General features: G+C 49.4%; 92 protein-coding genes, 4 tRNA genes and 1 pseudogene (2 of these 97 cut by a window edge). 55 read left to right on the forward strand and 42 right to left on the reverse strand.

All coding sequences use genetic code 11. From position 1 onward, the window contains the following. The 3 genes from msrB to ACO0K2_RS06110 form a co-directional block, all read left to right on the forward strand. Positions 1 to 167, forward strand: partial view of a peptide-methionine (R)-S-oxide reductase MsrB gene (gene msrB / locus ACO0K2_RS06100; RefSeq protein ID WP_423016819.1) — the end only. Its footprint begins 280 nt before the window's first position; 167 of the gene's 447 nt are visible here — the last part of the coding sequence; its start codon lies beyond the left edge, outside the window; its stop codon occupies positions 165 to 167. A 1-nt stretch (position 168) separates the two neighbouring features. After that, a complete protein-coding gene (msrA, locus tag ACO0K2_RS06105) occupies positions 169 to 672 on the forward strand; it encodes a peptide-methionine (S)-S-oxide reductase MsrA (protein ID WP_423016821.1) in 504 nt (167 codons plus the stop codon). A gap of 67 nt (positions 673 to 739) precedes the next feature. After that, on the forward strand, positions 740 to 1,321 hold the full coding sequence (locus tag ACO0K2_RS06110; protein ID WP_423016823.1) for a DUF7482 domain-containing protein: 582 nt from the start codon (positions 740 to 742) through the stop codon (positions 1,319 to 1,321). Positions 1,322 to 1,335: 14 nt separating this feature from the next. Here the strand turns inward: ACO0K2_RS06110 and ACO0K2_RS06115 are convergent, their stop codons facing one another. Both ACO0K2_RS06115 and ACO0K2_RS06120 read right to left on the reverse strand, forming a co-directional pair. After that, complete coding sequence (locus ACO0K2_RS06115) at positions 1,336 to 3,726, reverse strand: DNA polymerase II (protein WP_423016825.1); 2,391 nt, start codon at positions 3,724 to 3,726, stop codon at positions 1,336 to 1,338. After that, positions 3,719 to 4,621 (reverse strand): LysR family transcriptional regulator ArgP, encoded by a 903-nt coding sequence (locus ACO0K2_RS06120; protein ID WP_423016827.1) that lies wholly within the window; start codon positions 4,619 to 4,621, stop codon positions 3,719 to 3,721. The genes ACO0K2_RS06115 and ACO0K2_RS06120 overlap by 8 nt, the downstream gene beginning before the upstream one ends. A gap of 73 nt (positions 4,622 to 4,694) precedes the next feature. Here ACO0K2_RS06120 and ACO0K2_RS06125 point away from each other — a divergent pair, with 73 nt between their 5' ends. Further along, the gene (locus tag ACO0K2_RS06125; RefSeq protein WP_423016829.1) at positions 4,695 to 5,357 is read left to right on the forward strand and encodes a LysE/ArgO family amino acid transporter; all 663 of its coding nucleotides are present in this window, start codon (positions 4,695 to 4,697) and stop codon (positions 5,355 to 5,357) included. A gap of 53 nt (positions 5,358 to 5,410) precedes the next feature. Here the strand turns inward: ACO0K2_RS06125 and ACO0K2_RS06130 are convergent, their stop codons facing one another. From ACO0K2_RS06130 to ACO0K2_RS06160, 7 genes and pseudogenes are all read right to left on the reverse strand, one after another. Further along, positions 5,411 to 6,619, reverse strand: a complete 1,209-nt coding sequence (locus tag ACO0K2_RS06130; RefSeq protein WP_423016831.1) for a CaiB/BaiF CoA transferase family protein — start codon at positions 6,617 to 6,619, stop codon at positions 5,411 to 5,413. 46 nt (positions 6,620 to 6,665) lie between these two features. Next, the gene (locus ACO0K2_RS06135) at positions 6,666 to 7,478 is read right to left on the reverse strand and encodes an oxepin-CoA hydrolase, alternative type (protein ID WP_423016833.1); all 813 of its coding nucleotides are present in this window, start codon (positions 7,476 to 7,478) and stop codon (positions 6,666 to 6,668) included. Next, entirely contained in the window at positions 7,468 to 8,625 is a 1,158-nt protein-coding gene (locus ACO0K2_RS06140) for an acyl-CoA dehydrogenase family protein (protein WP_423016835.1), read from the reverse strand. Before ACO0K2_RS06140 ends, ACO0K2_RS06135 begins: the two co-directional genes overlap by 11 nt. 8 nt (positions 8,626 to 8,633) lie before the next feature. Then, positions 8,634 to 9,842, reverse strand: a complete 1,209-nt coding sequence (locus ACO0K2_RS06145) for an acyl-CoA dehydrogenase family protein (RefSeq protein ID WP_423016837.1) — start codon at positions 9,840 to 9,842, stop codon at positions 8,634 to 8,636. 11 nt (positions 9,843 to 9,853) lie between these two features. Beyond that, positions 9,854 to 11,035: an acetyl-CoA C-acyltransferase gene (locus tag ACO0K2_RS06150; RefSeq protein WP_423016839.1), complete on the reverse strand. Its 1,182-nt coding sequence runs from the start codon at positions 11,033 to 11,035 to the stop codon at positions 9,854 to 9,856. Between the two features lie 47 nt (positions 11,036 to 11,082). Beyond that, a pseudogene (locus tag ACO0K2_RS06155) lies at positions 11,083 to 12,381 on the reverse strand (FAD-dependent oxidoreductase); the annotation flags it as partial. 223 nt (positions 12,382 to 12,604) lie between these two features. Then, positions 12,605 to 13,516: a LysR family transcriptional regulator gene (locus ACO0K2_RS06160; RefSeq protein ID WP_423016841.1), complete on the reverse strand. Its 912-nt coding sequence runs from the start codon at positions 13,514 to 13,516 to the stop codon at positions 12,605 to 12,607. A 307-nt stretch (positions 13,517 to 13,823) separates the two neighbouring features. On the opposite strand from ACO0K2_RS06160, the gene ACO0K2_RS06165 reads away from it, so the two are divergent. After that, positions 13,824 to 14,621 carry a thioesterase family protein gene (locus ACO0K2_RS06165; RefSeq protein ID WP_423016843.1) on the forward strand — a complete coding sequence of 266 codons (798 nt, stop codon included), beginning with the start codon at positions 13,824 to 13,826 and terminating at the stop codon, positions 14,619 to 14,621. 65 nt (positions 14,622 to 14,686) lie between these two features. Here the strand turns inward: ACO0K2_RS06165 and ACO0K2_RS06170 are convergent, their stop codons facing one another. Genes ACO0K2_RS06170 through ACO0K2_RS06180 form a run of 3 tightly spaced genes read right to left on the reverse strand, consistent with a single transcriptional unit; the run spans position 14,687 to position 23,002 of the window. Next, the gene (locus ACO0K2_RS06170) at positions 14,687 to 20,161 is read right to left on the reverse strand and encodes a tetratricopeptide repeat protein (RefSeq protein ID WP_423016845.1); all 5,475 of its coding nucleotides are present in this window, start codon (positions 20,159 to 20,161) and stop codon (positions 14,687 to 14,689) included. A 14-nt stretch (positions 20,162 to 20,175) separates the two neighbouring features. Beyond that, complete coding sequence (locus tag ACO0K2_RS06175; protein ID WP_423016847.1) at positions 20,176 to 21,261, reverse strand: hypothetical protein; 1,086 nt, start codon at positions 21,259 to 21,261, stop codon at positions 20,176 to 20,178. 16 nt (positions 21,262 to 21,277) lie between these two features. Next, positions 21,278 to 23,002 carry a molecular chaperone HscC gene (locus tag ACO0K2_RS06180; RefSeq protein ID WP_423016849.1) on the reverse strand — a complete coding sequence of 575 codons (1,725 nt, stop codon included), beginning with the start codon at positions 23,000 to 23,002 and terminating at the stop codon, positions 21,278 to 21,280. 494 nt (positions 23,003 to 23,496) lie between these two features. Between ACO0K2_RS06180 and ACO0K2_RS06185 the strand changes: the two genes are divergently transcribed. The 4 genes from ACO0K2_RS06185 to katG all read left to right on the forward strand — a co-directional run bounded on the left by ACO0K2_RS06185 (position 23,497) and on the right by katG (position 31,396). Beyond that, entirely contained in the window at positions 23,497 to 25,152 is a 1,656-nt protein-coding gene (locus ACO0K2_RS06185; RefSeq protein ID WP_423016851.1) for a methyl-accepting chemotaxis protein, read from the forward strand. Between the two features lie 42 nt (positions 25,153 to 25,194). Next, the gene (locus ACO0K2_RS06190) at positions 25,195 to 27,288 is read left to right on the forward strand and encodes a methyl-accepting chemotaxis protein (protein ID WP_423016853.1); all 2,094 of its coding nucleotides are present in this window, start codon (positions 25,195 to 25,197) and stop codon (positions 27,286 to 27,288) included. Continuing rightward, a complete protein-coding gene (locus ACO0K2_RS06195; protein ID WP_423016856.1) occupies positions 27,285 to 28,802 on the forward strand; it encodes a chemotaxis protein CheW in 1,518 nt (505 codons plus the stop codon). The genes ACO0K2_RS06190 and ACO0K2_RS06195 overlap by 4 nt, the downstream gene beginning before the upstream one ends. Before the next feature lie 404 nt (positions 28,803 to 29,206). Then, entirely contained in the window at positions 29,207 to 31,396 is a 2,190-nt protein-coding gene (gene katG, locus ACO0K2_RS06200) for a catalase/peroxidase HPI (RefSeq protein ID WP_423016858.1), read from the forward strand. Positions 31,397 to 31,501: 105 nt separating this feature from the next. On the opposite strand, the gene dmeF is transcribed toward katG, so the two are convergent. Both dmeF and ACO0K2_RS06210 read right to left on the reverse strand, forming a co-directional pair. Further along, positions 31,502 to 32,563, reverse strand: a complete 1,062-nt coding sequence (dmeF, locus tag ACO0K2_RS06205) for a CDF family Co(II)/Ni(II) efflux transporter DmeF (RefSeq protein WP_423016860.1) — start codon at positions 32,561 to 32,563, stop codon at positions 31,502 to 31,504. A gap of 21 nt (positions 32,564 to 32,584) precedes the next feature. Next, the gene (locus tag ACO0K2_RS06210) at positions 32,585 to 32,863 is read right to left on the reverse strand and encodes a metal/formaldehyde-sensitive transcriptional repressor (protein ID WP_423016862.1); all 279 of its coding nucleotides are present in this window, start codon (positions 32,861 to 32,863) and stop codon (positions 32,585 to 32,587) included. Positions 32,864 to 33,100: 237 nt separating this feature from the next. Between ACO0K2_RS06210 and ACO0K2_RS06215 the strand changes: the two genes are divergently transcribed. Beyond that, positions 33,101 to 33,907 carry a substrate-binding periplasmic protein gene (locus tag ACO0K2_RS06215; protein WP_423016864.1) on the forward strand — a complete coding sequence of 269 codons (807 nt, stop codon included), beginning with the start codon at positions 33,101 to 33,103 and terminating at the stop codon, positions 33,905 to 33,907. Between the two features lie 82 nt (positions 33,908 to 33,989). Here the strand turns inward: ACO0K2_RS06215 and ACO0K2_RS06220 are convergent, their stop codons facing one another. From ACO0K2_RS06220 to ACO0K2_RS06230, 3 genes are read right to left on the reverse strand one after another with little or no spacing between them, the layout of a single operon-like run. Further along, positions 33,990 to 34,700, reverse strand: a complete 711-nt coding sequence (locus tag ACO0K2_RS06220) for a methylamine utilization protein (RefSeq protein ID WP_423016866.1) — start codon at positions 34,698 to 34,700, stop codon at positions 33,990 to 33,992. A gap of 10 nt (positions 34,701 to 34,710) precedes the next feature. After that, positions 34,711 to 35,184 (reverse strand): group I truncated hemoglobin, encoded by a 474-nt coding sequence (locus ACO0K2_RS06225; RefSeq protein ID WP_423016868.1) that lies wholly within the window; start codon positions 35,182 to 35,184, stop codon positions 34,711 to 34,713. A gap of 54 nt (positions 35,185 to 35,238) precedes the next feature. Next, entirely contained in the window at positions 35,239 to 36,063 is an 825-nt protein-coding gene (locus tag ACO0K2_RS06230) for a DUF3034 family protein (RefSeq protein ID WP_423017466.1), read from the reverse strand. Positions 36,064 to 36,377: 314 nt separating this feature from the next. Between ACO0K2_RS06230 and ACO0K2_RS06235 the strand changes: the two genes are divergently transcribed. Both ACO0K2_RS06235 and ACO0K2_RS06240 read left to right on the forward strand, forming a co-directional pair. Beyond that, the gene (locus ACO0K2_RS06235) at positions 36,378 to 36,968 is read left to right on the forward strand and encodes a sigma-70 family RNA polymerase sigma factor (protein ID WP_423016870.1); all 591 of its coding nucleotides are present in this window, start codon (positions 36,378 to 36,380) and stop codon (positions 36,966 to 36,968) included. Then, the gene (locus ACO0K2_RS06240; protein ID WP_423016872.1) at positions 36,965 to 37,708 is read left to right on the forward strand and encodes an anti-sigma factor; all 744 of its coding nucleotides are present in this window, start codon (positions 36,965 to 36,967) and stop codon (positions 37,706 to 37,708) included. The genes ACO0K2_RS06235 and ACO0K2_RS06240 overlap by 4 nt, the downstream gene beginning before the upstream one ends. A 117-nt stretch (positions 37,709 to 37,825) precedes the next feature. Here the strand turns inward: ACO0K2_RS06240 and ACO0K2_RS06245 are convergent, their stop codons facing one another. The 3 genes from ACO0K2_RS06245 to ACO0K2_RS06255 form a co-directional block, all read right to left on the reverse strand. Then, positions 37,826 to 38,377, reverse strand: a complete 552-nt coding sequence (locus tag ACO0K2_RS06245) for a YbhB/YbcL family Raf kinase inhibitor-like protein (RefSeq protein WP_423016874.1) — start codon at positions 38,375 to 38,377, stop codon at positions 37,826 to 37,828. Between the two features lie 128 nt (positions 38,378 to 38,505). Then, positions 38,506 to 39,723, reverse strand: a complete 1,218-nt coding sequence (gene chrA / locus ACO0K2_RS06250; RefSeq protein WP_423016876.1) for a chromate efflux transporter — start codon at positions 39,721 to 39,723, stop codon at positions 38,506 to 38,508. Then, positions 39,713 to 40,651 carry a cation diffusion facilitator family transporter gene (locus ACO0K2_RS06255; protein ID WP_423016878.1) on the reverse strand — a complete coding sequence of 313 codons (939 nt, stop codon included), beginning with the start codon at positions 40,649 to 40,651 and terminating at the stop codon, positions 39,713 to 39,715. Before ACO0K2_RS06255 ends, chrA begins: the two co-directional genes overlap by 11 nt. Before the next feature lie 335 nt (positions 40,652 to 40,986). On the opposite strand from ACO0K2_RS06255, the gene ACO0K2_RS06260 reads away from it, so the two are divergent. Then, positions 40,987 to 41,862: a c-type cytochrome gene (locus tag ACO0K2_RS06260; RefSeq protein ID WP_423016880.1), complete on the forward strand. Its 876-nt coding sequence runs from the start codon at positions 40,987 to 40,989 to the stop codon at positions 41,860 to 41,862. Between the two features lie 6 nt (positions 41,863 to 41,868). Here the strand turns inward: ACO0K2_RS06260 and ACO0K2_RS06265 are convergent, their stop codons facing one another. The 7 genes from ACO0K2_RS06265 to ACO0K2_RS06295 form a co-directional block, all read right to left on the reverse strand. Next, the gene (locus ACO0K2_RS06265) at positions 41,869 to 42,147 is read right to left on the reverse strand and encodes a hypothetical protein (protein ID WP_423016882.1); all 279 of its coding nucleotides are present in this window, start codon (positions 42,145 to 42,147) and stop codon (positions 41,869 to 41,871) included. A 188-nt stretch (positions 42,148 to 42,335) separates the two neighbouring features. After that, entirely contained in the window at positions 42,336 to 43,916 is a 1,581-nt protein-coding gene (locus tag ACO0K2_RS06270; protein ID WP_423016884.1) for an HD domain-containing phosphohydrolase, read from the reverse strand. Positions 43,917 to 44,178: 262 nt separating this feature from the next. Further along, positions 44,179 to 45,042, reverse strand: coding sequence for an ABC transporter permease (locus tag ACO0K2_RS06275; RefSeq protein WP_423016886.1), 864 nt, complete (start codon positions 45,040 to 45,042; stop codon positions 44,179 to 44,181). Beyond that, entirely contained in the window at positions 45,039 to 45,905 is an 867-nt protein-coding gene (locus ACO0K2_RS06280; RefSeq protein ID WP_423016888.1) for an ABC transporter permease, read from the reverse strand. The genes ACO0K2_RS06275 and ACO0K2_RS06280 overlap by 4 nt, the downstream gene beginning before the upstream one ends. Before the next feature lie 8 nt (positions 45,906 to 45,913). Further along, entirely contained in the window at positions 45,914 to 47,032 is a 1,119-nt protein-coding gene (locus ACO0K2_RS06285) for an ABC transporter ATP-binding protein (RefSeq protein WP_423016891.1), read from the reverse strand. 236 nt (positions 47,033 to 47,268) lie between these two features. Then, positions 47,269 to 48,342 carry an extracellular solute-binding protein gene (locus ACO0K2_RS06290; protein WP_423016893.1) on the reverse strand — a complete coding sequence of 358 codons (1,074 nt, stop codon included), beginning with the start codon at positions 48,340 to 48,342 and terminating at the stop codon, positions 47,269 to 47,271. A 186-nt stretch (positions 48,343 to 48,528) separates the two neighbouring features. Then, positions 48,529 to 50,769 (reverse strand): TonB-dependent receptor, encoded by a 2,241-nt coding sequence (locus ACO0K2_RS06295; protein ID WP_423016895.1) that lies wholly within the window; start codon positions 50,767 to 50,769, stop codon positions 48,529 to 48,531. A gap of 797 nt (positions 50,770 to 51,566) precedes the next feature. On the opposite strand from ACO0K2_RS06295, the gene ACO0K2_RS06300 reads away from it, so the two are divergent. From ACO0K2_RS06300 to ACO0K2_RS06315, 4 genes are all read left to right on the forward strand, one after another. Beyond that, positions 51,567 to 52,271, forward strand: a complete 705-nt coding sequence (locus ACO0K2_RS06300) for an MgtC/SapB family protein (RefSeq protein ID WP_423017468.1) — start codon at positions 51,567 to 51,569, stop codon at positions 52,269 to 52,271. A gap of 229 nt (positions 52,272 to 52,500) precedes the next feature. After that, positions 52,501 to 53,388 carry a cysteine hydrolase gene (locus ACO0K2_RS06305; RefSeq protein WP_423016897.1) on the forward strand — a complete coding sequence of 296 codons (888 nt, stop codon included), beginning with the start codon at positions 52,501 to 52,503 and terminating at the stop codon, positions 53,386 to 53,388. Between the two features lie 124 nt (positions 53,389 to 53,512). Continuing rightward, positions 53,513 to 54,703 (forward strand): nicotinate phosphoribosyltransferase, encoded by a 1,191-nt coding sequence (gene pncB, locus ACO0K2_RS06310; RefSeq protein WP_423016899.1) that lies wholly within the window; start codon positions 53,513 to 53,515, stop codon positions 54,701 to 54,703. Between the two features lie 48 nt (positions 54,704 to 54,751). Continuing rightward, complete coding sequence (locus ACO0K2_RS06315; RefSeq protein WP_423016901.1) at positions 54,752 to 56,011, forward strand: ectonucleotide pyrophosphatase/phosphodiesterase; 1,260 nt, start codon at positions 54,752 to 54,754, stop codon at positions 56,009 to 56,011. On the opposite strand, the gene ACO0K2_RS06320 is transcribed toward ACO0K2_RS06315, so the two are convergent. Beyond that, a complete protein-coding gene (locus tag ACO0K2_RS06320; RefSeq protein ID WP_423016903.1) occupies positions 56,003 to 57,403 on the reverse strand; it encodes an exonuclease domain-containing protein in 1,401 nt (466 codons plus the stop codon). The two genes, ACO0K2_RS06315 and ACO0K2_RS06320, sit on opposite strands and share 9 nt — an antisense overlap. A 138-nt stretch (positions 57,404 to 57,541) precedes the next feature. Between ACO0K2_RS06320 and ACO0K2_RS06325 the strand changes: the two genes are divergently transcribed. Beyond that, positions 57,542 to 58,549, forward strand: a complete 1,008-nt coding sequence (locus ACO0K2_RS06325; RefSeq protein WP_423016905.1) for a DUF2804 domain-containing protein — start codon at positions 57,542 to 57,544, stop codon at positions 58,547 to 58,549. Between the two features lie 98 nt (positions 58,550 to 58,647). After that, a complete protein-coding gene (locus ACO0K2_RS06330; protein WP_423016908.1) occupies positions 58,648 to 59,796 on the forward strand; it encodes a JmjC domain-containing protein in 1,149 nt (382 codons plus the stop codon). 80 nt (positions 59,797 to 59,876) lie between these two features. Here the strand turns inward: ACO0K2_RS06330 and ACO0K2_RS06335 are convergent, their stop codons facing one another. Further along, positions 59,877 to 61,121 (reverse strand): nitronate monooxygenase, encoded by a 1,245-nt coding sequence (locus ACO0K2_RS06335; RefSeq protein WP_423016910.1) that lies wholly within the window; start codon positions 61,119 to 61,121, stop codon positions 59,877 to 59,879. Between the two features lie 499 nt (positions 61,122 to 61,620). Further along, positions 61,621 to 62,571, reverse strand: a complete 951-nt coding sequence (rlmF, locus tag ACO0K2_RS06340) for a 23S rRNA (adenine(1618)-N(6))-methyltransferase RlmF (RefSeq protein WP_423016912.1) — start codon at positions 62,569 to 62,571, stop codon at positions 61,621 to 61,623. 423 nt (positions 62,572 to 62,994) lie between these two features. Between rlmF and ACO0K2_RS06345 the strand changes: the two genes are divergently transcribed. Beyond that, complete coding sequence (locus ACO0K2_RS06345; RefSeq protein WP_423016914.1) at positions 62,995 to 65,433, forward strand: alkaline phosphatase family protein; 2,439 nt, start codon at positions 62,995 to 62,997, stop codon at positions 65,431 to 65,433. Positions 65,434 to 65,592: 159 nt separating this feature from the next. Then, the gene (locus tag ACO0K2_RS06350; RefSeq protein ID WP_423016916.1) at positions 65,593 to 66,882 is read left to right on the forward strand and encodes a cytochrome-c peroxidase; all 1,290 of its coding nucleotides are present in this window, start codon (positions 65,593 to 65,595) and stop codon (positions 66,880 to 66,882) included. A gap of 12 nt (positions 66,883 to 66,894) precedes the next feature. Here ACO0K2_RS06350 and ACO0K2_RS06355 read toward each other — a convergent pair whose 3' ends face one another. The 3 genes from ACO0K2_RS06355 to ACO0K2_RS06365 all read right to left on the reverse strand — a co-directional run bounded on the left by ACO0K2_RS06355 (position 66,895) and on the right by ACO0K2_RS06365 (position 69,836). Further along, positions 66,895 to 67,587, reverse strand: coding sequence for a response regulator (locus ACO0K2_RS06355; protein WP_423016918.1), 693 nt, complete (start codon positions 67,585 to 67,587; stop codon positions 66,895 to 66,897). A gap of 10 nt (positions 67,588 to 67,597) precedes the next feature. Then, positions 67,598 to 69,049, reverse strand: coding sequence for an ATP-binding protein (locus ACO0K2_RS06360; RefSeq protein ID WP_423016920.1), 1,452 nt, complete (start codon positions 69,047 to 69,049; stop codon positions 67,598 to 67,600). Between the two features lie 235 nt (positions 69,050 to 69,284). Next, positions 69,285 to 69,836 carry a thymidine kinase gene (locus tag ACO0K2_RS06365; RefSeq protein WP_423016922.1) on the reverse strand — a complete coding sequence of 184 codons (552 nt, stop codon included), beginning with the start codon at positions 69,834 to 69,836 and terminating at the stop codon, positions 69,285 to 69,287. Positions 69,837 to 70,119: 283 nt separating this feature from the next. On the opposite strand from ACO0K2_RS06365, the gene ACO0K2_RS06370 reads away from it, so the two are divergent. From ACO0K2_RS06370 to ACO0K2_RS06410, 9 genes are all read left to right on the forward strand, one after another. Further along, entirely contained in the window at positions 70,120 to 70,572 is a 453-nt protein-coding gene (locus ACO0K2_RS06370) for an Hsp20 family protein (protein WP_423016924.1), read from the forward strand. A gap of 546 nt (positions 70,573 to 71,118) precedes the next feature. Further along, positions 71,119 to 71,487: a response regulator gene (locus tag ACO0K2_RS06375; protein ID WP_423016926.1), complete on the forward strand. Its 369-nt coding sequence runs from the start codon at positions 71,119 to 71,121 to the stop codon at positions 71,485 to 71,487. A 12-nt stretch (positions 71,488 to 71,499) separates the two neighbouring features. Continuing rightward, a complete protein-coding gene (locus ACO0K2_RS06380) occupies positions 71,500 to 71,781 on the forward strand; it encodes an STAS domain-containing protein (RefSeq protein WP_423016928.1) in 282 nt (93 codons plus the stop codon). Positions 71,782 to 71,902: 121 nt separating this feature from the next. Continuing rightward, positions 71,903 to 74,149: a chemotaxis protein CheW gene (locus ACO0K2_RS06385; protein WP_423016930.1), complete on the forward strand. Its 2,247-nt coding sequence runs from the start codon at positions 71,903 to 71,905 to the stop codon at positions 74,147 to 74,149. Positions 74,150 to 74,197: 48 nt separating this feature from the next. Then, complete coding sequence (locus ACO0K2_RS06390; RefSeq protein WP_423016932.1) at positions 74,198 to 77,260, forward strand: methyl-accepting chemotaxis protein; 3,063 nt, start codon at positions 74,198 to 74,200, stop codon at positions 77,258 to 77,260. A gap of 9 nt (positions 77,261 to 77,269) precedes the next feature. Then, positions 77,270 to 77,884, forward strand: coding sequence for a chemotaxis protein CheW (locus ACO0K2_RS06395; protein WP_423016934.1), 615 nt, complete (start codon positions 77,270 to 77,272; stop codon positions 77,882 to 77,884). Further along, positions 77,874 to 78,707: a CheR family methyltransferase gene (locus ACO0K2_RS06400; RefSeq protein ID WP_423016936.1), complete on the forward strand. Its 834-nt coding sequence runs from the start codon at positions 77,874 to 77,876 to the stop codon at positions 78,705 to 78,707. The genes ACO0K2_RS06395 and ACO0K2_RS06400 overlap by 11 nt, the downstream gene beginning before the upstream one ends. 234 nt (positions 78,708 to 78,941) lie before the next feature. Further along, complete coding sequence (locus ACO0K2_RS06405; RefSeq protein WP_423016938.1) at positions 78,942 to 79,436, forward strand: chemotaxis protein CheD; 495 nt, start codon at positions 78,942 to 78,944, stop codon at positions 79,434 to 79,436. 23 nt (positions 79,437 to 79,459) lie between these two features. Continuing rightward, positions 79,460 to 80,533 carry a protein-glutamate methylesterase/protein-glutamine glutaminase gene (locus ACO0K2_RS06410; protein ID WP_423017470.1) on the forward strand — a complete coding sequence of 358 codons (1,074 nt, stop codon included), beginning with the start codon at positions 79,460 to 79,462 and terminating at the stop codon, positions 80,531 to 80,533. Positions 80,534 to 80,593: 60 nt separating this feature from the next. Here ACO0K2_RS06410 and ACO0K2_RS06415 read toward each other — a convergent pair whose 3' ends face one another. Both ACO0K2_RS06415 and ACO0K2_RS06420 read right to left on the reverse strand, forming a co-directional pair. Then, the gene (locus tag ACO0K2_RS06415) at positions 80,594 to 81,727 is read right to left on the reverse strand and encodes an alpha-hydroxy acid oxidase (protein WP_423016940.1); all 1,134 of its coding nucleotides are present in this window, start codon (positions 81,725 to 81,727) and stop codon (positions 80,594 to 80,596) included. 128 nt (positions 81,728 to 81,855) lie between these two features. Beyond that, positions 81,856 to 82,764 carry a LysR family transcriptional regulator gene (locus ACO0K2_RS06420; RefSeq protein WP_423016942.1) on the reverse strand — a complete coding sequence of 303 codons (909 nt, stop codon included), beginning with the start codon at positions 82,762 to 82,764 and terminating at the stop codon, positions 81,856 to 81,858. 156 nt (positions 82,765 to 82,920) lie between these two features. On the opposite strand from ACO0K2_RS06420, the gene hmgA reads away from it, so the two are divergent. After that, positions 82,921 to 84,222 carry a homogentisate 1,2-dioxygenase gene (gene hmgA / locus ACO0K2_RS06425; protein ID WP_423016944.1) on the forward strand — a complete coding sequence of 434 codons (1,302 nt, stop codon included), beginning with the start codon at positions 82,921 to 82,923 and terminating at the stop codon, positions 84,220 to 84,222. Beyond that, positions 84,223 to 85,554, forward strand: a complete 1,332-nt coding sequence (fahA, locus tag ACO0K2_RS06430) for a fumarylacetoacetase (protein ID WP_423016946.1) — start codon at positions 84,223 to 84,225, stop codon at positions 85,552 to 85,554. It abuts the gene before it with no gap. A gap of 1,041 nt (positions 85,555 to 86,595) precedes the next feature. Here the strand turns inward: fahA and ACO0K2_RS06435 are convergent. Next, positions 86,596 to 87,516 carry a LysR family transcriptional regulator gene (locus tag ACO0K2_RS06435; protein WP_423016948.1) on the reverse strand — a complete coding sequence of 307 codons (921 nt, stop codon included), beginning with the start codon at positions 87,514 to 87,516 and terminating at the stop codon, positions 86,596 to 86,598. A gap of 136 nt (positions 87,517 to 87,652) precedes the next feature. Here ACO0K2_RS06435 and ACO0K2_RS06440 point away from each other — a divergent pair, with 136 nt between their 5' ends. Further along, positions 87,653 to 88,255 carry an FMN-dependent NADH-azoreductase gene (locus tag ACO0K2_RS06440; RefSeq protein ID WP_423016950.1) on the forward strand — a complete coding sequence of 201 codons (603 nt, stop codon included), beginning with the start codon at positions 87,653 to 87,655 and terminating at the stop codon, positions 88,253 to 88,255. Positions 88,256 to 88,277: 22 nt separating this feature from the next. Beyond that, positions 88,278 to 88,691, forward strand: coding sequence for a DoxX family protein (locus tag ACO0K2_RS06445; protein WP_423016952.1), 414 nt, complete (start codon positions 88,278 to 88,280; stop codon positions 88,689 to 88,691). A gap of 148 nt (positions 88,692 to 88,839) precedes the next feature. On the opposite strand, the gene ttcA is transcribed toward ACO0K2_RS06445, so the two are convergent. From ttcA to ACO0K2_RS06460, 3 genes are read right to left on the reverse strand one after another with little or no spacing between them, the layout of a single operon-like run. After that, positions 88,840 to 89,793, reverse strand: coding sequence for a tRNA 2-thiocytidine(32) synthetase TtcA (ttcA, locus tag ACO0K2_RS06450; RefSeq protein WP_423016954.1), 954 nt, complete (start codon positions 89,791 to 89,793; stop codon positions 88,840 to 88,842). A gap of 5 nt (positions 89,794 to 89,798) precedes the next feature. Then, the gene (locus ACO0K2_RS06455) at positions 89,799 to 90,197 is read right to left on the reverse strand and encodes a dihydroneopterin aldolase (protein ID WP_423016956.1); all 399 of its coding nucleotides are present in this window, start codon (positions 90,195 to 90,197) and stop codon (positions 89,799 to 89,801) included. Between the two features lie 15 nt (positions 90,198 to 90,212). Next, positions 90,213 to 91,031, reverse strand: a complete 819-nt coding sequence (locus ACO0K2_RS06460; RefSeq protein WP_423016958.1) for an SDR family oxidoreductase — start codon at positions 91,029 to 91,031, stop codon at positions 90,213 to 90,215. A gap of 45 nt (positions 91,032 to 91,076) precedes the next feature. Here ACO0K2_RS06460 and ACO0K2_RS06465 point away from each other — a divergent pair, with 45 nt between their 5' ends. The 4 genes from ACO0K2_RS06465 (at position 91,077) to ACO0K2_RS06480 (ending at position 96,075) form a co-directional block, all read left to right on the forward strand. Next, on the forward strand, positions 91,077 to 92,279 hold the full coding sequence (locus ACO0K2_RS06465; RefSeq protein WP_423016960.1) for a class I SAM-dependent methyltransferase: 1,203 nt from the start codon (positions 91,077 to 91,079) through the stop codon (positions 92,277 to 92,279). 93 nt (positions 92,280 to 92,372) lie between these two features. After that, complete coding sequence (locus ACO0K2_RS06470) at positions 92,373 to 92,570, forward strand: DUF2905 domain-containing protein (RefSeq protein WP_423016962.1); 198 nt, start codon at positions 92,373 to 92,375, stop codon at positions 92,568 to 92,570. A gap of 197 nt (positions 92,571 to 92,767) precedes the next feature. Continuing rightward, positions 92,768 to 94,399 carry a tetratricopeptide repeat protein gene (locus ACO0K2_RS06475; protein ID WP_423016964.1) on the forward strand — a complete coding sequence of 544 codons (1,632 nt, stop codon included), beginning with the start codon at positions 92,768 to 92,770 and terminating at the stop codon, positions 94,397 to 94,399. Positions 94,400 to 94,521: 122 nt separating this feature from the next. After that, positions 94,522 to 96,075 (forward strand): HDOD domain-containing protein, encoded by a 1,554-nt coding sequence (locus ACO0K2_RS06480; protein ID WP_423016966.1) that lies wholly within the window; start codon positions 94,522 to 94,524, stop codon positions 96,073 to 96,075. A gap of 83 nt (positions 96,076 to 96,158) precedes the next feature. Here the strand turns inward: ACO0K2_RS06480 and ACO0K2_RS06485 are convergent, their stop codons facing one another. The 3 genes from ACO0K2_RS06485 to ACO0K2_RS06495 all read right to left on the reverse strand — a co-directional run bounded on the left by ACO0K2_RS06485 (position 96,159) and on the right by ACO0K2_RS06495 (position 97,821). Then, positions 96,159 to 96,482 (reverse strand): hypothetical protein, encoded by a 324-nt coding sequence (locus ACO0K2_RS06485; RefSeq protein WP_423016968.1) that lies wholly within the window; start codon positions 96,480 to 96,482, stop codon positions 96,159 to 96,161. A gap of 158 nt (positions 96,483 to 96,640) precedes the next feature. After that, positions 96,641 to 97,456 carry a hypothetical protein gene (locus ACO0K2_RS06490; protein ID WP_423016970.1) on the reverse strand — a complete coding sequence of 272 codons (816 nt, stop codon included), beginning with the start codon at positions 97,454 to 97,456 and terminating at the stop codon, positions 96,641 to 96,643. Positions 97,457 to 97,458: 2 nt separating this feature from the next. Beyond that, positions 97,459 to 97,821, reverse strand: coding sequence for an arsenate reductase family protein (locus ACO0K2_RS06495; protein ID WP_423016971.1), 363 nt, complete (start codon positions 97,819 to 97,821; stop codon positions 97,459 to 97,461). A 520-nt stretch (positions 97,822 to 98,341) separates the two neighbouring features. Here ACO0K2_RS06495 and ACO0K2_RS06500 point away from each other — a divergent pair. The 17 genes from ACO0K2_RS06500 to ACO0K2_RS06580 all read left to right on the forward strand — a co-directional run. Beyond that, entirely contained in the window at positions 98,342 to 99,088 is a 747-nt protein-coding gene (locus ACO0K2_RS06500; protein ID WP_423016972.1) for an MgtC/SapB family protein, read from the forward strand. A gap of 72 nt (positions 99,089 to 99,160) precedes the next feature. Continuing rightward, positions 99,161 to 99,245: transfer RNA gene (locus ACO0K2_RS06505), tRNA-Tyr, on the forward strand. Positions 99,246 to 99,294: 49 nt separating this feature from the next. Beyond that, positions 99,295 to 99,368: transfer RNA gene (locus ACO0K2_RS06510), tRNA-Gly, on the forward strand. Positions 99,369 to 99,402: 34 nt separating this feature from the next. Continuing rightward, positions 99,403 to 99,477: transfer RNA gene (locus ACO0K2_RS06515), tRNA-Thr, on the forward strand. A gap of 77 nt (positions 99,478 to 99,554) precedes the next feature. Next, positions 99,555 to 100,745: an elongation factor Tu gene (gene tuf / locus ACO0K2_RS06520; RefSeq protein WP_423016974.1), complete on the forward strand. Its 1,191-nt coding sequence runs from the start codon at positions 99,555 to 99,557 to the stop codon at positions 100,743 to 100,745. Positions 100,746 to 100,814: 69 nt separating this feature from the next. Beyond that, positions 100,815 to 100,890 (forward strand) — tRNA-Trp (locus ACO0K2_RS06525). 36 nt (positions 100,891 to 100,926) lie between these two features. Further along, positions 100,927 to 101,310: a preprotein translocase subunit SecE gene (gene secE, locus ACO0K2_RS06530; protein ID WP_423016976.1), complete on the forward strand. Its 384-nt coding sequence runs from the start codon at positions 100,927 to 100,929 to the stop codon at positions 101,308 to 101,310. Further along, on the forward strand, positions 101,310 to 101,903 hold the full coding sequence (nusG, locus tag ACO0K2_RS06535) for a transcription termination/antitermination protein NusG (RefSeq protein ID WP_423016978.1): 594 nt from the start codon (positions 101,310 to 101,312) through the stop codon (positions 101,901 to 101,903). The genes secE and nusG overlap by 1 nt, the downstream gene beginning before the upstream one ends. Positions 101,904 to 102,054: 151 nt before the next feature. Then, complete coding sequence (gene rplK, locus ACO0K2_RS06540) at positions 102,055 to 102,486, forward strand: 50S ribosomal protein L11 (RefSeq protein ID WP_186913846.1); 432 nt, start codon at positions 102,055 to 102,057, stop codon at positions 102,484 to 102,486. Next, the gene (rplA, locus tag ACO0K2_RS06545) at positions 102,486 to 103,178 is read left to right on the forward strand and encodes a 50S ribosomal protein L1 (protein ID WP_423016980.1); all 693 of its coding nucleotides are present in this window, start codon (positions 102,486 to 102,488) and stop codon (positions 103,176 to 103,178) included. The genes rplK and rplA overlap by 1 nt, the downstream gene beginning before the upstream one ends. Positions 103,179 to 103,465: 287 nt before the next feature. Then, positions 103,466 to 104,002 carry a 50S ribosomal protein L10 gene (rplJ, locus tag ACO0K2_RS06550; RefSeq protein WP_186913848.1) on the forward strand — a complete coding sequence of 179 codons (537 nt, stop codon included), beginning with the start codon at positions 103,466 to 103,468 and terminating at the stop codon, positions 104,000 to 104,002. 51 nt (positions 104,003 to 104,053) lie between these two features. Then, complete coding sequence (rplL, locus tag ACO0K2_RS06555; RefSeq protein WP_423016982.1) at positions 104,054 to 104,428, forward strand: 50S ribosomal protein L7/L12; 375 nt, start codon at positions 104,054 to 104,056, stop codon at positions 104,426 to 104,428. 214 nt (positions 104,429 to 104,642) lie between these two features. Beyond that, entirely contained in the window at positions 104,643 to 108,749 is a 4,107-nt protein-coding gene (gene rpoB / locus ACO0K2_RS06560; protein ID WP_423016984.1) for a DNA-directed RNA polymerase subunit beta, read from the forward strand. Positions 108,750 to 109,024: 275 nt separating this feature from the next. After that, the gene (gene rpoC, locus ACO0K2_RS06565; RefSeq protein ID WP_423016986.1) at positions 109,025 to 113,254 is read left to right on the forward strand and encodes a DNA-directed RNA polymerase subunit beta'; all 4,230 of its coding nucleotides are present in this window, start codon (positions 109,025 to 109,027) and stop codon (positions 113,252 to 113,254) included. Positions 113,255 to 113,466: 212 nt separating this feature from the next. Further along, positions 113,467 to 114,294: a biotin--[acetyl-CoA-carboxylase] ligase gene (locus ACO0K2_RS06570; RefSeq protein WP_423016988.1), complete on the forward strand. Its 828-nt coding sequence runs from the start codon at positions 113,467 to 113,469 to the stop codon at positions 114,292 to 114,294. A gap of 17 nt (positions 114,295 to 114,311) precedes the next feature. Further along, complete coding sequence (locus ACO0K2_RS06575; protein ID WP_423016990.1) at positions 114,312 to 115,082, forward strand: type III pantothenate kinase; 771 nt, start codon at positions 114,312 to 114,314, stop codon at positions 115,080 to 115,082. Between the two features lie 18 nt (positions 115,083 to 115,100). Further along, positions 115,101 to 115,343 carry the 5' portion of an SPOR domain-containing protein gene (locus ACO0K2_RS06580; protein WP_423016992.1) on the forward strand. The gene runs 438 nt beyond the window's last position, so only the first 243 of its 681 coding nucleotides appear in the window; the start codon lies at positions 115,101 to 115,103; its stop codon lies off the right edge, out of view.

Here is a 115,343-nt window from a genome sequence, read left to right on the forward strand (position 1 = left end):
GTTCTACGCATGGTGATAGTCACCTTGGGCACGTATTTCCGGATGGTCCTCGTGATCGGGGTGGTCTACGCTACTGTATTAACTCGGCGTCGTTACGCTTCGTGCCATTAGAAAACATGGTCGCTGAAGGTTATGGCGATTACCTTGATCAAATCGAAGGAGCATAAGATGACAACAGAACGTGCCGTACTGGCAGGGGGATGTTTTTGGGGTATGCAGGATTTGATCCGTAAGTTGCCGGGCGTTCAAAGCACTCGCGTTGGCTATACCGGCGGAGACGTCAAGAATGCGACTTATCGCAATCATGGCACACATGCTGAAGGGATTGAAATTCACTTCGACCCCAGCGTGATCAGCTATCGTCGTTTGCTTGAATTCTTTTTCCAGATCCATGATCCGACGACGCCCATGCGTCAGGGTAATGACCGCGGCATGTCTTACCGTTCGGCGATTTACTTTGCCAATGAGGCGCAACGTCTTGAAGCAATCAATACGATTGCGGACGTCAACGCGTCTGGCCTGTGGCCTGGCAAAGTCGTCACCGAAGTCGCGCCAGTCGGCGATTTTTGGGAAGCGGAGCCTGAGCATCAGGATTACCTAGAGCGGCATCCGAACGGCTATACTTGTCATTTTCCGAGAGCCAACTGGGTTTTGCCACGCCGAGCGACGTAAACGGATGTCCTCGTGTCGCGACGACGGTTGTCTTGTGATGACGAAGTCTCTTTCAAAAAGAAGTGCTATGAAACAAAGCTTTGCTCAACGTTGTGTGCGCTCTGCCGCGATGGCGCTCTCATTAGCGGGTGTTGTGCTGATGAGTGCGTGCACCAGCGTTGCTGACGGATCAGCGGTTGCGACAAACAATCCTTCCATGATTGGTCTTCCCTTGGTGCCGGGCTGGTTTGAAGGACATCGTGTCTGGTATGTCACGACGGATATTTCTGACAAAGCGATGGCAGATGCCGGTCAAGCCAATTATGTTCCGCGTCTTGCCAACGCCTTACCGCCCGAGCCGCCGGTACCCGGTAAGCCCTCGGCGGTTGAACGCATTTATAAATTTATGAATGTGGATCAGCCAAGTGTGTTGCCGTCGATTCCACAACCGATGGGCGGTGGCAATACCAACGTGAACTACAGCCCCTTCTGGCAACTCTATGCGGTATTTTGGTTGCCAGGTAAAACACCCCATGAACTTCGCTCAGAACAAGAGCTACTCGATGCCCAAGATCAGGGGCTCGTCGATATCAAACCATTGCGGATTATCGTGAATTGCCCGGTCGTTCAAGTTGAACAGACGGTACTGCAAGGTGCAAAGCGCCTTTGATCGTACGGTATGGATTAAAACAAGGCCTGTTGTCGACTGGTCAGCGCGTCAAAGTCATCATGTAATAACGGCAGAATCGCATCCGCGATCGGTTTGAGCTGATTCGACAGGTAATGCTCGTAATCGATCGCTGCTTGTCGATTTTCTAGTGGTTCAGGGCCGTTGCGCGTGATGACATAACTAATCCAGCCGCCGTGTTGATATTGCAAAGGACGTCCACGTTGCAGATTGAATTCATCCGCAATGCGGGCAGCGCGGACGTGCGGTGGCACATTGCGCTGATAGTCCGCTAGAGAACGACGCAGCCGTTTCCGGTAGACCAAGGCGTGATCGAACTCACCATTGAGGGTGCGTCTGACATAGTCTCGCACAAAGGCTTGATAAGGTTGGCCTCGGAAGATTTGACCATAGAGTGTTTGTTGAAATTCTTGGGCCAATGGTGTCCAGTCTGAACGAACGGTTTCCAATCCCTTATAGACGACATCATCGCTCCCATCTGGGCGCGTGTACAGACCCGCGTATCGTTTCTTGCTCCCTTCTTCTGTGCCACGAATGGTGGGCATAAAGAAGCGGCTGTAGTGTCGTTCAAACTGAATCTCTAAGGCACTTTCTAATCTCAGAGTGGATTGTAAGTGTGTCTTCCACCAGTCGTTAATGGACGTTACCAAGGCGTTGCCGATGTGTCGTGCATCCTCATCACTATGGGCTTTTTTGAGCCAAACAAAGGTCGAGTCGGTATCACCATAAATCACCACGTAGCCTTGTTGCTCAATGAGCTTGCGGGTTTGGTGCATGATTTGATGTCCACGCATCGTGATCGACGATGCCAGACGTGGATCAAAGAAGCGACAACCCGTCGAACCCAAAACGCCATAAAAGGAGTTCATGATGATTTTCAGGGCTTGTGATAGGGGGGCATTTTTTTCTCGTTTTGCGACATCACGTGCTTCTGAGATCTGCCGTACGATATCCGGCAGGCAATGCTTGTGTCTGGAAAAATGTGCGCCGATAAACCCAGGTACCGAGGCATCGTCCTCTGGGTGGTTAACACCTTCAATCAGACCGACGGGATCGATCAAAAAGCTGCGGATGATGGAGGGGTACAGGCTCTTGTAGTCCAATACCAGCACTGAATCGTATAAACCTGGCTGAGAATTCATCACAAACCCACCCGGACTGGGTTCGCCATGGATGTCACCAAGGTTCGGTGCAACATAACCAAGCCGATGCATCGAGGGCAGGTAGCGGTGGGTGAAGGCGGCGACCGAGCCACCACTGCGGTCTGCAGCTAAGCCCGTAACAGTGGCGCGCTCCAACAAAAATGACATCAGTTCCGTTTTGGCAAAAATTCGCGTAACGAGCTCACAGTCTTTGAGGTTATAGGTGGCCAACGCGGGTTTGTCTTCATCAAATCGGCGCTGGATCTCGTCCATCCGTTGATACGGATTATCAGTCGCTTTGCCTTCACCCAATAAGGTCTGCGAGACAAATTCCAGACTGAACGACGCAAAATGCCACGTTGCTGATTTTAATGCTTCAATACCATCAATCACTAATCGTCCGGCGATACCAGCAAAGTAGTGGTCTTGCCGCTGATGCTTACGCCACTCCATGACACTGCCATCACGGCCAAGCGTCAGCGGGATACGAAGGTGTTCTGCGTGTTGCTGCAAGATGCGCAAATCAAATTGCACCAGATTCCAGCCAATGATGGCATCGGGATCATGGGTTGTGATCCACGCGATGAGTTTTTCAAGGAGCGCCGCGCGGCTGTCACAATATTCCATCGCAAAATCAAGCCCACTGGCATCGCCATTCGCCGGCCCCAACATGTAGACTTGGCGCTGACCGCAACCTTCTAATGCAATCGAATACAACTCACCATTCATACTGGTTTCAATATCGAGCGACACCAAGCGTAATGATGGACGGTAGTCCGTTGCGGGCTTTATATCCGTCGCAACGACCTTACTTTGTGCTTCTGTTGTGGTGCGTAAAAGCACAGGTGCGGTGATAAAGCGCTCCATCAAATAGCGATCCGGCGGCTGCACATCGGCCTCATAGACATCAACACCCGCCTGACGTAATCGCCGTTCAAGCTGACTGAGCTGGCGATAGTGGGTGCAATAGAGTCCTAGGACAGGACGCTGCTGGAAATCCTTTAATGCCAATGGTCGCAGTTCAGCGCCTTGTTGCTTGCTAGACGGTTGTTGTTGCAATACCCGCTCTGAGAGCGCTCGATGTTCGGCAGGAATAAAAGCAATGCAAGACTGGCGTGGCAAACGCACAAGCCGAGGGCCGTTGTTCGTGGCGATCCAAAAGCTGATCTCGATACCGTCAGGCATATCGCGCCAATGACGGGTGAGGATAAAACCGAGTTCGGGGCTTGTTTGTAGATCAGTCATGTGGCGGCAATAAATGAGTCTGTGCAACCTTGATCACACTACGGGTCAGTCCTTCTAACAAGGAAGAGGCAGAGCGCGCCTGTTGCCAATACAGCGGAATGTCTAACGGTGTCTGTGACACGAGCTCAACCAATGCACCACGATCAAGATGGGCTTGGATCAATGTTTGAGGGTGCAAGCCCCAGCCCATGCCAGCGATGGCTGCCGCAACAAACGCATGTGCCGAGGGTAAAGTATGGCGAGGGAGTTCGACATGCTGTTGGCAGTAGCGGTGCACCCACCGCGTCTGCAATTCATCTTTGCTGTTGAATACCAAGCTCGGTGCGAGGGCGAGGCTCGTGTTACTGACACCCTCTGCAAAATAGCGGGCCATAAAATGGGGACTTGCCGCGGCAATGTAGCGCATCGATCCCAATGCGCGGCTGTTGCATCCAGACGGCGCTTGTGGGCTGCTGGTGACTGCGGCTAAGACTTTACCAGAGCGCAGCCAGTCGGCAGTATGGTCTTGATCATCCACCGCGACTTCCATGAGCACGGGCGCGGTCGCCGCAAAGCTGGTCAGTGCTGGCGCAAACCACGTGGCTAAACTATCGGCATTGACCGCCACCGGTAAGGGAACACGTGTGGGCGCTTCTTGTCCCAACGACGGAACCGATGACTGTAATTCGTGTTCTAGCAAGCGCACTTGATCCACATGCTGACATAAGCGACGCCCTGTATCAGTCGCCACGCAGGGTTGGCCGCGCACGATTAACGCGGCGCCGACGCTTTCTTCGAGCAACCGAATCCGCTGTGAAACGGCCGAAGGCGTGACATGCAGCGATCGCGCGGCCCGTTCGAAGCTGCCTTCTCGGATCACCGCGGCTAAGACAGATAACGAGGCATAGTCCAGCATCAGATTAGTTTTACTTCATTTACTTAAGAAATTGTAGTTTGACTTCATTTGATGAACGTTGCAAGCTGGCGGTATGACAAATCTCACTTTCTCTCTCGCTGGCACCGTACTTGCCGTTCCTGCCGTCCCTGCTTTCACGCAAGGCCTCGCCCTGAGCCTCGGACTGATTGTCGCCATTGGTGCGCAAAACGCCTTTGTCTTACGGCAAGGGCTGCGGCGCGAATACGTGGGGAGTATTGTGCTGTTTTGTGCGGTGTGCGATGCAGTGCTGATTGCGGCGGGGGTGTTTGGCATGTCTGCAGCCTTGGGTGAGCGCCCACTACTTACAAAAATCTTGTCACTTGCGGGTGCGGTGTTTTTAGCTACCTATGGTTATCAAGCATTGCGACGTGTCACGCAATCCAATCAATTGCGACCAGCGGAAGCGGCCAGTGGCATGCGACGCATCAGCGTGTTATTGCAGGCGGCGGCTTTTACGCTGCTCAACCCCCATGTTTATCTGGATACGGTCTTACTTCTTGGCAGCATTGGCGCGCAACAACCCCCCGATTTACGTGTGTGGTTTGTCGCAGGTGCCTGCTGCGCCAGCGTGGTGTGGTTTGCCGGACTGGGCTTCGGTGCCCGTTGGCTAGCGCCTTTTTTTGCTCGACCACGTGCGTGGCAGATAGTCGACGCCTTGATTGGAGTAACGATGTGGGTGCTGGCGCTGTCGTTGATAGGGCGAGTGATCCGTTAATGTGCTTTTTTTGATTAGCACAGGCGTGGATCACGTCGCTATTGATTGATCCCCTAAATCACCCCAGACGCCTTCAGGCGGTCAATCTCTTCTGCAGAAATTCCCAATAAGGAGTGCAAGACATTGTCTGTCGCTTCGCCCAGCACGGGCGGTGCGTGGCGTACAGGAAGGCGTTCGCCATCGAATAAATAGGGTGGTGCCAGTACCTTCACACTACCAGCCACGGGATGCGCTTGCGTCGTGACCAGACCCGCATCGCTGACGCGTTGTGAGGTGAGGCTTTCGTATAAACCAGCGACCATACCGCAAGGGATGCCTGCGGCGGTTAATTTATCCAGCAGCAATTGACGCGGGCGACTCGCGAGTTCTTGGCGTATCAACGGAAACAGCACATCACGGTTGGCAGCGCGTTGTAGGTTGGTCGCAAACCGCGCATCGCTCGGAATATCGGGACGATCGATGACCTCCTGACAAAAACGAGTGAACTGCGCATTGTTGCCAACTGCAATCACGACCGGCCCATCGGCTGCTTCAAAGACGCCATACGGCACAATCGATGGGTGGGCGTTACCGAATCGTGGCGGATCTTTTTCCTGTAGCAAGGCTTCCAGACCATAATAAGCGGTGATCATTAAACCGCAATCGAATAAGGCCATGCCAATATCACGCCCTTTGCCTGTCGTTTTGCGCTCATAGAGGGCGGCGAGAATGGCCTGTGCTGCGTACATGCCGGTCATCATGTCCACCACCGCTGTTCCGAACTTGAGTGGCGGTTGGCTGGCTTCGCCGTTGAGAGCCATTAATCCGGCTTCGCCTTGAATCACCAAATCATAACCAGGGCGGCTTGCCTCGGGGCCGGTTCGGTCATATCCCGTAATCGAACAATAAATCAAACCAGGATGATCGACACGCAGTTGCTCGTATCCGAGCCCCATTTTTTCAATACCGCCAAATTTAAAATTTTGAATCACGACATCCGACTTCAATGCCAGATCGCGGGCAATTTGTTGTCCTTCTGTTGTTTGCAAATCCAAGCATACGGAGCGTTTGTTGCGATTGACGCTATTGAAGTAGGGTGTTTCTGTGTCCCCGATACGCAAGCCCCAGTCGCGGGTATCATCGCCGCGTTGAGGGTGTTCCACTTTAATCACTTCGGCACCTAAATCGCCGAGCACCATGCCACACCATGGTCCCGCCAATACCCGAGAAAGATCGAGAATGCGGATACCTGCGAGTGGCAAGGCAGTATTTTTTTCAGACATAACAACTCCATTGATTGAGCATCGCGGATAGCCTCGATGGCACGGACTATGTTCCCCGCAGCGCAGCGAAACGGGCAGGACGTTTTTCTAAAAAGGCATTAATCCCTTCCGCGGATTCGGTATCACCTTGTGATTCCACCATGTAGCGCGCTTCGAGCAGCATGTGTGTCTCTGCATCATTGTCATACGCTGCCTGACATAATGTTTTGATGCGTGCAGTAGCGCGTTCAGGGCCTTGCGCTAAGCGCTCTGCCAACGCAATCGCTTCTTGGAGTGCGGCATCAGGCTCAGTCAGGCGATTGATCGCTCCCAAAGCATACATCCGCTCACTGCCGATACGGTCGCCCGTCATGCTGAATTCTACCAAGAGGTGACGTGATAACACTTCGGATAAAAATTGTGTGATACCGCCGTCAGGTGTTAAACCGACTTTGCAATACGCAATAGAAAAAAACGCATCTCGTGCGGCAACGATCATATCGCAGGCAAACGCCAGTGACATCCCCGCACCGGCAGCACCCCCTTCAATCGCAGCGATCACGGGTTTCGTGCAATGACGTATTGAATGAATCAGCGTATGCAAGCCTTCGAGTGTTTCAGCACGCTGTGCAGCGGGGAGGGTACGACGAAGCTTCAGTTGGTTGAGATCGCCGCCAGAACAAAAGAAGTCGCCCGCACCGGTCAAGACAATCACAGCCACACTAGGATCGGTTTGCGCGTTCGCGAGCGCAGTCGGTAGCGCTTGGTAGAAACCGAGACTGAGTGCATTGCGTGCGCCGGGATTGTTATTGGTCAATATAAGCACCGCACCACGTTGCTCGCTGAGCAGCGCGGGGGATGGAGAAAGATTAGTCGACATCGGCGGTATCCTTGATCTGTTTCTTGAGCGCGATATAGCGTTGTAAGTGGGTATCTTCATCACCCAACTGATGATCGATCATGATCAAGCGTTTTGCGTAATGCGAAAGTGGTAGCTCCCACGTCATACCAATACCGCCATGCAACTGAATACTTTCTTCAGAAACCAAGGTGCCAATACGCCCAATCGTGAATTTGGCAGCGGAGACTGCACACTCTCGCGTCAGTCTGTCCATCTCCATAGCCGCCGCCGCATTGATGACGGCAGAGCGTGCCTGTTCGATCTCTAATAACACGTCTGCCATGCGATGCTGCAATGCCTGAAACTGACCAATTGGCACACCAAATTGCTTTCGCGTTTGCAGATAATCCAATGTCGCTGCTTTACAGACTTCCATCGCACCCAACGCCTCGGCGCATAATGCCAAGATGCCGCGAGCGGTCACGTGTTCAATGATCGGATACGCTTGATCGACGCTACCCAAAAGCGGTTCCTTACCGACCCAAACATCATCGAGCCGGAGCTCTGCAGCTCGGCCACCATCCACTAATCCAATCGCATGCACTGACACCCCAGGCGTGTTAGCCGGAAGCACAAATAAAGAGATACCATGCTCATCGCTTGTCGAACCTTGCGTACGCGCCGACACAATGAACACATCAGCGATGCCGCCATACATCACCATCGCTTTTGCGCCTTGCAACCGCCATCCCTCTTGCTCGGGTTTCGCGGTGGTTTCTACCCTCGTTAAGTCATGATGGGCATGGGGTTCTTCGTGGGCAAATGCAGCAATACTGCTGCCGTCGATGATTTTTTCTAGCCATTGTCGTTGCGCGTCATTGCCCACTAAGGCGATGGCGCTACCTGCTAATACGGCGCTACCTAATACAGGTTCAAGCACCAGACCGCGTCCGAGCGCTTCAAAAATGACAGCGATATCAAAACCACTTCCACCCAAACCGCCTTCTTCTTCACGAAACAAAGCAGCCATCGTGCCTAGATCAGCCAGTTGTTGCCACAATGCGCTACTGATCCCATGTTCTGATGCATTAATGCGATGACGTTCATCGATGGTGTATTGTTCGCTGATAAACCGGTTGAGGCTGTCAGCCAGCATGCGACGTTCTTCGCTATGGTCAAAATTCATGTTCTACCTCACAGTCCCAAAATCATCTTGCTGATGATATTTTTTTGAATTTCATTCGAACCGCCAAAGATGGATAACTTACGGCTGTTGAAGTAGTGTCCGGCCACGCCGCTGGCGCTGGTCAGTTCTGCAGGGAGCGTGGACGTGGCATCCGCTTCGGCGCTTGTCGGCAGTGCCCGCGCATAAGTACCCATTGCGCGACGGGTAAGCGAAAAAATTTCTTGGCGAATTTCTGTACCCCGAATTTTTAACATTGAACTTTCAGCGCCCGGTGCACCTCCTCCCGCCACACTTGCAAGCACACGCATATTGGTGGTTTTCATGTTATCGAGATCAATCTCCACCCGTGCAAGACGTGCGGCAAACACGGGGTCATCAGCGAGAGGTTTGCCGTGATGAGTGCGTGTTGCGGCAATCTGTTTGAGACGCTTGAGCGCTGCGACAGAAAATCCAATTCCTGCGATATTGGTTCGTTCATAGGTCAGCAGATATTTAGCGCAAGTCCACCCCTTATCTTGCTCGCCGACCAGATTGTCTGCTGGCACTCTTACATTGGTAAAGAAGACCTCATTGACTTCATGTGCGCCATCGAGCGTGATGATAGGACGCACTTCGATGCCCGGTGTCGTCATGTCGATGAGCAGAAAGCTGATGCCTTCTTGTTTGCGTGCATCGGGGTTGGTGCGCACCAAACAAAAAATCATATTGGCATGGTGACCCAAGGTCGTCCATGTCTTTTGTCCATTGACGATGAAGTGATCGCCCTCCGCATCAACGTCGCGCACAGCGCTGGTCTTGACGGCGGCAAGATCCGATCCTGCACCCGGTTCAGAATAGCCCTGACACCACCAATCCGCGCCATTCAAAATGCGTGGCAGCCAGTAGTTTTTTTGTGCTTGATTACCATACTTAATCAGCACTGGCCCCAGCATATTGACGCCAAACGGAACGACCCGCGGCGCATGAGCAAGGCAACATTCATGCTCAAAAATATATTTCTCAAAAACAGTCCAGTCCGGCCCGCCGTATTCTTTGGGCCAGTGATTGGCCAACCAACCACGCGCATGCAAAATCGCATGCCATTGTTCCATGTCGGCTTTGGATAGATGCTGTCCTTGTTTGACTTTATCTGACAAACGGGCGGGCAATTGTGTGCGTAAGAAATCTCTGACTTCTTGTCTGAACTGTTCTTCTTCTGCTGTGAACTGTAAATCCATCTCACTCACCCTCAATAAATTTCAAACAAACCCGCTGCACCCATCCCACCTGCGATACACATCGTCACGACGGCGTACTTGACGCCACGGCGGCGTCCTTCCAGTAGCACATGACCCACCAGACGTGCCCCTGTCATACCAAAGGGATGACCGATGGAAATCGCGCCGCCATTTACGTTCAGGCGTTCATCGGGAATGCCCAAGCGTTGCTGGCAATAAATCGCCTGTGATGCAAAAGCTTCATTGAGTTCCCACAACCCAATATCCTCGATCTTCAAGCCGTGGCGTGCGAGTAGTTTAGGGACGGCAAATACAGGCCCAATGCCCATTTCATCCGGTTCGCATCCTGCCAATGCTAGACCCCGAAATGCGCCCAGTGGCGTGACATTGGCGCGGCTCGCTTCTTTGGCTTCCATCAACACGCAAGCGGATGCGCCATCGGATAACTGTGATGAATTACCTGCCGTAATAAAATGCTCTGCACCGCGTACAGGTGGTAGCTTTGCCAGTCCTGCCAGCGTGGTGTCGACGCGGTTACAAGTATCGACATCGATGGTGACATCGCGCTGAGTAACGGTACCGGTCGCTTTGTCTGTGACAGCCATGGTGGTGCGGCACGCGACAATTTCATCCCGGTAGCGACCAGCGGCTTGTGCCTCAGCGGTTTTACGTTGGCTTTGTTCAGAGAATACATCCTGAGCTTCGCGACTAATTCCATAACGGGCAGCTACAATATCCGCGGTTTCGATCATCGGCAGATACAAGTCAGGTTTGTGTTCAAGAATCCATGGATCCAGACTGCTCGCTCCATCTTCTCGGGTGCGAATCTGTGAAATACTTTCCACACCGCCCGCAATCATCGCAGGCGCTCCATCAACGACGATGCGGCCTGCGGCCATGGCAATCGCTTGCAGTCCTGATGCACAGAAGCGATTGACCGTCGTGCCGGCAATGCTGATGGGCAAGCCAGCGCGGATGATCGTTTGACGCGCAATATTGCGCCCCGTAGTGCCTTCGGGATAGCCGCACCCAAGAATGGCGTCTTCAATGCATGAGGGGTCGATGCCCGCGCGCTGCACAGCGGCACTGACCGCAAATGCGGCGAGAGTTGGACCAGGAGTGATATTAAACTCGCCGCGATGGGCTTTGGTGAGCGGGGTGCGTGCTGTTGAGACAATGACGGCTTCGCGCATGGTGTGATCTCCTTCGTTATATTTTTGTGGAATGGTGCTGACAGTGCTCAGAGGTGATTGAGACTATCGAAATTTTTCCCCTGTGCGACTAATTCGACGAGCAGCGGGGAGGGTGTCCAGAACAAGGGATCGGCTTGTGCAAAGGTGCGGATGTCCGCCAAGATCTGCGGCAAACCCACTGTATCGGCATATTTCATGGGGCCACCACGGTGACGTGGGAATCCGTAGCCGTTGATAAATGTGACATCGATATCGAGGGGACGTAAAGCGATCCCCTGATGCACGACGTTCGCGCCTTCGTTGATCATCGCTGCCATATAGCGGCGCAGAATTTCTTCGTCGGAAAAGGTGCGTGGGGAGATACCGACCCGTGCTTGTTCGGCGTCGATGATCGCGAGGATGTCGGGATCTGGCAGACCATGGCGAGTGCCATTGGGATACAAATAATAGCCACGCCCGGTTTTTTGTCCAAACCAACCACGCTCACAAATACGATCCGCAATCTGCACATAGCGCGCTTTGGGATCGCGCGTTGCTGCGCGGCGTTTGCGTGTCGCCCAACCAATGTCGCCCCCGGCCAGATCAGAGACTTGAAATGGTCCCATTGCAAAGCCAAAATCGACCATCACCTTATCGATCTGGTAAGGAGAGGCGCCATCTTCCATCATGTGATCCGCTGCTTGACGGTACACAGCTAAAATTCGATTGCCGATAAAGCCATCACAGACGCCCGCACGGACTGGAATTTTTTTCAAGGTCTTCGCGAGCGCAAACGCCGTTGCGACGACATCGGCAGCCGTTTTCTCCGCGACGACGATTTCCAGTAACTTCATCACATTGGCAGGCGAAAAGAAATGTAAGCCAATCACATCGGCTGGTCGGGAGATGCTGGCAGCGATGTCGTTGACATCGAGGTAGGAGGTGTTCGTTGCTAAAACGGCGCCCGCATGACAGACGCGGTCTAGCTCTGCAAAAACCGCTTTCTTGACGGCCATGTCCTCAAAAACAGCTTCGATCACGAGATCCGTTTCGGCAAGTGATTCATAGGTCAAGCTACCTTGATAGCGTTGCATAATCTGCGTTTTTTGATCAGCAGTCAGACGCCCTTTGGTGATGGCGTTATCGAAGACTTTATGGATGTATTGACTCGCTCGGCTGAGTCCCGCTTCATCGCGCTCAACCAATGTGACGGGCAAGCCGTGTTCTAACAACGCAACAGCAATCCCAGCACCCATGGTGCCACCACCGATCACGCCAGCACTGGTGATTGTACGAGCCGTCGCGGATTGGGTTTCTGGTGCTAAAAAAACCGCTTGCTCGGCGTAGAGAACGTGGGCGAGCGCCGCATCCTTGATTTCTTGCGCAACATCATTTTGCATAGTGAATGACTTTCAATGAGACGGCGTTCCGCAACAACGCAAGCGGCCAAACGCCTAGGTTGAATCCTCATTGATTGTCATCGCAAAGTGGCTTGTTGACAATCTCCTTACTTCTTGACACTGCGTCAAATTAAATTTGACAATAAGCTTCCAAAAACGGCGATGTGGCAGCACGCATGCGGCCTGATGTTCAACGCCATATCTGACTCAGCGCGACGATCTTTTCACTTAAGAAATGAATCACGGCACGGGTGGAGGGGGATGGGTATCTGTTGGGTAACGTCAAAAGATAGAGGTTACCCCCCAGATCCGCTACGCGGTAGTCTGGGAGCAAGGGCTCTATTCCCGCGTAGGCAGGCATATACTGGACATAGGCAGGCAATAAGCCAACGCCTAAGCCCTGAGAAACGGCATCGGCCAGCAGTGGGAAATCGTCGGATTGCAAGCCCGTCGTCATATCAACCGTATGTAAATCGTTGTCGTAAAGCGTATGCGCGAGCTTCAGATTGACCCGGAGACCAGGATAGGGTGACGCCACCAAAGGATGATGGGCAAGGTCACTCGGCTGAAGAATCGGTCCATGCCGTTTTAAATAGGCAGGCGAAGCAAACAATTGCCAATGGATCGGACATAGGTGTTTGGCCACACAGTCCATCGGCGGCGTGGTCGTGATCTTGAGCGCCACGTCCACCTCGGCGGCAATCAGATTGTGGATGCGGTTGTTAAACGTCACATTGAGTGTAATGCCCGGATGTAATTTGGCAAATTCCAGCAACATCGCCCCTGCGTACATCCGCCCAAATCCTGTGGGTACACTGATTCGTACATGACCACGCAAGGATTGTCCCAAACTATCAATCGATGCCCTTGCCGTGCTTAACTCGGCCATCATCCGTTGGCCATACTCATACAAAATTTGCCCAGCTTGCGTAAGCTCCAGACTCCGCGTTGAACGCCGCAAGAGCTGCGCCCCCGCCTCGCGTTCGAGTAACTTCAGCTGATGACTGATATTAGACCGTGTCATATTGAGCCGTCGTGCCGCCGCACTCAGACTACGCGCATCAACCATCTCCAGAAACATACTGATCAAATTCAGATTCATCGCTTTGTTGAATACAATTAAACAGAGTGTTTGATAGTAATCACTTTTATGCGAGGCGACAATGGGGAAGATTGACGTGGAAAATAGCCGTCATTGAGATAAAACTAACCCATCCGATATATAGTTTAATGAAGAGGCCGTCAGTATCAGACAGGCGGGGTCTATTTTTTCCTTCAACGAAGGAATCGCGTGGACTGAGAGGCGTGTCTAAAGGAAAAATATACTGCATTGTATTTTTTTAGTCATAATGCCCTCATAACACAACACAGAACAACGCAACACAGCACAACATACTGAAAGGTAACGGATGTCTATTGATCAGCTCATCAAACAATTAGAAACACAATCCACGATCACCATCCCTGCAGGGTGGGGACAAGGGCGCGCGACCTTTGGTGGCTTATTGGCAAGTCTGATGTTGAGTCGTTTGCATGCGACGCTGGGTGATCTCACCCAAGACCGGGTGCTGCGATCTGCCACGATTTCCTTCATCGGCGCGGTGGCACCGGGTGAGGTGGAGATCAAAGCGGAAGTGATCCGTAGCGGAAAATCAGTGACGCAGGCGTCGGCAACGTTGCTGCAAGACGGTGCGGTGTTAGCGATGTTGCTCGCCAATTTTGGTAGCAGCCGTCCTTCTTCGATTGATATTCCTGCGAGTATTCGTCCACCCGAAGTGAAGTCGCCAGACGATGCGATGAAGTTTGGTTACATCCCAGGTTTGATGCCAGAATTTATCCAGCAAGTGGATCTACGTTGGGCCGCAGGCGCGTTGCCTTTCAGCGGTGCGCCGCAAGCGGATTTTGGTGGTTGGATGCGCTGGAAAGATACCTTCCCAACAATGACCCGTACCCATTTGCTCGGTTTGATTGACGCTTGGCCCCCATCTGTGTTGCCGCTACTCAAGGGGCACGCGAACGCGAGCACACTCAGTTGGAATATCGAATTTCTGACACATGACTTGAGTAAGACCAGTGAGCATTGGTGGCAGTATCAAGTCACGACCGATTATGCCCAATCAGGTTATGCACATGCCGTGGCACATATTTGGGACGATGAGAAAAATCTGGTGGCGATTAGCCGTCAGGTGACGACGGTATTTGCCTGATGAAACCACTACCTCGCCGTGAAGACTTACCTTTTATCGGCGAGATAGTGGTGTGTGTCGGACAGTTAATGTCCTTGCGCTTGCTGTTCAAGATCGGCCGCTGCTGCTTCACGGCCTGTTTTTCGCCAGTTATACGCCAACGCGTTCCGAGTGATTTTCGTCAGCGGGTGTGTGCCGCCCATGACTTTATTTTGAATCAAGAGGGCGCGCTGCAGAAGTGGCTCAGCCTCGGCATAGCGACCCTGTTCGTTGTACATTGAACCAAGGGTTTGCAAAGACTCAGCAACGTCGCTGTTATCCTTTCCCTTGCTCGCTTCGCGTAACTTCCACGCATGCTTGAACTGTTGTTCAGCGTCAGTATAACGATGTTGTTTGGCATAGAGTTCACCAAGATATTGATACGAAGAATCGAGATTGAAGTTTTCGGCGCCAAGCGCGTCTGATTTAAGTTGTAGAGCACGTTTGAGAGAACGTTCAGCAGCGTCGAGCTGATTGAGATGAATTTCTACCCGAGCCAAATTATCAAGGATGAAACTCAGCCACAAATCATCTTCACCCCCTAACTCTGTTCTTAACGCTACAGCGCGCTGGAGGAGTTCTTGTGCTTGTTGATACCGCTCGGTTAAATCATAGACAGTACCAAGAAGCACCATCGAATTAATCATCTTATATTGCTCTTTTTTTCCGGCTTTTTCTCTGATCGCGTTGACTTCCATCAGCGATTTTTCTGCCTCGGCATAGCGACCCATAAAAACCATGTTCTCAGCAAGTGCCGCCATGGAAATGGCTGTAATACTATTTTTCTCACCAAATAGTGCGCGCCGAAGAGCATAAGCTTTGTTGTGGTAATCGATTGCTTTATCGATTTGTTCCACTCTTGTATAAAAGTTACCCAATTCGGATAGCCCCTCGGCCACATCTTTCGATTGCGCACCGGATCTTTGTTCGCGAATAGCAAGTGCCTTCAAAAAGAAAGAAGCGGCCTTATCGTTTTCAAATAGATCACGATAGATATTGCCGTTGATTTCGAGCGCATCAATGCGTTGATCCGTATTTTTTTCGTCACCTGCCTGAACAAGCGAAAGGAGTCTCTCGGCATAAGGAAGACCTTTCTTACTTTCGCTCATAAAGAAGTAGTAGAGAGAAGTGGATTTCAGTTGTTCGATCAATTCTTCATGATCATTGCTAGGCTGATCTTCCGCCAGTTTAAGCGCACGCAGTTGAATGGCTTCTAAACGTTGATAATCATTAACACGTGTATAAGCGTCGATTAAGGTCTGTGTCTGCACAAGGTCGCGAGGTTCATCGGCAATGGCGAACCATTTCTGAGCTTCGTTTGGATTGCCATGTCTTTGGTACCACTTGGCTAATTGCACTTGGCTTGTGATTGATCCTAATTTTGCGGAATCAAGAAAAAAATGTTCAGCCATCGACGCATTTTTTTCAACGCCTACTCCTCGCTCGTAACATAGCCCTAATAAATACATCGCGTTAGCGTTGTTTCCTTTTGCTGCATCGCCGAGAATTTTTACCCCTTTTTTGATGTCCAATGCAACGCCATTGCCATTTAAATACATTTGGCCTAAGTAAAGTTGGGCGTCAACGTTTCCTTGGCTCACCGCTTTTTCATACCACTTGGTTGCTAAATCAAGATTTTGGGCAACATCTCTTCCTTGCTGGTAGATCAGACCAACCGTAAATTGGGCGTCACTATCCCCATGTTCTGCAGCACGAAGATACCAATACAGAGACAAATCCTTGTTAACAGGAAAACCACGCCCGAATTCGTAATTTCTTCCGAGACGGAACTCGGCAGTGGCGTTGTTAAAGGTCGCCGCTTTTTCATAGAGACGGTTTGCTTCTGTATAATTTTTTCCGCCGTCAATATACGTTGAATACAGGTAGCCTAACTCAACCATCGCCGACGGGTTACCTTGGTCGGCTGCTTTTTTAAACCATGCGGTGGCTTTCTCTAGATTTTTCTCAACGGCTGTTCCATTTTCGTACATGACACCAACAGCATAGGTGCCGTTTGCGTTGCCATTTTCTGCGGCTTTGAGATACAACGCAAGCGCCATTTTTTCGTCTTTTTCAACACCTACGCCTGCTTCATACATGCACCCAAGGTTGTACTGTGCGGGAGTAAATCCTGCTTCCGCTGCTTCGCGATAAAGTGCAAAGGCTTGATGAACATTTTTGTCGACCGATTGACCATTTTCGTAGGCATATCCAAGATTGAAAATGGCTCTGATATGGTGCTGGCGTATCGCACGACGAAACCAAAATTCGGCATAACTAAAATCTTCTTCATCGCCTTCACCATCCCGGTACATTTCACCTAATGTATTCATCGCATCTGCGTTTCCTTGGTCCGCTGCCGCATGAAAAAATTGAAGTGCCTTGGTCATGTCTTCGCCGACACCGTTTCCCCGATGATAGCGGTCGCCTAATTCGTTTCGTGCTACTGCAGAGCCCAGTTCTGCAGCTTCTGTGAAGTAGCGAAGTGCTTGTGCCTTATCTGCTTCAACATCGATACCTTTGTCATATGCATTCGCTAAGGTCAGTAAGGCATCCACTTGTTTTTTCTCTGCGGCAGATTTGAGCCACACAAGCCCTTGCTGGGTGCCGTTGGGGACCACTTTCCCTGTCAAATAAAGTGCCCCAAGTGCCGCCTGAGTATCTGGATCGCCAGCCTCTGCATCGGGTAACCAAGCCGCTATTGCCTGCGCAGGTTGATTGGCGCGTAGCGCAGCGCGACCGGCTTCAAGGCGAGGATTATTGACCTGCAGCCGCTGTAGTTCGATTTTTGCTTGGAAAGTGAGATCTGAGCCAATGAGGCCGTCGGCCAGATACCAATGAAACGCCTGCCGAGCGCCTGCGAGATCATTGTTGGCGAGGCGTGATTGACCGATGTAAAACCATGCGGTATTGAGCGCAATGTGTTTGGCATCAGCGGGTAAGGTATTGGCTTTTTCAATGAGTTGTTCTGGCGTGATCAATCCTACTTGCATGGCAAGCACGGGGCGTGGCCATGGACCATCAGGAAATTCGCCGGCGATCTTCAACAAGTCAGGTGTTACTGGTTGTTTTGTTCTTTGCAACAGGGCGATGTCATCGATGATATCTGCCGTTACATTTGTCAATTTCTCCCGCTTCCCGCGCGCCAACTGATAACGTTCCATCGTCGCCAACGCTGCTTTTGTATCGCCAGTATAAAAATATGACCATGCTAAATTGCGTGTGTACGGATTGCTGTCTTCCGGGCGATCGTTGCCTGTCCACAATGTGTTACTGAGTTCAAAATTGCCAGCTAAGAAGGCGAGTTCACCTCGACATTGATCGACGCCTTTTACTTTTGTTTTCGTCTCAAGGCGACGGGTCAGCTCATTCGCAAAATTTCTAATGTCTCGTTCAACCATCAAATCTGGGCTCAACGTGTCACGGATAAAGCTACAAGCAGATTCGGGTGATGGTTCTTTATTTTCAGCTTGCATTGCCTGCATCGATCTTACTGCTTCGTTGGCGTAGCGTAAGTTGTCGAGGCTACGGAAGCCATAGCTCGACATTAAACTTGACGTAATGGCTGACTCATTCACACGCATTGAGTTAGAAACAAAAGGGTTCAGTTTCTTTACTTCCAGCTGGAGTGCGGGTACCTCCGCGGCAGGAATGACGGCTTGCTTTAACCGATAGTCCATCAAATAATCCAGGACATTTCCATGGAAACTGTAAATATCTTGGATCTTGAAATACGGGTTATTCAATGTTTCACCGTTTTCTGGGTCGCTTACACGTAACGTTTCGGGCCAGTGAATGCGTAATCGGTATCGTCCATGAAAATTGCCGCCTGCTAATTCGAAAGGAAAATTGCGTACCACCTTATCTGGGATGCCAATAGAGCCAGCAAGAATCTGACTATCGAAATCGATCGAATAGAAACCATCTTTATGATTAACCGCTTTGGGCAAGACATAGCGACCGATCATTTCTAACGTATTCTCGCTGCTATTGTCATTGATTTGCGGTGCGCCGTTCATCTTGATACCGGCATATGTTTTTTCGTAAAATGAGAGTAGATATTTCTTTTGCTCATTGGCCGACATGGCATTGATGCGTGCACGCATACCATCCGCATAATTTCCTCGGAAAATATCATGGGCTTCTAAGTTCGCTCTTCCGTTGAAATCCCTCAAGACAATATCTTCGACATGCTCAAAGCTTGGGCCGACATCGGCACGCTCAGGTAATGTGATCAACGCATTACTTTTTTTGTCGACGACTAACGCTGACGCACCAGGAAATGCCGAGGGCATCGTTGCTAAAGGTTCTGGTTGATTGGTACGTGTCGGGTCAACGTAATAGAGTTGACCATTGATGGTGACTTGGACAATGACATGATTAAACCATGTCGGAGAGTTCAATAATTTCGCAGGTAATTTCGGTGCATCAGCTGATAGCAAAACAGGCTTTGCATCAATACCAAGCTCTCTTAACAGACTCACCAACAGATAGCTTTTGTCTTTACAGTCGCCATAGCGTTTTTTGAGCACGACATCAGGTGCTTGCGGTCGATGCGAGTTTTCACCAATCGATACACTAAAGTAGCGAATTTCATTTTGCACCCAATGTAATGCTGCTTCCGTTTGCGCGGTTGGATTTGGTTGTTTGCGGAATTCAGCAACGAGATCCTTGAGGGCAGGTGTGGCAGGTAAAGGAGGAAAGAGATCGCTCGCCCATGCTGCGACCTCTTGCCAGTTCTGATATTCAGTCAATTGGAAGACGCGGCCAGCCAAGAAATCCGCTGGCGTTGACTTCTCGATTTCTATGGCATCGAGACCTTCGCTTTCAAAGCGAATGCGTTCCATATCGTTGACGGTATCGATCTGTGAGGGAATGGCGTCTTTCTGAAAGTCACCAAGTTGTCGCCACAAAAGAGGTCGGTTGCGCGGATGAAGCACACTGAGGCGCTTTCGTTCTACCGGTGCAGTACTGTCCCAGCCAAAATTCGATGACCAATGTTTTCCAAAAACAGGGTTGCTGCCTTCAATGGTGTAGACGATGGAGAGCGTGTCGCCAATTCGGACGTCGTCGAGCAATAGCTGTAAGGTCGTCGCACCACCAAGCATGCCGTTGTCAATATTGGTTTCACGCTGGAGAGGACGGATGCTGACACTGTTAGTACGGTCGAGTCGTTGGTTGCCGCGCAGAATCGTTACTTTATGGAGTAATAATTTTTCATATTGAGAGAAATAATCAATACTATATTGTCCAATGACACCAAGTGAACTGGAGTCATTGACTTGCAGAGCGCGTTGGTAAGTAACCGCAGGCACTGCACCGACAAACGCTTGGGTATCAGCAAGACGGATCACGACCGGATCCGTCCGCTCAGTCTGGGGGATGTCAGTTGCCAGATGTACCCATGTTGGTACAGGTGCGCCACGAACAAAGCCTGGTGTGTCGCTTGCTGATTTACTTGTTGGTGCGGCAAGAACGGTAGCGGGCAGCAGCACCGCTGCTGTTACGTAGGCGATATGCATAAAATGAAGTCAGGTTAATGTGAGAAGAAAATAAATTTCGCCGCAACAATGGCGATCCAGGCGATGCGCCAAGGCGTCAAAAATTTGTCGTCCGAATTGCTTGGGAGTTTGTCGTTGAGTTTTCTTGCACTCGATTTCAAGCTAAATCGACGCCAAGAGGGAACCTCTTGATACCATTTTTTCCACTCATCGAGATGTTGGGTGCTGATGATGATGGGCATGAGGTAAGGATACCGCTCTTGCATTTTTTCCAGTAAGGGGAGGAATTCCAGCAGATCTCCGTTACTCGGACGCTCGAGTTTTCTGCAACAGGTAATCGCCGAGCGACAATCGTCACGCGAAAAATCAGTCAACTGAAAAAAGCTTTCTCGCTCCGTGTACGCTTGGTCGAGAACGTAACCGATTTGTCCTAAACGATGCAGTCGAGAGCGGTCTGTGAGCCATTTGAACGAGGTCCCTGCAACAACGAAAAGGACTTCGTGTCCTCGTCGCCATCCGCTTAGTAGTAGTTCGACGATCCGCGCTTCGACGATCTCGCGGACAAAAAAATCATCCATCAGCGGATCATAAATACATTGATCCAGAATGGCTTTCATCTTCGCTTCATTCAGCGGAGCATCATGTTCAACGGCGTAAGAAAACTGTTCGTAGAATTGTTGAAATAAATGATTCGCGATACGAACGAACTCAGGAGGTTGGGTGAGCGGGGCTTGCTGCGTTGAGATCGGTGGTGCATCGCCGTCATGCGATATGTCGCTTGGAGGTAACGGGTCCGAAGAGGGCGCCAAAGACGGTTCCAAAGACGGTTCTAAAGATAGATCTAAGGATGCTGACGGTAACGTATCCGAGGAGGCTACGGGAGCAGCGTCGCTCATCACTTCTACAGAACCACCTTCGGTATCCTCTTGCGCGGCATGATTGGCCCAGTAGCGCCGCCACTGTAACGCTTGCTCGTAGATTTCGCGTAACTCTTGAAACCGTTGGGGTTCGGTGCTTTGGTCGATTAACTTTAATTCGCGGGCATAGGTACGCCGAATGGTACGCTCGTCGGCATCGCTTTGGAGTCCAAATCGTTGCAGGAAAAGGGGTGTATTCGTCATCGATGAATCCTGCGATCTACCAACTTGGGTCAGGTGTGGGTTGTAGACGGTTTTGACTTTCTATCTCTGTCAACACGGACTCAATGACTGTTTTTGCAGGTGCAATCACTTTATCGTCTTGTGTCTCTAGTGCCTGTTCAAACATGAAAATTTGTTGACCCAACCACACACGTTCGTCGCCTAATAACTGTTGATAGATTCTTTCCGCTTTCGCCAAAATCGTACGCGATTCGATCCGATCACGCGGGTGGATTTTGAGTGAGGCAATCGCGGCTAGTCGTTCAGTAATTTCTTGTTCAGACAAAATGCCTGGGTTACCTTCAATGATTAAGGTGTAAGGGTTTGCCCACTCTGCTGTTCTTGCCTCCACTTGCAACAGACCATTCACATCGTAGGTAAAACGGACGTCGACAGGATTTTCTTCGCACGGACCACTGCCTAACTTAACCCTGAGGCTCCCTAATTTAATATTGTCTTTGACCATGCGTGACTCGCCCTGATAGATGTTGAGTTCGAGGTATGCCTGGTTATCGGTGATAGGGAAATATTTTTTTACGCGGCTAATCGGTATAACGCTATTGCGTTCGATGATGGGATCAAAATGATCCGAAGAAAGACTGTTATCTGACAAGCGTTTAGAGACATCGATACCGAGAGAGTAGGGCGCGACGTCCGTCATCACGACTTCGCTCAATGCGCTATTTTTCATTTTAAGACCCGCCTGCACCGCGGCACCGAGCGCAATCACCTCGTCTGGATTGATGTCAACCGACGGGAAGCGGCCAAACATTCTTGACACCATACGTCTAACAATCGGCATACGGGTTGCGCCACCAGCGAGAACAATGCTGTCGAGTTCAGATGGGTGGATATTGGCATCGCGTAGTGCGCGTTCGACGGGATCACGCAAGCGTACCAAGAGCGGTGCACAGGCTTTTTCAAACTCAGCCTCTGTGAGGGTGAGGGAAAATTCTTTGTCGCGATATGAGAACTGAATGGTGGCAGATGCTTCTTTGCTTAGCTGACGTTTTGCTTGTTCTGCCGCCGCAAACAAACGTTGCATAAAGAGGGCTTCTTTCTTGAACCTGAGCGCTGTTTGGTTTGCTGCAAAAAAGAGATCATTGATGACACCGACAAAATCTTCCCCACCGAGAAAGTTATCGCCCGTGGTCGCCCGTACTTCCATGACGCCTTCAAATAAATCCAACACGGAGACATCGAAGGTGCCACCACCGAGGTCGAATACCAAGAATTTACTTTCCGCCTCACGTTGATGAATGCCATAGGCGAGTGCGGCTGCGGTCGGCTCATTGAGCAATCGCTCCACGTTTAATCCAGCGAGGCGCCCAGCTGTCTTGGTCGCCTTACGTTGCGCCTCAGAAAAATAGGCTGGCACAGTAATAATTGCCTCGGTGACGGGATGGCCAAGATAGGCTTCGGCATCCTCTTTGAGTGCACGCAAGATCAGCGACGATAACTCCTCTGGGCGAAAATCCCGCTTACCAATACGTACAATTCTTTCACTACCCATATAGCGTTTGAAGAGGGCGGTGGAACGCTCGGGGTGCGTTTGCAGGCGGTCTCGCGCAGCGTTTCCGATCAGTACGCTACCATCTTCATCAATACTGACGCAGGAGGGTGTCAGCATTTCACCTAATTTATTCGGAATAAGTTGTGGCCCTTTTTCTCCCCACACTGAGACCAAGCTATTTGTTGTCCCCAGGTCAATACCAATGATCATGCGTCGTTCTCACTATTTATTTATACTCTTATTAAGATAGTATCAAAAATAGGTGTGAGGGACTGCCAACATGTTGTTAATAAGGAATGAATTCAGCGTTTTTAGGCTTATCCACAACATTCCCACTCAACATTCGCACGCCACACTCGATCCAAGATTCCTACTCAACATTGTCCATTTGATCTTTTTTTGCTGATGAGCTAAAAGCGTCTGCGTCTGCATCGGCTGTCATGTGTTGCGTTCTAAGGATTTTTTCCTAAAATGCAACAAATTATGTGTATTCCAATTAGTAAAACCCTCTTATCTTTACTAGAATAAAAACGGCTGTTTTTTTTAAATGCAACAAATCGTTTCATCGCATTGAATTAACAATAAGCAACTTTTTGTCTGTCTCTTTTGATGGCATGATGCTTTTGGGCAATAATTTCTATTGCGCTTGAAGTCTCTTGACTGAACCAACGTCATATCCTCATTTCATGGTGGCAAAAATGAACATGTCAACGCTTACGGTGAAGTTCAAAATGGTGGCCGGTTATGCTGTCATTCTTGTTTTTTTGGTCATTGTGGCGATGTCTGGTTTATACGGCATGTCGCAATCTAACGATAAACTCAAGCAGGTGACTGAGGTGAACACAGTCAAAATGGCATTGTTGGAAGATATGTCGAATTCAGTGCATATCGTCTCTCGTGTCATTCGTTCACTGGCGTTGATCAGCGACCAAGCAGTTTATGAGCGGGAACAAAAGAAAATTGTCGCTGCACGAGATGAATACGACAAAGCGTTTGATGCCCTGAAAAAAATGTCACTCGATCGTGAGGGACAAGATTTTGTTGTGCAAATAGAGAAATACAGAGACCTTGCGCGACCCAAGAATAATCAGTTTCTTGAGATGGTCAAAACCGACAAAGAACAAAGCGTGGTCTTTTTACTCGAAATTGCCAATCCAGCCACTGCGCTTTGGCAAGACAGTCTTCATCAGTTCATCACATTACAGCGCGAAAAAAGTAAGCAGGATGAAATCACTGCCGCCAAAGAGTACAGTGATTTGCGGCTCATTATTATTCTGTTCTCCCTGCTAGCCGTGGTCTCTTCGATTGTGATTGGCACACTGATTACGCGTTCACTCTTGCGTCAGCTTGGTGCTGAGCCCAACTATGTTCGGGATGTGGCACGACAGATTGCGACAGGTGACCTGACGGTCGAGATTGATGTCGGTAATGCCAATCCCGATAGTTTGATTTTTGCCATCAATGCGATGCGAGATAATCTTGAGTTGATCGTCGCAAAGGTCGCGCAAGGTGCGGAGACGATCTCTAATGCAGCGCAGGAGATTTCTGTCGGCAATGCCGATCTTGCCGTGCGCTCCGAAAAACAGGCGGGAGCGATCGAAGAAACGGCCTCCTCGATGGAAGAACTGACGTCGACAGTCCGTCACAACGAAGACAACTCGCGCCAAGCAAACCAGCTCGCAGCGTCTGCGTCAGACGTCGCGTCCCAGGGCGGAAAAATGGTAACTGAAGTCATCGTCACCATGAATTCAATCAGTGAATCGTCAAAGAAAATTATCGACATTATCAGCGTCATCGACGGCATCGCATTCCAGACCAATATTCTTGCTTTAAATGCAGCGGTAGAGGCTGCGCGTGCCGGCGAACAAGGGCGCGGCTTTGCTGTGGTGGCGAGCGAGGTGCGTAACCTTGCTCAGCGCAGTGCGGTCGCCGCAAAAGAAATCAAAACATTGATCAACGATACCGTCGAAAAAGTCGGTACCGGCGCGAAAAAGGTCGATGAGGCAGGACACATTATTGAAGACGTGGTCACTAGCGTCCGTAAGGTGTCTGACGTGATTAGCGAAATCTCTGCTGCAAATACGGAACAGACAGCGGGATTAAATCAAATTAATCAGGCCATTACGCAGCTAGATGAATCGACCCAGCAAAATTCCTCGTTGGTCGAAGAGGCTGCAGCGGCTTCGCAAGCCTTAAATGAGCAGGCATTGACGCTACGCTCGTTGGTGGAGTCATTTAAATTAAAGCAAAAAATAGAAACGATCTCGGGTGTGAGCCGGTTCACGAAAGTGGCCCAGATGACACCTAAGAAACTCATCAAGCGTTCAGAACGCCTGAATCTTGTTCCTGCTTTACCTTAATGTTGGGTAGCAAATGTAGTTCGTCAATTATGGAGACGCGAAATGGGTAGTTCACAACAGACCATCCTGAAAGAAGCAACAAATTCACGAGACATCAATGACGCCAACAGCGTCCTAGAAGCGATCTCTCGTAGTCAAGCGATGATTGAGTTTGACATCAACGGCCATGTACTGCATGCCAATGAGAATTTTTTGAATTTGATGGACTATGAGTTGGGAGAAATCGTTGGAAAACATCATCGGATGTTTGTTGATATGCATATCATCAACACCCCAGGATATAAAGAATTTTGGCAACAGTTAAGCCAAGGCGAATCGTTCAATGGAGAATATTTGCGCTTTGGAAAAAACACGAAACGTGTGTGGTTACAAGCCACCTATAGCCCCGTGGTAGATGAGCATGGTCACGTAAAGAAAATCGTCAAATTGTGCTCTGATATTTCAGAACAAAAAGCAAAAGAGGAAGAAGTGGCAGCCAAAATGCTGTCCGTGTCGAATAGCAGTTGCATCATTGAAGTCGGCAACAATCGGCGCATTATCAATGTTAATGAAAATACAGAGAAAGCGTTTGGTTGTGCCGCGTCTACCATGATTGGTCAACCCATTGATGATTTCATGTTTGCTGACAACGTGCAGACGAAAGATCGTCAAAGTAACTGGGATCGATTACGAGAGGGTGAAGTCATTAGCGGAGAGTTTCGGTATAAAGCACAGGGCGATAGAGAAATCTGGCTCTCTGGCATGATTAGTCCGGTCAAGGATATTGCGGGAATTTTCGAGAAAGCGATTCTCGTTGCACGTAACATTACCGTCGAAAAAATATCGCGCGTGGACACCGAAGGGAAAATCGGCGCTCTTGATCGTTCTTTGGCGGTGATTGAATTCGATTTGCGAGGTAATGTTATTGATGCGAATAAGAATTTTCTTGATTTGATGGGCTACGAACTGAACGAGATTCAGGGGCGTCATCATCGACAATTTATTGATCCCGTCTTCGCAGCCACGAGCAATTACGAATCATTTTGGGATAAATTAAAGCGGGGCGAATTTGAGACCGGTGAATATAAACGCATTGGCAAAGGCGGTAAGGAAGTATGGATTCAAGCCACCTATAATCCCATCTTGGATTTTCATGGGAAGCCTATCAAAATCGTGAAGTTCGCGACGGACATTACAGCAACAAAATTACATAACATCGAGTTTGAAGCCAAAGTGGCCGCCATCGACCGGGCGCAGGCTGTTGTTGAATTTGATCTGGATGGTAAAGTGCAATGGGCTAATCGGAATTTCTTGCAAGCGATGGGCTATACCTTGCGTGAAATTGAGGGGCAACATCATAGCTTGTTTTGCTCAACGGCTTATGTACAAAGTGATGAGTATCGCGACTTCTGGTTGCGTCTCAATGAAGGCGAATTTATTGCCGGACGGTTCCAGCGTGTTGGTAAATATGATCGTGAAGTATGGATCCAGGCCACCTATAACCCGGTGCTTGATCTCAATGGCAAGGTCATGAAGGTTGTGAAATACGCGTATGACCTGACAAAAGAAGTCCAACTTGAGCAGCATATCACCGCCAAATCGAACGAGATGAGTGGCAGTATCCTTAAGCTCATTGACAGTATCAAAGCGATCGCCGATAACTCGACAACAGCCGCCAGCATGGCCAATGAAACCTCAACGGTCGCGCAAGATGGTCAACTCGCCTTACAAAAATCGATTGATTCGATTAATGCGATTCAGGCGAGTTCAAAGCAAGTTGCCGAAATTGTGGGCGTGATTAGCGATATCGCCAACCAGACGAACTTGCTCGCATTTAATGCGGCGATTGAAGCGGCGCGCGCCGGAGAGCACGGCGTCGGCTTCTCGGTTGTGGCAGCAGAAGTACGGAAGCTCGCTGAGCGCAGTTCACAGGCAGCGCAGAAAATTACGCGTTTGATTGATGAATCAACCTCGCAGGTCGGTCATGGTGCCGCAGTGAGCCAACAGGCGGCGCAAAGCTTTGAGGGCATCATCCGTAGCGTTAGCAGAACAGGCGAACGTGTCAATGCGATTGCTTGCGCAACCGATGACCAGCGTAGGATGGCGGCAGAAGTATCGACATTGATTGAAGATCTTACCCGGTCGGTGAATGGATGAATGCTCCTGACTTAGCGATGCGGTTTGGCGGTTTCACCATTCATGGAATGAAGCTCGCCTTTCCGATTGCGTCATTGCGTGAAGTGTTACCGTATCAGCAGATGCTGGATATACCTAGTCCTGCGCAGTGTGTCGTGGGCGGTATCAACTACCGCGATGCGATTTTGCCGGTGATTGATTTATGTCGACTCCTTGAAAAATCGACGGTCTCCGACAATGCCAAATGCATTTTGGTGGTCGTGGTGGGATCGCATCTCTTTGGTCTTCTCGCTGATGAAGTCACGGGTATTTTCACTGCGCAACCAGATTCTTGGAAAGATGTCCTGACGACGGATCTCTTGGGAAGCGTCTTTCATGCCACCGTGGTGCGCGACGATGAACTGACGACCGTGAGTGTGCTGTCGTTAGAAAAAATTGCCAAGGCTGAATGTTTCCCCATGATCAGCGATGAAGCTGCCCATACCGATAGCCATGCCGATGTCTCGGGGCGCGTTATTGAACCCATGATGATTCTGAAATGTGGGCAATTAGATCTAGCGATCCGAGCGGTGCACGTTGATACGACTATTGCTGGATTTACGATCGAGAAATCAGCATTAGCGATGGGACATTGTCTGGGAGTGATTCATCATATGGGGATGGCGATCCCGTTGATTGATTTTCAGGATTTTTGTGGTGGCGGAAAATTGTCGTCGCAAGGGACAAAAACGGCTTTTATTATTGCGCTTGAAAAAGGCAAGGTTGCTTTTTTAATCGATCAGATTGTGGATATTGTGCGTATTGATACAGCGCACTTCAATCCTGTACCCGAGTTTGTCTTGGCACTACCAGCCTTGTTTTCTGGAATTATCCCCAACGAATCCTTACCAACGGAAATTCTGGAAAAACTCAACCCCCAGTCGCAATGTCTTATCATTGATAACGACCGTTTTTTTGCGATGCCAGAAGTCGTGAGTTTGGCATCGACGAATACCTTTGCGTCGAAACAGTTTGCAGAGACCCCTCTTGGCGGGGTGAGTCACCGTCTATCTGATCAATCAAACCGATCCATGCTCTTGTACGACGTAGGGATATTGATGGCCACGCCGGTCGATCAACTCTCGATGATTTTGCCCTATACCCCTGATGTGCAGCAGCAAAGTGACACAGGCTATCTCGGTATCATCGAAAGTCGCGGTAAGTCGATTCCGGTTTTTAATTTGTGCCAGATTCAGGGCGTGAAAGAGGTGCATGCCACGTCGTCATCGTGTATTTTGGTGGTGGAAACAGAAGAGCAAAGCGTCGGCTTTTTTGTGATGGCCTTATTGACGATCGCCAATACCAGCTGGGAACCCGAGATTTCAGAACTTTCGGGTGCACAAGTTGAAAAGGGCACGAGTCCCCGAAAAACCCAGTTAGCCTTATTCACCATTGCTGAACAGCAAAAGATGCTGCACGTGAAAGATCTCGTCGGATTGGCGAGTACGTTGAAAGTCACCGCAGCGCATCCCATCGATGACATGGCAGAGGCCTAATGTTATCGCTATCGGTTTTTCGCTCCTGCCCATTGACCGCTTTGCCTTGAATCCCCCTTGATTCACACCTAGACTGGGTAACGCAACGACTTCGTTACCCAACATGTCCCGCCTTCTGTGCTGCCTAAGGAATCGGTTCGATAGCCAATGCCTATGAGGAGACAGAAGACAGTGAGTTTTTATGTGAAAGTGGCTGGTGTTGGTTGCACTATTCATCCCCACTTATAGCGAGTGACATCCTTCAGTACTCCAGACAGACTACCTTTCAATCATCGCCGAGAAAGACTGATCGATTGATAATAGTAAAAATTTATTGAATGCATATTTTTAATTAAATAGATTAATTAATCGCCGCGCTCTAGAATCGTCCCTGCATCATCTTTCAACACGCCACAGGAGATACCATGTCCAACGAAGCAAAATGCCCTTTTCCGCACAACACCAATAAAACGGCTGTTGCCAAACACCAAAGCAATGCAGATTGGTGGCCGAATCAATTGAACGTCAATATCTTGCATCAACACTCAGCCAAAGCGAACCCAATGCAAGAGGATTTTAATTACGCTGAGGCATTTAAAGCATTGGACCTGCATGCGGTGGTTGAGGACTTGAAGACACTGATGACGGATTCACAGGATTGGTGGCCAGCTGACTACGGACACTATGGTCCTCTCTTTATTCGTATGGCGTGGCACAGCGCAGGTACTTACCGCGTTACCGATGGTCGCGGTGGTGCCGGCGCCGGCGCACAACGTTTTGCGCCCCTCAATAGCTGGCCAGACAATGGTAATCTGGACAAAGCACGCCGTTTATTATGGCCGATTAAGCAAAAATATGGCAATCACTTGTCGTGGGCCGATCTGATGATTTTGGCAGGTAACGTCGCGCTTGAAACAATGGGCTTTGAGACGTTCGGTTTTGCGGGTGGACGTCCTGATATTTGGGAACCAGAGCAAGATATCTATTGGGGTTCAGAAGGTAAATGGCTGGGCGACCAACGCTACAGCGGTGACCGTGAATTAGAAAAACCGTTAGCAGCCGTACAGATGGGCCTGATTTATGTGAACCCAGAAGGACCTAACGGCAAACCTGACCCACTGGCATCGGCACGCGATATTCGCGAAACCTTTGCTCGCATGGCGATGAACGATGAAGAAACCGTTGCTTTGGTTGCGGGCGGTCATACCTTTGGTAAAGCGCACGGTGCAGGCGATCCGTCATTGGTTGGCAGTGAGCCAGAAGGCGCTGATATCGAAGAACAAGGCTTGGGTTGGAAAAACAGCTTTGGTACAGGTAAAGGCGTACACACCACAACAAGCGGTATCGAAGGCGCGTGGACACCCAACCCGATTCAATGGGATAACGGCTATTTTGAGACCTTGTTTGGCTATGAGTGGGAATTAACAAAGAGCCCAGCTGGCGCGCATCAATGGACGCCGACGGATCCTGCTGCAAAAACCACCGTTCCTGACGCGCATGATCCTGCTTTGCGTCATGCACCGATGATGACTACCGCGGATATGGCTTTGCGTGTCGATCCTGCATACGAGAAAATTTCTCGTCGCTTCTTGGAAAATCCGCAAGAACTGGCTGATGCTTTTGCACGTGCATGGTTCAAGCTGACTCACCGCGACATGGGTCCTGTTGCGCGCTACTTGGGACCGTTGGTACCGAAAGAAGTCTTGATCTGGCAAGATCCTATCCCTGCTGTTGATCACGTTTTGGTGGATGACAAGGATATTGCGAGCTTAAAGGCCACCCTGCTTGCGTCCGGTTTATCGATCTCTCAACTGGTCAACACTGCATGGGCTTCGGCGTCTACATTCCGTGGCAGCGATAAACGTGGTGGCGCTAATGGTGCACGCATCCAGCTTGCGCCTCAGAAAGACTGGGCTGTGAATCAGCCTGCGCAGTTGCAACAAGTGTTGGCGACTTTGAAGGGCATTCAGCAAGCCTTTAATAGCGCACAAACCGGCGGCAAGAAAATTTCTCTCGCTGATTTGATCGTGTTGGGTGGCGCGGCCGCCATCGAACAAGCAGCGAAAGAAGCAGGCCAGGTCGTGACGGTTCCTTTCACACCGGGTCGTATGGATGCTTCCCAAGCGCAGACGGACGTGGATTCCTTCGCGGTACTGGAGCCTGTGGCAGATGGTTTCCGTAACTATGCCCGTCCAGGTACCAACGCCGTGGCAGAACTCTTGATTGATAAAGCCCAACTGTTGAATTTGGCTGCGCCGGAAATGACAGCCCTGATCGGTGGTTTGCGCGTCTTGAATGCCAATGCAGGCGGTGTTCAACATGGTGTCTTTACGAAGCGCCCAGGACAGTTGACGACCGATTTCTTTGTCAATCTGCTTGACATGAATACGCAGTGGAAAAAGTCAGGTGTCGAGGGAGTATTGGAAGGACGCGACCGTCAATCAGGTGAAGTGAAATGGACTGGTACAACGGTTGATCTGGTGTTTGGATCGAACTCGCAATTACGTGCAGTCGCCGAAGTCTACGCAAGCAATGGTGGGCAAGCTCAGTTCGTGAAGGACTTTATTGCAGCATGGAATAAAGTGATGGATGCAGACCGTTTCGACCTTTCATAATCACTGAGTTGGCGACATCACTGTCGTCGTGTTTGACGTCACGATCGCTCTGATTTTCTTCCTGAACGACATGGGAAGTGGTCAGAGCGATTTTTTTTGAATCGTTTACGATGTGAGTTCTGTGTGATGGAGGTCGTGATGAAGGTCGTGATGAAGGTCGTGATGAACTTCGATCGTCACATGGGAGAGACCAGTGATCTGTTTCAGCATCCCATGATAAACAGCAGGTACAACTTGTTGATCCTTGCTGCGTAACGCGATAATGGCACCAAAGTGGCCAGGGCCCAGACGCCAGACATGCAAGTCAATGACCTTATCGCCATTTTTTTCAACGACGGCACGGACTTTGTTGATCAATGGCTGATCGAGGTTCATATCTAACAAAATTGCACCGGTATCTTTTACCAGCCCGTAAGACCAATTGGCGATCACCAGCGCACCAACAATCCCTGCCAGTGCGTCCATCCACACCCAGCCAAACATCTTAGCGAGTACGAGACCGATAATGGCTAACACCGAAACAGCGGCATCCGCGATGACGTGGATATAGGCCGCGCGCATATTGTGATCCGTTGCATCGACATGGTGGTGATCATCATGATGATGATCGTGATGATCGTGGTGGTTATGATGGTCATGGTGATCATGATGAGCATGATGATCTTTAGCGTGATGATGATGCCCATGGCTATGTCCGTGGTGGTGATCACCACTGAGCAACCACGCACTCGCGATATTCACCAAAAGACCAAGAATGGCGATGGGGATCGCTTCTTCAAAGTGAATGGCGACCGGTGAAAGGAGGCGAACGACCGCCTCATAGCCAATGAGTAATGCAATCATCGCCAGAATAATCGCGCTAGTAAATCCTGCAAGATCACCTAATTTTCCTGTGCCAAAAACAAATTTTGGATCATTGGCATGCCGACGTGCATGGGTGTAAGCCATGGCAGCAATCAGCATCGCCCCTGCGTGGGTCGACATGTGCAAGCCATCTGCAACCAATGCCAACGAGCCAACATAACTACCACCGACGATTTCGATGACCATCATCACGCTACACAGCGCGATCACACTCCACGTTTTACGTTCACTTTTCTCATGACCTTCGCCCAAGAATACATGCGTATGTTCACTTTGAAAGGGGGTATCGTAGAAGTTATTCATTGGGGTCTCAACAAAGTAGGGTTATTTAAAATAGCTACGAACAACGCTAATCAGTTGTTCACGTGCATCGCCGTGCTTGCCAAGGTGTTCATCTTCTGCCTCCACCAGATGCGTGCGGATGTGATCCTCTAAGACATTTGTCAATAAACCATTCATGGCTCCTCGGCAACTCGTGATGAGTTGAAGTACCTCGTTGCAATCCGATTCCTGAATTAATGCCCTCTCTACGGCATCAATTTGTCCACGAATACGACGAACACGGTTTAACAGTCTTTGCTTTTCACGGATGGTATGACTCATTGAATCCTCGACAAAAATATAGGGGGGGATACTATATTTTTTGCGGTCTTTTGTCCAATATGAGACGAAAAACTTTGTTGTATTTTCTAATGGTGGTAATAATGGAGTCTGTGGTTTCGCTGTGATCATTGTTGTTGCACGGAGAAGGCAACAATTGATTGGCAACAAATCGTCACGCTGTGCTGTCTGGTCGCGCCTTTGCGATCGGTCGGAAGTTTTCAGATATTGAGAGTCAACATGTTGTTGAGAATGTATGCTTGTTTTGAGCTGTTGGATCGAAGCTACCGACACTATCGCCGTCTGTTGTTGAGCGTGTGCCTGAGTTTATGTTGCACTTTGACAAACGCAGCGCCGCAAGCGTTAACGATGATCATTAGTAGCGACAGCGCGCCAAAGATGTTCGTTAACGCAGAAGGTAATCCGGATGGCTATTTACCAGAGATTGCGATGGAAGCAGGGCGCCGTGCAGGGTTTGATATTCATATTGTTGCCGTACCATGGGCCCGAGCCGTGAATATGGCTGAGCACGGAGAAGGAATCATCTGTGGTTTGTCTCTTCTTCCAGAGAGAGAAAAAATTTATCGTTATTCAGTGCCGGTGGTCGTCGATAGAGTGCTGATTGTGACGATGAAAAACAAGCACATGGTTGCGAATAGCCTTGCTGATCTGAAGGGAAAGGTCGTCGGTGTCAATCGTGGCTCAAAATATGGCGAGAAATTTGCCAATGAACTCTCCCTCGTGACCGTCGATGAAGACAGCAGTTCTAAATTGCGGCTGAAAAAACTGGCGATGGGAAGAATCGACGGCGCTATTATGCCGGGTGGAGTCGCCGCAGTAAGAATGAATGCTCGTCTGGCCGATATTCCCTTTGAAGATTTAACGATCCAAAAAACCGCTGTGGCATTAGATCCCAATTACTTTGCCATCGCGCACAGTGTCCCCGATGCCAACGGCATCATTGATCGTTTGGACGCGGCGCTCAATACCATGATAGCCGATGGTAGTCTCAATAAAATTCTCGCTGCTTGGAACGAACAGAAATAGGATCGATGGGTTGACGGCGATCCCATTGACCACATTCCCTTGTGCTGCGTTCCAAGCATCGAGCTAGTCGTCTTTTTTCGTCTTACTTCATCTTTCGTGCAATCGGTACAAAATCAAACTGAAAATGCACCGTGGGATTCTCTGCCGCCACATTCACGTGTTGATTGAGCGGTGGTTTGATACTGCCCATGTTCGGGTGCCATGCCTCAAGTTTGTATTCACCGGCAGGTAAGTGCTCAATGCGAGTTACACCATTACTATCCGACTTTGCAAAATAGGGCGTGTCGAGCACCAAGACATAGGCACGCATCCAATTGTGCAGCAAACAGTACACGACAACGATACCCGGCTTGTCGAATAAGACAGGTGGTGGTGTCACGCCTTTGTCGTAGGTTTTAATTTCAAACTCTTTCGCCGCTGAGAACGATTTGACGTGATGTTCCATCTTGTCATAGTTCGGAAAGACAACTTGTGTACCTGTGCGTACGGCTGTGACGTAGGGAGAAAACTGCATGCCACTCTGACTGATCACGGCATCTGCCGTTTTGGTCAGTGGGGGCAGTGATCCATGTAATGGCGTCGCGTAGACAATCACATCCGGCATCGGATTACCATTTTTATCCACGGCGGTGGCAACAAGATCGGCTGCATAAGTTTGTCCTACGACGATACTGCCGGTCAGCATCAACCCAATGAGAATTAAACGTCGCTGATGTCGGCGAATCTCGATGACACCCCGAGCGATGAAATGCTGCGGCACGTTCCATAAACGAGTGAGAAAAGTAGCATGCATGATCATTCGCTTATTTCGTCACAACAGCACGCTGCATGGGTGCAAGCTTTGCGATCAGTTTATTTTGCACAGAGGAGGCAACGCCATGTTTATCCATAGCGATTTGCAAATCTTCTGCCAACGCATTGAATTGCGCATTGGTGATATGCATTTGTTGATGCGCTGTACTCATATCTTTGCCGCTGTATTTGCAAGGACCACCACTGAGTTCACAAAATTGTTCCGTCAGCATAAAGCCCAAGCGTTCTTTATCTGTTTCGGCAAATGCTGCGCTGATCCGATGATCGGTCGTAATGATTTCAACGAAGTCTTGAACAAAGCGAGCGATGCCCTCTTTTTGTCCTAATCCTTGGTAGACCGCATCGTTAGTTGTTTCTGCGAAAGCCATGGTCTGCAGTGATAAGCCCAAGGCGATGACACCAGCGAGCATGGTCAAGCGGGTCTTCATTGCAGGTATTGATAGGGAGAACGTAGTGTGTGTCATTTGTATTGTCTTTCAAAAAATTGGATCGCTCATCAGCAAAAAAGGAAGCGGTGATCAGAACCCAGTCTGTACCGATAAATACCAGCCGCGCTGATCTTTAGGATTAAACACAGTGATATCGCCAAGCCGTGCGTAAGCTGCCGTGACGGAGACATTTTTTGTGGGGAACCAGGCGACAAAGGCGTCGTAATACGCTTTCTCATTATCGACCGTCAGATTACGGGGCTTCATGCGGTATTCGACGCCAGCCGCGAGTTTGCGGTTAATCAGATAGGCGGCCGATCCCTCAAACATCGCTTCGTAGTGATCTTTTTTATCGCCGCCAAAACCCAGAATACCCATCTGATTGGCTTTGGTCATACGCACAGTGCCATTCAACAGAACGCTTTGGTCTAACAAAATTTTGGTCGCGGAGACGTAGTAATCGACACCATGGTCGTCTTTTGCGCCCAGTTGTTTGACATTGGTGACGCCCAGTGCTTCCAGTCCGGTAATGCCGGTGTTGCGCTTCATCATCGCACCGACAGCGATCTGAGGCATCCAGCTATCTTGATCATAGACAGCGTCACCCGCCACTTTGACCTTGATACCCACGATGTCTTGGGTGATTCTGAGGGCATTGAGGGGGGCTAAGCTGCCTGTAAATTCTTGATTCGCAATCGAGAGTTCGACGCGGTCTGCGATACCAACGGCGACACCGTATGAGGTGAGACCATAGTCTTGCGTAGAAATGCGTGTGACGTGCGCATTGGCACCAAAGCTATCTCGGCTGCCGTAACCTGTGATCAAGGCCCATGGGGTGATACCGCCACCGCCAGCACCTTCAACGCTGCTGACACCGCCCGTTGCGGTCAATTTTCCCATATCAGGATATGTCATTTCCTGCGCGTGACTGATCTGCGTAGCGATTGCCAACCCTGACGCCAGGCCAGCATAACGTAAGCATTTTGTTAATTGCATGATGGTTCCTTTGAAATGCACCAGAAAACATCGCCGCCTAGCAATGATGCCCTGAGCGCGATGACCTGTAGACTGATACGCAAGCAGAAACGTATCGGATTCAACTATTTTCAAAAAAAAGAAATAAATCGCACTTCTGTGGTTTCAGCGTGACCACCCCGTAGCGAGTTTAAAAAAATCGTTACAATCACAGCTAATCCAATTATTTTTGATCTCATCTGAGGGAGACTCCGTTGACACAGGCGACTGCCACGACTGATGCCAGCCAGCTACACCATTGGCTGAGCGCGATTGCAAAACAGGATGGGCGTGCATTTCAGGCGCTTTACGATGCCACTTCGGCGAAACTGTTTGGCTATGCGCTGCGTATATTGCATAAGCGAGAGCTGGCAGAAGAGGTATTGCAAGAGAGTTACGTCAATATCTGGCACAACGCGGGTAGTTACCAATCCAGCCTCGCCGCCCCTATGACCTGGTTGATCACTATTGTTCGTCACCGGGCAATTGATCAATTGCGTCGTTTGGATCATGACGTGGAAATCGACGGAGAGGATTTTGATATGGATGTCTTACAAGCACTGGAAAGCACAGAGCCCACCCCCGCACGGCAATTGGAGCTGAGTCAGGATGCACGTGCATTAACGGCGTGTATGTCGCGACTGGAAAGTGCACATCGTCAGGCGATGGCGCTGGCCTTCTTTCATGATCTTTCCCATTCTGAAGTCGCACAGCAGTTAAGTCTGCCCATCGGCACGGTCAAAACGTGGATACGCAGAGGGCTCGATAAGTTACGTATCTGCCTCAATCGCAAGGAGGCCGTATGAACGTACAGACAGTGATGGCGAATCACCGCTTGCAACATCAGTTAGCTGCGCAATATGTGTTGGGTACTTTACGTGGTGGTGCACGGCGTCGCTTCGAGAGCTGGTTGCAAACCGAGGCGGGCTTGCGACATCTGGTTCGTCAATGGGAGTCGCATCTGTTACCGATGGCAGAAATTGCCCCCGCCGTCGCACCTTCGCCGCAAGTCTGGGAGCATATCCGCCAGCGTATCGGTCTCGAACAGGTCAAACAGGAGGTGACGCCTGATCGCTGGCGCTTCTGGCGCGACTTAAGACAAGACTTGGCCTTCTGGCGCGGTTTGGGCTTGGTATCGACGGCGGCTGTGATGATTTTATTATCGGTGTTGTTGAGCACGTTGGAACGTGAACCCACAGGACCTGTCAGCGGCCACTATGTGGCGACTCTGACCGATGACAAAGCCCAAGCCATCGCGCTGATTACCGGCGACAAACAGCGTGGCGAACTCGTTGTGCGGATGGTGAGCGCGCAGACGATTCGTCCGGATCAGAGTCTGGAGCTATGGTCGATTTCAAAAGAAGGCAAGGTACACTCGTTAGGTTTGATCGCCAGCGCCGGTCAGGCGACTTTGCGTATGCCTGATCATATGCGCACCCAAGAACAAGCCGTACTTGCTATTTCCTTGGAGCCGAAAGGCGGTTCAAGCAATCCCGAAAAACCATCAGGACCGATTTTATTTAAAGGTCAGTGGCTGTTAATTTAACGGCGAAGGCGCATGTCAAAGACCTCTTTGACGTTGATATCAAAGAGGTCTGTTTTGATGACCTCTTTGTTGATCGATCTTGCGAGCGGGATGTGTTGAGCGTGCAAGAATCTGACGCTATCGACCATATATCGCAGTGATCGACGCTTTAGCGATCGCGTTCGCTTCGAGCACCTTGTTGACGCTGGCACCATCGTTGTGTTCATGGATGTCAATCGTGGTTTTCTGTAACGCCCAGACAGTGAACTGATAGCGATGCGGCTTATCACCCACTGGCGGACAAGCGCCGCCAAACCCGGTTTGTTCGAAATCGGTTTTCCCTTCAACCGCACCGGATGGCAATGTGCCACGTTGCTTGCTGACGCCTTTGGCAAGGTGATTGACTGTTGAGGGAATATTGACGAGGGTCCAATGCCACCACCCATGACCTCCCGGCGCATCGGGATCAAACACGGTCACTGCAAAACTTTTTGTTCCTTCCGGCGCGCCTTGCCATGATAACGCAGGGGAGAGATTGCCTCCGTGACAACCAAATCCTTGATACACCTGTTCATTGTGAAGTCGCTGACCTTCGTGGATATCATCACTCAAGAGTTTGAAACTATCAGCATGCGCGACGCGAGACAGGGCAAGTAACAGGACCAGGGAAAGGCGGGTGATTGATCTCATGCATTAAATCCTTCATTGTTCATGGGGGAAGGCGCGATCGCCGTCCATCTGATCGTAGTCGCTTATCTTGTTAGATAACTTACATTCGTTTTGGTTTCCTACGTTCGACGCTGGAGGATTCTTTTTTTTCAGGACAAGAAAAGGCCAGAAAGAGTAACCGTCATGATGACCGTTAGCCACGCTGAAAGTCGTGCGACCGTCAGGAGGAGCAAGGCAGTAATGGCAACAAAGAAGTCTCTTGGCGTGAGGATCGCACTTGTCCAGAGAGGGTGATAAAAGGCGGCTAACAACATGCCAACGACTCCCGCGTTGATGCCTGACAAGGCGTTTCTCGCAACTTGGTGGTGGCGTATTTGTTCCCAAAACGGCATCGCTCCAATCACAAGCAAAAATGCCGGCAAGAAAATTGCCACGATGGCAATCATTGCACCGATCCAACCAGAGGGTGTTTGCGATGAAATAGCCCCTAAAAATGCGGCAAAGGTGAACAAGGGACCGGGCATCGCTTGTGTTGCCCCATATCCGACAAGAAATGCATCTTGCGTGACCCAGCCATGCTGGACCACTTGCGTCTCCAGTAATGGCAGGACGACATGGCCACCGCCAAATACCAACGCACCTGTCCTAAAAAAACAGTCGATCAATTGGAGGGGATACACTGGCAACGCATGCGCAAGGAGAGGTAAGCCTGCTAATAAAGCAAAAAACAAACTGAGCGAAAAAATGGCGGTGGCTGTCGAGGCTTGTCGTTTGCGTGCTTGTGATGGCGGCGGTACCTCGACATGCAGCCACGTCAACCCAAGGAAACCGGCAAGGGTGATGACAATGATTTGGCCTATCGTTGGCGGCAGAACAATGATCCCTATGGCAGAAAATGCGGTAATCGCGCTTCGTATCCAACCTTGAGAAAAACTCTTCGCCATGGTCCACAACGCCTGAGCAACAACGGCGACCGAGACCAGTTGAAAGCCATGGAGAAAACCACCGCTACCAGCCTTCCATAATTGCTCATAGACCAATGCAAATCCGCCCATCACCACCGCAGAAGGCAGGGTGAACCCTAAAAAGGCAGCGATCGAGCCCGGGATGCCAGCGCGCAGAAGTCCAAGACCGATACCAACCTGACTACTCGCAGGACCCGGCAAAAACTGACAAAGCGCGACCAAGTCGGCGTACTCGCTTGCCGTCATCCATGCCCTCTTCTGGACGAATTCTTTCTGAAAATAGCCAAGATGTGCAATCGGTCCACCGAAAGAGGTCAGTCCGAGTCGCAAAAAAATAATAAAAACGGACCACCACGATGCGGGATTGAGATGGACCTCAACATGATCTCTCTCAGTGTTCATGATCACGATCTGGCCGACGCCAAGGATCAATATGGGTCATCAGATTGAGCACACGATGGTGTTGCATGACACGTTTTCTGGCGTCAACGGCGATATCGTGTCCTTCTTCGACGGTGATGTCGCCATCCACTTCAATATGGGCATCGACCACGATCATATCGCCCATTTTGCGGGTGTTCACGTCATGGACGCCGATCACGCCGGGTGTTTCTTGCAGCGTGCGGCGAATAGCCTGGACTTCATCATCGTCGGCAGCGCGATCCATGAGGTCGTTCAATGCTTCCCAGCCAAATTCCCATCCCATTTTGGCGATCATAAACCCAACGATGGACGCGGCGATTGGATCAAGAATGGGATAGCCAGCGAGGTTACCAATAATACCCAATGCAACGACCAAGGAGGAGGCAGCATCCGACCTCGCATGCCACGCGTTAGCAACGAGCATGCTTGATTTCACTCGGCGGGCGACAGCCAGCATATAACGGAAGAGAAGCTCTTTCGACACCAAGGCGACACAAGCAACCCACAAGGCAATTTGCTGCACCCGAGGGATCGTTTCAGGTGCTTGTAATTTAAGGAAAGCCGACCACAACATCCCCAGACCCACTAAAAGGAGAATGAGACCCAGTGCGAGGGATGCACCATTTTCAAAGCGATGATGTCCATAGGGGTGATCTTCATCGGCATCTTTTTTACTATGATGACTCGCAAAAAGCACCACGAAATCAGCAACCAAGTCAGACAGCGAGTGAATACCGTCAGCGACAAGACCTTGAGACTTACTGATGATCCCTATCGTAATCTGAAAAAAACTCAGGCATACATTAACGGCGACACTGACCCAGGTACTACGCGAAGTCGCCTTCGCTCTCTCGGCGGCGCTGTATTGCGGGCTGTCGTGTTCATCGTGGAAATCAGTGTTGTTCATGGAATATCTGTTTGAATGAAATAAGGGCGATGCAATGAAAATGAGGGGCGTGTTTCAGCCATCAACGGAGCGAGATAGTCATTTTCGGTTTTCAGGTGTCATTGTATGGTGACTGCCCGTCTGATGCAGCACATTTTATGGGCAAATCGACAAAGCGTGCCGATAAAACTAGAGTAAAGCGGACAAAATAAAGCGATCAAAAAAAGTGATTCTCATTAAGAAAAAGAAGAGATTCTTATTCATGGTAAATTGTCTGAAAATCTTTCCTTTTTTCCTTCTCGCGTGAAAGCACGAGATAATACGTGTTCTCTCTTACCCTTGCATGTGGACCCATCATGAACAAACGTGCTACCCGATTTTTACAGCAGATTGCACTATCGAGTTGCTTTTTACTTGCCGCTTGCGCTTTACCGACGCCTGACACTGCCACCTCATCGACGACCGGTGCGGTTCTTCAGTTGCAAGTCGATGGGAAAGCAACGACCCTCACACGCGCCATGTTGTTGCAGTCGCCTGCACTCGCCACGATTGTGATTCCTGATGATGTCTCGTATCACCACCAGCAAACCTATCAGGCTGTTCCATTGAAGTCCCTTGTTGCCGGGTTGCCAGACGACGGCAGTTTGCAATTTACGGCACTGGATGGCTTTGTTGCGACAATTCCGAATCATTTATTCCAGACAAATGGGGACGCGGCACAAAAAGCAGAAGCGTGGTTGGCGATTGAAAATCCGGCGCACCCCTGGGAGGCCTTGAAGCCTGGTCAGCCCAGCGCAGGTCCGTTTTATCTCGTTTGGTTATCACCCGAAAAGTCACACATTTCAGGTGAACAGTGGCCCTATCAGATCGCGAAAATCACGACGGCGACCCCATTGGAAGCGCGCTATCCTCAGCTCGTACCCCATGCCGATCAAGCCAATCAAGCGGCTGCACTGCGGGGTTTGCAGGTCTTTACGAAGAATTGCGCGACGTGTCACCGTTTAAACCAAGGTGGTGATGCGGCCATTGGTCCGGACTTAAACTTACCGATGAATCCAACAGAGTATTTTCAGGAAGCCGCCTTGCGCAAGCTGATTCGTCAACCTGCATCGGTCCGGACCTGGCAACAATCGATGATGCCAGGATTTCAAGAAGAGATTATTTCAGATGCCGAACTGAATGATTTGTTAATTTATTTGAAACAAATGGCGTCGGAACGTCCCAAGGGATGAGCGTCGTTATGCCTTGACGCTCACAAATTTCCCGACGGTCTCGCCTGAGGTATTGACCGTTGGGCTCAGTGCCGCGGCTGCAGAAGACGTCGAGGAAGAAGTCGCGGAGGACGACGACGTTGCCGAAAACGAAGGCACCGATACGGCAGGTGTCGATGTCACGCTTTGCGTTGCTTGTTTAGCATCATGATTTTTCTCTGACGCTTTTTTCACCTGTGCTGGGTCGAGCTTATTGCTGATTGCTTCGCTAGCATAGCTGTTACTGCCAATTGAACTGATACTCATCATGTGCTCCGTCACTTCGATAGATATTGCCTACTCAACGTTGTTCATTATTCTCTGTTGACTGTGTCAATCAACGCGAATACCTCTAGTGTAGGACAAGTTGTTAGGCTTTGCATTAACCCAAGGAAACTAATTCAATCAAAAGTTATCCTTGCTCAGCAGTGAGTTGATGATCAGTTTTAACATAATCACTCTGCTTCTGGCATGGCGGGACGTAGATGTCCTGGGACGGGCACTTCAAAATGGTCTTCTTTAAAGAGCTTGACGCAAGCATCGACGATCACAGGGTCGAGTTGTGTCCCAGCTTGGCTTTGAATTTCTCGCAATGCGAAATCTATCCCGAGTGCTGGTCGGTAAGGTCGGTACGAAGCCATCGCTTCAACGATATCGGCGACCGCCAGTACGCGTGCCTCAGGCAGGATGGCATCGCCACGTAAACCTTGCGGGTAGCCAGAACCATCCATTTTTTCGTGATGCTGATACACGATTTCTGCCACAGGCCACGGGAAAGGAACGTCCTTGAGAATGTTATAACCGTTTAGAGGATGTTCTTTGATGAGGGTAAATTCGGCATCACTCAAGCTCTTTGGCTTGGTCAGAATTTCAATGGGCACGGCAATTTTGCCAATATCATGTACCAGCGCGGCCATTTCCAAGGCTTTTAACTGCTCACTGGACCACCCAAGACGTTCTCCGATCTTACAGGCAATAATGGATACGCGATCCTGATGTCCAGCAGTGTAGGGATCGCGACTCTCCATGGTTTTTGCCATGGCTTTGATTGTTTCTAACAATGCAATGGAGAGTTTGAGTTCAGCGGCTTGGGTCTTCTTTCTTTCATCGTCAATCATGTCGAGATGAGAAAAGAAATCAAGACCATGGGCGATTTCATTGGCAAGTCGCTCAAATAATTCAATCAAGGCGGGACCGAATGTGCTGGTTTCTGAGGAATACACCATCAAGGCACCACGCCGGTGTTGTTCAAACACAAAAGGGATGGTGGCACTTGAACTGATCTTGGCGTGCTTCGCTCTATCGCTCCATGGCTTGAAATTAGAGTGAGTACTAACATCACTGACAACCTGAATTTCGCCATTGCGAATTGCCATTCCCGTCGGACCGAGTCCATCGGGGGAGTCGGCGGACCAACTAATTTTCAGATCGTCAATGTAAGCAATGCTCCGTCCGGATGCCGCGGCGATACGGACATTTTTTTCTGGATTGTCTTCTGCTATCCCGACCATGGCCAAGACGTAACGATGTTCATGGGTGAGGGCATCACAGACTGCTTGCATCAGCTCTTCGCGTGATGTGGCTTTCGATAGGGCGGTCACCGCCGTGGCATACGCTGACAGCTCCCACTTTTTCACCTGAAGCTCCACCTCAGAGGTCGACGCGGAACTCACATCTCGGAAACTGATAATAATGGTGGGCGTTTGGTTAACGTCGACGTTGCATGCAAACGAAATTTCTAGCGGGATTTGCAGTCCATTTTTATTTCTGATGTGAACATTGCGTAAGACTGTTGGCGTCGTACCCGATTCGATCGTCTGGCGAACGAGTTTTTCTTCTTCGAGGAAGTGCAAGGAGAGATAGGGCTGCCCGACAAGTTCACTTTGATCAAACCCCGTGAGCGCCTCTGTTGCTTGATTGACTGCGGTAATCAGGCCCGTCTCGCGATTGATCGCTAATAAAGGAAACAACGAATGCTGCCATGCGCTGATATAGATCGCCGTGTCGCTATCGTCTTGCTGATCCCTTGCATTCATTTGATCACCTCTATCCCTTGACATGAAAAGTCATCGGTATCGCCAGAGAGACGACATCACACGCCTTATTCTATTTTATATTTCCGAACGGAAACAATGTAGAACGGTCTCAGTATCTGTTCAACCTGCTCTCCTCCCGAAACAACGTTCCGGGAGGAGAATGTACGATATCTGACAGTTAGCGTAAATGCAATACTACTTCGAGATGGTTCGATAAACAATAGGTGCTGACCGCAGCGAGGTGACTGGCGGCCTTGGTTAGCTAGGGATTGTTGCTTTTTGGTTTTTTGAGATTCATCGCCAATACCACACCCGCAGACAACAGCATCAACAGCAAACTGATGGCGTTAACAACTGGCGTCGCACCATCTTTCATACGACCATAAATCATCACAGTCAAAGGGGCATCGCTCCCTGCAAGCATGTACGTGGTGTTGAAATTTTCAAATGACAACAAAAACGCGATCATTGCCGCACCGACCAGGGCTGGCTTGAGGTAGGGCAAGAGGATCGTGTAAAAAATCTGCCACCGCGTCGCCCCGAGATTGAGCGCAGCCTCTTCTAGACTGACGTCAAAACGTTTTAAACGTGCGCTGATGGTCAGCGTCGTGATGGAGGCAATATAAGAAATTTGTCCAATCGTCACCAATACCAAGCCAGGGCGCAAGAAATCGAGTTCCCATCCAGCGACATCTTCCGCAAATTGCGCAATATGACTCATCAGCGCGAGGATTGAAATCCCTAAAATGACCCCTGGAATGACTAAGGGTAATAACATCATGACCGATAACACTTGTTGACCGCGAAATTGGAAACGTTCTAGCAAAAATGCATTACAGGTTCCGAGCAAGACGCTCATGCTACTGACGGCCACCGCCACCTTGAAGCTGTACCAGAGACTCGTTTGAATATCTTGATCAAAAAAGACACCAGTGCGCTCTTGGCTCCCATCCGCAAAAAACCAATCGAGTGTAAAACCATGCCACGGTGGCATCGGATACGCGGCATCGTTAAATGCAAATGCCACGACGACAATCAGCGGAATAAATAAAAATAAAAAGAAAGTTGCAACATAAGTGAGTCGCAATGTCCGTACGGTTGCGGACTGAGGAATTGTTGGAATCATGTACGCCTCATGACAGCAGTAAAGGATTGACGGCTTAATTTCAAGCCACACCAGACCAAAGAGGTCGATAAGCCCAAGAGCAGGAACGCAAATGCAGCGCCTTGTTCCCAATTAAATCGGGTAATAAATTGGGTATAAATTTGCTCGGTGAACCACATTGAATTTTTTCCACCTAACAACACTGGCGTCAGATAATTTCCAAGTGTCAGCATAAACACCATGATGGTCCCCGCAGCGATACCAGGCGCCGCATGGGGAATCACGATTTGTCGCACGATGTTCAAAGGACGTGCGCCAAGGTCATAAGCGGCTTCGATCAGACTTACATCCAGTGTTTCTAAGGCATTAATCAAAGGGATTAACATGAACAGCAACGAGGAATACACCAGACCTAACAGGATGGCGGCATCGTTGTACAGCAGTTCAATCGGTTCCGAAGTGAGGCCCAGATGAAAAAGCAATTGCGGTAACACCCCATTGCCTCGCAATAAAATCATCCATCCCAATGTACGAACCATTTCGCTCACCCAAAACGGCAGCAGTACCATCGCCAATAAGAGAGGCTTCGAGGTATTGCCGGCGATCTTAGCGATGTACCACGCGACTGGAAATGCGAGAACCAAAGAAATAGCGGTCGCGGACAGGGATAAGACGGCAGTTCGTAAAAACGTATGCCAATACAACGGTTCATCGAAGAACGTCGCATATTGACGTAAGCTAAATGCGTATTCTTGGGGAGCGGTGCGGGTACGCAGCGACAAGACGAGCATTTCAAGGTGCGGCAGGATAATGAGCAGACTGAGCCAAATCACTGCTGGCGCGAGTAGCAGCCACAAGAGTAATGTTTTTTGCTTAGTAATCATGGCGTCACTCAGGCGGCAAAGGCTTGAACATTATCAGCACTGATGGCAAGGTGGACGTCATCGCCATGCTGTAAATCCTTGAGCTGTCCATTTTGAGGTAACGACACTTGTAGCGATATCTCACTATCGTTCAGACGGACTAAGACCGACGAATTCGCGCCGTCAAATAAAATGCTACTTACTTTACCGCGCAGGTGGTTGGGATAGTGATCAGAAGAAAATGGCTGTCGGCTAATAGCAATACCTTCAGGACGGATAAATAACTGAACGTCTTGTGATGGATGAAAGGATTCTGTTGATGTGCAGAATAAAGCCAAGTTGTCAGTGATGGTCGCAGAAATCAGATTCGTCATGCCCGTTTGCGCCCGGCCGGAGAGTTTGTTGGCATTGCCGACGAAACCCGCGACAAAACTGGTCTTTGGACGGTAATACAGATCTTGCGGCGTCCCGATTTGCTCACATTTCCCGTGGTTCATCACTGCCACCATATCTGACATGACCAGCGCTTCTGATTGATCATGGGTGATATACAAAAAGGTGGTACCGATTTGCGCCTGCAATTGTTTGAGCTCGACTTTCATGTGCTCACGCAACTTGAGGTCCAATGCACCGAGCGGCTCGTCGAGTAACAACAGCGTTGGTTCAAGGACCAAAGATCGCGCGATGGCGACGCGCTGTTTTTGACCGCCAGATAGTTGTTCGATACGTTTGTCTTCGATACCGGGCAAGCCAACCCGGCTTAGCATATCTTTGACCTTGTGTTGGATGTCTGCTTTCTTGACCTGACGCCGCGCCAAACCATAGCCGACGTTTTCACCGACAGACATCATCGGAAATAGGGCCAAGTGTTGGAACACCATATTGACCGGACGTTGATTCGGTGCGACGCCGCGCATACTTTTTCCACCGACAACAATATCGCCATCGTCAGGTTCAATAAAGCCTGCGACCATGCGCAGCAGCGTCGTTTTCCCACATCCTGATGGTCCTAGGATGGAGCAGAACTGGCCTTTGGGTATTTGTAATGACAGATTGTCGACCGCAGTAAACGTGGTGCCATTGAGTTGATAACGCTTGGATACGCCTTGAATATCAAGGTCGATCACATCGGATGAAGAGGGCTGCATAGTGAAAGAAATGAATGAGTAACAACGGGAGTAAAACAGACAGCGTGATGTGTTCGGTGATTGTGCCGTTCATGAAACGATAGCGGAAACGACTTCCTTATTTCCGCTATCGCTTTCTGCATTGCTGTATGACTGTGTTTTGCGATAAGCCGCTATAAATTGTTAGGGGTTGCTATGAGTTGCTATGGGTTGCTATGGGCTGCTATGGGTAAAATATCTGACGAGGGACAATGCTGTTATGACGCTTTGATTTTGTCCAAAATTTTGCCGTCCAGTTCTTCCAAACCTGCTGGAATCGCCGGATACCATTTAATGTTTTTCAACGCATCCGCAGAGAACGATTCATTAAACTGCGCTTTCATTTTGGCATCCATGAATTGATCGGCATCCTTGACAGCAGTGAAGGTGCGTGCGGCTTTCGCCATGCGACCAGCAATTTCAGGGCGTGTTACAAAATTGATCCAGGCGTAAGCCGCTGCATCATTCTTGCCACGTGCTGGAATCGCGAAACCATCGACCCAACCGAGTGCACCCGATTTTGGTGCGATAAATTTGAGATGAGGATTTTCGGAATTGAGTTTCCAACCACCGCTATCCCACATTTGGGCTGCGAGCAATTCGCCGGTACGCAAATCGTTGAGCAATTGGTCTTTGCTTTCCCAGAAATACTTCAGATTCTTTTTACAGGAGATGAGCTTGTCCCCTGCTTGTTGCATGAGTTGTTCGTATTGCTTTGGATTGTTATAGGCTTTAAATGGATCGAGTCCCATGGAGAATGCCATGCCGATTAAGGTTGGGCGTTTGAGACGGACTGCGACTTTTCCATGTAACTCTGGTTTGCACAGATCACTGTAATCAGCGACTTTTACTTTGTTACTGGCCATGACTAAACCATCTGTACCCCAGAAAAAAGGCAGGCCATAGGTTTTACCATTGACTGTCGTGACTTTCTTGGTCGCTTCGAGCATCTCTGGCATGAATTGCGCCGTTTTTACTTTGGACAGATCGATGGGTTTATAAATACCGAACTCCGTTGCTGGACCAGCAATCCTGTCTTGACTTGGTTGGACCAGATCAAAACCAGCTCCCCCTGTTGCGCGCAACTTAGAGATCATTTCTTCATTGTTGGATAAGGTCAGCTCAACAGCAATACCTGTTTCTTTAGTGAACTGTTCAGCGACATCCTTAGGGACATAATCAGCCCACGTCAGGATTCGTAACTTATCAGCAGCGAGACTTGATTGAGAAAGTAAGCCAAATGACGCGCAGAGAATGGCGGCGGAGAGTGTGGTGCGGCGTAGGATATTCATTTATATTCTTTACGTAATTTCAGACAAAAAAGATGGTTTCATATTGTCATGACAATTTAATGACAGAGACAAGTTTTTCGGTCTGGCGTTATGCGTCTCTTGTGGTCAAAATACATCGTCATCAAAGAGAGAAAAAGCCGACGCGGATTACGTCGGCTTTTTCGTCTTTACGACATCGGTTCAGAATTACATTTTGCCGCTGAACGAGATGAAGAACTGACGTGGTGCACCAGTCAACAATGTCTGTGCTGTACCTGTTGGATCGCTTGCTTGGAAGCCATTCGAACCGATGGTGCTGAAGTACTGTTTGTTCATGACATTTTGTACGTTCAACTGGATCGATACATCCTTCAGACCTGCCATGGATTTTTGTTTGTAACCTGCGGACAGGTCAACGATCCAGTAAGAAGGAACACTTGCATCATTGGTGTAAGTATAGAAACGCTTGTCTGTGTATTTAGCACCAGAGCGTGCGAACCATACTGGTGTGTCGTAGGACAGTTCTGTTTTGAACATCACTTTTGGTGCATCAACGACTTGTTTGCCAGCGATGTTGACGGTCGTTGTGCCATCGACATAGTTAGACTTGTACTGAGAATCGTTGTAAGTGAAAGAATTGAACCAAGTCACGTCTTTAGATACGGCATACGACAATGCTGTTTCGATACCTTTGTTCTCAACAGAGCCTACGTTCACGAATGTGCTTGGGCAACCAACGATACCGGCGCATGTAGCAACAGACAGCAAACGATCATTGAACTTCGTGTAGTACACAGCAACGGAACCAACGAAGTCATTTCGCTTAAAGCGATAACCTGTGTCGAGCGTTGTGGATGTTTCTGGTTTCAGATTTGGCTGACCGAGGTTGAACGCTGCTTGCGTTTGAGAGAATGGACCATCCACACCTGGTTGGAACGCACGCATATTTTGGGTCACGCTGGCAAACAGTTCGTCTGTTTTTGTCAGCGCGTAGTTCACACCCACTTGTGGTAAGAAGGTTTTCGATGCCTTGATCTCACCAGCAGCGCGTGAGCCAACAACACTCACTGCGTCAATCTTAACGGAAGGAGATTTGAAGCCATAGTTCAGCTTCAGTTTGTTATCCATCAGACTCACGGTATCTTGTGCGTAGAACTGTGTTGTGTCTGTAGTGAAGTTCTGCTTAAAGACAACGCTTGTTGGGTTGCTCAGGAAATAGTTTGTATCCTGTGGACCTGTTGCATCGTAGTAGTTACGGGACAAGGTGTGCAGACTTCTTTCAGCCCAGAAACCAGCATTGATCGTGTGTTGACCCAGATCCCATGTCAGATCAGACAGCAAACCGTTACGGCTGATCGAATATTCTGTTGTACGAATAGAGATTGGCAAGCCGTTTGTCGATGCTTGATACGGTGTGTACCAGTGACCTTGACCTTCGTTACTATGGTGGTAAGCGGTTGTCTTGAGCGTGACGGTGTCCGACAAGTTGCTGTCCAATGTCGCGCCGATCAGGCTATCTTTACGTAAGCCACTGCCTTGATAGTAGGCATCGTCGAGGCTATTGACGCCGCCAGTGTAGATTTTTTTGGCTGCATTCAGTGCGCGCTGCCAGTCTGGTGCGTAGTTGTCCCAGTTGTAACCCAGACGGTTCACCATATCGATGGATACGTCTTGGTAATCCACTTCTTTACGGTCAGAGTAGTTATAGAAAGCGGACAATTTGTTATTGTCGCCTAACTTCTGTACCAGTTTGGAGTTGAATTGGTTTTGATCTTGTGAACCACTCCCTTTTGATTTATCAGCACGTTGACGTGTCACGCTCAGATAAGCCTTGGTACCTGTCGATAACAAACCAGTGTCAACACGGGCGAAGGTACGGGATGTGCTGTCGCTACCAAATGTTTGTGCGCCTGTGAGAGCAAATTCATCGGTTGGTGCTGACGAGTAGAACTGAACAGTACCACCCAGATTGCTTGTTGACGCTGTGCCGACATCACCTGCACCCTGAGACAGGATCACGTGGCCAATGTTTTCAGAGGAGATCGCACGGCTAATGTGCAAACCGTTGTTGTTGCCGTAGCTCATGTCGCCCAGTGGGACGTTGTCTAATGTGAAGCCCAAATGGTTTTGATTAAAACCACGTGCGCTAAAACGTGTCGACCACTCGTAAGCACCAAATGGATCGGCAGATTCAAATGCGACGCCAGGTAATTTATCCAATGTTTTCAGTGGGCTTGTACCAGGAACGACTTTCATCAAATCTTCTTTGGTGATGTCTTGAACCTGACGTGTTTTTCCTTCGCCAACAATCGTTACGGTTGTTGTGTCAGCTGCTGGCGCTGCTACTGGCGTTGGATCTGGCGTTGCTACTGCTTCTGCAAAAGCGGGTGCTGCGAACGCCTGCATCAAAACGAGGTAGATCGGCGTGCGTCGGAAATGGTTTGCCACAAGAAGTTCCCTTCAAAATAACTGGATTAAAAAATGGAGTGTTGTCTTTGCGGTGCATCGTTTTTTTCATTACGTCTATCGATGCGAGGTGATGCGCGTTTTAAAATACGTCTATACAACTTTGTGCTCAGAGATCAACGCGGCGAAGCTTAACAACCGATTGTGACGAATTCGTTAAAAAAAGAGGGATTCGGAGCGAATACAACACATTATTGAATTGAATGAAAATTCTCTTTTATGTCATGTTGATGACATAAAAGATTGCTAGCAAATTCTTTCATTTTCATTAAAACGAACATAAACGAACATCAAAATAGCGAAGAACGAACTTAAAATGTTGATAAAGTGACTTAAAATTCTCATAAAATGAGTTAAAGCGAACATTTTGTGATTTTGGGTGAATTTCTCGTTTTGGGGTGGTTCGAACCTATTTCGAACCTATTTCGGACCTATTGAGCGGTGTTTTTTGCTCAAAATAGGCGCCGTTTTGACGGTCAACGACGTTGACACCAGAAATTCATCGCACTTACAATCCGCCCATTATTTTTATATAGGAATGCCACCGTGGACGGTAGCAGTTGTCAGTGTCGATATAGTGGATGGGCTTGCTCGTTAGCCATGTCTCAATCAATATTTCATCCCATCTAGTCTTTTAACGATGGCTGATCTTGGTTGATGCCATCGCCTTCACGCCATTCTCATCTTCTGTACTTTTGTTCGTTTTTTCCATGACACCACGCAGGTGAGCTTGTCATTGGGAGAAAAGAACATCATTTGCAAAGTGGAGATCAATGATGATGGAATGGGATGTATTTACGGTTCGCGTCTTACTGGCGTTGACCTTGGGGTCGTTAATCGGTGCAGAACGTCAGATGCGGCAACGTATGGCGGGATTGCGTACGAATGCGCTGGTGGCGGCGGGCGCATGTCTTTTTGTGACGGTCGGTGTGATCGCAGGGAACGCCGATGGTCAGGCACGGATTGCCGCGCAAGTCGTTTCTGGTATTGGTTTTCTGGGGGCGGGTGTCATTATGCGCGAAGGGCTCAATGTCCGCGGACTCAATACGGCGGCGACCCTATGGTGCTCTGCGGCGATCGGCGTATTAGCCGGACTGGGGCATTTGCTAGAAGCCACCATTGGGGCTTGTGTTATTTTGGGCGCTAACTTGGTATTGCGCAGTGTCGGACAAATGATCAACAAGCAAAGCATGGAAAGCGCCACAGAAGTTGAGCAGATGTACCGCCTCTCGATTGTTTGTCAGGCAGATGACGAGGTGCACGTGCGGACCTTGATGTTGCACATGCTTAACGGTATGCCACAATTGGTCATACAGTCTTTGCACAGCGAGGATATTCCGATTGGTGGGCAGCTTGAGGTCAGAGCAGATTTAATTGCTTCACCCAACAATCTGGTGCAATTAGAGCAAATCGTGAGTCGCATTAGTCTTGAAAAAGGCGTCAGCGCGGCGCGGTGGGCGGTTTTACACAGAGTGGAGGAGTAGGAGAGTTCTCCGCACTATTGTCACTATAGCGATTTCTTGGAATAAACGATATAAATCATACAAAAACGCCGCCTTGTCGTCTCAGCGGCGTTTTGTCTTTTTGGTGGATTATCTGGTGTCCTTTTCTTGCAGGCGTACAATAGCGTTTTGCCTGTCATACGATGACAATTGAGCCCAATTTTTGCGTTAAGCCAAAGTCACTGGCGTCGACGCATGCAGGATCACTTTCATGAAAAACACCTACCACCTTTTGCTCATTGATCCGCAAAACGATTTTTGCGATGTCCCCGCGTCTTACCTGATCACTGACCCGCTCAGCGGCAGACCCGTTCTTCCGACTTTACCTGTCCCAGGTGCTCACGCTGACATGCAACGCGTGGCGCAATTGATTGAACAAGGTAGCGAAGGTCTCGATGCCATCAGCATTACCTTGGATGCGCATCACCGCTACGATATTGCCCATCCCAGTTTTTGGATGACGCATGAACAGCGTGAGGTTGCACCATTCACCACGATTTCTGCGGCGGCAGTCCGGGCGCAGCAGTTTGTGCCACGCGATCACCGTGCACTACCACGGGTGTTACGCTATCTCGATTCCCTTGAAATCAATGGTCGTTATCAGTTGATGGTCTGGCCTGTTCATTGCGAGATCGGCACGTGGGGCCATGGCGTTCACGCCGATGTTCGCGCTGCTTATAACCAATGGGAAGACCGCCATTGCAAGCCAGTGCAAAAAATTCTCAAAGGATCGAATCCTTGGACGGAGCATTATTCTGCGGTGATGGCCGAAGTGCCAGATGATCACGACCCAGAGACCCAATTAAATCAATCACTACTCGAGAATTTAGGGGCAGCTGACCGGATTTACATTGCAGGTGAGGCAAGTAGCCATTGTGTAAAAGCCAGTACCGAACATATCGTCGCGCACTGTTCGCCTGCAGACCGAGAAAAACTTGTTTTAATCACCGATTGTATGAGCCCGGTTGCTGGCTTTGAAGAAGTGCATACTGCTTTTCTGCGTGAGATGCAGGCACTCGGCATACGACTCGCGACCGCTGAGGAAGTCCGTGCTGAGTTGATCGCCAACGCCAATGCCAACGCTATTGCAAACGGCTGATCGACTGTAGAGACACTGCAGAGACACTTCACTTGTCGCGTTGGTCATGAACGCTCGTCGGTGAAAATACACCACCACAGACGTTCTGCTGACAGCGCGATCGTTGCGCCTACCAAGGAAACCAATGAAACCAGTAGTACGCAGTCTGTTAGAGACTGACCTTTATAAGTTCACGATGTGGCAGGCCTTACTGCATAAGCATCCTGATGCACAAACCGAGTATGTCTTTCTCTGCCGCAATACACCTGCTTATCCTTTAGCTGAGCTGTATGCCGACGTAGAACGTGAAATTGATTATTTATGTACGTTGCGATTTACGGAAGAGGAACTCGATTATTTGCGTTCTCTCCGGTTCATTAAAAGTGACTTCACGGACTTTTTGACCGTTTTCCATTTCCAGAGAAAATTTATTCATGTCAGTACGCAAGGTGATCAGTTGGAGATCATCGCCAAAGGGCCACAAGTTCATGTAATGGGATTTGAGATCTTTGTACTGCACATCGTCAACGAGCTTTATTTCCGTCGCTTACAAACGCCCGATACTCTTCCAGAGGCACGTCGGCGACTTGCTGCGAAAATTGAACGGCTTCGTGCGTTTGAAAAAGAGCCTGCGCTGGCTCACCCATTTGAATTCTCTGACTTTGGATTACGTCGCCGTTTTTCTGGGGAGTGGCATGACGAAGTGGTGGAAACACTCGCCCGTGAAGTGCCGCAGTTTTTCAAAGGCACGTCGAATGTTTATCTGGCTAAACAATACAAACTATTCCCGATAGGTACGATGGCGCATGAGTATTTGCAGTCTTACCAAGCGTTTGGTGTTCGTCTGCGCGATTTTCAGAAAGCCGCCTTAGAAGATTGGGTGCAAGAATATCGCGGTGATCTCGGTATCGCATTGACCGACGTCGTGGGGATGGATGCGTTTTTAGCGGATTTTGATTTATATTTTGCGAAATTATTCGACGGCTTACGTCACGACTCTGGCGACCCGGTGTTATGGGGAGAAAAAGCCCTCGCGCATTATGCAAAGTTACGGATCGATCCGCATACCAAACGTCTTGTCTTCTCAGATGGACTCGACTTTGACATGGCGTTTTCGCTCTATCAACACTTTGCAGATCGCACCATGCCAGCGTTTGGCATTGGCACCAATCTGACCAACGATACCGGGATCACGCCATTAAATATCGTCATGAAACTCACCTCGTGCAATGGGCAATCGGTGGCGAAACTCTCTGACGCCAGCGGTAAAACCCTTTGCACGGACGAAACCTTCCTTGCGTATTTGCGGCAGATTTTTAATCATCCTGTCATTTAAACAGCGGACAATTTGTCTTTTATTTACCGTGCTTTCATCGAAAAAATAATGATCACTCGTCGAACAATACCACTCCTTGTCTGCGCATCGCTGATGTGGCTGTTATCTGGCTGCCAGCAACCGTTAAAACCGACAGCGCAGGAAGCGCCAGTTAGTACGGCACAGGCACAAAAAACACCTGTCATTCTGGTTTCTATTGATGGTTTTAAGCCGACCTATTTGCAACGCGGTGTGACACCAACGCTCAATGCGCTTGCCGACAAAGGCGTGTTGGCGGATGTCATGCATCCTTCGTTCCCATCGATTACCTTTCCCAATCACTACACACTCGTGACCGGATTGCGTCCTGATCATCATGGTATTGTGGGGAATAATATGGATGACCCCACGATGCCTGATCAACATTTTAGCCTCGGTAATCATACGGCCGTGGTAGATCGCCGTTGGTGGGATCAGGCAGAGCCAGTTTGGGTGACAGCCGAAAAACACGGTGTACACGCTGCCACCATGTTCTGGCCAGGAACCGAGGCAGATATCCATGGTGTGCGTCCTAGCGATTGGCGTACCTTCGATGGTAAATTACCACCGGCTCAACGCGTTGATGTATTACTGGGTTGGATGGATAAACCTGCGGCTGAGCGTGCCGGATTTTTTACGCTGTATTTTGATGACGTTGATCATGCGGGACATGAGTTTGGGCCTGATACACCGCAAGTGACCGAGGCCGTGGGCAAAGTGGATCAGGCGATGAGTCGCTTGGTCGCTGGCCTTGCAGCGCGCCATATCAACGCCAATATCGTGGTCGTGTCTGACCATGGGATGGCATCAACCAGCGCTGATCGTGTGATTTATCTCAACAAACTGGTCGATACCAGTCGGTTGAAAGTCATCACTTCCGGGACGTACGCGGGTATCGAGCCAGCTCCTGGTCAAGCATCACTGGTGAGCCAAGCGCTCGTGAAAAAGCATGCGCATATGGAATGCTGGAACAAAGCGGATATTCCTGCTCGCTATGAATACGGACACAATCCACGGGTTCCAAGCATTGTTTGTCTTGCTGACGTGGGTTGGCTGATCTTTGCCGCTGAAGATCCGAAGATTCAAGCCAACGGCGGCGCACATGGTTACGATCAAATGAGTCAGGAAATGGGAGCTTTGTTTATTGCCCATGGTCCCGCATTCAAAGAACACATCACTTTGCCCGCTTTTGATAACGTCGATGTGTATCCTTTGGTGATGAAACTGATTGATGTGCCTGCATTACCGTCGGATGGTCATCTTGCTTCGACGGCCGCTGCATTACGCTGATTTTTTAATCGTTAATGCTTCCATGCGATTGAGATATTTGACTAGGATGCGATAAGTGTCCCGGTCAAATCGCGGTTTGCCTGATGCGAGTAAGGTCGCGATTTCTGCTTCATCTTTGGCGCGCCCCAGATAACACCAGGCCTCAATGACGTGATACACGTTTCCCTCTTTGAAGGTTGCCGGTCCATTGAACGGCCACGCTTTCAGTTTCATTTCTCCTAGCGCTTCAATCAGTCGCAAGTTGTGCTGAAGTGGGGATTCCTGACCAACGCACGCCCCTTTACATTGCTTGAGCTGGCGAGCAAAACATGGTTTCCCTGCACCACCTTTTTCTAATCCGAGTGTGGCTGCGCACAATTGGAATTGCTTGACTGCTTGCAATAAAAATTCACGGGCGCTGGCACCACTTTTAAATAAACCGTAGAGCTGTTCTTGGCGTCCGAGGTCGAGGTCTCGTCCGTAGGCTAGTTGTGGTTGTAATAGGCCTGATCCCATATCCACCAAACGCCATGAACAAAACTCCGTGTTACGACGCAATTGACGATTGAGCGTCGGTTGCTTTTCTTTGATCAGGCGGGCTTCGGTAATGAGAGCATCGACTTCGCCCTCGCATTCGATCCATTCAATGTCGCGCACCTGCAAGGAGATATTCATCTCTTTCGCGATGGCATGGTCCGAAGAAAAATGGGAAAGCACACGCTGGCGTAAGGTATTACTTTTGCCAATATAGAGCGGTAAGCGGTTTTCTGCGTAAAACAGATAGACGCCATAGCCTTTTGGAATTTGATCGACAATATCGGCATCCAGATGCGGTGGTAGGCTGGAGCGTGTGGTGAGTTCTTTTACTGCTGCTGTTAATTGATCTTCAGGCAACGATGTTTCAAGCGCACGCCAGAATTGGTAGATCGCGTCCGCATCACAGAGGGCACGATGGCGATCACCTTCACCCGTAATATGGTGACGCTCCATGATGCTATCGAGATTATGCTTCGCAAACTGTGGAAATAATTTCCGTGACAATTTGAGGGTACATAGCACTGTTGAGCGAAATGAGCGCTCTAAACGTTTGCATTCGTTTTTCAAAAAGCCATAGTCAAAGCGGGCATTGTGCGCCACAAAAATATGGCCGTCTAAGCGCTGAAGGACGTCGTCCATCACTTGAGCGAAAGTCGGTTGACCTGCGACCATCCCATCACTAATGCCAGTTAATTGCTCTACAAACGGCGGGATCGGGGTTTCAGGATTCAGTAGCTGGCTCCATCGCTCTACCTTGATGCCATCGTATGTGACAATGGCAATTTCAGTAATTCGGTCCCGTGTGGCAATCGTGCCAGTGGTTTCTAGGTCGACAAAGGCGAGCGGGCGTGCAAGTGGTGTTAACATCGTACTCATTCAGTAAATTTCCCGCCATTGTATCCCTTGTCCTCATTTCTGGCGCTATCAGGAAAATAACTCGTCGGTGATTTGGATGCCTTGCTCTACCCGAATCATGCACAATGAGCGCACGATTGCGCTTGAAGGAGTCATTGGATGTCGACATTACCGCTACCACCAGTCCCCGCCGAGGTGCTTGATGCCGCAGGAGCTGTAGCGTTTGGGAAATACACCGGTGCCATCCCTGAGATCGACTGGTCTCTGTTAGGCGCTCCCTATCGTCGTGGACGATGGTGGCGGCATACGCACCACAAACGGTGGCAATACCTCGGCTTAGCGACGGATGACCTGTTCTGTGGCGTGGCCATTGTCGATGTGGGGTGGACGAATACCGCGTTTGCCTACGTTTTCGACCGACAGCAAAAGCGCCTCCTTGGTCATTTTTCGCAAGACGGCGTGCCGGGACTGACGGCGCGTATCAACGACTATCCTTCATCTGGTGCAGCCAGCCATTTTCGGTTTTTGGGAAAGCACATTCATTTTGCGATATCGCATGATGCCGAGGCGACGTTGGACGTTGTTGGTCATGATTTCTCGCTCCATGCGACCTTGTGTCTGCACGATGCTGCGCCTTCGTTGACAGCGATTGGACCGGTCGAGGGCGGGGCTGTTCATGCGACCGTCAAATCCTCAGCGATACCCTTGCAGGGATCGGTGGAGGTGGCGGGGAGACGATGGTTGCTTGATGGTGGGGTTGGTAGTAGTGATTATAGCAACGGGTTTTTGGCGCGAGACACCGCATGGCGCTGGGCGTCGGCGCATAGTCGAGCGATTGGGTTCAATCTACAAGCAGGTTATTTTGGCAATAATGAGAATGCGCTGTGGCTCGATGGCGAGATCATCGGATTAGGGACCGCAAACTTTGACTTTGACCCGACCGATCCCATGGGAATGTGGCATATCACGACAGACGATGGCTTGTTAGATGTCTATTTTCAGCCAGAAGGCTATCGCCAAGAAAATAAAAATTTGCTCATCGCTGCGAGTCGTTATATCCAGCCAATTGGCACATTCCGAGGCTGGGTGAGGGCGCATTGTGATGCACCGTTGCGCGTTATTACGGATTTGGTCGGGGTGACAGAAGACCATACTGCGCGGTGGTAAGGGATTTGATCTACTTTTTGCGCAAAGCTTGATCTAGCTGAAACGCCGGTTTCAGTGGGCATGCTACAAGAGTGTTTTCGCCTCTTTTTTTGCTTGCCATGTTGACACTCCAGCTCAGTGACTTTTCTGTCGAAGAATTTCTTGCCCATTATTGGCAAAAGAAACCGGTCCTGATTCGTCAGGGATTTCCGGGATTTTATGACCTGATCCGTCCCGATGAGCTAGCCGGTTTGGCCTGCGAGCCGCAGATTGAATCGCGGGTCATTTATCGGCAAGACGGCGTCTGGCAGGCGGAAACGGGGCCATTTGAGAGTTATGGTCGCTTTGGTAAAAAAGACTGGACGCTGGTTGTGCAGGCAGTGGATCACTGGTCGCCGGATGTCGCTGATCTGGTGCAGGCGTTTTCTTTTATCCCTAAATGGCGGCTGGATGATGTCATGATCAGCTATGCCGCAACAGGTGGCGGCGTAGGGCCGCATATCGACTTGTATGATGTCTTTATCTGCCAAGGATCGGGACGACGTCACTGGCGTGTCGGTGATCGTGGCAACCACCACCAGTTTGCGGCCCATCCTGCCTTGCTCCATACCGCGCCTTTTGAGGCAATCATTGATGCAGAGCTGACTGCAGGAGATATCCTTTACATTCCCCCCGGCTTCCCACATGAAGGGATCTGCCTTGAACACTCAATGAGTTTTTCGGTCGGCTTTCGGAGTAAATCTGCCCGCGATATGCTCAGTGGGCTAGCCGACTATTTGATTGATCACGATGTAGGAACAGCCTTAATCAGTGACGCAGGACGTCCATTACACACCAAGCAAGGTCATATCAACCAGAGCGACCTGGCTTTGGTGAAAGCACAAATGCAATCAATCTTGGATGACGAACAAGTGATGGCAGACTTTGTGGGGACCTTTTTATCCAAAACGAAGTGCGAGCTGGATTTACAGGTGATCGAGGACGATGAAGAAATCACCCCCGAGGCCTTGCTCGACATGCTGCACAACGGCGAGTTACGTCGTACGGGAGGCTTACGCTGTTTTTACCTCGATCAGACGGTTGATCAAGGGGTGTGTTATGTCGATGGCGAGCGTTATGCGTTTGGCGCTGCCGCCCGTGATGCGGTGATCGCTTTGTGTGATCACGATATCGTTGATGCGGTCATTCTGGAGAAGGGCTTGCACTTGGCTGCATTTGTTGACGCCCTCGTTGATTGGGTCAATCAAGGGTATTGGTACGCTGAGTAAGCAAAAACGCCGCGAAAGCGGCGTTTTTTTTGTTGATGACGTCGTGAATTGCAGTGTGACCGGAGGTGTGGTCTGCCTTATTATTCCGGTAATGCGATCTGATTGTCAGTACTGAACTGATAATCACGGAACACGTGTTCTGCTGTCAATAATTGATAGCTTCCGTCAGCCAATTTTCGGGTTGTATCTTTGAGGCGATACGTTGTTTGTCCGCAGGTCCAGCAATTGAAGTTACGCATGTGTGTGCACAGGCATGTCTTATCCATCACCACGACTTTTTTCGCGTCAGGATGCGCGGCGACTTCGCGGTTATAGGAAGTGATATACGCACAATTCCCATTACCATCGAGCAGATAACCATACGATTCGCAGCCCGGACGGATGCCATCGCCAATGGCTGGTGTGCTCTTGAGCATACGCATTGGGTAGCCAGTCGGTGAAATGTGGTTGACTTCGATGTCCTCTTCGCTTGCTTTAAAGTACTCTTGCTTGACGTCGTCAGGCAGGCCACATTCTTTCGTGACGGTAAAGCGGGTAGCGACTTGGACGCCGGATGCCCCATTTTCGAGGAAAGAAACCGCATCACTGCCTGTAAAAATACCACCAGCGGCAATCAACGGAATATCCAGTTGCTCGGCCTTCAGGTAAGCAGCGATTTCTGTGATGATTGTTTGTAAATCAAATTCTGCCCAATCATCACCAAATCCAAGATGGCCACCGGCCAACGGACCTTCGACGATGACGTAGTCTGGTAGACGATTTAATTTCGCATTTTTACGTAAGAACAATTGCAGGGCGCGCAAGGACGACACAATAATGCCCAATTTGGCTTCGCGGAAGCGTGGATGTTCAGCCATCAGACCAAAAGAGCTCAGATGCAGACCTGCGCTCAGGGTAATACCATCGATACCACCATCCAGCGCAGCCTCCAGGCGCACTTTGAGGGTTTCGCGCGGACCGTTCATGGTCAGTTTTTCCATGCAATTAACAAAAATCATGCCGGAGCCTTGCTTGGCTTCCATGGTTTTGCTGACATGCATGCGCGTCGCATCCGCCAAGTGTTCTAGGTTGAACTTGATATCTGTCTTGTCGCTGTTGTTGATATTGTATTTGTAGTACTTTGTTTTTTCTTTGATGTAACTTGTGTCAAAACGACGGTCCGTAACGTCGTGCACCATCGCATCAGAAATGTGACCGATACCGCCAAGACGTGCTGCAACCAGTGCTAATTCAGCAGTGGAAATATCAACGCCCATCCCACCAATCATGATAGGAACCAGTTCATCTTTGCCTAACTTCAGGCGGAAATCATCTACTCGTTTCATTGCTATCCTTGACACATTGAGCTTAAAGGTCACACCCACGTCTAGGTCTTTGCAGCGGGTGAAGCCGTCATTCAGAATGAAGGCGACCCAGATTGTAAGCCAGTCGGGGTATGTCCTGTGAATAATTTAAGAACCAAAATCAGCTTGTCGGCGGCGGAGAAAAGACAAAAATAGGACCATAGAAAATTATCTAAAAATTAATTATTTTGAGGTTGCGTACAGCTAGACGACGATCGCTTAAAAATAATAAGAGTTAGACTGTTTTCTCTAATTTTAGTTCTTCCATTTTAGTTGCTGCCATGCATGCAGCCTTCGCTGATGATCGATTGATCCCCTATTTTTTTTACGGTCTTTTGATACGGATCAAAGGGTTGTGGACGCCATTTCACGTACCTGAAGTCCGTTTTCCGTTTCTGACTGTGCCTGATAACTATGTCATAGCCATGACAGCGGGAGCGATCATCAATGATTTCTGAACAGATTGGGTTTTCTACGCCGATTACCAGCGTAATTTCCGCCATCCGGCTTGTTGGGTGGGCGTCAAAAAAGTCCACGCCAGAAAGCGGCTTTGTTTATTCCCTTGCGCCATGGCGATTTCGCGTTGGTCTTGGACGCCGATGTTCTTGAGTCGTGTTTTAAGGACAGGTAGATTGGCCGATTTCGATACAAGACACGTGAACCAGAAGCAACGTGACGCGTATTTTGCACTTTCTTTGATCATGCGCTCGATAAACGCTAATTCACCACCGGGACACCACAACTCAGCATCTTGACCGCCAAAATTTAAGACGGGTGCCGCTGATTCGGCGTGGGCTTCCTTGTTCAAATTGGTCCATTTACGTCGGGTTCCTTCCTGTGCCTCAGCGAGTGAGCCATGAAAAGGAGGATTGCACATCGTCAGATCGAACCAATCGTCGTCATTGATAATGCCATCAAAAATCGCATTTGCATGGGGTTGTAAACGGAGAGAAATCTGGCGTGCATACGTGTTGTTACGCGCCAGAATGTGTTCGACGTTTTCCAACGAGGTTGGATTGATGTCCGCTGCGACAAACCGCCATCCATATTCTGCAACGCCCAACAACGGGTAAATACCACTGGCACCCGTTCCGATATCTAACACTGTCAGATGCTGTTTTTTGGGGAGTTTCCCTTGATGGCTCTGACGTAATACATCCGCCAGATAATGAATGTAGTCGGCACGCCCCGGAATTGGTGGACATAACTGACCTGCAGGAATATCCCACCCATCAATGCCATAGTCCGCCTTAAGAATCGCCGCATTCAGGGCTTTGACTGCCAACGGGTCAGCAAAATCAATCCGATGCTGCTGTTGATCATCGACGTGAATGAACGGTAAAAGGGTAGGGGAGTGCTGACACAACCGATCAAAATCATACTGACCTTGATGGCGGTTATGGGGATGAAAGAGGGATTTTTTGATAGACATGGATAACAAAAAAGCGGAGCCATAGAAGATAACATCGTTTGTCCCGCTTGTCGCGGCACTTGCCTTCGCTTTTTTACAGGTAACGCAAGCAAGGTGAAGTGCCATTGGATGCGTTAAGGTATGTTTTCAAAAGTTTATCTTGATGGATAGCGAAGTATTTTGATACATTCCCGTAGCGACAGATGGTCAATAAACAGGGAAAATGTCACGATGATTTAGAATTATCTTTCTAATATGAAAATTTTCTGAGCAGTTTAACGCGCAGGTCATAAATTCGCGCGACACTGCTGCACTATCCTAGGATCTATGAATGTCCCGCTGTCACCAGGATACCCGAATCCTATTAAAGAATACGAAAACACTGGCTGATTAGGCTGTTGTGTTTGATGAAGTTAACAAAAACCATCCTCTTTGGAGATGTACATGATGAAATTACGCACAATCGCATTGGCGTGTTCGATATTGGCGTTGGCTACCGGCTGCAGCAAAAGCTCTTCCGGCAGCGGATCCTCTGCTACCGTCGTCAGTGTGACAGGTGTCGCTGCTGCCGGTTATCCATTGGCAGGTGTTGTCGTTAGTGCGACCGATGCAACGGGAGCGATCACGACCTCAACGTTGACTGATAACAGCGGTCACTATATTTTGACTTTGACTGGGACAGCGCCGTATTTGCTGACCGCACCGTACACAGATGTTGATGGTACGCCTGCCGTGTTGTCGGCAGCGATTAGCCCTACCGTCGCATCCGGCCAAACCACGTCGGTCCAGGCTAACCTGAATCCACTGACATCCTTGATTTCTCAACGTGTCATCGGCACAGTACCGACCAGCAGCACCGTCGCTGCAGCGACCGTCGCGACGATCAATAGCACCCAAATTACCGCAGCGGAGCAAAGCCTCAGCACGCTATTGCAACCCGTGTACACAGCGTTGTCTATTCCAACGACAGAGACAACTGACCCAATCGGTTCAACGACGTACAAAGCAGGTTCCAGTGATCCTTTAGATAACCTGTTTAACATTGCCCGTTTTAATATCCATAACGGCACAATCAGCGTTGGTACCGACGCCAACAAAACAGTATTGAATGTGCCAGCGACAGGTACAATTTCTACGAGCGTTCCAGCCAATTCTGTCACGTCTCTGACGGCATTAGCAACAGGACCAACAACGACTCCTATCACGAACGTGATCGTCGTGATCGGTGAAAATCAAACATTCGATGGCTTGTTTGGTGCGTATGTGGCACCACAAGGTCAGACAGTGAAGAACTTGTTATCCCAAGGCATTATTAATGCCGACGGTACGCCAGGTCCTAACTTTGCATTAGCGGCGCAAAATCAAGGCGTTGCACAAAGCACTTATACCGTTCAACCAACACGTGGCGCTGCTTACGCAACCTTGCCACAACCATTGCAAATTGGTGAAGTGACACCGACCTTGCAGACCTTGGGTGGCACGCCAGATCCACGCTTCCCAGCGAACTTAAAAAATGGTCCATTCCAAATCACTTCCTACGTTCCGTACGGTGTGACAGCAAGCAACCCAATTGGCACAACGACAGGCGATCCTGTTCACCGCTTCTTCCAAATGTGGCAGCAAACTGGCGGTACCAACGCGAAACTCGATATGTTCACGTGGGTGGCGGTCAATACAGGCCAAGGTGGTGACACAACCGGTGTGACGGTTGCCAATCCATCACAAGGTGGCGAGCTCATGGGCTTCTTTAACATGAGCACTGGCGATGCGCCATTCTTCAAATCCTTGGCACAAAACTATGCCTTGAGTGATAACTACCATCAATCGATCCTGGGCGGCACAGGCGCTAACTTCTTTGCGATGGCAACCGCTGATGTGCCGTACTTCAATACCAACGGCACTGTCGCTGTACCACCAGCAAATCAGATTGAAAATCCAACTCCACAAGCGGGCACTGCCAACTTCTACACCAAAGACGGCTACAGCGGCGGCTCGTACGTCAACTGTGCTGATTCAACACAGCCGGGTGTGGCTTCGATTCTGTCCGTACTTGCTGTCAACGGCGTGACGAGCAACTGTGAAAGCGGTAAATACTATCTGGTGAATAACTACGCACCAGGTTACGACATGAACGGCAATGTACAGCCGATCGGTCCGAATAACTACAACTACCCACCACAAACCGTACCAACGATTGCAGAATCGCTTGCCAACAAGGGTGTGACATGGAAATGGTACACAGGCGGTCGTGAGTTGGCCGACGTGGCAACAGATGCAGCAGCCTTCGGCGTTCCACAGGCTGTGGCACAAGCGGTTCAGTACAACGCTATTGGTGATCCATTGGTGGCATCCAAAAATGTGATGACATCAACGACGCTGAAATCAGGTCTGGCTGGTTTGACAACCTTCTTCAATGACGTACAAAAAGGCACCTTGCCAGCAGTCTCTTTCGTTGTGCCGAAAAATCTGGATAGTGGTCACCCTGGTTATTCCGTTCCAGCAAAATATGAGTACTTCTTGCAAAACCTGATTGCAAAGGTACAGGCTAACCCAACGCTGTGGGCACATACGGCGATTATCGTGACAACGGATGAAGGTGGTGGTCACTTTGATACGGGTGCGATTCAAAATATCGACTTCTTTGGCGATGGCCCACGTATTCCATTCTTGATCGTTTCTCCTTACGCACGTACGAACTACATCGACCACACTTATCACGACCACACATCCGTGATGAAGTTTATCGAGCGTAACTGGAAGTTGGCACCGTTGTCTAACCGCAGCCGTGATAACCGTCCAAATCCAGCCATGTTGAAAACAAACCCCTACCTCCCAGCCAATGCTGGCGCGATGGGTGATCTGACAACGATGTTCAATTTCTAATCGTTGTTTCTGACTAAAAACGGAGTGAATGCCCCGCATTGACTCCGTTTTTTATTTCCGGGAATTTCTGAAAAATCATTCTTTGCCGGTACCCACCTCGCAATGGATATTGCGTCGCAGTGAATTTTCAGAAGTTTCCTATTTGTGAGGTTGGTTGTTATGTTGACGCGTCGTATTACCTGTATTCTTTCTGTCTTCTTATTGTTGAGTGCCTGCCAGAAACAAGCTGAAGTGCCGGCCAATGCCGGGGTCAATCCTGCAGCCAATCCACCTCCAAAGCCTGCAGCTGCGAAAAAAGTGTGGGTTGACTATCCCAAGCCAGATACGCCATTAAGCCCACAGGCGCAACTCGGTAAGCAATTGTTCTTCGATGTTTCACTGTCGGCTTCGGGCAAGATGTCCTGTGCGACGTGTCACCAACCAGACCATGCCTACGCGCCTGCGAATCATCTCGCCGTACAATTAGGTGGCCCTGATATGCAGCAGGCAGGGACGCGCGCCGTGCCCTCGTTACGCTATCTTGGCTTCACGCCCAAATTCACACGCCATTTCTACCAGCCAGCTGGTGAGGGCTTGGAGGATGAGGGACCAACAGGTGGCTTTACCCATGATGGTGCCGTGGATTCGCTTAGCAAACAAGCGGCAGTGCCTTTGCTTGCCGCGAATGAGATGGCCAACCTCACAGCGGAAGGATTTACCGAGAAGTTGCAGCATAGTCCGTTTGTCGCGGACTTTATCAAGGTGTTTGGTGTCGATACGTTAAAAAATCCGGCGCTCGTTCTGGAACAAGCGGGTAACGCACTCGAAGCATTTCAGACAGAAGACATTAGCTTCCATCCTTACACCAGTAAGTTCGACGCCGTGGTCTCCGGCGAGGCAGAGTTTACCGAGGCAGAGTCGCGTGGCTTTATCGTCTTCCATGATCCAAGCAAAGGTAATTGCGCGAAGTGCCACATCGATCGTATCGGTGGTGGTGGCCGCCCGGCGCAATTTACAGACTTTGGCTTTGAAGCGATTGGTGCGCCGCGTAATAACGAGATTCCAGCGAATAAGAACCCAGCGTACTTTGATCTTGGATTGTGCGGTCCCGTCCGCCAAGATCTGCGCAGAGAAACGGCCTACTGTGGTATGTTTAAAACGCCGACTTTACGTAACGTCGCAACGCGCCAAGTGTTTCTGCATAATGGCGTCTTTAAAAGCTTAGATGATGTCATTCATTTTTATGCTGAACGCGATAGCAAACCAGAAAAATGGTATCCGAAAGCCAATGGCAGCATCGCGATGTACAACGATATACCCAAAAAATACCGTGAAAACATCGACCATGTTAACGCGCCGTTCAACCGCAAAAAAACCGATAAGCCTGCCATGACAGAAGCAGAAATGCAGGATCTACTGGCGTTTTTAAAGACCTTGGATGATGGCTATCGCAAGGTCGGTCAGAAGTAAGCGCTTCACCAATTACCGGTGCATTTCCGGGTGTTCAAATCGATAACCGACACCATAAACCGAGTGCAAACACTCTGGTGTCGGTAATCGACTTTGGATTTTCTTGCGAATATTTTTGATATGCGAGTCAATGGTGCGGTCATTGATATCGCGCTGATCCTCATGGGCGATGTCGAGTAAATGCTGTCGTGAGAATACGCGGTTGGGATGGCGAACCATTTCTGCTAAGAGTCTGTATTCCACGGGAGTTAAAGGTAATGCGCTTCCTTCATATAAGATTCTTTGCCCTTCAGTGTCAATAGAAAAGCCAGGCGTGGACTGGGTTGGTGCGCTATGACGGCGAAGATGAATTTTCGCTCGTGCTACGACCTCACGTGGACTGAACGGTTTGCAGACATAGTCGTCTGCGCCGACTTCCAACCCTAACAAACGATCAACTTCTTCCACTCTGGCGGTAATCATAATGATCGGTAGCTGACTAAATCGACGGATCTCCTGACACACCGAGATGCCATCCATTGTCGGCAACATCAGATCGAGCAACACAAGATCCGGCGGATTCTGCTTGACCGACATGAGACCTGCCTGCCCATCATGTTGCTGCTCTACAAGGAAGCCGCTAGCAACAAAATAGTCTTGGAGTAGGGCAGCGATCTTTAGATCATCTTCAATAATTAAAATTCGCTGAGCGAAGTTGTCTTTCATTATTTTCCTATTACTTGATCAATGGCAGACGAATCACCATGGCTAGTCCACCTAGCGACGAGGGCATGGCACTGATCTCTCCATCATGTGCACTGAGCAATGCTTTGCAAATCGATAAACCAAGACCACTTCCGCCATGTGCGCGGCTGCGTGCGAGATCGACGCGATACAAACGATCAAACAACAGCGCGTGTGCATGAGGAGGAACGCCAGGTGCACTATCCTCCATGGTGATATCAACAAAATTGCGGCTCGTGGTGATCGTACACCGCAGTGTTCCGGGGCTATCCGTGTAGCGAATACTGTTTTCAAGTAAATTGCTAATGACCTGCGTGATCCGCCCTGCATCCGCCCTGACAAAAGCGAGTTCGGTTGGGAAGTCTATTTGCATCGTCAGTTGTGCCTTTTGTAAGCGTAACGTGTAGCGTTGAATGACCGCCCTGACTAAAGCGATGATGTCGATGCGAGCGAACTCGTAACGCAGATCACCGGCATCGGCAAGCGTGAGTTGGCGAACGTCATCGACCAGCTTGTTCAAATGAATGACTTCTGCATGGAGTGATGCCATGGCTTCCGGACTCGATTTCCTGACGCCATCGATCAATGCTTCAACCTCACCAAGAATGACTGTCAGCGGGGTCCGTAATTCATGCGAAATATCCGCCAGCATTTGGCGACGTTGTACTTCATTCTCTTGTAGAGACCGCGCCATGCTATTAATGTCTTTAGAAAGCTCTCCCAATTCGTCTTGATTTAACACAACAGCGCGTGCTTGGAATTGTCCCTTCGCAATCCGCTTTGCCACTTTATGCAATGACCCTAAAGGCCGCAGTAAATGGCGCGCAAGGTAAATCGATAAGATCAAGGCCATGAGAATAAGACCTGCGGCGAGCCAAATTGTTTGTTGAATTTGAATGCGAACAAAATCAAGACCGCTCGTGTTCGAGATATTCTGCAATGGCGCCAGTCTCAAGCTCCCTACAACCTGCTGGCCAACAACAATATTCTGTCGACTACCGTCGAGTGCGTCAGCGGCTTCTTTGGGGCCGATGATGGCTGTGCCACGGGCATCAACAAGGGATAAGCGCTGTGTGAAGCCCATCAGATCGGGAGGTGTTGCGCGTCGCCGTTGCCTTACACTTGCCGGCGAAATCGATTCTTCCCCCGATGCTACTGGTGTGTCACTCGCTTTACTATTGTCTGGAGGAAGTGGATGTAATTGATCGAGGAGTTCTTGTAAGTTCTCGCGATCATGATAAAAACGGTCAAAGTTTCCGTCACGTTGATAGGTTTCAGCCAGTAATCGACTGAGTTTGCGTAGATCCTGTTGCTCGATTTCTCCAAGGTAAGAAATGAAGCCTCGCTTCAGATTCTGACTCGTAATCCACGCCATGGTGCCAATACTCAGCATCACGACGGCAGTGATGGTAGCAGCAATTTTTTTAGCGATAGTCAGGCGCATGGCGTGATTGAATAGGATCTGAAAGAAAACAATCTACATCGAGACGAACCAATGATCTTATCCCTGATCGTAGTCCTCAATTATGGCGTAATAAAGGAGGAAGAGGCGCTTGATGATGATATCCGTCGTCAAAACAAGTTCATTTCAGATGTCGAGGGACATAAAAAAACCGGAAGCTGCCTAGGCAAGGCTTCCGGTTTTTGTTTCTATCATGTCGTCAATGTTGCAAATGTTATTACACGGTATAGAAGCAACGTCCACAGACATGCTGGTACCGTTCGTTGCCACCAATGTCAATTTGTTCACCAACCTGCATGCGTTTTCCTTCGCTATCAACGCGAATATTCATCGTTGCTTTTTTTCCGCATGTGCAAATATTTTTCAGCTCTTCTATCGTATCGGCTAACGCCAATAAATAGGTTGCACCAGGGAACGGTTCACCAAGGAAATCACTCCGAATCCCGTAACAAATCACAGGCACCCCCCGAACATGGGCCAATTGATGTAACTGCTTCACTTGGTCTGGCGAGAGGAATTGCGCTTCGTCGACTAACAGACAATTGACTTGGGGCGCCTCCTTAAAAAAATCAAATGCGGCATCAAATACCGCGGCTTCTCGTTGAGGCCCGAGACGCGAGGTCACTTTGCCAATGCCGTAGCGATGGTCGATGGCTGCCGTATATAAACAGACTTGCTGACCTTGCTCTTCATAGTTATGGGCTACTTGCAATAGTGCAGTGGATTTACCTGCATTCATTGCAGAATATCTGAAGTAAAGCTTGGCCACGAGTGATCCTTATTTTTATATTGAAGAGCGCATATTGTATCTTCTTGATCGCTTTTCAAGCTTTTTTGGATAGAAATAGTGGCGCATTTTTTTCAAAAAAAATCTCTTGAAAACACTCAAAGCCACCTTATCTTCTACTCAGCAGATGCTCATGAGAGGTTTGCTAGACAGAGCTAGTTGTTGAATTAGTTTGTCTCGATGGCCGCAAGATTGACCGTGCTATCGATCGTTATATTTCGTTGTTTTTATTATTTATATCGCTTATTTTTACAAGGATATCATCATGCGTAATTTTGACTTTGCCCCTTTATACCGTTCCGCGATTGGATTTGACCGTCTCGCACAATTGTTTGACGATGCACAGCGTAACGACACTGCCACCAGCTACCCTCCTTACAATATCGAACTCATCGCCGAGGACAAGTACAGCATTACCATGGCGATCGCAGGTTTTGATCGTTCTGAAATTGAGATTGAAAGTGAACGTGATACGCTCAAAGTAGTGGGCCGTAAGCAGAAAGACGAGAGTCCAAAAAATTACCTGCATCGTGGTATCGCCTCACGTGATTTCGAACATCGCTTCCGCTTGGCAGATCACGTGAAAGTGGTCGGCGCGAGTATGAATAATGGCCTGCTGAAAATTGAATTGGTCCGCGAAGTGCCTGAAGCCTACAAACCACGCCGTATTCTGATTGATGGCGATAATCTGCAACTGGTACAGACCCAGGCAGCTTAAGTCGTTTTAAACCAGCCCAATCGCCTCCCGTCTCGCGGAGGCACCTGACAAAAGACATGGACTCTCCCCGACCATGTCTTTTTTTTCGCCATCATCCTATGGATTCTTCGTCCTCATGCTTGTGAACAGATTGTTGCTTAGAAAACTTTCCTGACATAAAGAGTGAAGTCAGGTACCTTATTGTTGCGCGGACGACACCAAGACAGAAAATGTATCTTTTTTAGCTTTTAATAAATATTTCTAGTAAAAATTGTTTATTTGGACACAATATAGTTACTATAGTAAAAAAACGATGGTGTAACGTTTCATTTCTTTACACATTTTTTTGTGAAAATGTAATTTAAGTTAATATTCATCAAACTAAGTTTGTGAAATAATGTAAAACCTATCTTTGTCTTATTTGTTCAAATTCGCTTAACATTTGTGCTGACGCAATGAATAAGTGGGTGAAAGTGCGGAATATAGATCACGGTTACTTGTTTCCGCGCAGTAGGAGCCCATCAGCCAAGAGTTGTCGTTGCATCATTCATCAAGAGAGGATGTCGTATGTCCAAGACCGTCATGGTAGTAGATGATTCAGCATCAGTACGACAAGTTGTCGGATTGGCGCTTAAAGGTGCTGGTTACACCGTGATCGAGGGGTGTGATGGTGTTGATGCATTATCCAAACTCAAAGGTCAAAAGGTGCATTTGATCATTTCTGACGTCAATATGCCGAATATGGACGGCATTACCTTCGTCCAGGAAGTGAAAAAGCTTGCGGCCTACAAGTTCACTCCTATCATCATGCTGACAACCGAGTCGCAAGAAGGAAAAAAATTACAAGGACAAGCTGCTGGTGCGCGCGCATGGGTTGTCAAACCCTTCCAGCCCGCACAGATGTTGGCAGCGGTATCTAAACTTATTTTGCCTTAAAAGAGGTCCGGTATGAAGACCAGGGAAATCGAAGGTGAGTTGACCATTTATACCGCAGCAACCGAAAAAGAAAACCTGATTAGCTTCCTTCAATCCGATGATGAATTGGAGCTGAATCTTTCTAAGGTGACAGAAATGGATACGGCCGGATTACAGGTATTAATTCTGTTAAAAAATGAAGCCCGGCGTCATCAAAAAACACTGCATTACGTCATGCATAGCAAACCCGTATTAGAAATTCTAGAAATGGCAAACATGACTGCCAGTTTCGGAGATCAAGTCATTCTGACCTGATTGATTTTTTCCAAAAGATCTGATTTTTCGTACGCGGTGAACGACATCAGTAACACGTCCAACATACCGCAAAAAAATAAAGAAGCACAGCATTCCATAGCCACACAAAGCGGAGGATTGAATGAGTTTCGACAATGAAATGAAAGCCGCGATGGAAACGTTTATCGTTGAAAGTCGCGATTTATTGCAGGATATGGAAGACATGTTGCTCGGACTCGAGCACAGCGAGGACAGCGCCGACGCCATCAATGCGATTTTCCGTGCTGCCCATACCATCAAAGGCTCTGCTGGATTATTTGGCCTCGATCATGTCGTTCATTTTACGCATATGTTGGAGAGCCTCCTCGACAAAGTACGGGACGGCGACATTCCAATTTCTTCGCAATTAGTAGCCGTATTGCTGCCATGTCGTGATCATTTAAGTTTATTAATTGATCGTATTGCCGCAGGTGATCTGACCCCCTCGCCAGCCTTGACTGCTGCAGGGGACGATTTGCATGGTCAGTTAGGTCAATTTCTCGACCATAAAAATACGAACGACACAGGTAAAGTTGTTCAACATAAAGAATCGGACACCGCGCATACATCGCGGACGGAAGGGAGTATTGTTGACGCTGGGAATTGGTATCTCTCTTTACGTTTCGGACCAGACTGCCTGCGTAATGGGATGGATCCTCTTTCCTTTATCGGTTATCTCAACACGCTTGGTGATGTGGTACATATTGTCACCATCACGAAAGATCTCCCTGCCGCTGAAACGATGGATCCAGAGACGTGCTATCTCGGATTTGAAGTCGTTCTGCGCAGCAATGCGACCAAAGAAGCGATTGAAAGTGTCTTTGAATTTGTGAATGAAGATAGCGTGATTCGGATTTTGCCCCCGAACAGCAAAATCGATGAATACATTGAGATCATTCATTCCCTCCCGGACGATATCGAACTCTTGGGTGAAATCCTCATCAAGAGTGGCGTGCTCACACGCCATGAATTAGATCGTTGTCTTGAATTACAAAAACAAAAGCAAACAGGGTCCTTCACTGATGATGGAACAGAGCAGCTACCGATTGGCGAGATCTTAGTCAAACAAGATATGTTGCAAAAGCCCGTGCTTAACGCGGCGCTCAATAAGCAACAGCAGGTCAAAGATTCAAAAGCACGTGAACGGCAAAGTATCCGAGTGGATGCTGAACGTCTTGATAAACTCATTGATCTTGTCGGCGAGCTAGTCATTGCTGGCGCGGGTGCGAATTTACGTGCCAGTAAAGTGGCGGATATGGCTTTACTGGAATCGACTAGTGAGGTGATGCGCTTAGTCGAAGAAGTCCGTGATAGTGCCTTGCAATTGCGTATGGTGCCCATTGGTACGACATTCAGCCGTTTTCAGCGGGTGGTGCGTGACGTTAGCCTTGAACTGGGAAAAGACATTGTCTTGGAAATCTCCGGTGGAGATACCGAGGTCGATAAATCGGTGGTCGAAAAAATTGGTGATCCATTAATGCACCTCGTACGTAATTCAATGGACCATGGCATCGAATCATCCTCTGTGCGATTAGCCCGAGGAAAGCCCGCACAAGGTGTATTACGTCTCAACGCCTACCATGAATCCGGCAGCATCATCATTGAAGTCAGTGACGATGGCGGCGGGCTCAATAAAGATAAAATTTTAGCAAAAGCGGTTGAACGTGGGCTTATTGCGCCCAATGCCGTGCTGAGTGATAAAGACATTTATGCCTTAATTTTTGAGCCAGGCTTTTCTACAGCTGATCAAGTGTCGAACCTGTCTGGTCGTGGTGTTGGTATGGATGTGGTAAAACGCAACGTCACTTCCTTACGCGGAAGCATCGATATTGATAGTGAGATGGGTGTTGGTGCTACCATCAGAATCAGATTACCGCTGACTTTAGCGATTATTGATGGGTTCTTAGTCGGTGTCGGCGCATCGTCGTTCGTCGTACCTTTGGATCATGTCATCGAATGCGTCGAGTTGCCCAAAGAAAGCGAAGCGCTTGATTACATGGATTTACGTGGTGAGGTTTTACCGTTTATTCGCCTGCGTAGTTTCTTTGAGATCGAAGGTGAATTACCTCGCCGTCAAAATGTGGTGGTGGTTGGTTACGGAGACAATAAAACGGGTTTGATTGTCGATCGTCTGATGGGTGAATTTCAGACGGTGATTAAGCCATTAGGACGGATATTTAATCACGTCAAAGGAATCGGTGGTTCGACGATTTTGGGTAGTGGGGAAGTTGCCTTGATTTTGAGTATTCCCGCAATGACACAGCTGTATTCTGCACAAGAGCAAAAAAGACATTTACGAATGAGCCAGTCGATGATTGGCCAAAAAAAGCAAACTGAGGATTTAAATTAATCACTTCTGTTCATAGTACATGCCGTAATCTGAAGAAAGGAAGCACAAATGAAATCGCTTTTGGAATCCTTGAAAATGTGGCAGAAATTTGCATTAGTTGGTTTGTTTGTGATTGCCTTATTTGGCTTGCCGTTTATTTTGTATTTGAATACAGCGAACCAAGATGTGCACGACTCAGATTTTGAAAAAAGTGGCGCAACCGCATTGGTACCCGCAAGTAAAATTCTACAATTAGCGCAGCGTCATAGCGTCCAGAACCAGGAAATGATTCTGGGTGAAAAGAATGCCAGAAGTGCCCGAGATGCAACTAGTCAGGAAATGAACGCTGAGATCGAAAGCATGATCGCGTTGAGTAAACAGAGCCCAGAACTCAAACTTGACGAAAAAATCAATCAGCTCAAACAACTCTGGTCTGGCATCCTCAGCGAACAAGATGGGATGAATTCTGAACGCAATCGTGCAGCCCATCGAGGACTCGTTGATCGCGTTTTTGAATTGATCGAAGCCATTGCTGATAACGGTAATTTATTACTGAGTCCCGATCCAGGCACATTTTATCTTGCCGTGATGGGAACGGATAATGTTCCTCGTCTAACAGAGCAATTCCGTGGCTCACGTGCAATTGGCATCGATGCGCTGAGCAACAAATCGCTGTCCGATTCCGAACGTGGAAGATTGGCCGCCAATAATGCGGTGATTAACGACCATATCATTAAAAACGAAAAAACATTTTCGAAGCTGGTCGCCGTCTCTTCTGCTTATAAAGATGCCTTAGGCACCAAAATGGATGAGCAGAACAAGCGTTCCAAAGAGGTGATGCGTTTTATTACTGAAAAGATTTTAGATAGTAATAAATTCGATACGGAAGTAACGGATTATACACAGCGGCTCAGTGCCGTTATGGACAATACGCACGAACTTGAACAGCAAGTGCTTAAAGAGCTTATCAAGCGTACACAAGATCGTAATAAGGAACTGAAAGCGCAACGGTTGGAGACAGTGGGTGCCTGCTTGCTGATGTTTGTCATCGTTGTTTTACTCTCGTGGTTCATGATCAAAATGGTCATTCGTCAGATTGGTCAGGAACCGACTGACGTTGTTGAATACGCAAACCGCGTTGCATCAGGAGATCTCTCTGCCTCCCTTGATCTGCGCGACAACGATATATCGAGCATTGCCGCGAATTTGTCAGCGATGGTAGGGAATATTCGTTCGCGCATGGAAGAAAGCGAGCAAGTTGCCAAGGAAACCTTGCGTATCAAAATTGCGCTGGATAACGTCGCGACCAATGTCATGATTGCAGATAATGATCGCAATATTATTTACTGCAACAAATCGATTATCGACATGCTTACCACGGCCGAGGCGGATATCCGTAAGGCACTACCGACGTTCTCCGTGGCTAATCTGATGGGATCTAATATTGATCAATTTCATAAAAACCCAGCTCACCAGAAACAATTATTATCGACCTTCACCAATAATCATCATGCCCAAATTACGGTGGGAGGTCGTACCTTTACGCTATCTGCTAACCCAGTAATCAATGAGTCAGGTGAGCGTCTTGGTAGCGTCGTTGAGTGGGCAGATATTACGGCACAGTTAGCTGCGCAACGTGCAGCCGAACAACTGGCGGCTGAAAATCTTCGCATAAAAATTGCGCTCGATAATTGCGCAACCAATGTGATGATTGCTGATCCAGAGCGTAATATTATTTACATGAATAAATCCATTGTGGATATGTTGACGGTCGCCGAACAAGATATCCGTAAAGCCATGCCTAACTTCAATGTGACCAAGTTGATGGGGGCAAGTATTGACCAGTTCCATAAAAATCCTGCCCACCAGAAGGCGATGCTGGCGAGCTTTACAAGTAATCATAAAGCGCAGATTGTTGTTGGTACCAGAACCTTTGCATTATCTGCCAATCCCGTCATGAGTGACCACGGCGAGCGTCTTGGTAGCGTGGTTGAATGGGTGGATCGTACTGCTGAAGTCGCCATCGAAAAAGAGATCGGTCATATCGTTGAACAGGCCGTGGCAGGGAATTTCACTACACGTATTTCAGAAGAAGGAAAATCAGGCTTCTTCGGTAAGCTCAGTTCGGATGTCAATCGCTTGATGCAAACGAGCGATGAAGGCCTCAATGAAGTATTAAGAGTGTTGGCGGCGATGGCGAAAGGGGATTTAACGCAAACAATTGATCGCGACTACGAAGGGACATTCGGTGCCTTAAAAGCGGCAAGTAATGAAACGGTGAACCGCTTATCTCAAATCGTGACCGACGTCATTAATGCCACCGACGCACTGTCGAATGCCTCTGAACAAGTCAGCGCGACTTCTCAAGCCTTGTCGCAAGCGGCGAGTGAACAAGCAGCGAGTGTCGAAGAAACCAGTGCAAGTATTGAACAAATGGCGGCAGGCATTAATCAAAATGCAGAGAATGCCAAAGTGACAGATGGTATCGCTGGCAAGGCGGCGAAAGAGGCGACGGAAGGTGGGGTCGCTGTGAAACATACCGTGAGTGCGATGAAAGAAATTGCTTCCAAGATCGGCATCATCGACGACATTGCCTATCAGACGAATATGCTGGCACTCAATGCAGCGATTGAGGCAGCGCGGGCAGGCGAACATGGCAAGGGCTTTGCAGTCGTCGCAGCCGAAGTGCGTAAGCTTGCTGAACGCAGTCAGATTGCTGCCAAAGAAATCGGTGATTTGGCGGGAGGCAGCGTCAAAACAGCAGAACGTGCCGGTGAGCTGATTGATGAAATCGTACCGGGAATTGGTCGTACCTCCGACCTGGTACAAGAAATTGCTGCCGCGTCGCAAGAGCAATCGTCCGGCGTATCGCAAATCAATACGGCGATGAACCAGATGAATCAAATAACGCAGCAAAATGCATCGTCGTCTGAAGAGTTAGCAGCGACATCTGAAGAAATGACGAGCCAAGCGGAACAATTAAAAGAACTGGTTTCCTTCTTTAAAATCTCGCAAGAAAGTCATTTTTCAGCGGCGACAGAAGTGAAATCGAAGGCAGTGTCGAGCAGTACCAAACGCGGTCGTCTTGTCTCATCCAGTGGTATCGATGAAGCAAAGTTCGAACGCTTCTAGGAGTATGACATGGGCGCTGTGATTGAAGCGAAAAAGCATGCTGTTGCTACACAGGGTGCAGACGCAAAAAAGTCAGTGAGTAGCTCGCAATACCTCACCTTCGTTTTAGGGGGAGAGGTCTATGCGCTCGAAATTCTGCATATCAAAGAAATTATTCAGTATGGAGAACTCACTGAGGTGCCGATGATGCCGAGTTTTATTCGCGGCGTTATCAATCTGCGCGGCAAGGTCGTGCCCGTCGTCGATATGACGGCCCGTTTTGGACGTGGTGTGACGAGCGTGGCGCGTCGCACCAGTATTGTCATCATTGAGCTGGCACGAGAGGAAGAGAGTGAGGTCGAAGCGCAAAGTATTGGCGTGATGGTTGATGCCGTGAACGAAGTCATCGATATTGCTGATAGCGATGTTGAACCACCTCCAGCGTTTGGTGGACGCTTGCGCGCGGATTTTATCAGTGGCATGGCGAAGCGGGATGGCCGCTTCATCATCGTTCTTAACCTTGCTCAGGTGCTGTCAGTGGAAGAAATGGTTGCATTGAGCAGCTCGATGCTGGACGGCGATATCGCTCGCCCAGATGGCGTATCAGACACGGACGGCAACCCGGAGCAGGAGCATGAAAGCTAACGCCTTAGTTCTTGGAAATATTGAAGCACTCAAAAAATCGGAGTTTGAATGGATTTCTCGGTTTTTATATGACCGCACAGGAATCGCATTGAGTGACGGAAAGCAAGCCTTGGTGATGGGACGTCTCGATAAGCGTTTAAGAAAACGCGGATTGAGTACCTACACCGATTATTTTGAATTACTTGGTAAGCCTGGTTTTGAAGATGAAACGACGGTCGCAATCGATTTATTGACCACCAATGAAACGTATTTTTTTCGTGAACCTAAACACTTTGAATTCTTAAAAAAAGTCGTTTGTCCACAGCATACGCGTCAGCATAAATTGCGTGTGTGGAGTGCGGCGAGCTCAAGTGGTGAAGAAGCCTACACGATCGCCATGACGCTGGCAGACAGCCTGCCGGGCGGCGATTGGGAAATTTTAGGGACAGATATTTCAAGCAGAGTATTAGAAAAAGCGGCCCGCGCACTGTACCCCATGGCGGCGACAGATAAAATTCCAGCCACGTTGTTAAAGAAGTATTGCCTCAAAGGGCGTGACGAATTTGAAGATTTTTTTCTGATTGATCAATCGTTACGCTCAAAAGTCCGATTTCACTCATTAAATTTGATCGAGCCTTTACCGGACATCGGCTTATTTGATGCCATTTTTTTACGCAATGTCATGATCTATTTTGATCTTGAAACAAAGCGCCGTCTGGTACAAAGAATGATAGAAAAATTACGACCAGGAGGATACTTTTTCATTAGCCACTCAGAGACACTCAATGGTGTTAATAATAGTCTGAAACTGGTCAGTCCTTCTATTTATCAGCGCGAGGCTTAAGCTTTTCTTGCTTGATCTTCAGGTACACATCAGTGCGTTGTGATGGCATTTTTTGTGGCTGTTCCGTCAGCGTGAGTGACACAAACAATCAAAAAAATTGATGTGCCGCAACGGTGACATGATGTGGCCTGTTAAGATCGTTTTAGCTGACGAGTGATCGTGTTGAGTCAGAAATAGATGAGGGCTGTTGTGATAAGCAACACCTGGCTTTTGCAAAGAAAGTGATCTTTTAGCATGGAAGCGCCTTCATTTTATATCGATATTTTTTTACAGCCCGGCGATTTTTATTTCGGTGACTGTGACACACGTATCCGCACGATTCTTGGCTCTTGTGTCGCGATAACGATGTGGCATCCCATTTTGCGCATCGGCGGGATGTGCCACTACATGCTCCCCAAAGACAATCGTCGTCAACCTCATACGGATTTGGATGGACGGTATGCCGAGGACGCCGTGCAGTTATTTTTGCAAGAAATTAAAAAATCCCGTACCCATCCCCGCGATTACGAGGTTAAGATGTTTGGCGGTGGAAACCAGTTTCCATCCCAAAAAAACAACGAAATCACCGTTTCTGATAAAAATATCGAACTCGGTCGGCATTTGTTGTCGCAATATGGATTTGAGGTTCGCCGGGAACACATGGGCGGCGTTGGGCATCGTAATGTCATGTTTGATTTATGGTCGGGTGATGTATGGGTCAAACATGTTGAGAAAGTGATTTTTCCGTGAATGCAAAAGCAAAAATAAAGGTGATGTTGGTCGATGATTCAGCGGTCGTGCGGCAGGTACTGACTGCCTTACTGAGTCGTGACCCCGATATTGAGGTGATTGCGGTCGCACCTGATCCGATTTTTGCGATGGATAAGATGAACCAGCGTTGGCCGGACGTGGTCGTCCTTGATGTCGAAATGCCGCGGATGGATGGCATTACCTTTTTGAAAAAATTAATGTCTGTCCGGCCTACGCCGGTGATTATCTGTTCGACCCTCACCGAAAAAGGGGCAGCGACTTCCATGCAGGCATTGGCAGCCGGCGCTGTCAGTATCGTTACTAAACCTAAAGCCGGATTGAAAGGGTTCTTGGAGCAGGATTCGGGGGATATCGTTCAAGCGGTGAAGGCCGCTGCCTTGGTCGATATGCGGCGCGTCAAAGCCATGACCATGACCACGCTGAACCCAACCGCAAAACTGACGATCAGCGAAGCGATTCCTTCTTTTGAAGCGCGAACTGGCGCGGCCATGTCAGTCACGACCGATAAAATTGTGGCAATCGGTACGTCGACTGGGGGCACGCAAGCACTTGAGGTGGTGTTAAAGGACCTCAGCCGTACGTCGCCTGGTATTGTCATTGTTCAGCACATGCCTGAAAAATTTACCGCCGCTTTCGCCGAGCGCCTAGACAAGATCTGCCCGATCGAAGTACTGGAGGCAAAGAACGGTGATCGTGTCATCAATGGACGCGCACTGATCGCGCCCGGCGGTCGGCACATGCTCTTAAAACGAAGCGGGGCGCAGTATCACGTTGAAATTTTAGATGCACCACCGGTGAATCGACATCGTCCCTCGGTCGATGTGCTGTTCCGTTCCGTTGCAAAATGCGCGGGCGCCAACGCGATGGGCGTGATGATGACGGGAATGGGTGACGATGGAGCGATTGGTATGAAGGAAATGCACGATGCAGGTGCCGAAACACTGGCGCAAGATGAACAGACCTGTGTCGTTTATGGGATGCCAAAAGAAGCGGTGAAACTCGGTGCGGTCGACACGATTTTGCCGCTGAAAGACATCGCAAAGATGATCGAGGCGTATGGACGGAAAAATACTTAGCCGTTGAAGGCATCACTCCCGCGAACGCGGGAGTGACAGTGTTAGATTCAGAATGACCGCTTAACGAATAATCGTACTCAAACCGACATCACGGATATCTTTTGTCCCTGTCAGTGCCATACTGACGTCCAATTCTTTTTGCAAAATCTCCAGCATTTTGGTCACACCTTCTTCACCCATCGCGCCCAGACCATACAAAAAGGCACGACCGACCATGCTCCCTTTGGCACCGAGCGCCGTTGCTTTGAGAATATCTTGACCTGTCCGGATACCACCATCAAACCATACTTCTGTCAGATGACCAACGGCGTCGACAATCATCGGTAATGCCTCAATCGATGACATCGCGCCATCCAGTTGACGACCACCGTGATTGCTCACAACGATGGCATCAGCACCTGCAGCCACAGCGAGTTTCGCGTCTTCGACATCTAAAATCCCTTTGAGAATGAGCTTGCCGCCCCATTCTTTTTTAATCCATGCCACATCATCCCAGTTCAAGGTTGGATCGAACTGGCTTGCAGTCCATTGGCTCAGGGTGAGGATGCCGTCGCCGCCTTTAACGTGACCGACTAAGTTACCGAATGTTTTGCGCCCCGTCAGTGCGCGTAATGCCCACGCAGGTTTGGTTGCCAGATCGATGATATTTGCGAGTGTCAGTTTTGGTGGAACAGACATGCCATTCTTTAAATCTTTATGGCGTTGTCCCAAAATTTGTAAATCCAACGTTAGTACCAGCGCGGAGCATTTGGCTGCTTTTGCACGTTGAATCATTTCTTTGACAAAGCCACGGTCACGCATCACATAGAGCTGAAACCAGAAAGGCTTAGTCGTGACGCTCGCCACATCTTCAATGGAGCAGATACTCATTGTCGACAGTGTGAACGGCACGCCAAATTTTTCAGCGGCAATTGCACCCAGCATCTCGCCATTTGCCCATTGCATCCCTGTTAAGCCAGTGGGTGCGATGGCCACCGGCATGGTGACTTCCTGACCAACCATGGTTGTGCGGGTAGAACGGTTTTCGACATTGATCGCGACCCGTTGACGCAGACGAATGGCGGCCAGATCATTGGTATTCGCTTTGTAGGTGCTTTCGGTATAAGAACCGCTATCGGCATAGTCGTAAAACGCTTTTGGAACACGTTTTTTCGCAAGCAACCGTAAATCTTCTACACAAGTAATAACTGGCATGGTGACACCTTGGACGGAAATGGAATAATCAAAAGTGTAGGGGATATTCGCCTGTCCATGGGGGAAAACGTTTCAGACTTTGCGTGAAGTTTTTTCAGCTCACGGATGCTGGTCGATCCAGCATGTCGTCACATTTCTGCAAATTGCTCCGCGATAAAGTTTCTCAGCCACAGATTGCCCGCATCTTGGTGGTAGCGGCGATGCCAGAATACATTGGTTTGCAAGGAAGGCAAGCGAAGAGGTGGTGTGGTATAGACCAAGCCAAACGGCGCTGCTGCGCGCTCGGCAAGCTTTTGAGGCACTGTCACGAGCAGATCCGAGGTGCTGACGATGTAAGGGACCGCAACAAAGTGGGGCACGCTGAAGTGTGCTGCGGCGATGATGCCCGCTTTTTCTAGCGTCTGATTGATGTTGATATACGGCTGCTCTTGGGAGGCAACAATCAAATGCTGCGCTGCAAGAAATTCTTTGATATCCAAAGGCTTTCCCGCCAACGGATGATCCTGACGAAACATGCAGACATAGTTCTGTTGAAAGAGACGCCGTTGATACCATGCCTCGGAGAGGTCATCAAACGCGCCAATCGCCAAATCGACATGACCTGATTCCATCTCCGTTTTGAGATCAACACTGCTTGCGCGTACCGTCCGGAGACGTAAGCTTGGTGCGCAGGTGTGCAATTTCGCGGCAAGTAAGGGCATGAAATACACCTCACCCACGTCAGTCATCGCCACCGTAAATTGTCGCTGGCTCACCCCCGCCTCAAAATCCTCCTGCGGATTCAGCGCTTGTGTAATTTCTCTGAGGGCAATCGTCACCGAATCCGCAAGTTGCTCCGCCCTCGGGGTAGGCTGCATGCCTGTTGCTGTACGGACAAACAATTCATCACCAACCGTCCGACGCAGACGGGCGAGGGCGTTACTGACCGCCGGTTGTGACAACCCCAGTTGGCGCGCGACCGCAGAAATCTGGCGTTCCTGAAAGACGCGCTGAAAGATTACTAGCAGGTTGAGGTCAATATCTTTGGCTTCGAGCATTATTGATTTGATGAATGGTCTGTATTTTCGTATTTATATCGTAAAAAACCGCCGCATGCACTACATTCTGGCCTAAGACAGTCATCCGCTTTCCTTTTCGATGTTTCATGTGAGGAGCGGAATCACTAAGTGGTATCAACTTATCAGGGAGACATCATGAACACATCATTGCGTTATCAAACCGGCTTCGCGAACGAATTCGCGACAGAAGCCTTGCCAGGCGCGTTGCCACAAAACCAAAATTCCCCACAAAAATGTGCGTATGGTTTATATGCCGAACAGATTTCCGGTACCGCATTTACAGCACCACGTCATGCCAATCGCCGGTCTTGGACCTATCGCATTCGTCCCGCAGCGATGCACCAGCCTTTTCAGCAGATGGACAATGGTCGGATGACCAATGATTTTTCTCAAGCACCATCGACCCCGAACCAGTTACGCTGGGATCCACAACCGATGCCGACAACGCCAACGGATTTCATCGATGGTTGGTTCACCATGGCTGGTAATGGTTCCGCCGACGCACAGACAGGCTGCGCCATCCATCTCTATGCGGCCAACAAAGACATGGTCACGCGTTTTTATTACAACGCCGATGCCGAATTGTTGATCATTCCACAGCAAGGGCGGCTGCACTTGCGTACGGAAATGGGCTTGATTGATATTGAGCCACAAGAAATCGCCGTGGTTCCACGCGGTATTCGCTTTCAGGTCCATTTGCCTGACGGTGAGGCACGTGGCTACGTGTGTGAAAACTTCGGCTGCATGCTGAAGCTGCCGGATTTGGGCGTGATTGGTTCCAATGGACTCGCAAATCCTCGCGATTTTCAGACGCCAGTCGCGTGGTATGAAGATAAAGAGGGCGATTTTGAACTAGTGGCAAAGTTCAGCGGAAACTTATGGTCCGCCAAGATCGGTCATTCGCCGCTGGATGTGGTCGCATGGCATGGTAATTTTGCACCGTACAAATACGATCTGCGTCATTTCAACACCATCGGATCGATCAGCTACGACCATCCTGATCCATCGATTTTCTTGGTATTGCAGGCACCAAGTGATACACCTGGTGTCGATACCATTGATTTCGTGATCTTCCCACCACGCTGGTTAGCGGCTGAGAACACCTTCCGCCCACCTTGGTTCCACCGCAATATCGCCTCAGAATTTATGGGCTTGATTCACGGTCAATACGACGCTAAATCAACAGGCTTCCGCCCAGGTGGTGCGAGCTTGCATAATTGCATGAGTGGTCACGGACCAGATGCACCGACATTTGAGAAAGCAAGTAACGCAGATACCAGCACACCGCACAAAGTCGATGATACGATGGCGTTTATGATAGAAACACGTAATATCATCAAACCTACCCGTGCCGCGATGGCGTCGCCACAATTACAGGCTGACTATTTCCAGTGCTGGCAGGGTATTAAAAAGTATTTCAATCCGGAGCAAAAATAAATGACGGTTCAACTCAACGAAACCCATGACATCAACCTGCGTAGCTGGGTAGCCTCTGCCAACAACGCAGAGACTGATTTTCCTATTCAAAACTTGCCGTTTGGCATGTTCCGTCGTCAGGGAAGTAATCAGGCGTTTCGTATTGGTATTGCGATCGGTGATCAAATTTTGGATCTTGCGGCTGCGCATGCAGTCCATGCGTTTGCTGGTTACACCGAATTGCAGGGCGGCCATTTCACAGCGGCGGTCAACGGCCAACATCTCAACGGCTTGATGGCGCTTGGTGCGCCGGTCTGGTCTGCATTGCGGTTGGCGTTATCACGCGTCTTGCGGGAAGGCTCTTCTCAGCAAGGCACCTTACAGGCCTGTCTGTTAGCACAAAGCGCAGCAGAATTTGCCTTGCCTGCACATATCGGTGATTACACTGATTTCTACACCTCAGTGCACCATGCAACAGCCGTTGGGAAATTATTCCGCCCTGATAACCCACTGCTGCCTAACTACAAGTGGATTCCGATTGGTTACCACGGTCGCGCCTCTTCCATCGGCGTCTCTGGGCAACAATTTCATCGTCCGATTGCACAAACAAAACCACCGACAGCTGAGACACCCGTGTTTGGTCCCGCTAAACGGATGGATTATGAATTAGAAGTGGGTATCTTTATCGGCCCAGGTAACGCGTTAGGCGATGTGATCAACATGGAGCAAGCCGAAGCCCATGTGTTTGGTTTATGTTTGTTGAACGACTGGTCCGCACGCGATGTGCAGGCCTGGGAATATCAACCACTCGGCCCATTCCTTGCAAAGAACTTTGCATCGACGATTTCGCCATGGGTGGTAACCTTAGAAGCCTTGGCACCATACCGTCTTGCTTGGACACGTGACGCAGCCGATCCTCAACCATTGGCTTACCTTGATTCTCCCGCATTACGCGATCATGCCGCATTTGACATCGAGCTCGAAGTCCTGCTGCAAACCGAAAAAATGCGCGCAGAAGGTACACCGCCGCAACGCTTGTCGTTATCGAATTTCCGTCATTCGTATTGGACGGTATCGCAATTGGTTACGCACCATACAGTCAACGGTTGCAATTTAAATCCGGGCGACTTGCTGGGTTCCGGCACGCAATCAGGCCCCGCACCTGAAGAAGCAGGCTCGTTGCTCGAGTTGACGGAAGGAGGCAAGAAGTCGATTGCTTTGAGTAACGGTGAACAACGCGTTTTCATGGAAGATGGCGATACCATCATCATGCGTGGCTGGGCCCAGAAAGAAGGCGTCGCGCGCGTCGGATTCGGTGAGGTCGTCGGAACGTTGTTGCCTGCTCGACAGTAAGCAAAGGGGATTGGCGGTGACTCGCATCACCGTCGTTGTTTCGTTGCGTTGACCCGCCATTTCCTTGCGTTACCCTATTGGTCCTGCCTATCCTCCTCGCTGGGCTCTCTTTACTTCGTCATTCTCGCGTCTTCACTTCGTTACTCCCGCGTCTTCATTTTCGTCGCTCCCGCGCAGGCGGGAGCCCAGTGGCGCGGTAGCGCCTTTGAGCGTGGCGGATCAGCACGAAAGCGCTGACGCGCACTGGATCCCCCGCTTTCGCGGAGGATGACGAGGTTGGGCGGAGGGTGGCGGGGAAGGGCGGAGGATGCCGGGGAGCGTGGAGGATGACGGGGAGGATGACGGGGAGGATGACGGGGGGGAGCGCGGAGGATGACGGGGGAAGAAAAAATATGACGGGAAAAACGGTGGGGCGGGATCTCGGGTTAGTAGCAGGAACCTCCGCTTTCAACTCCGTCACTCCCGCGTCTTCATTTTCGTCGCTCCCGCGCAGGCGGGAGCCCAGTGGCGCGGTAGCGCCTTTGAGCGTGGCGGATCAGCACGAAAGCGCTGACGCGCACTGGATCCCCCGCTTTCGCGGAGGATGACGAGGTTGGGCGGAGGGTGGCGGGGAAGGGCGGAGGATGACGAGGTTGGGCGGAGGATGGCGGGGGGAGCGCGGAGGATAATGGGGGAAGGAAAAATATGACGGGAAAAATGGTGGGGCGGGACCTGGGGTGGTAGCAGGAACCTCCGCTTTCGACTCCATCATTCCCACATCTTCGCTTCGTCAATCTCGCACCTTCATTTCGCCACTCTAGCACCTTCATTTCGTCACTCCCGCGTCTTCATTTTCGTCGCTCCCGCGCAGGCGGGAGCCCAGTGGCGCGCCAGCGCCTTTGAGCGTGTCCGATCAGCACGAAAGCGCTGACGCGCACTGGATCCCCCGCTTTCGCGGAGGATGACGAGGTTTGGCGGAGGATGACGAGGTTGGGCGGAGGATGACGGAGGTGGAGGAAGACACATGTGCTAGATGACTGGCTTACCACCTACCTCAGCAAGCTAATCAAGTATCAGCGATGGGCACGGCAACCGTTCGAATTCCGCTTGTAGCCGATCCAGAAACACCCGTGTGCGGGCTGGCATCAGGCGGCGGCCGGGGAAAACGGCCCAGACGTTGATTGAGGGTAACTCCCAGTCAGTCAATAAGGGGGTCAGTGCACCGCTGTCGAGATAGGGGCGGATGAAGGTATCTGATAGCATCAAGATACCATCGCCATTTAACGCGAGGCGGGTCAATAATTCAGGAGAATTCGCTGTTGCTCGTCCTGGCGGAATACCTATCCATTCTTCTTCACCGCGCTTCATGCGCCAAGGACTCGGTTCGCCATTGCGCCCTAAGAGCCGTAATGCATCATGCTCCATCAAGGCTTCGGGTTCGGTCGGTGTGCCGCGTCGTGCAAGGTACGATGGCGCAGCGTATAAGCCGACTTTAAATACCGTGAGCCGTCGCGCTGCGAGGGAGGCGTCGTCTGGCAAATCGCCGATACGAATGGCGACATCAAAATTTTCACCAATCAAATCCACTCTTCTCGGCGAGAGATCAAGTTCCAACGTGATGGTCGGATACGCTTGAACGAGGGAAGACAAAAAGTCACTCATCTGTCTGTTCGCGAAATCGCCGGGCATGGAGATGCGAAGACGCCCCGAAGGCTGTGCTTGGCGGTGTTGGGTCAATGCCAGTGTGGCATCGACTTCGTCCTGTACCTGTTGCGCATGGTGGAGCACGCTTTGACCAAAATCCGTGATCGTCAGTTGGCGCGTGGTTCGCAAGAGGAGGCGTTCGCCCAATTGCGTCTCTAGGGCCGAAATCCGTCGCGACAAGCTTGATTTCGGCATGCCTAATCGGTCGGCTGCTTTACTAAAACTGCCTTCTTCAATGACACGGGCAAACAATAGGAGGTCGTTCGCTTCAAGTTGCATGGTCTATTTTGCCAAAAATGGAATGATGATATCCATTTTATGCTCTTCCGGATCAAAAATGGAACCTATAAAGTACACCCATCGTCATTCCTTACCGGTCAAGTGCCGGATTGTTCAACAAACACAAGAGGCTACTATGAACATTTTACATATCAATTCCAGCGTTCGTGCTGCTGCATCGCATTCAAAACATCTGACACAAACCTTAGTCGATCATCTGCTTGCGGCACATCCTGATGCGCAAGTCGCAGTGCGTGATCTCGGCCATCAACCCCATCCGGCGCTTGATGAAACCGCATTACAAGCGGTCTTTACTCCCGCCGACCAACGTACGCCAGAGCAACAAGCGCGTGTTGCGCTCGATGATGCGTTAATCGCGGAAATTCAATCAGCGGATACGATTGTGATCGGCGCTCCGATGTACAACTTTGGTATTTCTGCACAATTGAAAAACTGGGTTGATGCAATTTCACGTGCTGGTGTGACATTCCGTTATGGCCAGCATGGGCCAGAAGGTCTCTTGACGGGTAAAAAAGTATTTGTCGTATTGACCCGTGGTGGCATGTATAAAAACACGCCAAACGATACTCAAATGCCTTACCTGAAGAGCTTTTTCGGTTTCTTAGGCATGACGGACATTTCTTTTATTTATGCCGAAGGCTTGGCAATGGGACCCGATGCGGAAGCCGCTGCATTGGCAGATGCGGCACAGCAAATTCAAGCTGCGGTAGCAGCGTAACGCGGTATCAGGAGTGGTGAAAATGAAAACCGTAGAAAACTATGCGATTGTGCTTGCACGGGTCCTGATGGCGCTGATTTTTATCGCGTCAGGGGCATCAAAAATAGCGGGATTTGCTGGCACACTGGGTTACATTGCAAGTAAAGGTGTCCCGTTTCCTGCCATCGCGGCGGTGGCAGCGATTATCGTTGAATTGGGCGGTGGGTTGATGTTACTACTCGGCGTGAAGGCACGTTGGGCGGCACTAGCGATGATGTTATTTACGCTCGCTGCGGGGTTTATTTTCCATGACTTCTGGAATGCGGGCGTCGATACTGCGCAGAATCAGATGATTCATTTTATGAAAAATGTGTCGATGGCTGGTGGCTTATTGTTTGCCGCTGTCCATGGTAGTGGCAAATACAGTCTTGATCGCATTCTGCGTAAGACGGCATAGCGCGGCATAGGACGGCGACGATCGTTTCGTCATCCCCTTTGACCAAAAAAACACCTGAAGCCATGATGGTTTCAGGTGTTTTTTATTGTTACTACTTAACTACTTAACTACTTAACTACTTAACGAGAGGATTGACGCTGAGAAAGCGTTAGTCCTGATCCAGATGCAAAGAAATCACGCCAGTAGCGGGTGTTGCGCATGGTTCATCGTCAAAAGCGATGTCACCATCCGGCCGCGCCTGACCATCAATCGCGAGATCACGGAAATTGAACAGATTTTTATCCATCAGATGAGACGGTGCAACGGTCGACAATGCGGAGAAAATATTATCCACACGACCTGGATATTTCTTTTCCCATTCGCGCATCAATCCTTTGATTTGCTTGCGTTGCAGGTTTTCTTGGGAACCGCACAAGTCGCAAGGGATGATGGGGAATTGCTTCACGTCGGCATAGCGTTGGGTGTCTGCTTCTTTGACGTACGCCATCGGGCGGATCACGATATGTTTGCCATCGTCGGATTGTAGTTTTGCAGGCATCCCTTTGAGCTTGCCACCAAAGAACATATTCAGGAAAAAGGTCTCTAGAATATCATCCCGGTGATGTCCCAGCGCGATTTTGGTTGCGCCTAATTCATCCGCAACACGGTACAAAATGCCGCGACGCAGACGAGAACACAGAGAGCATGTTGTTTTGCCTTCAGGGATCAGGCGTTTCACGATGCTATAAGTATCCTGATTTTCGATATGGTACGGAATGCCCAATTTTTCGAGGTACGCTGGCAAGACTTCGGCGGGGAAATGCGGTTGTTTCTGATCGAGGTTGACGGCAACGATATCAAAATGAATTGGTGCCCGTTCACGCAAGGTCATCAGAATATCCAGCAGCGCATAACTGTCTTTGCCACCAGACAAGCAAACCATGACCTTGTCGCCTTCTTCGATCATATTGAAATCACCAATCGCTTGCCCTACCAAACGGCATAAACGCTTATGCAGTTTATTGTTTTCGTAGGTGATTTTTTCTTGCGATTTGGCTTCCGCACCGCGCTCCTGCGTGGTGTCGAGGACGACGTCTGCCAATAATTCTTGATTAACTTGCATGATACTTACATTTCATTTTTGATCTGGAACACTTCAACGCCAACACCTTCACAATCAGGGTAGACATCTGGCTTCATGGTAGAGATGCACACTGCACGCACACGTGGATGTGCAAGCATGAGTTTGGCAACGTCATCACACAAGGTTTCTTGTAAATGGACATGACCTTCGGCGACACGCTGTGCAATCGAGCTACGGATAAAATCATAATCGACGACCTCGTCGAGTTGATCTTCTTTTGGCGTTGAAATCGCCAATGGAATATACAGATCAACGTTGATCAGTACCCGTTGTTCGCCTTTTTTCTCAAATTCATGGACGCCGATGTTGATTGAAATTTCATAGTTACGCAAAAACAAACGGCGGCAGTCAGTGAGTTGCGGGTGGTGTAAAACGGATAACATAGTTGGCTCGATTCATTAAGAATGTGATTCGGTCGCAGTCGCGACAAACATCACGTCGCGTTGCAAAGGGATGAGGTGCTGGCCGCCATCGACCAGTATCGTTGTGCCGGTAATTGCCGGACTGTCAGCCAAAAATAACACGCTACGTGCAATATCGTCAGGCGAGCTGGAATAACCCAAAGGCGTTGCTTGGTGCGCAACACTAAAGTCAGCCTCTGTTTGATGGCCAGAGACGAGTGTAATGCCAGGCGCAACCCCTGCAACCCTGATTTTTGGTGCCAGCGCCTGCGCAAGCATCGTTGTAGCGCATTGCAAGGCGGCTTTTGACAAGGTATACGATAAAAAATCCGGATTCAGATTATACAGCTTCTGGTCCAGTAAATTGATCACACTGGCTTGTTTCCCATCAGGAGTGGCTGCATGTAAGGCTTGTGCCAAGAGGATAGGTGCTGCCAAATTAGCATGCATGTGCTGATCGAGGCGGGAATGCGAAAACGTATTCGCCTGATCTTCTTCAAACAACGATGCATTGTTCACAACACAATGAACAGCGCCCATGGCTGCTAGTGCTTGACTAAACAGACGCTTGGTTGCTTCTTCATTGGCAAGATCCGCTTGAATAGCGACGGCGCGTTGTCCCATTGCCCTAATTTCTTCCACCAGCGATGCGGCGGCGTCGGCGGAGGTGCCATAATGAACGACAATATCCCAACCTTGACGGGCCATGGCTAACGCAATATGACGGCCGATACGCTTTGCGGCCCCGGTGACGAGGGCGACTCTGGGCTCAGCCTTTGTAGACTGACCTGATAGACTATGCGATGACTGATTCATGGAAATTCTTCACTGAGTGTTCGTCGTTTTTTATACAATGCCGGAATGCAAAAATTATCTCTACCACTGCCGGCTCCCGATGCTCTCGCTGCATCGCAAGCTCTGCAACAACGTATTATTGATGAAATTCACCAGCATCAAGGCTGGATACCCTTTTCGCGTTACATGGAACTGGCTCTGTATGCGCCGGATCTAGGCTATTACAGTGGCGGTGCCACAAAATTAGGCAAGGACGGCGATTTTACAACGGCGCCGGAAATGTCGCCGCTCTTCGGCGCTACTTTAGCGAATTTATCCGCCAGCTTATTCTCGCAGACCACATCCCAAGTGATGGAGTTTGGGGCAGGTACAGGCAAATTGGCACGGGACTTCTTAACGGAATGCCAATTGTCTGGTATTGCCGTAGATCGCTATTTTATCGTGGAATTGTCCGGCGAGCTGCGCGCACGTCAGGAAGCCTTATTGAAAGACTTTCCTCAAGTCGTTTGGTTGCAAGAAATGCCCGCCTCTTTCTCCGGACTGGTGATTGGTAATGAAGTGTTGGATGCCATGCCAGTAGACCTTGTCATGAAGACAGAGCTGGGATGGCGTGAGTTGGGTGTGGCTGTTTCTCGAGAGGGTGTCGAGACCACAGAGAGCAATGACGTCGATGTACCGCGTTTGGTGTACCGTGAGCGTCCATGTGACGACAGCAAGTTGGCACAGATTCCCGATGCCGAGACATTGCCTCAGGCGTATATGACAGAGGTTCATGCGGTTGCGACGGGGTTCATGCACAGTGTGGCGCGCATGCTCAAGGCCGGGCAGCAAGAAACGGGTCGCGGTAGTGCGGCCATTCTCATCGATTATGGTTTCCCTGCGGGAGAGTACTATCATCCTCAGCGCAATGAAGGCACGTTGATGTGCCACTATCGCCACCATGCCCACCCTGATCCATTTTATTTGCCAGGATTGCAAGATATTACCGCCCACGTCGATTTTACAGCGATGGCCAAAGCAGCCCTGGCCGAAGGATTGGAGTTACTGAGCTACACCAGCCAAGCGGCTTTCTTATTGGAGTCCGGTATCGCTGAATTGCTCGCGCGTCAGTCGGCCGAGCATGTGCTGCAGTATCTACCGCAAGCCAATGCCTTACAAAAACTGGTGTCACCTGCCGAGATGGGCGAGTTATTTAAAGTGATTGTCGTTGGTAATGGCATTGATATGCCAGAAGGCTTGTTACGACATGACCGCTGTCATCGCCTGTAATGAACGCACATTGATGAGCAATCTATCCCAGACGGGTCGGACGGCATTCCTTGCGCGTATGCGACCGCTGTCACCTTTCTCCGCGAGTGGCAAATGATCCGCTGGGTGTTGATTATTTTCATCATGGTGATCATCATTTCCCGTTGGCTGCCCTGGCTCGAAAAACTGGGCTTGGGACGGTTGCCGGGTGACGTGCGGTTTCGGTTCGGAGGGAAGACCTATTCCTTCCCATTTGCCTCGACGATTCTCCTCTCAATGGTCGCATTGGCCCTCGGTCGCTTTTTGAAGTAGACCTAAAAACTGCGTTCAACGTCTAAAAATATCTGCCTACATCGAATATTTCCCTGAAACATTAAAGTTTCCACGCTATTTCGCCGACACTTTAATATAATGCAGTAGAACAAATCTGGCTGTTGCATGGCGAAGCGTATTGTTGTTCCGATCTGCTGCCCAGCCAGGGCTTATCCGAAACGACGCTAAAGGTTGAAATGAGCGAACTCAGTGACATCAGGGCATTGCTCATTGAACCGCATCAAGGGATGCGGGTCAGTTTGCACAATATGCTCAATTTATGTGGCATTACCAAAATCGAACATGCGTTGACCGCTGGCACTGCTGTGCGCAGCATTCAAGCGAAAGTCTACGATCTCGTGCTCTGTGAGTATGATTTGGGTGTCGGTCAGGATGGTCAGCAGTTATTGGAGGATGTGCGGCATCATAAACTGACGCCATTGTCCACAATCTTCATCATGGTGACCGCAGAGCGCGCCTATGCCAAAGTCGTCAGTGCAGCTGAACTGGCACCGTCCGATTATCTCCTCAAACCTTTTACCGCCGATATGCTGCTTGAGCGCGTCATGCGCGCTTTAGAAAAGCGAAAAGCATTCGTTGAAGTCCATCGCTTAATGGACGCTGGCGCTGTGACAGAGGCGGTCGCCGCTTGCCATCATGGCGAGCTCGAACATCCGAAATATGCCATCGATTTCATGCGCTTACGTGCCGAATTGCATGTTGTGCTGGGTGAGGCAGCAGAGGCAGAGGCGCTCTATACGCTCTTATTTGAGCTCAAAGCGGTCGCGTGGGCACGTTTAGGATTGGCGAAAACCTTGTTTATGCAAGGGAAGTACCAAGAAGCCGAGGCCATATTAAAAAATCTGGTCGCCGAGAACAATAAGTTCATGGATGCCTACGATTGGCTCGCTAAAACACATGAAATGATCGGTGAATTACCCGAAGCCAAAGAAGTCCTTGATACGGCGGTGAGTGTTTCTCCGCATGCAGTGCGTCGTTTGCGCAATCTGGGGCGGATTGCGATGGAAACCGGCGATATTGAGACCGCCGAAAATGTCTTTAAGAAAGTCGTGAGCAAGGCAAAATTCTCCGAGTTCCGTGATCCTGAAGATCATCTCAATCTGGTCAATGCATTGGTTAAAAAAGGGGATACCGATCAAGCCAAGACCGTGATTCGTGATCTCGAAAAGAACATGGTCGGTATGAAAAAAACGGAAGCCTGCCGCGCGATCTCTAGTGCCATGGTGCATGCTAAAACCGGTGATTCACGACTAGAGAGCGAAATTGATGCCGCCGTCTTCGCGAGCCGAGAGGATATCGGCCTATCGACAAATGCCAAGTTAGGCCTAGCGAAAACTTGCTTGGAGCATGACAAAGAAGGTGCAGCATCAGAAATCGTCATGGGCGTGATGAAAAATGCGAGCAACCAACGCGTGATATCGAGAGCTGTTGGTATTTTTGAAAGCGCCGGTAAAGGGTTGTTAGGGAAAGAACTGGCACAACGCAGTCAGCGTGAGGTGATGGATTTGGTGGCACTTGGTGTGCAAAAAGCCAAGCAAGGCGACTTCCGTGGTTCTGTAGACCTGATGACTGCCGCCGCCCGCAAATCCCCAGACAATCCACAAGTGGTACTGAATGCGGCACTCGCAGCATTGAAATGTCTGGAAAATATGGGATGGGATAGCGCGATCGGCGAACAGGCTAAAAATCTGATTGAAGCAGGTCGTAGGCTTGATCCGATGAATCCACGTCTGAAAGCAATTCGTGGTCTATATGATGAATTACAAAAGAAATACGGTATGAGTGTCAGCCGTGTGGCGAAGGTGTGAGTCGGACTTCATAACAAAAGCTCCCTGATGGAGATGTCCACACTGGCTGGTTGCCGTCGTTGCAGCTAGCGAGTGCGGTGATTACGCTGGGTTTATCGGTCGTTATTGCGTTTAGAGTATTTATGGCACAGAAAGAGATCACCACGGCGTCTTCCGTATTGCCCGGTACACAGCGAGACCGTCTCCTGAGAAAAATCAGTGAAGAATCCGAGTTGCCAAGTTTAGGCGTCGCCATCGCGAAGGTCATTGCGATCACGTCATCTGGCGAGGATTCTGTGGCCCGACTGGCACATTACGTGCTGTCAGATGTCGGCCTGACGCAAAAAATTCTGCGTCTGTCGAATACGGTCCAGTATCGTGCTAGCGCAGGTGTCCAAGTAACGACGGTTTCGCGCTCGATTTTCTTACTCGGTTTTAATACCGTTAAAACCACCGCGATGGCGATGTTGCTGGTGGATTGTTTTAAAAACAAAAATCAGGCAACGAGCGTACGCAAAGAGTTGGTCCGCTCCTTATGTGCCAGCATCATTGGCCGCGAGATCGCTTATCGAGGGCGCTCTTCTGATGCAGAAGAGGCCGCTGTCGCTGCACTCTTCAAAAATATCGGCCGAGTACTTGTTGCCTCGTTTGATCACCCTTTATATCTGCAGATCCAGCAATTGGTTTCTGAAGGGGATGTGTTGCCCAACGATGCAGCACAGGTTCTGTTGGGATGCAGCTTTGAACGACTGGGCGAACTCGCGTTACAAGAATGGCAAATTCCTGATGCCATTATTCAGGCAGTGGGTAGCTTGCCAAAGGGTGAACTCAAAAAATCTCCGCACCGACTCGATTGGCTCAAGCAAGTGGCGAGCTTTAGCGATGCGCTGGCAGAGATGATGGTGATGGGTCGTCATGAAGTGCCTGGCTATACAGAAGCCTTGCTCGATCGCTTTGGTAAGGTATTAGAAATGGAGCCAGAGGCGCTCGATCAGATGCTGGAAAAGGTGGAAGTTGAGACGAGAGAGTTAGCTAAGAGCCTCAACATCGTCCTGCCAGAGACGTTTGAAGAAACGGAAGAAGTCAAAAATGCGCCGGAAGTGCCGCTTGAATTTGTGCTGAAAAGCGAAGAACTCTTCCAGCTTGATGAAGCGTATAAATATCCGAGTGGTAAGCCTTACAACGCGCGAGATTTGTTGTTAGCGGGTATACAGGATGTGACTCACATGATGTCGGCGGGCAACGTTCAGCTCAATGATCTAATCTTGCAAGTCTTGGAGACGCTGTATTCCAGCATGGGCTTCCGTTTCGCGACTGTGTGCCTGCGCGATTTGAATGCGGGATACTATGTTTCTCGGGTCGCTGTCGGCGATAAGTATGCGGAAAGACAGAAAGGATTCCGTTTTCCCATTAAGCCGGAGGCCGATTTATTTTATCTGGCGATCGGCAATAATGTGGACGTGATGATTGAAAACTCCAAATTGCCTAAAATCCGACATTTGCTACCCGAATGGCATCAGAACCTCTTACCCGATGCGCGTAGCTTCGTGATTCTTCCACTGGTTGTCGAAAAAAGAGTGTTGGGATTGATCTATGCAGATCGAAATATACCCGCTGAAGAAGGCGTATCCGCCGATGAAACCGCGCTGATCAAGACTTTGCGGAGCCAATTGCTTGCAGCGATGATGCGTGGATAGGAGCGTCCTCTCAATCGTTCAAGTGTGCATGTAAAAAAAGGAGCGCTAGGCTCCTTTTTTCTCTTTCGATTGTTCACACAGAATCAATGACGGTCCCAATGACCCTCATGGAAGCGCCATCCACCGTTATATTGCTCCCAACGGTGTGGAACCCAGACATACCCTGGGCGAGGTGCTTCCCAGTGACCTTCGTGCCAGACATGGTGTCCACCTTCCCAAAACCAAGCGCCACCAATCCAGACGTGACCATAGACCGGTGGTGCGGTGATCACCTCAACCCGAGGTGCTGGCGGTGCCACAGTCACCACGGCAGGGGTGTAATAGGTGTGACGAGGTGCCTCAACGACGCAACCACTCAATGCAGTTACCGCAGCGGCAACCGCCAATACCATGCTAATACGTTTCATGTTATCTCCAAAAATACCTGTTCTCATTGCGTCGCTCCTCACACAGCGACGTTACTTCGTCGCTGTAAGACCGCGCGTCGATAGGCTTATAACGCATATCCCCCTATCGTGGTGCACTAAGGGATTCAGATTTTTTTCTCTTCGATATTGAGCGCTGATTAGCCCACATGAATACTCTGTTTTTTCGCTAAAGCGTCAATGTCTTGCCAGATCGTCATCTGGTTCAACAGACGCGTGGCCGGGTCAATCATCGCACTCAAATTAAAGAAACGTTCTAATGCAGTCTCATCAAAGTTGCTCTTTTGTGAGAAATTAATCCGTCCATATTGTTTTCTGAACGCTGCTAACAAATCCCCGGGGGCGTCTTTATGCCAGTATTGCATGAGACCGCCGACCATCAATGCTGTATCGGTCGTTTGCTCTAGGCTGCGTGGATTTCTCGCAGCGGTCACATCGCGATAATCTAAGAGTCGAGGAAAATAGAATTGTTTGACCCATGCTGCAGGGATGCCACCCTCACGCTGTAGAAACGCGCTACGCCATAATTTCCAGCTTTTGTCGATCTCGTTGTCGCTAACAAAGTGACGATCAGCAAGCAAGGCGCAATCTTCTTCCAAGATGATTTCGAGCACGACCGGTAAGCCAGCTTGATGCGCAATCGCTTCTAAGGCAGCAATTGCGGGCTTTTCACCGCGCTTATCTTGTAACGTTGTCACGAACTCTGCCATGACTTCTTGATGTTGGTGATGCAACTCGCTGGTGTTATTGCAAAAACCGGCGCACGCGGAAAAATACGCCATCAACTCGCCAATCTGAATGCCTGGTGTTGCGGATGCTGCGTCAGGCTCGCCGCCACTTTGGAAGCGATTTGCCGGTGTATGTTGCGCAATCCCATGCCGAAAGATGGGATACAGTTGATTGGTCGTTGTGCCAATTTTGACAACACTTCCTGCGGCGAGTTTGAATTCAGACATGCTCAGATACTTTCTTTAAATAGGGTCAATACGTGTTCGGGAGGTCGTCCGATCGCCGCTTTGCCCTGAAAACTGACGATGGGGCGCTGCATGATTTTTGGATGTGCGAGGAGCGCCTCAATGGCGCGCGCTCTGTCGGCGTGGGCCAAGTTCAGGGCCGTGTATTCGTCTTCATTGGGACGCAACATTGCTTGTACGTCTCCTTGTAATTCGTCCAAAAGCCGTCCAAGTTGATCAGCGGTGAGCGGTGTCTTGAGATAGTCGACAACGTTGATCGGCAGTTGCCGCTCTTGCGCCACTTGTTCAATCAAGGCTAGCGTCTCGCGAGATTTCGAACAGCGAGGATTGTGATAGAGGTAAATCATAAGTCTGTTATTTATCTTGTCTACATGGTTCGGGATAGGAACGGTCGATCAGGGTAGATCGCGTGTGCCGATCCTCGGCGTATCGACTGCTTAACATGGTTGCCACCCACATCACCTTGCACTATTTTTTCTAAAAAGCCTAGCGCGTCATGCTGCGCAGGTGTTGTGCAAGTCATACGCGGCTTTCGATACCACCATCTTTCCCAGGCGGTTTGTGTCGAGGTGGGGTGTCAAGTTGCAAAGGTGTTCACGCTTCGTTCCGATGGCGTAGGGCGCGGATTATACTGCATTCGGTTTTTCTACCCTGAAATTCATGGCTGGTCTGTGCGGAAAATTGGGCGTATATGTGAAGAAAATTTTCTCCAATGTGAGTACCTACTTTATTTCAGTCCATTGATCTGCGACGATTTCTATTTGTCTCGTTAAAAAAGCGTAACGTACAATCAAGCGCTCTCCACCACTGACGCCCGAGAACAAATCACGCTACACTTGTCTCCTTTTTAAGATCGCTAGTCCTGTCATGCAAGATTTTTTAAGTCAATTTACCGTTTTCTGGTCGCCCGCCGAATTGAGCGCCAATATCACTATTTTCTTGAACCTAGCGGGTGCTTTGTTGCTAGGGTGCATCGTCGGCTATGAACGCTCTTACCATGGCCGCGCAGCAGGGATGCGGACATATGGGTTAGTGTGCATGGCTTCTGCCGCGTTGGTGGTCTTGGTGGGGTACCCAGAATTCTGGTTCGGCGGAAAAGTGCTGACGCCGACTGCCGCTGATCCAACCCGCGTCATGCAGGGTGTCGTCACGGGGATTGGTTTCCTCGGTGCTGGCGTGATCATGAAAGAGGGCTTCAGTATTAGCGGCTTAACAACGGCTGCATCGATCTGGGCGTCTTCAGCGATTGGCATTTTAGTAGGGGTGGGGTTTTACGCTGCAGCAATTTTGTTGTCCTTGCTTTCTGCGGCCTGCATGGTATTGGTCCACCGTCTTGAAATGTGGTTGCCGACTCAGGCTGCCATTGCCATCACGATGCATTTCAGAAAGGGTTATCAACCGAAAGAGGCGGTGATGGAGACAATGGCCAAAGAGCGCGGCTATCTGATGATGAAGCGAACGCTCTCCATCAATATGACCGAACGCGGTCAGGAGTGGCGTTTTATTGCCGTCGCAGAAAATAAACATGTGGCGATGTCCATTTGCGAATTATCATTGGAAATGGAAAAAGTTGAAGGAGTGGAATCATTTCAGCTTGCGCACGCAAAAAGTTGAGGCTTTTCGACATTATTTTCAAATAGTCCTTGACAGAAGGTCTTTGCATCTCTATAGTTCTGAGTTCCCTACGGAGGGGTGGCCGAGTGGTTAAAGGCGACAGACTGTAAATCTGTTCTCTCTGAGTACGCTGGTTCGAATCCAGCCCCCTCCACCATAGGAAAAAGAATTTTTTAAGTAAGTATGCGGCTGAAGTGGTAGCCCCTGCGGGTGTAGCTCAATGGTAGAGCTGAAGCCTTCCAAGCTTATGACGAGGGTTCGATTCCCTTCACCCGCTCCAGGTTTATTTGCATGGTGTTTGTGCGAAGCGAGCTGCCCTTGTAGCTCAGTGGTAGAGCACTCCCTTGGTAAGGGAGAGGCCACGTGTTCAATCCACGTCAAGGGCACCATGTGAACTGGTGTAGTCAAGTCTGAATTTGTCGGGCGCGTGCCTGAATGTTCTCATCAAAATCGTTAGGAGTCCAAAATGGCAAAAGGTAAGTTCGAACGCACCAAGCCGCACGTCAACGTCGGTACAATTGGTCACGTTGATCACGGTAAAACTACACTGACAGCAGCGATTGCGACAGTTTTGTCCGCTAAATTCGGCGGCGAAGCGAAAAAATACGACGAAATCGACGCAGCACCAGAAGAAAAAGCACGTGGTATTACAATTAACACAGCGCACGTAGAATACGAAACAGCAGCACGTCACTACGCTCACGTTGACTGCCCAGGCCATGCTGACTATGTTAAAAACATGATTACTGGTGCAGCGCAGATGGACGGCGCGATCCTGGTTTGCTCCGCAGCAGACGGCCCAATGCCACAAACACGTGAACACATCCTGTTGGCTCGCCAAGTTGGTGTTCCATACATCATCGTGTTCCTGAACAAGTGCGACATGGTTGATGACGCTGAATTGTTGGAATTGGTTGAAATGGAAGTACGTGAGTTACTGTCCAAATACGAATTCCCAGGCGACGATTTGCCAATCATCCAAGGTTCCGCGAAATTGGCGCTTGAAGGCGACAAAGGTCCATTGGGCGAAGAAGCGATCATGAAATTGGCTGATGCATTGGACAGCTATATCCCAACACCAGAACGTGCAGTTGACGGCGCATTCTTGTTGCCAGTAGAAGACGTGTTCTCTATCTCTGGTCGCGGTACAGTAGTTACTGGTCGTGTTGAGCGCGGTATCGTTAAAGTTGGTGAAGAGATCGAAATCGTTGGTATCAAAGACACAGTAAAAACAACATGTACTGGCGTTGAAATGTTCCGCAAATTGCTGGATCAAGGTCAAGCTGGTGATAACGTTGGTGTATTGTTGCGCGGTACTAAGCGTGAAGATATCCAGCGCGGTCAAGTGTTGGCAAAACCAGGTTCAATCAAGCCACATAGCCACTTCACTGGTGAGATCTATGTATTGTCTAAAGATGAAGGTGGTCGTCATACACCATTCTTTAACAACTACCGTCCACAGTTCTACTTCCGTACAACGGACGTAACTGGTTCGATCGAGTTGCCAAAAGACAAAGAAATGGTTATGCCAGGTGATAACGTATCGATCACAGTAAAACTGATCAACCCGATCGCGATGGAAGAAGGCTTGCGCTTCGCTATCCGTGAAGGCGGTCGTACAGTTGGTGCGGGCGTTGTTGCAAAAATCATCGAGTAATCAGTAAAGTAAGACAACGATATAGCGACTGGCCAAAGTCGCTATATCGATCAAGTGGTAACAAGCAGTAGGGGTGTAGCTCAATTGGCAGAGCGTCGGTCTCCAAAACCGAAGGTTGTAGGTTCGATTCCTACCGCCCCTGCCACCATCAAGGCCGCAGGGCACCGAAAGTAAATTAAGTATGTCTAATCATTCCGTACAAACTGTAAGTACTTCCAATGACAAATACAAAGTCATTTTGGCAGTTGCTGCGCTGGTTTCTGGAATTGCTGCTTTTTATATTCTTGCTGGTCAATCTACCTGGGTGCGCGCTGCTGCACTGGTAGTTGGTCTGGCTGTTGCTGTTGCTTTGGTTGCTGTTTCCGAGATGGGCAGAAATTTTGTAGAGTTTGCAAAAGAAGCTGTTCGCGAAACGAAAAAAGTTGTTTGGCCTACACGCAAAGAAGCTGGTCAAATCACAGCCGTTGTATTCGGTTTTGTGTTGATCATGGCGATTTTTCTCTGGGGAACTGATAAGTTTCTAGAGTTCTTGTTGTATGACGTAATCCTCGGATGGAAAAAATAATGAGCGATAACATTCAGGAAAACGAACAAGGTACAGCACCAGAGGTGTCTGTACCTAAAAGTGCTAAAAGATGGTACGCAGTGCATGCGTACTCTGGCATGGAGAAAAGTGTTCACCGTGCCTTGGTAGAGCGTATTGAGCGCGCAGAGATGCAAGATCTGTTTGGCCGTATTTTGGTGCCGACAGAAGAAGTGATTGAAGTTCGTAACGGCCGCAAGGCAGTCACAGAACGTCGCCTGTTCCCAAGTTATGTATTCGTTGAGATGGAAATGACTGACGATACATGGCACTTGGTAAAGAACACAAGTAAGGTGACTGGTTTTATCGGTGGTAAGTCTAACAAGCCTTCCCCTATTCCTCAGCACGAAGTCGACAAGATTTTGCAGCAAATGCAAGATGGTGTTGAGAAACCAAGACCAAAAGTATTGTACGAAGTTGGTGAGATTGTTCGTATTAAAGAAGGTCCATTCACAGATTTCAACGGCAACGTGGAAGAAGTGAACTACGAGAAATCTAAAGTACGCGTAACAGTAACGATCTTTGGTCGTGCGACACCAGTTGAGTTGGAATTTGCTCAGGTTGAAAAAGTCTGAGTCTGAAGTAAAGACGTTGAGCTGTAAAAGATATCGTTGATCAGTACGCTAAAAAGAAATTTTTTAAAACTGATCGGTAAGCAGGCAGAGGAGCCCGGCAACATCGAAAGATGCTGTTGGGCGCTACTACTCATTTAATGAAGGAGCCACCATGGCAAAGAAAATTATTGGTTTTATCAAGCTGCAAGTGCCAGCTGGTAAAGCAAATCCATCCCCACCAATCGGTCCAGCATTGGGTCAACGTGGTTTGAATATCATGGAATTCTGCAAAGCATTTAATGCACAGACCCAAGGTATGGAACCAGGTATGCCGATTCCTGTTGTGATCACCGCATTTGCTGATAAGTCTTTCACATTCGTGATGAAGACACCACCAGCAACATACATGATCAAAAAAGCAGCTGGTATCACTAAAGGCTCTGCTAAGCCACATACTGACAAAGTTGGTAAGATCACTCGTGCGCAAGCTGAAGAAATCGCGACTGTAAAACGCGCTGATTTGACAGCAGCTGATATGGACGCAGCAGTGCGTACTATCGCTGGTTCCGCTCGCTCTATGGGCATCACGGTGGAGGGTCTGTAATGGCTAAGTTATCTAAAAAAGCAAAGTTGCTCGCAACTAAAGTTGATCGTCTGAAAGTTTATCCATTTGACAGCGCAATCGCGTTGATCAAAGAATGCGCTACAGCGAAATTCAACGAATCCATCGACGTTTCCGTACAATTGGGTGTTGATCCTAAGAAATCTGACCAAGTTGTTCGTGGCGCAGTTGTATTGCCAGCTGGTACTGGTAAAACTGTTCGCGTAGCGGTATTCGCACAAGGCGCTAAAGCTGAAGAAGCAAAAGCAGCTGGTGCAGATATCGTTGGTATGGAAGATTTGGCAGAACGCGTTAAAGCTGGCGACATGCCATTTGACGTTGTGATCGCTTCTCCAGACACAATGCGTATCGTTGGTACATTGGGTCAAGTATTGGGTCCACGTGGTCTGATGCCTAACCCGAAAGTTGGTACAGTGACTCCTGACGTTGCAACAGCGGTTAAAAACGCTAAAGCAGGTCAAGTTCAATACCGTACAGACAAAGCAGGTATCATTCACACAACAATCGGCCGTAAGTCGTTTGCTGATGGCGATTTGAAATCCAACCTGGTTGCTCTGATCGAAGCATTGAACAAAGCTAAACCAGCTTCCAGCAAAGGTGTGTATCTGCGTAAAGTCTCTATCTCATCGACGATGGGTGCAGGCGTACGTGTTGATCACGCAAATCTGGGCTAAGTAAAAAATTAAGTCCCTGTGCTGAAAAGCATGGGGCGCATCTTTGGGCTGGATGTATTGAAAAACACATCCAGAGTGTCAAAGACCGTGGGGCTTAAACCAAGGTTTAAGTTAAACATCTGGAGAGTAATCAACAGAGCCCAACGCAGATGGTGTACCCGATCAAGTTTTGTAGTGAATACTGGTCCGCCAGTGAAACTCCTAACTTCGGACGCCGTGTTCGAAACGATATGAGGGAAGTACGTCATTCCGATGTACCGACTGAATATCATTAATGGAGGTTGACCGTGAGTCTCAATCTGAATGACAAAAAAGCCGTCGTCGCTGAAGTCTCTGCAAAAGTTGCAACTGCTCAGACTATCGTCGTGGCTGAATATCGTGGCATCCAGGTCGGTCATTTGACGCAATTACGTGCTTCTGCACGTGCTCAAGGCGTCTACATGCGCGTGTTGAAAAACACACTCGCACGTCGCGCTGTTGAGGGAACTGTATTTGCAAGTCTCGCTTCTGAAATGACCGGTCCGTTGATCTATGCGATCTCGGATGATGCTGTTGCTGCTGCTAAAGTCGTTCAAGACTTTGCAAAAGGCAATGACAAGCTGGTTGTTAAAGCGGGTAACTATGCAGGCAAATCGCTGGATAAAGCTGGCGTTGTCGCATTGGCAAGCATTCCTGCTCGTGAAGTACTGTTGGCACAAGTGTTGGGTATGATGCAGGCTCCTGTATCTGCAATGGCACGTGCTCTGGCAGCACTTTCCGCAAAGAAAGCATCCGAATCTCCTGCAGCACCAGTAGCTGAAGCTACTGAAGCAGCAGCAGAGTAAGAACTTTCTGTCAAATACCGAATCAATGTAATTAATAAATTGGAGTTTCAAATGGCAATTAGCAAAGAAGATATCCTGGAAGCCGTAGGCGCGATGTCCGTAATGGACCTGAACGACCTGGTTAAAGCTTTCGAAGAAAAATTTGGCGTTTCCGCTGCTGCAATGTCCGCTGGTCCAGCTGTTGCTGGTGCTGGTGCAGCTGCTGCTGAAGAACAAACAGAATTCAACGTAGTTCTGGCTGAAGTTGGCGCAAACAAAGTTGGCGTTATTAAAGCAGTTCGTGAATTGACTGGTCTGGGCTTGAAAGAAGCTAAAGACGTAGTTGACGGCGCACCAAAAACAGTTAAAGAAGCAGTTTCTAAAGCTGATGCTGAAGCAGCTAAAAAGAAATTGGAAGAAGCTGGCGCGAAAGTCGAAATCAAGTAATGCTGTACATGGCAAACCTTCGGGTTTGCCAGAGTCAAAGTCAGGAATCCTCTCGAAAGAGAAGGTTCCTCTTTGGCTTCTTTGTCGTTCAGGGTTGTTTTGCTGTTTATTAAGACCGAGGGCTGAGACTTGAGGTTTTTTGTCGCAGGGTTGATTTATTTTTGTGACAGGAATCCTGAATTCTCCATCCTTCCTTGTCACTCACGGAGTGTCCATGCACTACTCATTTACTGAGAAGAAGCGTATTCGTAAATCTTTTGCGAAGCGCGCCAACGTCCACAACGTTCCGTTCTTGCTGGCGACTCAAATCGAGTCGTATCAGAGCTTTTTGCAAGAAGACAGAACACCGGTAAATCGGAAAAATGAGGGCCTGCAGTCCGCCTTCACTTCGATTTTCCCTATCGTTTCACACAATGGATTCGCTCGTCTCGAATTCTTATCTTATGTTTTAGGCGATCCGGCTTTTGACGTCAAGGAATGTCAACTGCGTGGTCTGACCTACGCGTCACCTTTGCGTGCGAAAGTACGTCTGGTGATTTTGGATAAAGAATCCCCGACCAAGCCTGTCGTTAAAGAAATGAAAGAGCAAGAAGTCTACATGGGCGAATTGCCTTTGATGACAACAACAGGTTCTTTCGTTATCAACGGCACTGAGCGTGTGATTGTTTCCCAGTTGCACCGTTCTCCAGGTGTGTTCTTTGAGCACGACCGCGGCAAAACGCACTCTTCCGGTAAGTTGCTGTTCTCAGCACGTATTATTCCTTACCGTGGTTCATGGCTGGATTTCGAATTTGATCCGAAAGACATCTTGTTCTTCCGTATTGACCGTCGTCGTAAGATGCCTGTCACGATCCTCTTGCGTGCTATCGGCATGACCAATGAGCAGATCTTGGCAAACTTCTTTGTCTTCGATAACTTTACGCTGCATAACGATGGCGCGGAAATGGAATTCGTTTCTGAGCGTCTGCGTGGTGAAGTTGCCCGTTTTGACATCACTGACAAGTCAGGTAAATTGATCGTTGCGAAAGATAAGCGTATCAATGCGAAGCACGTACGTGAAATCGAAGCTGGTGGTATCAAGCACATCTCCGTTCCTGAAGATTACTTGTTAGGTCGTGTTCTGGCGAAGAACATCATCGACAACGATACAGGCGAAGTGATTGCTAACGCCAACGATGAGCTGACAGAAGAATTGCTCGGTCGTCTGCGTGAAGCTCGTGTCACAGACATTCAAACACTGTATACCAACGATCTGGACCAAGGTGCTTACATCTCCCAGACACTGCGTACTGATGACACAGCAGACCAGATGGCAGCACGCGTTGCGATCTACCGTATGATGCGTCCTGGCGAACCGCCAACAGAAGATTCTGTTGAGGCCTTGTTCAATGGCTTGTTCTACAGCGAAGAGCGTTACGATTTGTCCGCAGTTGGTCGTATGAAATTCAACCGCCGTATCGGTCGTGATGAGTTGACTGGTGCGATGACATTGTCGAACGAAGACGTGTTGGCTGTGATTAAGATCTTGGTTGAGTTGCGTAATGGTCGCGGCGAAGTCGACGATATCGATCACTTGGGTAACCGCCGTGTTCGTTGCGTTGGTGAATTGGCTGAGAACCAATTCCGCGCTGGTCTGGTACGTGTAGAACGTGCTGTGAAAGAGCGTCTGGGTCAAGCTGAAGCGGATAACCTGATGCCGCACGACCTGATCAATTCGAAACCAATTTCTGCTGCCATCCGTGAGTTCTTCGGTTCTTCACAGTTGTCACAGTTTATGGATCAGACAAACCCATTGTCCGAGATCACGCATAAGCGTCGTATCTCCGCGCTGGGACCTGGTGGTTTGACACGTGAGCGCGCAGGCTTTGAAGTCCGTGACGTTCATCCAACGCACTACGGTCGTGTTTGCCCAATTGAAACACCAGAGGGACCAAACATTGGTTTGATTAACTCCCTGGCGTTGTACGCACGTCTGAACGAATACGGTTTCTTGGAAACACCATACCGTAAAGTCGTTGACAGCAAAATTACTAACCAAATCGATTACTTGTCCGCGATCGAGGAAGGTCGTTACATCATCGCTCAGGCGAATGCGACGATCGACGAAAACGGTACATTGACGGATGAGCTGGTTTCTTCACGTCAAGCGGGTGAAACGATTTTGGTCTCCCCAGAGCGCGTACAGTACATGGACGTGGCGACAGGTCAGGTTGTTTCTGTTGCGGCATCGTTGATTCCGTTCCTTGAACACGATGATGCGAACCGTGCGTTGATGGGTGCCAACATGCAACGTCAAGCAGTTCCTTGCTTGCGTCCAGAAAAAGCATTCGTTGGTACAGGTATCGAACGTACAGTGGCCGTTGACTCCGGTACAACAGTACAAGCATTGCGTGGCGGTAAAGTCGATTACATCGATGCGGGTCGTATCGTTATTCGTGTGAACGACGCTGAAGCGCAAGCTGGCGAAGTGGGTGTGGATATCTACAACCTGATCAAGTACACACGTTCTAACCAAAATACCAATATCAACCAGCGTCCTATCGTGAAAGTTGGTGACGTTGTTGCTAAAGGTGACGTATTGGCTGACGGCGCGTCAACCGACATGGGTGAATTGGCGCTGGGTCAAAACATGCTGGTCGCGTTTATGCCATGGAATGGCTATAACTTCGAAGATTCGATCCTGATCTCCGAAAAAGTCGTTGCTGATGACCGTTACACATCGATTCATATCGAAGAGTTGTCGGTTGTTGCTCGTGACACAAAATTAGGTGCAGAAGAAATCACACGTGATATCTCTAACCTGGCTGAAAACCAATTAGCACGTCTGGATGAATCCGGTATCGTCTACATCGGTGCTGAAGTGACTGCAGGCGACACACTGGTTGGTAAAGTGACACCAAAAGGTGAAACTCAGCTGACACCAGAAGAAAAACTGTTGCGCGCGATCTTCGGTGAAAAAGCGTCTGACGTTAAAGATACTTCCCTGCGCGTGCCTTCTGGCATGGTAGGTACTGTCATCGACGTTCAGGTGTTCACACGTGAAGGCATCCAACGCGACAAACGTGCTCAGCAAATTATCGATGATGAATTGAAGCGCTACCGCCTCGATTTGAACGATCAGTTGCGTATTGTTGAAGGCGATGCGTTTGAACGTTTGGAACGTATGTTAGATGGCAAGATCGCTGATGGCGGTCCAGCTAAACTGGCAAAAGGCAGCAAGATCACGAAAGAGTATCTGGCGAGCATCGATAAATACCACTGGTTCGATATCCGTTTGGCATCAGACGAAGCAGCGAACGCATTGGTAGCGATGAAAGATTCAATCGCTGAGAAACGTCATCAGTTTGATTTGGCTTTCGAAGAAAAACGTACCAAGCTGACACAAGGCGATGAGTTGCCACCAGGCGTACAAAAAATGGTCAAGGTGTACTTGGCTGTGAAACGTCGCTTGCAACCAGGTGACAAGATGGCGGGTCGTCACGGTAATAAGGGTGTTGTTTCCCGTATCGTTCCGATTGAAGATATGCCATACATGGCAGACGGTACCCCAGCTGACATCGTGTTGAACCCATTGGGTGTTCCATCACGGATGAACGTTGGTCAGGTTCTGGAAGTGCATCTGGGTTGGGCAGCAAAAGGTCTGGGCTTGCGTATCGGCGAAATGCTGAAAGCAAAAGCAAAAGTTGAAGAATTGCGTGAATTCCTGAAAAAGATTTATAACGAATCTGGTAAGAAGGAAGACATCGACGGCTTCACTGATGCAGAGATCTTGGAATTGACGAACAACCTGAAAAATGGTGTTCCGTTTGCTACACCAGTGTTTGACGGTGCGCACGAAAGTGAAATCCGTCGCATGCTGGATCTGGCGTTCCCTGACCATATCGCGCAACAACTGGGTATGACACCATCGAAAAACCAAGTAACACTGTTCGATGGCCGTACTGGCGAAGCATTTGAACGTAAAGTAACCCTCGGTTACATGCATGTTCTCAAGCTGCACCATCTGGTTGATGATAAAATGCATGCCCGCTCAACTGGCCCATACTCATTGGTCACTCAGCAACCATTGGGCGGTAAAGCTCAGTTCGGTGGTCAGCGTTTCGGTGAGATGGAGGTTTGGGCACTGGAAGCTTACGGCGCGTCTTACGTCTTGCAAGAGATGTTGACAGTCAAGTCCGATGACGTGAATGGACGTACTAAAGTGTACGAAAATCTCGTTAAGGGCGATCACGTGATCGACGCTGGTATGCCAGAATCGTTCAACGTGTTGGTCAAAGAGATTCGTTCTTTGGGTATCGACATCGATCTCGAACGCAATTAATCGCAATAAAAAGCCTTCGACGCGTTGTACAGCGCGTCGTTGGTTTGATGCAGTACGCAGTATTTAGTAGTAAAACCATCGCCCGAATTCACTTCGGGCGTTGGTCATTCAGCTAGCCAGCAGTTTGGAAGCGGATTTTCGTTCCCGGTATGAGCGGAACCAGCGTCGAAAGACCCGGCTCTCCCGCTTATGCGAACAGGGTAAGGCGAAAGACCTTCTGTTGCAGCACCATTCAGCCACCAAGCGTTTTCAAGCGCTTAACTGGAGTGATATACATGAAAGCCCTGCTCGATCTTTTCAAGCAAGTCCAACCAAACGAACAATTCGACGCGATCAAAATCGGTCTGGCGTCACCGGATAAAATCCGTTCCTGGTCCTACGGCGAAGTAAAAAAGCCGGAAACCATCAACTATCGTACGTTCAAACCAGAACGCGACGGTCTGTTCTGCGCCAAAATTTTTGGCCCAATCAAAGATTACGAATGCCTGTGCGGTAAGTACAAGCGTCTCAAACACCGTGGTGTGATTTGCGAAAAGTGCGGCGTTGAAGTCACATTGGCAAAAGTGCGTCGTGAACGCATGGGCCATATCGAATTGGCATCCCCAACAGCACACATCTGGTTCCTGAAATCCCTGCCATCCCGTTTGGGTATGGTACTGGACATGACATTGCGCGATATCGAACGCGTTCTGTACTTTGAAGCATACGTTGTGACTGATCCAGGCATGACACCGCTGAAAAAGTGCCAAATCATGTCTGAAGATGATTTTGCTGCAAAATACGAAGAATACGGTGATGAATTCACAGCATTCATGGGTGCAGAAGGTATCCGTGAATTGTTGCGCTCCATCGATATCGATCGTGATGCAGAAGTTCTGCGTACAGAACTGAAAGAATCCAAATCTGAAGCGAAGATCAAGAAATACGCTAAGCGTTTGAAAGTATTGGAAGCGTTCCAACGTTCTGGTATTAAGCCAGAATGGATGATCATGGAAGTGCTGCCAGTGTTGCCACCAGAGTTGCGTCCATTGGTACCGTTGGACGGTGGTCGTTTCGCGACTTCCGATCTGAACGATCTGTATCGCCGTGTGATCAACCGTAACAACCGTCTGAAGCGCCTGATGGAATTGCGCGCACCAGAAATCATCACACGCAACGAAAAGCGTATGTTGCAAGAAGCCGTTGACTCCTTGCTCGATAACGGTCGTCGCGGTAAAGCAATGACTGGCGCGAACAAGCGTCCATTGAAATCTCTGGCTGAGATGATCAAAGGTAAAGGCGGTCGTTTCCGTCAGAACTTGCTGGGTAAACGTGTTGACTACTCCGGTCGTTCCGTTATCGTTGTGGGTCCACAGCTGAAATTGCATCAGTGCGGTCTGCCAAAACTGATGGCGTTGGAATTGTTCAAACCATTCATTTTCAACAAATTGGAATTGATGGGTCTGGCAACAACGATCAAAGCAGCGAAAAAATTGGTTGAAATCCAAGAACCTGTTGTTTGGGATATTTTGGAAGAAGTCATTCGCGAACATCCAATCATGTTGAACCGTGCACCAACGTTGCACCGTTTGGGTATTCAAGCGTTTGAGCCAGTATTGATTGAAGGTAAAGCGATCCAGTTGCACCCACTCGTTTGCGCGGCATTTAACGCCGACTTCGACGGTGACCAGATGGCGGTCCACGTTCCTTTGTCGATCGAAGCGCAAATGGAAGCACGCACATTGATGCTGGCGTCCAACAACATTCTGTTCCCATCCAACGGCGAACCATCCATCGTTCCTTCCCAAGATATCGTTTTGGGTCTGTACCATGGCTCCCGCGAAGCCATCAATGGCAAGGGCGAGGGCATGATGTTCCCAGACGTATCCGAAGCGATCCGTGCATGGGACAACAAAGAAGTGGAACTGGCAACACGCGTAACCGTGCGTATTACCGAGTATCCAAAAGATCCAGCGACTGGCGAATTCGTTAAAACAGTGAAGCGTTACGAAACCACTGTCGGTCGTGCGATTTTGTCTGAAATTCTGCCAAAAGGCTTGCCATTCACCGTACTGAACCGTGCGTTGAAGAAAAAAGAAATTTCTAAACTGATCGATACATCCTTCCGTAAGTGCGGTCTGCGCGCCACGGTTGTGTTTGCTGATCAATTGATGCAAATGGGTTTCCGCTTAGCGACACGCGCTGGTATCTCCATCTGTATCGATGACATGTTAGTACCACCACAAAAAGTGACTCTGTTGGCAACAGCAGAACACGAAGTGAAACAGATCGAACAGCAATACGCGTCCGGTCTGGTGACTGCGGGTGAACGTTACAATAAAGTGGTCGATATCTGGGGCAAAACTGGTGATGAAGTCGGTAAGGCCATGATGGAACAGCTGAAAGTTGAAGCTGTAACACGTCGTGATGGTACTGTCGGCACACAAGAGTCCTTCAACGCGATTTACATGATGGCTGACTCCGGTGCGCGTGGTTCTGCAGCACAGATTCGTCAGTTGGCAGGTATGCGTGGTCTGATGGCGAAACCAGACGGTTCGATTATCGAAACACCAATTACAGCGAACTTCCGCGAAGGTCTGAACGTTCTGCAGTACTTTATTTCCACTCACGGTGCGCGTAAAGGTCTGGCAGATACGGCGTTGAAGACAGCGAACTCCGGTTACTTGACACGTCGTTTGGTTGACGTTACACAAGATCTGGTCGTAGTTGAAGACGATTGCGGTACAGCAAATGGCTCTTCCATGAAGGCGATCGTTGAGGGCGGTGAAGTGAACGTTCCTCTGCGTGAATTGATCTTGGGTCGCGTTGCTGCGAACGATATCGTTAATCCAGAAACACAAGAAACTCTGTACGAAGCAGGTACATTGCTCGATGAAACTTGTGTCGAGGAAATCGAACGTCTGGGTATCGATGAAGTAAAAGTACGTACACCATTGACTTGCGACACACGCTACGGTCTGTGCGCGATGTGCTACGGCCGTGATTTGGGCCGCGGTATGATGGTGAATGCAGGTGAGGCAGTGGGTGTTATCGCTGCGCAGTCCATCGGTGAACCAGGTACACAGTTGACGATGCGTACGTTCCACATCGGTGGTGCGGCGTCGCGTGCAGCAGTAGCATCTTCCGTTGAAGCAAAATCCAACGGTACGATCCGTTTCACAGCAACAATGCGTTATGTCACTAACGGTAAAGGCGATCAGATCGTTATTTCCCGTTCTGGTGAAGTACTGATCACTGACGACCACGGTCGTGAGCGTGAACGCCATAAAGTACCTTACGGTGCGACACTGATCGTTAAAGACGGTATGGTGATCAAAGCAGGTACAGCGTTGGCAACATGGGATCCATTGACACGTCCGATCATTACCGAATACACAGGTACTGTGAAGTTCGAAAACGTCGAAGAAGGCGTTACTGTTGCGAAACAGGTTGATGAAGTGACTGGCTTATCCACATTGGTGGCGATCGATGCGAAACGTCGTGGTAGCGCAGCAGGTAAAACACTGCGTCCACAAGTGAAGCTGTTGAACGAACAAGGTGAAGAAGTCAAGATCTCTGGTACCGAGCACGCAGTAACGATCGGTTTCCAAGTGGGCGCGCTGATTACTGTGAAAGACGGTCAGCAAGTTCACGTTGGTGAAGTATTGGCGCGTATCCCGACTGAATCACAAAAAACTCGTGATATTACCGGTGGTCTCCCACGCGTTGCTGAACTGTTCGAAGCACGTTCACCAAAAGATGCAGGTATGTTGGCAGAGGTAACTGGTACGGTTGCGTTTGGTAAAGAAACCAAAGGTAAGCAACGTCTGGAAATCACGGACATGGACGGCGAGAAACACGAGTTCTTGATCACCAAAGACAAACAAGTTCTGGTGCATGACGGCCAAGTGGTGAACAAGGGTGAGATGATTGTTGACGGCCCAGCCGATCCACAAGACATCCTGCGTTTGTTGGGTATCGAAGCGCTGGCACGTTACATCGTTGATGAAGTTCAAGACGTGTACCGCTTGCAAGGCGTTAAGATCAATGACAAGCACATCGAAGTGATCGTACGTCAGATGTTGCGTCGTGTTGTGGTTGTGAACCCAGGCGATACCAACTACATCGTTGGTGAACAAGTTGAACGTTCTGACCTGTTAGGTGAAAACGATCGCGTGGTTGCTGCTGGCGGTATCCCTGCAACATATGAAAATATCTTGTTGGGTATTACTAAAGCGTCCTTGTCGACTGATTCGTTCATCTCTGCGGCTTCCTTCCAGGAAACGACACGTGTTCTGACCGAAGCAGCGATCATGGGCAAAAAAGATGGTCTGCGTGGCTTGAAAGAAAACGTCATCGTTGGTCGTCTGATCCCAGCTGGTACAGGTCTGGCATTCCACCGCGCTCGCAAGTTGAAAGAAACGTGGGAAGCGGATGAGCGTCAAGCGATGTTGGATGCAGAGAAAGCGATTTTTGCTCCAGCACCAGAAGTGGCAGCTTCCGATGTGACTGAAGGCGAAGCGTAAGCTTTTCTGAAGTCAATGTTAAGAAGGCACTGCAATTATTTGCGGTGCCTTTTTTTATGGTAAATCGATAGGGATGTCATGGCATGTCATGCTCACATGGCACGTGTCGTTCCTATCGATCATTGTAAAAACGCAATCCCGACGACACAACGCGCCTAGAAAGGTATCATGGCAACGTTGCAGTATTTAATTCCTATCCCATGTCAGAATCCGTGAGTCAAAGCCATCCTCAATCCACAGTCACATCGTCATCAACACTGAATGCCAGTCACATCGCGGCATTGAGGGATGCGTTTGGGATGTTGTTCGATGTGGAAGTTGTTGAAGAAACAGGATCGACCAATACCGATCTCATGGCCCGTTTGGATCAGTTAGAAAAACCTGTATTGCGGCTTGCCGTGCATCAAACGGCGGGACGTGGTCGCGCAGGGCGCAGTTGGAGTTCAGAGCCGGGCAGTATGCTGATGTTCTCCATCGCTTGGCCCATGCCGCACGCTGCACACGAGTTAATGGGATTGCCATTAGCGGTCGGCGTTGCTTTGGCCGAGGTGCTCCATACCCTTGGTGTGCCCGTACAATTAAAATGGCCCAACGATATTCTCCGTGATGGTAAAAAGCTCGCAGGGATTCTGATTGAAAGTGCTGCAAAGAAAACGGGCGGTACGTGGATTGTCGCTGGTGTTGGTTTAAATTTATTGTTATCAGCCTCGTTTGAAGCCAGTATTGGACGTGCAGTGGCAGAGGCTCCGTGGCTTGCGCGGATGGATCGAAACGCCTTGGTTGCCCAATTACTGAATGCCTTAGCAAGGGCCTTTGATCAGTTTGAACGGGAGGGGTTTTCTGCTTTTCAGTTGCGTTGGAATCAATTGCACGCTTATGCCAATCAAGAAGTGCGGATTCTTGACAATGGTGAAACGTTGCATGCGGGAACAGCACTTGGCGTCGATGTCTCAGGCCGTCTTGTACTCCAAACGCCCCAAGGGCAAGTCACCATTGTTGCCGGCGACGTATCGCTACGTCCGGTTGATGCCACAGAATAAAAGGACGCAGGAAACATATGCTATTACTGATTGATGCTGGAAACACCCGAATCAAATGGGGCATCCCTCACAAACAACAAGCACCCGCACCGACGCCACCTGCATGGTTAGTCATCACCTCTATTCCTCATCATGAAATCGATGACCTAGCCATTGCATGGCAGCAGTACCCCGTCAGCAAAGTACTCATTTCGAATGTGGCAGGTGCTGAAGTGAAAGCACGTTTAACCACGTTACTGTTACAAACCTTCCCAGAGGCGTCGGTGGAATGGTTTGCATCGCAAGCCGAGTGTGCCGGCGTCACGAATCAATATTTGCATCCACAACAACTTGGTTGTGATCGTTTTGCCTCAGCGATCGCTGCGGCCTATTTGTATCCGCAACAACATCTTATCGTGGCGACATGCGGAACCGCCACGACCGTCGATGCCGTCACGGCGCAGGCATCGTTTGAGGGCGGCATGATTTTGCCGGGTCTCAAGCTCATGGCCGAGTCGCTTGCCCGCAATACCGCACAGTTACCACAGGTCGCAGAAAGCATCCAGGTTGATCAGCCATTTGCCAACAATACGGATCAGGCGATTGTCAGCGGTTGCATTCACGCACAAGCGGGCGCGATTACCTTGGCTTATCAAGCCCTGCAAAAAAAACACGCGCAATCGGTGATGTGTCTCATTTCAGGCGGCGCGGCGCCTTATCTGTTGCCACATCTCCCATTTCAATGTGACCATATCGCTAATCTGGTCTTGACGGGGCTATTTGTCGTGGCACAATCAGCCTCACGTTGAATTCATCTCCTTTCTATCATGTTGCGATTTTTTTTCTGGTTTTTGTTGGTTGTTAACGCCTTGGCGCTCGCGTTTAACCTTGGCTGGTTAGGCAACTGGCCGATGGAAACGCATGAGCCAGAGCGGTTAAAACAACAGCATCATACAAGTCAACTCGTACAGATACCGGCAAGTGTGGCGCTGGCACCAGCAGCACACCCGCCAGAGAAAAAAGACGAAATCACCGCCTGCCTTGAAATCGGCAACTTCTTACAATCAGAT

The organism is Undibacterium sp. MH2W (genome assembly GCF_049340215.1).
Classification (GTDB): domain Bacteria; phylum Pseudomonadota; class Gammaproteobacteria; order Burkholderiales; family Burkholderiaceae_D; genus Undibacterium.

Coding starts and splice junctions, on each gene's coding strand:
- ACO0K2_RS06120 (WP_423016827.1), bottom strand. CDS start 4,621: ATGCTGGACTATGCCTCGTTATCTGTCTTAGCCGCGGTGATCCGAGAA.
- ACO0K2_RS06495 (WP_423016971.1), bottom strand. CDS start 97,821: ATGATTTACCTCTATCACAATCCTCGCTGTTCGAAATCTCGCGAGACG.
- hmgA (WP_423016944.1), top strand. CDS start 82,921: ATGAACACATCATTGCGTTATCAAACCGGCTTCGCGAACGAATTCGCG.
- ACO0K2_RS06380 (WP_423016928.1), top strand. CDS start 71,500: ATGAAGACCAGGGAAATCGAAGGTGAGTTGACCATTTATACCGCAGCA.
- ACO0K2_RS06190 (WP_423016853.1), top strand. CDS start 25,195: ATGGGTAGTTCACAACAGACCATCCTGAAAGAAGCAACAAATTCACGA.
- ACO0K2_RS06125 (WP_423016829.1), top strand. CDS start 4,695: ATGACAAATCTCACTTTCTCTCTCGCTGGCACCGTACTTGCCGTTCCT.
- ACO0K2_RS06285 (WP_423016891.1), bottom strand. CDS start 47,032: ATGCAGCCCTCTTCATCCGATGTGATCGACCTTGATATTCAAGGCGTA.
- ACO0K2_RS06410 (WP_423017470.1), top strand. CDS start 79,460: ATGTTGGTCGATGATTCAGCGGTCGTGCGGCAGGTACTGACTGCCTTA.
- ACO0K2_RS06480 (WP_423016966.1), top strand. CDS start 94,522: ATGGCACAGAAAGAGATCACCACGGCGTCTTCCGTATTGCCCGGTACA.
- ACO0K2_RS06115 (WP_423016825.1), bottom strand. CDS start 3,726: ATGACTGATCTACAAACAAGCCCCGAACTCGGTTTTATCCTCACCCGT.
- ACO0K2_RS06465 (WP_423016960.1), top strand. CDS start 91,077: ATGCAAAAATTATCTCTACCACTGCCGGCTCCCGATGCTCTCGCTGCA.
- nusG (WP_423016978.1), top strand. CDS start 101,310: ATGAGCGATAACATTCAGGAAAACGAACAAGGTACAGCACCAGAGGTG.
- ACO0K2_RS06195 (WP_423016856.1), top strand. CDS start 27,285: ATGAATGCTCCTGACTTAGCGATGCGGTTTGGCGGTTTCACCATTCAT.
- ACO0K2_RS06270 (WP_423016884.1), bottom strand. CDS start 43,916: ATGAATGCAAGGGATCAGCAAGACGATAGCGACACGGCGATCTATATC.
- ACO0K2_RS06360 (WP_423016920.1), bottom strand. CDS start 69,049: ATGCGCCTGACTATCGCTAAAAAAATTGCTGCTACCATCACTGCCGTC.
- ACO0K2_RS06245 (WP_423016874.1), bottom strand. CDS start 38,377: ATGAGATCAATCACCCGCCTTTCCCTGGTCCTGTTACTTGCCCTGTCT.
- ACO0K2_RS06385 (WP_423016930.1), top strand. CDS start 71,903: ATGAGTTTCGACAATGAAATGAAAGCCGCGATGGAAACGTTTATCGTT.
- ACO0K2_RS06325 (WP_423016905.1), top strand. CDS start 57,542: ATGTCGACATTACCGCTACCACCAGTCCCCGCCGAGGTGCTTGATGCC.
- ACO0K2_RS06240 (WP_423016872.1), top strand. CDS start 36,965: ATGAACGTACAGACAGTGATGGCGAATCACCGCTTGCAACATCAGTTA.
- ACO0K2_RS06170 (WP_423016845.1), bottom strand. CDS start 20,161: ATGCATATCGCCTACGTAACAGCAGCGGTGCTGCTGCCCGCTACCGTT.
- ACO0K2_RS06160 (WP_423016841.1), bottom strand. CDS start 13,516: ATGAATCTGAATTTGATCAGTATGTTTCTGGAGATGGTTGATGCGCGT.
- ACO0K2_RS06265 (WP_423016882.1), bottom strand. CDS start 42,147: ATGAGTATCAGTTCAATTGGCAGTAACAGCTATGCTAGCGAAGCAATC.
- ACO0K2_RS06470 (WP_423016962.1), top strand. CDS start 92,373: ATGATCCGCTGGGTGTTGATTATTTTCATCATGGTGATCATCATTTCC.
- ACO0K2_RS06275 (WP_423016886.1), bottom strand. CDS start 45,042: ATGATTCCAACAATTCCTCAGTCCGCAACCGTACGGACATTGCGACTC.
- ACO0K2_RS06150 (WP_423016839.1), bottom strand. CDS start 11,035: ATGCGCGAAGCCGTCATTGTCTCAACAGCACGCACCCCGCTCACCAAA.
- ACO0K2_RS06280 (WP_423016888.1), bottom strand. CDS start 45,905: ATGATTACTAAGCAAAAAACATTACTCTTGTGGCTGCTACTCGCGCCA.
- chrA (WP_423016876.1), bottom strand. CDS start 39,723: ATGAACACTGAGAGAGATCATGTTGAGGTCCATCTCAATCCCGCATCG.
- pncB (WP_423016899.1), top strand. CDS start 53,513: ATGAAACCAGTAGTACGCAGTCTGTTAGAGACTGACCTTTATAAGTTC.
- fahA (WP_423016946.1), top strand. CDS start 84,223: ATGACGGTTCAACTCAACGAAACCCATGACATCAACCTGCGTAGCTGG.
- ttcA (WP_423016954.1), bottom strand. CDS start 89,793: ATGCAAGTTAATCAAGAATTATTGGCAGACGTCGTCCTCGACACCACG.
- ACO0K2_RS06575 (WP_423016990.1), top strand. CDS start 114,312: ATGCTATTACTGATTGATGCTGGAAACACCCGAATCAAATGGGGCATC.
- ACO0K2_RS06350 (WP_423016916.1), top strand. CDS start 65,593: ATGTTGACGCGTCGTATTACCTGTATTCTTTCTGTCTTCTTATTGTTG.
- ACO0K2_RS06395 (WP_423016934.1), top strand. CDS start 77,270: ATGGGCGCTGTGATTGAAGCGAAAAAGCATGCTGTTGCTACACAGGGT.
- ACO0K2_RS06435 (WP_423016948.1), bottom strand. CDS start 87,516: ATGCAACTTGAAGCGAACGACCTCCTATTGTTTGCCCGTGTCATTGAA.
- ACO0K2_RS06420 (WP_423016942.1), bottom strand. CDS start 82,764: ATGCTCGAAGCCAAAGATATTGACCTCAACCTGCTAGTAATCTTTCAG.
- dmeF (WP_423016860.1), bottom strand. CDS start 32,563: ATGAATAACTTCTACGATACCCCCTTTCAAAGTGAACATACGCATGTA.
- secE (WP_423016976.1), top strand. CDS start 100,927: ATGTCTAATCATTCCGTACAAACTGTAAGTACTTCCAATGACAAATAC.
- ACO0K2_RS06165 (WP_423016843.1), top strand. CDS start 13,824: ATGTCTATTGATCAGCTCATCAAACAATTAGAAACACAATCCACGATC.
- rpoC (WP_423016986.1), top strand. CDS start 109,025: ATGAAAGCCCTGCTCGATCTTTTCAAGCAAGTCCAACCAAACGAACAA.
- ACO0K2_RS06490 (WP_423016970.1), bottom strand. CDS start 97,456: ATGTCTGAATTCAAACTCGCCGCAGGAAGTGTTGTCAAAATTGGCACA.
- ACO0K2_RS06370 (WP_423016924.1), top strand. CDS start 70,120: ATGCGTAATTTTGACTTTGCCCCTTTATACCGTTCCGCGATTGGATTT.
- ACO0K2_RS06260 (WP_423016880.1), top strand. CDS start 40,987: ATGAACAAACGTGCTACCCGATTTTTACAGCAGATTGCACTATCGAGT.
- ACO0K2_RS06320 (WP_423016903.1), bottom strand. CDS start 57,403: ATGAGTACGATGTTAACACCACTTGCACGCCCGCTCGCCTTTGTCGAC.
- ACO0K2_RS06330 (WP_423016908.1), top strand. CDS start 58,648: ATGTTGACACTCCAGCTCAGTGACTTTTCTGTCGAAGAATTTCTTGCC.
- ACO0K2_RS06390 (WP_423016932.1), top strand. CDS start 74,198: ATGAAATCGCTTTTGGAATCCTTGAAAATGTGGCAGAAATTTGCATTA.
- ACO0K2_RS06255 (WP_423016878.1), bottom strand. CDS start 40,651: ATGAACAACACTGATTTCCACGATGAACACGACAGCCCGCAATACAGC.
- ACO0K2_RS06225 (WP_423016868.1), bottom strand. CDS start 35,184: ATGACACACACTACGTTCTCCCTATCAATACCTGCAATGAAGACCCGC.
- ACO0K2_RS06445 (WP_423016952.1), top strand. CDS start 88,278: ATGAAAACCGTAGAAAACTATGCGATTGTGCTTGCACGGGTCCTGATG.
- ACO0K2_RS06345 (WP_423016914.1), top strand. CDS start 62,995: ATGATGAAATTACGCACAATCGCATTGGCGTGTTCGATATTGGCGTTG.
- ACO0K2_RS06500 (WP_423016972.1), top strand. CDS start 98,342: ATGCAAGATTTTTTAAGTCAATTTACCGTTTTCTGGTCGCCCGCCGAA.
- ACO0K2_RS06290 (WP_423016893.1), bottom strand. CDS start 48,342: ATGAATATCCTACGCCGCACCACACTCTCCGCCGCCATTCTCTGCGCG.
- ACO0K2_RS06185 (WP_423016851.1), top strand. CDS start 23,497: ATGTCAACGCTTACGGTGAAGTTCAAAATGGTGGCCGGTTATGCTGTC.
- ACO0K2_RS06305 (WP_423016897.1), top strand. CDS start 52,501: ATGAAAAACACCTACCACCTTTTGCTCATTGATCCGCAAAACGATTTT.
- tuf (WP_423016974.1), top strand. CDS start 99,555: ATGGCAAAAGGTAAGTTCGAACGCACCAAGCCGCACGTCAACGTCGGT.
- ACO0K2_RS06135 (WP_423016833.1), bottom strand. CDS start 7,478: ATGTCGACTAATCTTTCTCCATCCCCCGCGCTGCTCAGCGAGCAACGT.
- rlmF (WP_423016912.1), bottom strand. CDS start 62,571: ATGTCTATCAAAAAATCCCTCTTTCATCCCCATAACCGCCATCAAGGT.
- ACO0K2_RS06460 (WP_423016958.1), bottom strand. CDS start 91,031: ATGAATCAGTCATCGCATAGTCTATCAGGTCAGTCTACAAAGGCTGAG.
- ACO0K2_RS06315 (WP_423016901.1), top strand. CDS start 54,752: ATGATCACTCGTCGAACAATACCACTCCTTGTCTGCGCATCGCTGATG.
- ACO0K2_RS06140 (WP_423016835.1), bottom strand. CDS start 8,625: ATGAATTTTGACCATAGCGAAGAACGTCGCATGCTGGCTGACAGCCTC.
- ACO0K2_RS06335 (WP_423016910.1), bottom strand. CDS start 61,121: ATGAAACGAGTAGATGATTTCCGCCTGAAGTTAGGCAAAGATGAACTG.
- rpoB (WP_423016984.1), top strand. CDS start 104,643: ATGCACTACTCATTTACTGAGAAGAAGCGTATTCGTAAATCTTTTGCG.
- ACO0K2_RS06440 (WP_423016950.1), top strand. CDS start 87,653: ATGAACATTTTACATATCAATTCCAGCGTTCGTGCTGCTGCATCGCAT.
- ACO0K2_RS06230 (WP_423017466.1), bottom strand. CDS start 36,063: ATGACATATCCTGATATGGGAAAATTGACCGCAACGGGCGGTGTCAGC.
- ACO0K2_RS06415 (WP_423016940.1), bottom strand. CDS start 81,727: ATGCCAGTTATTACTTGTGTAGAAGATTTACGGTTGCTTGCGAAAAAA.
- ACO0K2_RS06300 (WP_423017468.1), top strand. CDS start 51,567: ATGGAATGGGATGTATTTACGGTTCGCGTCTTACTGGCGTTGACCTTG.
- ACO0K2_RS06405 (WP_423016938.1), top strand. CDS start 78,942: ATGGAAGCGCCTTCATTTTATATCGATATTTTTTTACAGCCCGGCGAT.
- ACO0K2_RS06175 (WP_423016847.1), bottom strand. CDS start 21,261: ATGACGAATACACCCCTTTTCCTGCAACGATTTGGACTCCAAAGCGAT.
- rplL (WP_423016982.1), top strand. CDS start 104,054: ATGGCAATTAGCAAAGAAGATATCCTGGAAGCCGTAGGCGCGATGTCC.
- katG (WP_423016858.1), top strand. CDS start 29,207: ATGTCCAACGAAGCAAAATGCCCTTTTCCGCACAACACCAATAAAACG.
- ACO0K2_RS06130 (WP_423016831.1), bottom strand. CDS start 6,619: ATGTCTGAAAAAAATACTGCCTTGCCACTCGCAGGTATCCGCATTCTC.
- ACO0K2_RS06145 (WP_423016837.1), bottom strand. CDS start 9,842: ATGGATTTACAGTTCACAGCAGAAGAAGAACAGTTCAGACAAGAAGTC.
- ACO0K2_RS06475 (WP_423016964.1), top strand. CDS start 92,768: ATGAGCGAACTCAGTGACATCAGGGCATTGCTCATTGAACCGCATCAA.
- rplA (WP_423016980.1), top strand. CDS start 102,486: ATGGCTAAGTTATCTAAAAAAGCAAAGTTGCTCGCAACTAAAGTTGAT.
- ACO0K2_RS06455 (WP_423016956.1), bottom strand. CDS start 90,197: ATGTTATCCGTTTTACACCACCCGCAACTCACTGACTGCCGCCGTTTG.
- ACO0K2_RS06215 (WP_423016864.1), top strand. CDS start 33,101: ATGTTGTTGAGAATGTATGCTTGTTTTGAGCTGTTGGATCGAAGCTAC.
- ACO0K2_RS06110 (WP_423016823.1), top strand. CDS start 740: ATGAAACAAAGCTTTGCTCAACGTTGTGTGCGCTCTGCCGCGATGGCG.
- ACO0K2_RS06375 (WP_423016926.1), top strand. CDS start 71,119: ATGTCCAAGACCGTCATGGTAGTAGATGATTCAGCATCAGTACGACAA.
- ACO0K2_RS06485 (WP_423016968.1), bottom strand. CDS start 96,482: ATGAAACGTATTAGCATGGTATTGGCGGTTGCCGCTGCGGTAACTGCA.
- msrA (WP_423016821.1), top strand. CDS start 169: ATGACAACAGAACGTGCCGTACTGGCAGGGGGATGTTTTTGGGGTATG.
- rplK (WP_186913846.1), top strand. CDS start 102,055: ATGGCAAAGAAAATTATTGGTTTTATCAAGCTGCAAGTGCCAGCTGGT.
- ACO0K2_RS06180 (WP_423016849.1), bottom strand. CDS start 23,002: ATGATCATTGGTATTGACCTGGGGACAACAAATAGCTTGGTCTCAGTG.
- ACO0K2_RS06355 (WP_423016918.1), bottom strand. CDS start 67,587: ATGAAAGACAACTTCGCTCAGCGAATTTTAATTATTGAAGATGATCTA.
- ACO0K2_RS06220 (WP_423016866.1), bottom strand. CDS start 34,700: ATGCATGCTACTTTTCTCACTCGTTTATGGAACGTGCCGCAGCATTTC.
- ACO0K2_RS06400 (WP_423016936.1), top strand. CDS start 77,874: ATGAAAGCTAACGCCTTAGTTCTTGGAAATATTGAAGCACTCAAAAAA.
- ACO0K2_RS06210 (WP_423016862.1), bottom strand. CDS start 32,863: ATGAGTCATACCATCCGTGAAAAGCAAAGACTGTTAAACCGTGTTCGT.